Annotated in this window: 97 protein-coding genes, 1 tRNA gene and 1 riboswitch (2 of these 99 cut by a window edge); of the genes, 48 read left to right on the top strand and 50 right to left on the bottom strand. The window is 66.4% G+C overall.

Annotation, left to right across the window (positions count from 1 at the left end; translation table 11 throughout):
- The 4 genes from FHS98_RS02740 to FHS98_RS02725 form a co-directional block, all read left to right on the top strand.
- On the top strand, positions 1-503 hold the end of the coding sequence (locus tag FHS98_RS02740; RefSeq protein WP_167100323.1) for an NAD(P)/FAD-dependent oxidoreductase. 571 nt of this gene lie to the left of the window's left edge; only the last 503 of its 1074 coding nucleotides appear in the window; its start codon lies off the left edge, out of view; the stop codon is at positions 501-503.
- A gap of 117 nt (positions 504-620) precedes the next feature.
- Positions 621-1853, top strand: a complete 1233-nt coding sequence (locus FHS98_RS02735) for a Xaa-Pro dipeptidase (protein WP_341786011.1) — start codon at positions 621-623, stop codon at positions 1851-1853.
- A gap of 76 nt (positions 1854-1929) precedes the next feature.
- The gene (locus FHS98_RS02730) at positions 1930-2769 is read left to right on the top strand and encodes a hydroxypyruvate isomerase family protein (RefSeq protein WP_167099400.1); all 840 of its coding nucleotides are present in this window, start codon (positions 1930-1932) and stop codon (positions 2767-2769) included.
- Positions 2770-2941: 172 nt separating this feature from the next.
- Complete coding sequence (locus FHS98_RS02725; protein WP_167099397.1) at positions 2942-3157, top strand: hypervirulence associated TUDOR domain-containing protein; 216 nt, start codon at positions 2942-2944, stop codon at positions 3155-3157.
- A gap of 19 nt (positions 3158-3176) precedes the next feature.
- Here the strand turns inward: FHS98_RS02725 and FHS98_RS02720 are convergent, their stop codons facing one another.
- Entirely contained in the window at positions 3177-3593 is a 417-nt protein-coding gene (locus FHS98_RS02720) for a cupin domain-containing protein (RefSeq protein ID WP_167099394.1), read from the bottom strand.
- A gap of 29 nt (positions 3594-3622) precedes the next feature.
- Positions 3623-4378 (bottom strand): SDR family oxidoreductase, encoded by a 756-nt coding sequence (locus FHS98_RS02715; RefSeq protein ID WP_167099391.1) that lies wholly within the window; start codon positions 4376-4378, stop codon positions 3623-3625.
- Between the two features lie 379 nt (positions 4379-4757).
- Between FHS98_RS02715 and FHS98_RS02710 the strand changes: the two genes are divergently transcribed.
- Entirely contained in the window at positions 4758-6344 is a 1587-nt protein-coding gene (locus tag FHS98_RS02710; RefSeq protein WP_243847812.1) for an MFS transporter, read from the top strand.
- Between the two features lie 5 nt (positions 6345-6349).
- On the opposite strand, the gene paoC is transcribed toward FHS98_RS02710, so the two are convergent.
- The 3 genes from paoC to paoA are packed head-to-tail and all read right to left on the bottom strand — an operon-like array spanning position 6350 to position 10140.
- Entirely contained in the window at positions 6350-8560 is a 2211-nt protein-coding gene (gene paoC / locus FHS98_RS02705; RefSeq protein WP_167099388.1) for an aldehyde oxidoreductase molybdenum-binding subunit PaoC, read from the bottom strand.
- A gap of 3 nt (positions 8561-8563) precedes the next feature.
- Positions 8564-9514: an FAD binding domain-containing protein gene (locus tag FHS98_RS02700; protein WP_167099385.1), complete on the bottom strand. Its 951-nt coding sequence runs from the start codon at positions 9512-9514 to the stop codon at positions 8564-8566.
- Positions 9511-10140, bottom strand: a complete 630-nt coding sequence (paoA, locus tag FHS98_RS02695; RefSeq protein ID WP_167099382.1) for an aldehyde dehydrogenase iron-sulfur subunit PaoA — start codon at positions 10138-10140, stop codon at positions 9511-9513. The genes FHS98_RS02700 and paoA overlap by 4 nt, the downstream gene beginning before the upstream one ends.
- A 290-nt stretch (positions 10141-10430) precedes the next feature.
- Here paoA and FHS98_RS02690 point away from each other — a divergent pair, with 290 nt between their 5' ends.
- A complete protein-coding gene (locus FHS98_RS02690) occupies positions 10431-12077 on the top strand; it encodes a S10 family peptidase (protein WP_167099379.1) in 1647 nt (548 codons plus the stop codon).
- 62 nt (positions 12078-12139) lie between these two features.
- Here the strand turns inward: FHS98_RS02690 and FHS98_RS02685 are convergent, their stop codons facing one another.
- The 5 genes from FHS98_RS02685 to FHS98_RS02665 all read right to left on the bottom strand — a co-directional run bounded on the left by FHS98_RS02685 (position 12140) and on the right by FHS98_RS02665 (position 23179).
- A complete protein-coding gene (locus FHS98_RS02685) occupies positions 12140-14659 on the bottom strand; it encodes a TIM-barrel domain-containing protein (protein WP_167099376.1) in 2520 nt (839 codons plus the stop codon).
- A gap of 19 nt (positions 14660-14678) precedes the next feature.
- Positions 14679-16172, bottom strand: a complete 1494-nt coding sequence (locus FHS98_RS02680) for a tryptophan 7-halogenase (RefSeq protein WP_167099373.1) — start codon at positions 16170-16172, stop codon at positions 14679-14681.
- Positions 16169-17704, bottom strand: coding sequence for a tryptophan halogenase family protein (locus tag FHS98_RS02675; RefSeq protein WP_167099371.1), 1536 nt, complete (start codon positions 17702-17704; stop codon positions 16169-16171). The genes FHS98_RS02680 and FHS98_RS02675 overlap by 4 nt, the downstream gene beginning before the upstream one ends.
- 62 nt (positions 17705-17766) lie before the next feature.
- Positions 17767-21234 (bottom strand): TonB-dependent receptor, encoded by a 3468-nt coding sequence (locus FHS98_RS02670; protein ID WP_167099368.1) that lies wholly within the window; start codon positions 21232-21234, stop codon positions 17767-17769.
- A 439-nt stretch (positions 21235-21673) separates the two neighbouring features.
- Positions 21674-23179 (bottom strand): MFS transporter, encoded by a 1506-nt coding sequence (locus tag FHS98_RS02665; RefSeq protein WP_167099365.1) that lies wholly within the window; start codon positions 23177-23179, stop codon positions 21674-21676.
- Positions 23180-23264: 85 nt separating this feature from the next.
- Here FHS98_RS02665 and FHS98_RS02660 point away from each other — a divergent pair, with 85 nt between their 5' ends.
- The gene (locus FHS98_RS02660) at positions 23265-24278 is read left to right on the top strand and encodes a LacI family DNA-binding transcriptional regulator (RefSeq protein ID WP_167099362.1); all 1014 of its coding nucleotides are present in this window, start codon (positions 23265-23267) and stop codon (positions 24276-24278) included.
- A gap of 145 nt (positions 24279-24423) precedes the next feature.
- On the opposite strand, the gene FHS98_RS02655 is transcribed toward FHS98_RS02660, so the two are convergent.
- Entirely contained in the window at positions 24424-24903 is a 480-nt protein-coding gene (locus FHS98_RS02655) for a deaminase (RefSeq protein WP_167099359.1), read from the bottom strand.
- Complete coding sequence (locus tag FHS98_RS02650) at positions 24900-26357, bottom strand: amidohydrolase family protein (RefSeq protein WP_167099355.1); 1458 nt, start codon at positions 26355-26357, stop codon at positions 24900-24902. Before FHS98_RS02650 ends, FHS98_RS02655 begins: the two co-directional genes overlap by 4 nt.
- A 79-nt stretch (positions 26358-26436) precedes the next feature.
- Here FHS98_RS02650 and FHS98_RS02645 point away from each other — a divergent pair, with 79 nt between their 5' ends.
- Both FHS98_RS02645 and FHS98_RS02640 read left to right on the top strand, forming a co-directional pair.
- Positions 26437-27300: a LysR family transcriptional regulator gene (locus FHS98_RS02645; protein WP_208401914.1), complete on the top strand. Its 864-nt coding sequence runs from the start codon at positions 26437-26439 to the stop codon at positions 27298-27300.
- Between the two features lie 57 nt (positions 27301-27357).
- Positions 27358-27954, top strand: a complete 597-nt coding sequence (locus FHS98_RS02640) for a hypothetical protein (protein WP_167099352.1) — start codon at positions 27358-27360, stop codon at positions 27952-27954.
- Between the two features lie 7 nt (positions 27955-27961).
- On the opposite strand, the gene FHS98_RS02635 is transcribed toward FHS98_RS02640, so the two are convergent.
- A complete protein-coding gene (locus tag FHS98_RS02635; protein WP_167099349.1) occupies positions 27962-30082 on the bottom strand; it encodes a prolyl oligopeptidase family serine peptidase in 2121 nt (706 codons plus the stop codon).
- 211 nt (positions 30083-30293) lie between these two features.
- Here FHS98_RS02635 and FHS98_RS02630 point away from each other — a divergent pair, with 211 nt between their 5' ends.
- Positions 30294-30524, top strand: a complete 231-nt coding sequence (locus tag FHS98_RS02630; RefSeq protein WP_167099346.1) for a hypothetical protein — start codon at positions 30294-30296, stop codon at positions 30522-30524.
- Positions 30525-30577: 53 nt separating this feature from the next.
- On the opposite strand, the gene FHS98_RS02625 is transcribed toward FHS98_RS02630, so the two are convergent.
- A complete protein-coding gene (locus FHS98_RS02625; protein WP_167099343.1) occupies positions 30578-31150 on the bottom strand; it encodes an FMN-dependent NADH-azoreductase in 573 nt (190 codons plus the stop codon).
- Positions 31151-31238: 88 nt separating this feature from the next.
- Between FHS98_RS02625 and FHS98_RS02620 the strand changes: the two genes are divergently transcribed.
- Positions 31239-31601, top strand: coding sequence for a winged helix-turn-helix transcriptional regulator (locus tag FHS98_RS02620; protein WP_167099340.1), 363 nt, complete (start codon positions 31239-31241; stop codon positions 31599-31601).
- A 42-nt stretch (positions 31602-31643) separates the two neighbouring features.
- Here FHS98_RS02620 and FHS98_RS02615 read toward each other — a convergent pair whose 3' ends face one another.
- The 5 genes from FHS98_RS02615 to FHS98_RS02595 form a co-directional block, all read right to left on the bottom strand.
- On the bottom strand, positions 31644-31829 hold the full coding sequence (locus FHS98_RS02615) for a hypothetical protein (protein ID WP_167099336.1): 186 nt from the start codon (positions 31827-31829) through the stop codon (positions 31644-31646).
- A gap of 310 nt (positions 31830-32139) precedes the next feature.
- Positions 32140-34506: a TonB-dependent receptor gene (locus tag FHS98_RS02610; RefSeq protein ID WP_167099333.1), complete on the bottom strand. Its 2367-nt coding sequence runs from the start codon at positions 34504-34506 to the stop codon at positions 32140-32142.
- 142 nt (positions 34507-34648) lie between these two features.
- Positions 34649-35482 (bottom strand): 5-dehydro-4-deoxy-D-glucuronate isomerase, encoded by an 834-nt coding sequence (gene kduI / locus FHS98_RS02605; RefSeq protein ID WP_167099330.1) that lies wholly within the window; start codon positions 35480-35482, stop codon positions 34649-34651.
- A gap of 19 nt (positions 35483-35501) precedes the next feature.
- The gene (locus FHS98_RS02600; RefSeq protein WP_167099327.1) at positions 35502-36638 is read right to left on the bottom strand and encodes a glycoside hydrolase family 88/105 protein; all 1137 of its coding nucleotides are present in this window, start codon (positions 36636-36638) and stop codon (positions 35502-35504) included.
- Positions 36639-36849: 211 nt separating this feature from the next.
- Positions 36850-37575: a FadR/GntR family transcriptional regulator gene (locus tag FHS98_RS02595; protein WP_167099324.1), complete on the bottom strand. Its 726-nt coding sequence runs from the start codon at positions 37573-37575 to the stop codon at positions 36850-36852.
- 164 nt (positions 37576-37739) lie between these two features.
- Here FHS98_RS02595 and FHS98_RS02590 point away from each other — a divergent pair, with 164 nt between their 5' ends.
- Entirely contained in the window at positions 37740-38651 is a 912-nt protein-coding gene (locus FHS98_RS02590; protein ID WP_243847811.1) for a DUF4861 family protein, read from the top strand.
- 60 nt (positions 38652-38711) lie between these two features.
- On the opposite strand, the gene FHS98_RS02585 is transcribed toward FHS98_RS02590, so the two are convergent.
- Positions 38712-40961 carry a TonB-dependent receptor domain-containing protein gene (locus FHS98_RS02585; RefSeq protein WP_167099317.1) on the bottom strand — a complete coding sequence of 750 codons (2250 nt, stop codon included), beginning with the start codon at positions 40959-40961 and terminating at the stop codon, positions 38712-38714.
- Positions 40962-41182: 221 nt separating this feature from the next.
- Here FHS98_RS02585 and FHS98_RS02580 point away from each other — a divergent pair, with 221 nt between their 5' ends.
- The 5 genes from FHS98_RS02580 to FHS98_RS02560 are packed head-to-tail and all read left to right on the top strand — an operon-like array spanning position 41183 to position 45735.
- Positions 41183-42136 (top strand): aldo/keto reductase, encoded by a 954-nt coding sequence (locus tag FHS98_RS02580; protein ID WP_167099314.1) that lies wholly within the window; start codon positions 41183-41185, stop codon positions 42134-42136.
- Between the two features lie 23 nt (positions 42137-42159).
- Entirely contained in the window at positions 42160-43128 is a 969-nt protein-coding gene (locus tag FHS98_RS02575; RefSeq protein WP_167099311.1) for a TauD/TfdA dioxygenase family protein, read from the top strand.
- On the top strand, positions 43128-44219 hold the full coding sequence (locus tag FHS98_RS02570) for an ABC transporter substrate-binding protein (protein ID WP_167099308.1): 1092 nt from the start codon (positions 43128-43130) through the stop codon (positions 44217-44219). Before FHS98_RS02575 ends, FHS98_RS02570 begins: the two co-directional genes overlap by 1 nt.
- Positions 44216-45046 (top strand): ABC transporter permease, encoded by an 831-nt coding sequence (locus tag FHS98_RS02565; protein ID WP_167099305.1) that lies wholly within the window; start codon positions 44216-44218, stop codon positions 45044-45046. The genes FHS98_RS02570 and FHS98_RS02565 overlap by 4 nt, the downstream gene beginning before the upstream one ends.
- The gene (locus FHS98_RS02560; protein ID WP_167099303.1) at positions 45043-45735 is read left to right on the top strand and encodes an ABC transporter ATP-binding protein; all 693 of its coding nucleotides are present in this window, start codon (positions 45043-45045) and stop codon (positions 45733-45735) included. The genes FHS98_RS02565 and FHS98_RS02560 overlap by 4 nt, the downstream gene beginning before the upstream one ends.
- Positions 45736-45739: 4 nt before the next feature.
- Here FHS98_RS02560 and FHS98_RS02555 read toward each other — a convergent pair whose 3' ends face one another.
- Entirely contained in the window at positions 45740-46588 is an 849-nt protein-coding gene (locus FHS98_RS02555; protein ID WP_167099300.1) for a LysR family transcriptional regulator, read from the bottom strand.
- A gap of 432 nt (positions 46589-47020) precedes the next feature.
- Here FHS98_RS02555 and FHS98_RS02550 point away from each other — a divergent pair, with 432 nt between their 5' ends.
- The 8 genes from FHS98_RS02550 (at position 47021) to FHS98_RS02515 (ending at position 57261) form a co-directional block, all read left to right on the top strand.
- Positions 47021-47416, top strand: a complete 396-nt coding sequence (locus FHS98_RS02550; RefSeq protein WP_167099297.1) for a hypothetical protein — start codon at positions 47021-47023, stop codon at positions 47414-47416.
- 395 nt (positions 47417-47811) lie between these two features.
- Entirely contained in the window at positions 47812-48906 is a 1095-nt protein-coding gene (locus FHS98_RS02545) for an efflux RND transporter periplasmic adaptor subunit (protein WP_167099295.1), read from the top strand.
- A 1-nt stretch (position 48907) separates the two neighbouring features.
- Positions 48908-52039, top strand: coding sequence for an efflux RND transporter permease subunit (locus FHS98_RS02540; RefSeq protein ID WP_208401913.1), 3132 nt, complete (start codon positions 48908-48910; stop codon positions 52037-52039).
- A complete protein-coding gene (locus tag FHS98_RS02535) occupies positions 52036-53427 on the top strand; it encodes an efflux transporter outer membrane subunit (RefSeq protein WP_208401912.1) in 1392 nt (463 codons plus the stop codon). Before FHS98_RS02540 ends, FHS98_RS02535 begins: the two co-directional genes overlap by 4 nt.
- Before the next feature lie 250 nt (positions 53428-53677).
- On the top strand, positions 53678-54061 hold the full coding sequence (locus tag FHS98_RS02530; RefSeq protein ID WP_167099292.1) for a group III truncated hemoglobin: 384 nt from the start codon (positions 53678-53680) through the stop codon (positions 54059-54061).
- 34 nt (positions 54062-54095) lie between these two features.
- On the top strand, positions 54096-55310 hold the full coding sequence (gene hmpA, locus FHS98_RS02525; RefSeq protein ID WP_167099289.1) for an NO-inducible flavohemoprotein: 1215 nt from the start codon (positions 54096-54098) through the stop codon (positions 55308-55310).
- Positions 55311-55371: 61 nt separating this feature from the next.
- Positions 55372-55644, top strand: a complete 273-nt coding sequence (locus FHS98_RS02520) for a hypothetical protein (protein WP_167099286.1) — start codon at positions 55372-55374, stop codon at positions 55642-55644.
- Between the two features lie 186 nt (positions 55645-55830).
- Entirely contained in the window at positions 55831-57261 is a 1431-nt protein-coding gene (locus FHS98_RS02515) for a mechanosensitive ion channel family protein (RefSeq protein WP_167099283.1), read from the top strand.
- Positions 57262-57337: 76 nt separating this feature from the next.
- Here FHS98_RS02515 and FHS98_RS02510 read toward each other — a convergent pair whose 3' ends face one another.
- Complete coding sequence (locus FHS98_RS02510) at positions 57338-58543, bottom strand: NAD(P)/FAD-dependent oxidoreductase (RefSeq protein ID WP_167099280.1); 1206 nt, start codon at positions 58541-58543, stop codon at positions 57338-57340.
- A 522-nt stretch (positions 58544-59065) separates the two neighbouring features.
- Between FHS98_RS02510 and FHS98_RS02505 the strand changes: the two genes are divergently transcribed.
- The 3 genes from FHS98_RS02505 to FHS98_RS02495 all read left to right on the top strand — a co-directional run bounded on the left by FHS98_RS02505 (position 59066) and on the right by FHS98_RS02495 (position 65152).
- Positions 59066-60412: a peptide MFS transporter gene (locus tag FHS98_RS02505; RefSeq protein ID WP_167099277.1), complete on the top strand. Its 1347-nt coding sequence runs from the start codon at positions 59066-59068 to the stop codon at positions 60410-60412.
- Positions 60413-60628: 216 nt separating this feature from the next.
- Positions 60629-63580: a TonB-dependent receptor gene (locus tag FHS98_RS02500; protein ID WP_167099275.1), complete on the top strand. Its 2952-nt coding sequence runs from the start codon at positions 60629-60631 to the stop codon at positions 63578-63580.
- A 63-nt stretch (positions 63581-63643) separates the two neighbouring features.
- Complete coding sequence (locus FHS98_RS02495; protein WP_167099272.1) at positions 63644-65152, top strand: glycoside hydrolase family 27 protein; 1509 nt, start codon at positions 63644-63646, stop codon at positions 65150-65152.
- A gap of 4 nt (positions 65153-65156) precedes the next feature.
- Here FHS98_RS02495 and FHS98_RS02490 read toward each other — a convergent pair whose 3' ends face one another.
- Complete coding sequence (locus tag FHS98_RS02490; protein ID WP_243847809.1) at positions 65157-67544, bottom strand: glycoside hydrolase family 127 protein; 2388 nt, start codon at positions 67542-67544, stop codon at positions 65157-65159.
- 71 nt (positions 67545-67615) lie between these two features.
- Between FHS98_RS02490 and FHS98_RS02485 the strand changes: the two genes are divergently transcribed.
- Positions 67616-69394 (top strand): DUF885 domain-containing protein, encoded by a 1779-nt coding sequence (locus FHS98_RS02485; protein WP_167099269.1) that lies wholly within the window; start codon positions 67616-67618, stop codon positions 69392-69394.
- Between the two features lie 3 nt (positions 69395-69397).
- Here the strand turns inward: FHS98_RS02485 and FHS98_RS02480 are convergent, their stop codons facing one another.
- Positions 69398-70591, bottom strand: a complete 1194-nt coding sequence (locus FHS98_RS02480; protein ID WP_167099266.1) for a M24 family metallopeptidase — start codon at positions 70589-70591, stop codon at positions 69398-69400.
- Entirely contained in the window at positions 70588-71844 is a 1257-nt protein-coding gene (locus tag FHS98_RS02475; RefSeq protein WP_167099263.1) for an NAD(P)/FAD-dependent oxidoreductase, read from the bottom strand. Before FHS98_RS02475 ends, FHS98_RS02480 begins: the two co-directional genes overlap by 4 nt.
- A 177-nt stretch (positions 71845-72021) precedes the next feature.
- Between FHS98_RS02475 and FHS98_RS02470 the strand changes: the two genes are divergently transcribed.
- Positions 72022-72669, top strand: coding sequence for a GntR family transcriptional regulator (locus FHS98_RS02470; RefSeq protein ID WP_167099261.1), 648 nt, complete (start codon positions 72022-72024; stop codon positions 72667-72669).
- Positions 72670-72696: 27 nt separating this feature from the next.
- Positions 72697-73788, top strand: a complete 1092-nt coding sequence (locus tag FHS98_RS02465; RefSeq protein ID WP_167099258.1) for an alpha/beta fold hydrolase — start codon at positions 72697-72699, stop codon at positions 73786-73788.
- A gap of 3 nt (positions 73789-73791) precedes the next feature.
- On the opposite strand, the gene FHS98_RS02460 is transcribed toward FHS98_RS02465, so the two are convergent.
- Genes FHS98_RS02460 through FHS98_RS02445 form a run of 4 tightly spaced genes read right to left on the bottom strand, consistent with a single transcriptional unit; the run spans position 73792 to position 77622 of the window.
- On the bottom strand, positions 73792-74238 hold the full coding sequence (locus FHS98_RS02460; protein WP_167099255.1) for a nuclear transport factor 2 family protein: 447 nt from the start codon (positions 74236-74238) through the stop codon (positions 73792-73794).
- Positions 74235-75668, bottom strand: a complete 1434-nt coding sequence (locus tag FHS98_RS02455; RefSeq protein WP_167099252.1) for an amino acid permease — start codon at positions 75666-75668, stop codon at positions 74235-74237. Before FHS98_RS02455 ends, FHS98_RS02460 begins: the two co-directional genes overlap by 4 nt.
- Positions 75669-75692: 24 nt before the next feature.
- Entirely contained in the window at positions 75693-76691 is a 999-nt protein-coding gene (locus FHS98_RS02450) for a 4-hydroxyproline epimerase (RefSeq protein ID WP_167099249.1), read from the bottom strand.
- A gap of 7 nt (positions 76692-76698) precedes the next feature.
- Positions 76699-77622, bottom strand: coding sequence for a dihydrodipicolinate synthase family protein (locus tag FHS98_RS02445; protein WP_167099246.1), 924 nt, complete (start codon positions 77620-77622; stop codon positions 76699-76701).
- A gap of 172 nt (positions 77623-77794) precedes the next feature.
- A riboswitch (SAM-I-IV-variant riboswitch) is annotated at positions 77795-77904 on the top strand.
- Positions 77905-77960: 56 nt separating this feature from the next.
- Here FHS98_RS02445 and FHS98_RS02440 point away from each other — a divergent pair.
- The 3 genes from FHS98_RS02440 (at position 77961) to FHS98_RS02430 (ending at position 81271) form a co-directional block, all read left to right on the top strand.
- Positions 77961-79019 carry a threonine aldolase family protein gene (locus tag FHS98_RS02440; protein ID WP_167099243.1) on the top strand — a complete coding sequence of 353 codons (1059 nt, stop codon included), beginning with the start codon at positions 77961-77963 and terminating at the stop codon, positions 79017-79019.
- Positions 79020-79134: 115 nt separating this feature from the next.
- Positions 79135-80904: a chloride channel protein gene (locus tag FHS98_RS02435; RefSeq protein WP_167099240.1), complete on the top strand. Its 1770-nt coding sequence runs from the start codon at positions 79135-79137 to the stop codon at positions 80902-80904.
- A 79-nt stretch (positions 80905-80983) separates the two neighbouring features.
- Positions 80984-81271 carry a hypothetical protein gene (locus tag FHS98_RS02430; RefSeq protein ID WP_167099237.1) on the top strand — a complete coding sequence of 96 codons (288 nt, stop codon included), beginning with the start codon at positions 80984-80986 and terminating at the stop codon, positions 81269-81271.
- A 9-nt stretch (positions 81272-81280) separates the two neighbouring features.
- Here FHS98_RS02430 and FHS98_RS02425 read toward each other — a convergent pair whose 3' ends face one another.
- Entirely contained in the window at positions 81281-81676 is a 396-nt protein-coding gene (locus FHS98_RS02425) for a MarR family winged helix-turn-helix transcriptional regulator (protein ID WP_167099234.1), read from the bottom strand.
- Between the two features lie 110 nt (positions 81677-81786).
- On the opposite strand from FHS98_RS02425, the gene FHS98_RS02420 reads away from it, so the two are divergent.
- On the top strand, positions 81787-82245 hold the full coding sequence (locus tag FHS98_RS02420) for a hypothetical protein (protein ID WP_167099231.1): 459 nt from the start codon (positions 81787-81789) through the stop codon (positions 82243-82245).
- On the opposite strand, the gene FHS98_RS02415 is transcribed toward FHS98_RS02420, so the two are convergent.
- From FHS98_RS02415 to FHS98_RS02400, 4 genes are read right to left on the bottom strand one after another with little or no spacing between them, the layout of a single operon-like run.
- Positions 82242-83675 carry an efflux transporter outer membrane subunit gene (locus FHS98_RS02415; RefSeq protein WP_208401911.1) on the bottom strand — a complete coding sequence of 478 codons (1434 nt, stop codon included), beginning with the start codon at positions 83673-83675 and terminating at the stop codon, positions 82242-82244. The genes FHS98_RS02420 and FHS98_RS02415 overlap by 4 nt on opposite strands.
- The gene (locus tag FHS98_RS02410) at positions 83669-84568 is read right to left on the bottom strand and encodes an efflux RND transporter periplasmic adaptor subunit (protein WP_167099228.1); all 900 of its coding nucleotides are present in this window, start codon (positions 84566-84568) and stop codon (positions 83669-83671) included. The genes FHS98_RS02415 and FHS98_RS02410 overlap by 7 nt, the downstream gene beginning before the upstream one ends.
- Complete coding sequence (locus FHS98_RS02405; RefSeq protein WP_167099225.1) at positions 84569-84793, bottom strand: DUF1656 domain-containing protein; 225 nt, start codon at positions 84791-84793, stop codon at positions 84569-84571.
- Positions 84790-86757, bottom strand: coding sequence for an FUSC family protein (locus FHS98_RS02400; RefSeq protein WP_425057326.1), 1968 nt, complete (start codon positions 86755-86757; stop codon positions 84790-84792). Before FHS98_RS02400 ends, FHS98_RS02405 begins: the two co-directional genes overlap by 4 nt.
- On the opposite strand from FHS98_RS02400, the gene FHS98_RS18645 reads away from it, so the two are divergent.
- On the top strand, positions 86744-86929 hold the full coding sequence (locus tag FHS98_RS18645; RefSeq protein ID WP_208402007.1) for a hypothetical protein: 186 nt from the start codon (positions 86744-86746) through the stop codon (positions 86927-86929). The two genes, FHS98_RS02400 and FHS98_RS18645, sit on opposite strands and share 14 nt — an antisense overlap.
- A 259-nt stretch (positions 86930-87188) precedes the next feature.
- Here the strand turns inward: FHS98_RS18645 and FHS98_RS02395 are convergent.
- The 3 genes from FHS98_RS02395 to FHS98_RS02385 form a co-directional block, all read right to left on the bottom strand.
- A tRNA-Ile gene (locus FHS98_RS02395) sits at positions 87189-87264 on the bottom strand.
- Between the two features lie 29 nt (positions 87265-87293).
- Positions 87294-88340 carry a polysaccharide deacetylase family protein gene (locus FHS98_RS02390; protein WP_167099223.1) on the bottom strand — a complete coding sequence of 349 codons (1047 nt, stop codon included), beginning with the start codon at positions 88338-88340 and terminating at the stop codon, positions 87294-87296.
- Entirely contained in the window at positions 88337-90082 is a 1746-nt protein-coding gene (locus FHS98_RS02385; protein WP_208401910.1) for a sensor histidine kinase, read from the bottom strand. The genes FHS98_RS02390 and FHS98_RS02385 overlap by 4 nt, the downstream gene beginning before the upstream one ends.
- 104 nt (positions 90083-90186) lie before the next feature.
- Here FHS98_RS02385 and FHS98_RS02380 point away from each other — a divergent pair, with 104 nt between their 5' ends.
- Positions 90187-90675, top strand: coding sequence for an Lrp/AsnC family transcriptional regulator (locus tag FHS98_RS02380; protein ID WP_026359735.1), 489 nt, complete (start codon positions 90187-90189; stop codon positions 90673-90675).
- A 56-nt stretch (positions 90676-90731) separates the two neighbouring features.
- Here FHS98_RS02380 and FHS98_RS02375 read toward each other — a convergent pair whose 3' ends face one another.
- Entirely contained in the window at positions 90732-92006 is a 1275-nt protein-coding gene (locus FHS98_RS02375; RefSeq protein WP_167099220.1) for a tetratricopeptide repeat protein, read from the bottom strand.
- 195 nt (positions 92007-92201) lie between these two features.
- Between FHS98_RS02375 and yaaA the strand changes: the two genes are divergently transcribed.
- Together yaaA and gyrA are read left to right on the top strand one after the other, a co-directional pair.
- On the top strand, positions 92202-92957 hold the full coding sequence (gene yaaA, locus FHS98_RS02370; RefSeq protein ID WP_167099217.1) for a peroxide stress protein YaaA: 756 nt from the start codon (positions 92202-92204) through the stop codon (positions 92955-92957).
- Between the two features lie 162 nt (positions 92958-93119).
- Positions 93120-95882 carry a DNA gyrase subunit A gene (gene gyrA, locus FHS98_RS02365; RefSeq protein WP_167099214.1) on the top strand — a complete coding sequence of 921 codons (2763 nt, stop codon included), beginning with the start codon at positions 93120-93122 and terminating at the stop codon, positions 95880-95882.
- Between the two features lie 241 nt (positions 95883-96123).
- Here the strand turns inward: gyrA and FHS98_RS02360 are convergent, their stop codons facing one another.
- Positions 96124-96411 carry a hypothetical protein gene (locus FHS98_RS02360; protein ID WP_167099211.1) on the bottom strand — a complete coding sequence of 96 codons (288 nt, stop codon included), beginning with the start codon at positions 96409-96411 and terminating at the stop codon, positions 96124-96126.
- Positions 96412-97127: 716 nt separating this feature from the next.
- Here FHS98_RS02360 and trmFO point away from each other — a divergent pair.
- Positions 97128-98453, top strand: a complete 1326-nt coding sequence (gene trmFO, locus FHS98_RS02355; protein ID WP_167099208.1) for a methylenetetrahydrofolate--tRNA-(uracil(54)-C(5))-methyltransferase (FADH(2)-oxidizing) TrmFO — start codon at positions 97128-97130, stop codon at positions 98451-98453.
- Between the two features lie 46 nt (positions 98454-98499).
- Here trmFO and FHS98_RS02350 read toward each other — a convergent pair whose 3' ends face one another.
- Both FHS98_RS02350 and FHS98_RS02345 read right to left on the bottom strand, forming a co-directional pair.
- Positions 98500-99000: an EF-hand domain-containing protein gene (locus tag FHS98_RS02350; RefSeq protein WP_167099204.1), complete on the bottom strand. Its 501-nt coding sequence runs from the start codon at positions 98998-99000 to the stop codon at positions 98500-98502.
- Positions 99001-99096: 96 nt separating this feature from the next.
- Positions 99097-99768 (bottom strand): squalene/phytoene synthase family protein, encoded by a 672-nt coding sequence (locus FHS98_RS02345; protein ID WP_167099201.1) that lies wholly within the window; start codon positions 99766-99768, stop codon positions 99097-99099.
- 159 nt (positions 99769-99927) lie between these two features.
- On the opposite strand from FHS98_RS02345, the gene FHS98_RS02340 reads away from it, so the two are divergent.
- Complete coding sequence (locus tag FHS98_RS02340; RefSeq protein ID WP_167099198.1) at positions 99928-100494, top strand: TadE/TadG family type IV pilus assembly protein; 567 nt, start codon at positions 99928-99930, stop codon at positions 100492-100494.
- Positions 100495-101154: 660 nt separating this feature from the next.
- Positions 101155-102606 (top strand): pilus assembly protein TadG-related protein, encoded by a 1452-nt coding sequence (locus tag FHS98_RS02330; protein WP_243847808.1) that lies wholly within the window; start codon positions 101155-101157, stop codon positions 102604-102606.
- Positions 102607-102663: 57 nt separating this feature from the next.
- Here FHS98_RS02330 and FHS98_RS02325 read toward each other — a convergent pair whose 3' ends face one another.
- The 4 genes from FHS98_RS02325 to eno all read right to left on the bottom strand — a co-directional run bounded on the left by FHS98_RS02325 (position 102664) and on the right by eno (position 106874).
- Positions 102664-104067, bottom strand: a complete 1404-nt coding sequence (locus tag FHS98_RS02325) for a pyruvate dehydrogenase complex E1 component subunit beta (protein WP_167099189.1) — start codon at positions 104065-104067, stop codon at positions 102664-102666.
- Position 104068: 1 nt separating this feature from the next.
- Complete coding sequence (pdhA, locus tag FHS98_RS02320) at positions 104069-105136, bottom strand: pyruvate dehydrogenase (acetyl-transferring) E1 component subunit alpha (protein WP_167099186.1); 1068 nt, start codon at positions 105134-105136, stop codon at positions 104069-104071.
- A 99-nt stretch (positions 105137-105235) separates the two neighbouring features.
- The gene (locus FHS98_RS02315; protein WP_167099183.1) at positions 105236-105544 is read right to left on the bottom strand and encodes an FtsB family cell division protein; all 309 of its coding nucleotides are present in this window, start codon (positions 105542-105544) and stop codon (positions 105236-105238) included.
- Positions 105545-105587: 43 nt separating this feature from the next.
- Positions 105588-106874 carry a phosphopyruvate hydratase gene (gene eno, locus FHS98_RS02310; protein WP_167099180.1) on the bottom strand — a complete coding sequence of 429 codons (1287 nt, stop codon included), beginning with the start codon at positions 106872-106874 and terminating at the stop codon, positions 105588-105590.
- Positions 106875-107047: 173 nt separating this feature from the next.
- On the opposite strand from eno, the gene FHS98_RS02305 reads away from it, so the two are divergent.
- The 6 genes from FHS98_RS02305 to FHS98_RS02280 all read left to right on the top strand — a co-directional run bounded on the left by FHS98_RS02305 (position 107048) and on the right by FHS98_RS02280 (position 109960).
- A complete protein-coding gene (locus tag FHS98_RS02305; RefSeq protein WP_167099177.1) occupies positions 107048-107620 on the top strand; it encodes a hypothetical protein in 573 nt (190 codons plus the stop codon).
- Between the two features lie 19 nt (positions 107621-107639).
- On the top strand, positions 107640-107978 hold the full coding sequence (locus tag FHS98_RS02300) for a phage holin family protein (RefSeq protein ID WP_167099174.1): 339 nt from the start codon (positions 107640-107642) through the stop codon (positions 107976-107978).
- Positions 107975-108316: a DUF3618 domain-containing protein gene (locus tag FHS98_RS02295; protein ID WP_167099171.1), complete on the top strand. Its 342-nt coding sequence runs from the start codon at positions 107975-107977 to the stop codon at positions 108314-108316. Before FHS98_RS02300 ends, FHS98_RS02295 begins: the two co-directional genes overlap by 4 nt.
- 43 nt (positions 108317-108359) lie before the next feature.
- Positions 108360-108941, top strand: a complete 582-nt coding sequence (locus FHS98_RS02290; protein WP_167099168.1) for a hypothetical protein — start codon at positions 108360-108362, stop codon at positions 108939-108941.
- 110 nt (positions 108942-109051) lie between these two features.
- Complete coding sequence (locus FHS98_RS02285) at positions 109052-109654, top strand: MlaC/ttg2D family ABC transporter substrate-binding protein (RefSeq protein WP_167099165.1); 603 nt, start codon at positions 109052-109054, stop codon at positions 109652-109654.
- Between the two features lie 93 nt (positions 109655-109747).
- Positions 109748-109960: a DUF4170 domain-containing protein gene (locus FHS98_RS02280; protein WP_167099162.1), complete on the top strand. Its 213-nt coding sequence runs from the start codon at positions 109748-109750 to the stop codon at positions 109958-109960.
- A gap of 39 nt (positions 109961-109999) precedes the next feature.
- On the opposite strand, the gene FHS98_RS02275 is transcribed toward FHS98_RS02280, so the two are convergent.
- The 5 genes from FHS98_RS02275 to FHS98_RS02255 all read right to left on the bottom strand — a co-directional run.
- On the bottom strand, positions 110000-110644 hold the full coding sequence (locus FHS98_RS02275; protein ID WP_167099159.1) for a rhomboid family intramembrane serine protease: 645 nt from the start codon (positions 110642-110644) through the stop codon (positions 110000-110002).
- A gap of 29 nt (positions 110645-110673) precedes the next feature.
- Positions 110674-111153 carry a transcription elongation factor GreA gene (gene greA / locus FHS98_RS02270; protein WP_167099156.1) on the bottom strand — a complete coding sequence of 160 codons (480 nt, stop codon included), beginning with the start codon at positions 111151-111153 and terminating at the stop codon, positions 110674-110676.
- A gap of 81 nt (positions 111154-111234) precedes the next feature.
- Positions 111235-114558: a carbamoyl-phosphate synthase large subunit gene (gene carB, locus FHS98_RS02265; RefSeq protein ID WP_167099153.1), complete on the bottom strand. Its 3324-nt coding sequence runs from the start codon at positions 114556-114558 to the stop codon at positions 111235-111237.
- Positions 114558-114944, bottom strand: a complete 387-nt coding sequence (locus FHS98_RS02260; protein ID WP_167099150.1) for a ribonuclease E inhibitor RraB — start codon at positions 114942-114944, stop codon at positions 114558-114560. Before FHS98_RS02260 ends, carB begins: the two co-directional genes overlap by 1 nt.
- Positions 114944-115343: the 3' portion of a hypothetical protein gene (locus tag FHS98_RS02255; RefSeq protein WP_167099147.1), read on the bottom strand. It continues 92 nt past the right edge of the window; 400 of the gene's 492 nt are visible here — the last part of the coding sequence; its start codon lies off the right edge, out of view; it ends in the stop codon at positions 114944-114946. The genes FHS98_RS02260 and FHS98_RS02255 overlap by 1 nt, the downstream gene beginning before the upstream one ends.

Here is a 115343-nt window from a genome sequence, read left to right as displayed (position 1 = left end):
GCCTGGTGATGCAGGAGGAGACCGCCAATCTCTGCCTCGCCGTCAGCCGGCGGCGGCTTGCCGAGGAGGGCACGCCGGATGCCCTGCTGCTGGCATTATCGCGCGAATGCCCGGCACTGGAGGGGCGATTGTCGGCTTCCTCCGGCTTGGGCGAGCGGCAGGCGATCGCCAACATGCCTTATGGCTGGCGGGCGCGATCGAGCTTGCCCCATGTCTATCGGATCGGCGATCAGGCAGGGGTCATCCCGTCGCTGGCGGGCGAAGGGCTCGCGATCGCGCTGGTGAGCGGCGCACGCGCCGCGCGGGCCATATTGCAAGGCCGGGCGGCCGAGACGTTCCAACCCCGCCTCGCCCGTCATCTGCGCCGCCCCATAGGCGTCGCCGGAGCCATAGCGGACCTCGCATGTCGGCCCGGCGGCGCGCGGACCATCGTCGCTCTCGCCGGCATGTCCCCGGCGATCCCCAACCTCGCGGCACGGCTGGCGCGCGTGCGGCCGGCCTGATCGATGATCGGCATTGACGTCCCCCATCCGGCACAGTGAGATGGGCAAACAGGGACAGGGGTCAGAACAATCATGCAAAGTTGGAAGTGGACGGTGGCTCTGGCTGCTGCGTGTGTCATGTCGGCATCGCCCGCCGCCGCCGAAACGGTGGTAGTCACGGCGGGGCAAATGGTCGACGTGCTGGCCGGCCGGGAGATCGCCAAGCCGCAGATCACGATCGTCGACGGCCGCATCACCGCCGTCGGCCATCAGGGAGACGCGATCCCCGAAGGGGCGAAACGCATCGATCTCGGCGAGCGGACCTTGCTGCCCGGCCTCATCGACATGCACGTCCATCTGACCGCCGATCCGCATTTCAGCGGCTATACCGGCCTCGAATTCACCGACAATTTCTGGACCGTGGTGGGCGTCGCCAATGCGAAACGCACGCTGGAGGCCGGCTTCACCACGGTGCGCAACGTCGGATCGGCCAATTATGACGACGTGGCCCTCAAACAGGGCATCGAGCATGGCTATATCGCCGGACCACGCATCGTCCCCGCGACCTACGCGCTCGGCTCGACCGGCGGGCATTGCGACGCGACCGAGTTCCCGCCCTCGATCACGACCCCGGCGGCCAATATCGCCAATTCGCCCGACGAATATCGGGCGCTCGTCCGCAAGGTCCACAAATATGGCGCCGAGGTCATCAAGGTCTGCATGACCGGCGGCGTGCTTTCGAAGGGCGACTCCGTCGGCGCCCAGCAGGTCTCCTACGACGAGATCAAGGCGATCGTCGACGAGGCGCATATGCTCGGGCTGCGGGTCGCGGTTCATGCCCATGGCACGGCCGGCATCAACGATGCTCTGCGCGTCGGCGTGGATACCGTCGAACATGCCAGCCTGGCGGACGAGGAAAGCTTCAAACTGGCGAAGGCGCATGGAGCCTGGTTCGACATGGACATCTACAACGACGACTACATCCTCGCCGAGGGCGCGAAGAACGGCATGTTCGCGGAAAGCCTGGCCAAGGAAAAGATGGTCGGCCTCAAGCAGCGCCAGACGTTCCGCGCCGCCCATGCGGCGGGCGTGAAGATGCTGTTCGGAACCGATGGGGGCGTCTACCCGAACGGCGACAACGCCCGGCAGTTCGCCAAGATGGTCGAGTGGGGAATGACGCCTCTCGAAGCGATCCAGGCGGCGACCAGGAACGCAGCCGAGGCGCTCGACGAAACCGCCGATGTCGGCGCGATCGCTGCCGGCCGATATGGCGATCTCGTCGCTGTCGACGGCGATCCCCTGCGCGACATCCGCCTGCTCGAGCATCCCGCCTTCGTCATGAAGGGCGGCGACGTCGTCAAAAGGCCTTAGGCCGACACGCTGAAGCGCCAGCCGGGGCAATAACGGAGCGCCTTGCCCCGGCTGGCGTCTCCGATATCATGGCGACATGGTCACGCGGCGTCAGCTTATCGGCTCCTCCCTCTCTTTGGCTGCGACGGCGGGGCTCGCCGCGCCGCCGAGGGCCGCCGGTCGGTTGAAGCAGTCGGTCAGCCGCTGGTGCTACGACAAGATTCCGCTGGACGAACTCTGCGCCTTCGCCGTCAAGGTCGGGCTGCAAGGCATCGATCTTCTGAACCCAGCGGATTATGACGCGCCCCGCCGGTACGGGCTGCGCTGCACCATGGGCTATGCCGCGGACGTCATGACGATCGCCGACGGGCTGAACCGGCGGGAAAACCATGCCGCCATCGAACAGGCCTTCCGCACCGGCATCCCGCTGGCCGCCAGATCGGGCGTGCCGAACGTGATCGCCTTCTCGGGCAATCGTCGCGGCCTGTCCGACGAAGAGGGCGCCGCCAACACGGTCGCCGGCCTCAACCGGGTCAAGCGGATCGCCGAGGACAATGGCGTCACCATCTGCATGGAGCTGCTCAACAGCAGGATCAACCATCCCGATTATATGGCCGACCATACCGCCTGGGGCGTGCGCGTGATGGAGGAGGTCAACTCGCCGAGGGTCAAGCTGCTCTACGACATCTACCATATGCAGATCATGGAAGGCGATCTGATCGACACGATCGGCAGGAATATCCGCTGGATCGGGCACTTCCATACCGGTGGCGTGCCGGGCCGGCACGAGCTTGACGATACGCAGGAGGTCAACTGGCACGCCGTAGCCAGCGGGATCGCCGATCTCGGCTTCCAGGGCTATCTGGCCCACGAGTTCGTGCCACGAGGCGATCCGCTGCCCGCGCTGGCGCAGGCGGTGCGTATCTGCACCGTCTGAGCCGCCCGCTCAGGGCGAGAGGGTCGGCACGCTTTCAAGCCCGGATGGAACGTGCGGGCGAGCGCACGGTACTGTGAGCATACAGGCTGACCGACCTCCGCCCTCGCCGCGCGAACGATCGAGGCTGTGGATCGTTGGCTGCTCGGATAGCAGCCTTTTGGGAGAGCGATCGATGAGTGAACGCTTCAGGATCGGCGATCATGTCGGCTGGAACTCCGAGGCCGGACATGTCAGCGGCCGGATCATCGCAATCCACACACAGAACACGAACTATAAGGGCTACACCCACCACGCGAGCCCGGATGAGCCGCAATATGAGATCAAGAGCGACAAGACCGACCATGTCGCCTTGCACAAGGGATCGGCACTCCGCCACCTGGACGGCTGATGCTCCGGGTATGATCGCCTCATCGGGCGAAGGGAATCGTCAGCTCCTTCTCGTTCGTATCGACGACGAACACCGCCAGCAGCTTGGCAGGCTTGGTCGCGCTGGCGTTGGCGCTCACCCCATGGCGGTCGCCGGGCATCTCAGAGAAACTCTGGCCGGCGGTGTAGGTCGTTACCGGTCCGTTGTTGACCTGGCTGCGGATCGCCCCCTCCAGCACCGTCGCGTAGATGAAGGCGGACCGGGCGTGGGTATGCCCCGGCGAAGAACCACCCGGCCCATATTCGACAAGCACGCCCTTGATGCTCTTGCCCGGCACGTTGGGCAGCACATGCTGATAGACGAGGGTGACCTTCGCGTTCTTCGCATGAGGCGTGTCCGCAAGCGCGCCGCCGAACGGCAGGGCGGCGAGAAGCAGCGAGCAGAGGATAGGCTTCATGGTTTCCCTCCTGTGATCGGCGCGCGGGATCAGTGGCCCATGCGCGGACGAGCGATCCATTCGTCGAAGCCAATCCGGCCAAGCCGGGCTTCGCCCTGTGGCACGAGTGAATCCTCCTCGACCCGGCCTCCGAAATATCGGGCCTCGGGATCGCTCACCACATCCCGCGGATCGCCGACCGCCTTCAGATAGCGTGCGATGAAAGCGTCGAAGGGCGCGCGTTCCGGCCCGGCGATCTCGACGATGCCGGAACGCGGCTTCGCCTGCGCCACCTCCGCGACGGCGGCCGCGACGTCGTCCGCCGCGATCGGCTGGAACGATCCCGGCGAGAGCCGCACCTTGTCCCCGCTCATGCTGGAATCCGCGATGCCGCCGAGGAACTCCAGAAACTGGGTGGCGCGGATGATGGTATAGGGAACGCCCGAAGCCTCGATCAGCTTTTCCTGAGCCACCTTGGCGCGGAAATAGCCGTTTTCGGGCGTCCGGTCGGTGCCGACGATCGAGAGCGCCACATGATGCCCCACGCCCGCCGTCTTCTCCGCCGCCAGAAGGTTTCGGCCGGATGTCTCGAAGAAATTCAGGACGGCATTGTCCTCGAAAGAGGGGGAATTGGTGAGATCGATCACGACCGCCGCCCCCGCCAGAGCCTTGTCGAGGCCTTCCCCGGTGAGGCTGTTGACGCCGCTGCTGGGCGAGCCGACGACCACGTCATGACCGCCCTGGCGCAGGAGGGGGACGGTCTTCGATCCGATCAAGCCGGTGCCACCGATCACCACGATCTTCATAGCGCGACCTCACCTCGTTCGCGCCGGCGCACCGCAAGACGATGGGGAGATACGAAACCCTCCCGCGATGACCGGGCCACCAAGCCCCGACTGGTACGAGAACCAAGGGATAATGGGTTCCGCCGACTATAAGTCTTCGGGAACTCGACGGCAAGCGGCGCCATGCCCCGGAGCGGCGGCGCCGATGCTCATTCCCCGGATAACCGGTTCGGCATCCGCGTTCCCTATGTAGGCACGTTTCTACATGTGACCCTGTGACAACATATCGCCGTTCCTCCACAGGAAAATCCGATCCGCTTATGCGGAGGGCCTCTTTGCCATTGCCCGTCCGGCCACAGTCCGCCTTTTCTGGGGCCTGGAATCAGGAGCGGCACGAACGATGGACGGAATGAGCAGCACCTTGTCAGACCGGCAGGCGATCTGGGCATTCGTGCTCGGCTGCGTCGCGGTCACTGCGGGGGTGTGCGCTCACCTGCCCATGTTCGCGATGGCGCGCGCGATGCATTATCGCCTGGCGGGTATGCCGATGGATCGCATGATGATCTTCGGCATGGGGCTCATCATCGCCGGCATCTTCGTGGCCGCTTATGGCCTGCTGCCGCGCAATGTCTCCGCACAGCGCGCCGTCGCGGCCGACATCGTCGTCGCCGCGCCGGAGGATGCGCATCTGGGCACCTCCCACTGGGGACTGATGGCGATCCTCGTGATCGCGCTGGTGATCGACGTAATGAAGCCCGCCTCGCTCGGCTTCACCGTGCCGGGCATGGTGAGCGAATATGGCGTGCCCAAGAAGACCGTGTCGCTGGTGCCGTTCTTCGCATTGGCGGGCACGGTCATCGGTTCGGTGCTGTGGGGCTGGATCGCGGACATCTACGGCCGCAAGGCCTCGATCCTGCTGTCCGCGGTGATGTTCGTGGGGACGTCGATCTGCGGTGCGATGCCCAGCCTCGCCTGGAACATCGGCATGTGCTTCATGATGGGAGCGGCGGCCGGTGGTATGCTCCCCGTGACCTATGCCTTGCTCGCCGAGATGATGCCCAACCGCCATCGCGGCTGGAGCCTGGTTCTGGTCGGCGGGCTGGGTGCCGTCGGCGGTTATTTCGCCGCGAGCGGGCTTTCGGCGGTGCTCCAGCCCATCTTCGGGTGGCGCATCCTCTGGCTTGCCAATCTGCCGTCCGGGCTGATCCTCGTCGCGCTTGGCGCGTTCATCCCGGAATCCGCCAAGTTCCTCCTTTCCCGCGGCCGTGCGCAGGAAGCGGAAGCCGTCATGCGCCGCTTCGGCGCCAGGGCGCGCCACGCCAGCGCCGCGGTGATCGCCGCAAAGACCGACTCACACGCTTTGTCCGGCCTCAAATTGTACGGCAAGCTGTCAGCGCTCAGCATGTGCGCCCTCACCTGGGGGCTCGTGAATTTCGGGCTGTTGTTGTGGTTGCCGGCCGATCTGGTCGCGAAGGGCTATTCCGTCGGCGTGTCGAGCAGGCTGCTGGCCGAAAGCGCGCTGATCGCCTTTCCGACCGTCTTCATCGCCGCCTTGCTCTACAGTCGCTGGAGCACCAAATGGTCGCTGGTGACGATGATCGCGGTGACGCTGGCGGGCCTTCTGCTCGTCCTGCGGCTCGAACTGGCGGGCAGCGGCAGCCCCGTGCTCCCGGTCGCGCTGCTGATCGTGGGCACCAACGGGATCATCGCGATCGTATTGCCCTACACGGCCGAAAGCTTCCCCCTGAAGGTCCGCGGCCGAGCGACAGGCTGGGTCGCGGCCTGCACGAAATCGGGCGGCCTGTTCGCGCAGGCGCTCACGATCAGCGGGATCATCCTGTCGATGGGGCTGTCATCCGCGCTCATCATGGTCCCGACGCTGCTGTCGCTGATCCTCGTCGCCTGGTTCGGCCGCGAGACGCGGGGAAGCGATCTGCGCGATCTCGACGCGGACAGCGGACAGATCGGCCATACGGAGATGATCTAGCCGGATCAGGCCAGCGTCGGGAGCCGATCCAGATGCTTGTCGAGCGTGACCGGATAATCCCGCACGCGCACGCCCGTTGCGTTATACACGGCATTCGCCACCGCCGCGCCGACCCCGCATATGCCGAGTTCGCCCACCCCTTTCGCCTTCATCGGCGATGTCATCGGATCGACCTCGTCCAGGAAGATCACCTCCTGATGCGGGATATCGGCATGGACCGGCACCTCATAACCGGCGAGATCATGATTGACGAAGAAGCCGAAGCGCGTGTCGACCGCCAGTTCCTCCATCAGCGCCGCGCCCACGCCCATCGTCATCGCGCCGATCACCTGGCTGCGCGCCGATTTGGGATTGAGGATACGCCCCGCCGCGCACACGGCGAGCATACGCCGCACGCGAATTTCGCCGGTCGCGGCATCGACCGCAGCCTCGACGAAATGCCCCGCGAAGGTCGATTGCTGATATTTCTTGCCGAGATCGCCATATTCGATCCCGTCCTCGCCGGTCAGCGGGCCTTCCCTCGCCGCCTCCGTCAGGTCGACGCTCCGGTTCCCGGCCTTCACATGTCCGTCGGCGAATAGCGCATCGCTGGAATTGATGCCGAGCTTCTGCGCCACCGCATCGCGCAGCTTGAGGCAGGCGGCATAGACCCCCGAGGTCGAGTTGACCGCGCCGAATTGGCCGCCCGAGCCGCATGACACAGGAAAAGCGGAATCCCCCAGCCGGACCTCGACCCGATCGAGCGGCACGCCCATCGTCTCCGCGGCGGTCTGCGCGATGATCGTGTAGCTGCCCGTGCCGATGTCGGTCATGTCGGTCTCGACGACGATCCGGCCATCGCGCTCCAGCCGCACCCGCGCCGCCGACTTGAAGGGAATATGGTTGCGGAAGCCCGCCGCCATGCCCATGCCCACCATCCAGCGTCCGTCGCGGACGCTGCCGGGCTTCGCGGCCCGCCTCGCCCAGCCGAACCGCTCGGCCCCTTCGCGCAGGCACCGGATGAACTGGCGCTGCGAGAATGGCCGCTCGGGCTTTTCGGGATCGACCTGCGTATCGTTGCGAATGCGGAACTCGACCGGGTCCATCCCCAGCTTCTCCGCCATCTCGTCGATCGCGATTTCGAGCGCCATCATACCCGGCGCCTCGCCCGGCGCGCGCATCGCGTTGCCCTCCGGCAGATCGAGCACCGCGAGACGCATCGCCGTCATGCGGTTGGCGCCAGCATAGAGAAGCCGGGTCTGGCCCACCGCCGTCTCGGGGTCGCCACCAGGCAAATTGCCCGACCAGCTCTCATGCGCGATCGCGGTCAGCTTGCCGTCCTTCGTCGCGCCCAGCCGGATGCGCTGGATCGTCGCCGGACGATGCGTCGTGTTGTTGAACATCAGCGGCCGCGTGAGCGCGACCTTGACCGGACGCCCCGCCGCCCTCGCTCCCAGAGCAGCCATCAGGGCGTCAGAGCGCACGAACAGCTTTCCGCCAAAGCCGCCGCCGATATAAGGCGATACGAGCCGCACCTGCTCGGGCTTCAGCCCCAATGTCTTGGCGACATCGCCCTTGCCCCAAGCGATCATCTGGTTCGACGTGTAGATCGTCAGTCGATCGCCATCCCAAACGGCCATCGATGCGTGCGGCTCCATCATCGCGTGCGACTGGACGGGCGTGGAGTAAGTGGCGTCGAGCGTCACCGGTGCCGCCGCGAAGGCGCCCTCGAAATCGCCGACCCTGGTCTCCGGGCTGCCGTTGAAGCCGCCACCGGGGGCGAGCGGCGCGCTGTCTCTGAGCGCGGCGAGGTCGAACGCCCCCTTCTCGCGGGCATATTCGACACGCACCAATGCGGCGGCGGCGCGCGCCTGCTCGAATGTCTCGGCGACCACCACGGCGATCGCCTGATGATAATGCTCGATCTCCGGCCCGCCGAGCAATCTGGCGGTATTGAAGTCCCCCTTGCCGAGCTTGCCGGCGGTATCGGCCGTCACGATCGCCAGCACGCCCGGCGCGGCTTTTGCCGCAGCAAGGTCCAGCGCGGTGATCCGCCCCTTTGCGATCGCCGCTCCCACGACGAAACCATAAGCGGGGTTCGCCACGACGTCATGGCGCTCATAGGCGTAATGCGCGGTGCCGGTGGTCTTGAGCGGCCCTTCGATCCGATCTGTCGCCTTGCCGACGACCCTGAGGCGATCGATCGGATTGGTCGTGGCGGGCGTGTCGAACTTCATGGTTCAGGCCCTCGCTTGCGCCAGCACCGCATCGAGCGTGCGCTCGACGAGGGTGAGCTTGAACGCATTCTCCCGTGTCGGCGTCGCGCCGGCGAGCAGCCGCGAGGCCACCGCCTTCGCACCGCGCGGCATCTCCGCCTCGGCAGCCTCGACCCGCCACGGCTTGGGCGCGATGCCCCCGATCGCGATACGGCCGCCGCCATCCTTCCGAACGATCGCTCCCACCGAGACGAGCGCGAAGGCGTAGGACGCCCGGTCCCGCACCTTGTGATAGATGTGCGTGCCGTCGATCGGCCTGGGCAGCGTCACGGCGGTGATGAACTCGCCCTTGCCGAGCGTCGTTTCGATATGCGGCGTCGTGCCGGGCAGCGTGTGCAGATCGACGATCGGAATGGTTCGGATGCTGCCATCCGCCCTCACGGTTTCCACCAGCGCGTCGAGCGCCCGCATCGCGATCGCCATGTCGCTGGGATGCGTGGCGATGCACGCTTCGCTCACCCCGATCACGCCGAGCGGCCGGCTGTAGCCGCCGATCGCCGCGCAGCCGCTGCCCGGCTGGCGTTTGTTGCACGGCTGGTTGGTGTCGTAGAAATAGGGGCAGCGCGTCCGCTGGAGCAGATTGCCGGCGGTGGTCGCCTTGTTGCGAAGCTGGCCGGAGGCTCCCGCCACGAGCGCGCGGCTGAGCAAGGCATAATCGCGCCGCACCCGCTTGTCCGCGGCAAGATCGGTGTTGCGCACCAGCGCGCCGATCCTGAGGCCGCCTTCCGCCGTCGGCTCGATCCTGTCGAGGCCAAGTCCGTTCACGTCGATCAGATGCGCCGGCGTCTCGACCTCGATCTTCATCAGGTCGAGCAGGTTGGTGCCGCCCGCGATGAACTTGGCGCCCGGCGTGCGCGCAACCCTGGCGGCGGCGTCTCCGGCGGATGTGGCGCGCTCGTAGGTGAAAGGCCTCATGCCCTCTCTCCCGCCACTTCCGCCATGGCTTCGGCGATGTTCGAATAGGCGCCGCAGCGGCAGATATTGCCGCTCATCCGCTCGCGCATCTCCATGTTCGTCGGCTCGATCGCCCCCATCAGGTCGGCGGTGACATGGCTGGGGATGCCCGCCTTGATCTCGTCGAGCACGGCGACCGCCGAGCAGATCTGGCCCGGCGTGCAATAGCCGCACTGATAGCCGTCATGCTTGACGAACGCCGCCTGCATCGGGTGCAGATGGCCGGGCGCGCCGAGCCCTTCGATCGTGGTGACCTTCGCGCCCTCGTGCATCACCGCCAGCGTCAGGCAGGAATTGATCCGCCGCCCGTCGACGATCACCGTGCAGGCGCCGCACTGGCCATGATCGCAGCCCTTCTTGGTGCCGGTGAGGTGAAGATGCTCCCTCAGCGCATCGAGCAAGGTGGTGCGCGCATCGAGTTCGAGCTGCCGCGGTTCGCCATTCACTTCGAACGAGACACTGGCGGTATGCGTCTCCGCGATCGAAGCCGGCGACGCCGCATCGGCCAAGGAGGGGATCGTCGTGGCGATCGCCGTTCCCACCATCATTCCGCGCCTGGACAGCTCGAAGTCGGAGAGGCTCGACAAGGCGTCATTCTCCCAGTCTGGACGCGGTGCGTCGGGAAATTGGCCATGACCATTCTCATACAGGCCTTTGCAGGAAGATGCAGCCGGAAAGAACGGCGCCTCTCGAATGCGACACCTCGTCAATGCGTCGGGCGCAGGCACGTTCCGAAGCTGGCAAGGGCTTCGGCCGCGCCGCCGTAACCTTCGCGCCACACTCGTCCACCCCGCGCTTCGCGAGCAGGTGTTCCGCTTGGCGCGCGGCAAGGATGCGGTTAGCGTGTTGCTCATATCGAACACCAAAAGGGGCCGCCATGATCCGCAAAAGCCTTCTGCTCGCAGCCGTTGCTTCGTTCGCCTTCAACGCAGCGCACGCCGCCGAGAGCAAATCTCCGACCGGCAAGACCGAGAAGAAGGCCGATGCCGCCGCCACCGCCGCGCCGGACAAGGGGGTGCTCTTCACCCCGACCAGCGCCGAAAGCGAAGGCAGCGTGACGGTGGGCGGAAAGGCGATCGCCTACCGCGCGGTCGCGGGCACGATCATCGTCCACCCCAAGGGCTGGGACGATGTCGCCTGGCGCGAGGCCTCGGCAAGCGACCTCGGCGACAAGAAGAACGCCAAGGCCGAAGCCTCGATCTTCTACACCGCCTATTTCGCCAAGGGCGCGCCTTCCGCGAACCGGCCGATCACCTTCCTCTACAATGGCGGCCCCGGCTCCTCGACGGTGTGGCTGCACATGGGCGCCTTCGGCCCGAAGCGCGTCGTCACCGCCGACGACAGCCACACGCCCGCCGCGCCCTATAGCCTCGTCAACAACGGCAACAGCCTGCTCGACGTGTCGGATCTGGTGTTCATCGACGCGCCCGGCACCGGGTTCAGCCGCATCGCCGGCAAGGACAAGGAGAAGGCCTTCTTCGGCATCGACGCCGACGCCTATGCCTTCGCCCAGTTCGTCAAAGGCTTCCTCAGCAAATATGGCCGCTGGAACTCGCCCAAATATCTGTTCGGCGAAAGCTATGGCACGCCGCGCTCGGCCGTCCTCATCAACGAGCTGACCACCGACGACAATGTCGATTTCAACGGCGTCGTCCTGCTCTCGCAGATTCTGGATTTCAGCCTGTTCGCGGGGCTTCAGGGGGCCAATCCGGGCAATGTCGAAGGCTATGTGACCCAGTTGCCGACGATGGCGGCGACCGCCTGGTATCATAACCGCATTCCCGGCGGCCGGCCCGCCGCGCTCGAGCCCTTCCTGAAGGAAGTGGAGCATTTCGCTTCCACCGAATATGCCGCCGCGCTGGCGCAGGGCAGCGAACTCGACCCGGCCGCGAAGCAGCACATCGCCGAGAAGCTGGCCGGCTATACCGGCATCTCCACCGCCTATATCCTGAAGGCGGACCTGCGCCTCGACGGGCCGAACTTCTCCAAGCAGTTGCAGGATGCCGACGGGCTGACCACCGGGCGCCTCGACACCCGCTTCTCCGGCGCGGATATGGACCCGCTCTCCAAGGATGCGGACTATGATCCGCAGTCGGCGGCGCTCAGCTCGGCCTATGTGTCGGCGTTCAACGATTATGTCCGCAAGGATCTGCATTACGGGCAGGACGAGGTGTTCAAGCCCAGCATCGACGTTTTCCCGCAATGGGACTGGAGCCACGCGACGCCCGGCCTGCCCGCGCTCAAGATGGTGGGCACGAGCGTGCTCCCCGATCTCGCCACGGCGATGAAATATAATCCGCAGCTCAAGGTGATGTCAGCCGGCGGCTATTATGATCTCGCCACGCCTTATTATCAGGGCTGGTACGAGATGCATCACCTGCCGATCCCGGCCAATCTCCAGCAGAATATCGAATATCATTATTACGAATCCGGCCACATGGTCTACGCGCACCCGGAAGCGGCGCGGAAGCTGCACGACGACGTGGCGAACTTCATCCGGCGAACCGACAATCTCGGGAACTGATCGATCCCGGCCGGGTGTCGATTTCGGCACCCGGCCGGCATACAGGAGATTGGGCGGAGCAATCACCTGTGCCTGAGTTCTATCTTCAAGGCATCCAGGCTGTCGTCGATGAGAAGATGGGCCGTATGAGCCGCCGCATCGAGGCTCGGGCTGAGCCCTTTGCCATTCACCGTCGCATCGGCAGAACCCGTCCACCCATGCACGGCAAGGCTGATGCGATGCCACCAGGGCACGAAATGCCCCGTCGGCCGATCGAAGGATAGGGCGACCCCCGAGGCGGTGACGGTGCAGCGGATCTTCCGCCGGAAATAGGCCCCGCTCCGATAGGCCAGGCTATGGCCGTCATCGAGATAGAGGTCGCCCTCGCAGTTCTGGCCCGGATAGACGTCGATCGAAAGCGGCCCCTGCGGGGTTTCGGATGTGTTCTGGACGAGCGGCTGGCGCGGGATGATCGCGCCCGCCCGCACGAAGACGGGAAGCGTATCGAGCTTCGGCGTCTCGGAGATCGTGGAGCCGCCGGCGGTGCCCTCCATCTGGGTCTGCGCGGCCGCCTGCACCGGTCCGGCGGTCTGTCCAGCCTTCGCAGACGTGACCGGCTGGCCCGTCCAATAGTCGTACCATCCCCCCGCGGGGAGGCAGACGTCATAAGGCTGCGGCGATTCCGGCTTGGGCGGTGGCGCCACCAGAAGGTCGCGGCCCAGCGTGAAGCTCATCGACTGATCGCAGGTCGCGCGGATCGCGTCTGGATAATCGTAGAAGACCGGCCGCATGATCGGATCGCCTGTGCGCGCATTCTCGTCGGCCAGCGCATAGAGATAGGGCAGCAGCCGATAACGCTCCTCGATGAAGCGGCGGCGGATGGCGAGATGGTCCGGCCCGTCGACCCAAGGTTCGGCGCGCGGCGTATCCTTGGCCGCATGATCGCGGAACAGCGGCATGAAGGCGCCGATCTCGAACCAGCGGGTCAGCAGGTCCGCGCTCGGGCCGCCCGTGAAGCCGCCAACGTCGTTGGCGCTGTAGGAGAAGCCCGACAGGCCGAGATTGATGACCTGATGGACGGCGAGCTTCAGATGATCCCAGGTCGCGCTGTTGTCGCCCGTCCAGGTCGCCGAATAACGCTGTCCGCCGGCATAGCTCGCGCGGGTCATCACGAAGGGGCGCTCGTCGGGGCGGAGCGTCGACAGGCCCTCGAAGGTCGCCCGCGTATTCTCCATGCCATAGACATTGTGGATCTCGGCATGGCTGGCCTCGCGCGGGGCGAAGTCGTCGCTGGCGACACGGTGGATATTGTCGAGCGGCATGGTGGCGGTCGGCGTCTTGAACACCGAGGGCTCGTTCATGTCGTTCCAGATGCCGGCGACACCCGCATCGAGCAGCGGCCGGAATAGCGTGCCATACCATTTGCGCGCGGCGACATCGGTGAAGTCCGGGAAGACCGATGGGCCAGGCCACACCTCGCCGACATAGACCTGCCCCTTCGCATCGCGCACGAAATGATGCCCGGCCATGCCCTGATCGTAGGGCGCATAACCCTCTCCGGGCGCGGCCGCGACATGAAGGTCCGCGATGGTGACGAGGCGGAAGCCATCCTTCCGCAAACCCCGCGTCATGCCGGCGAAATCCGGGAAGGCCCTGGTGTTGATGGTGAAGGGCCGGTTGCGGTCCTGAAAATCGATATCGAGCCAGAGGACGTCGGTCGGGATGCGATCGCTGCGCAGGCGGGCCGCCACCTGCCTCAGCTCCGTCTCGTCCATATAGCTGTAGCGGGATTGCTGGTAGCCGAGCGACCAGAGCGGGGCGAGCGGCGCCTTGCCGGTCAGGTCGGTGTAGCGGCGCACCACCTCCGCCGTGGTGGGGCCGGCGATGACATAATAATCGATCGGCCCGCCCGGTGCGCCGAAGCTGGCGACGTCGGGGTCGCGATGGCCGAAATCGAACCATGCGCGCCATGTATTGTCGAACAGGATGCCGTAGCTGCCCCCCTCCCCGCCGACCCCGATGAAGAAGGGGATCGACTTGTAGATCGGATCGGTCGAGCTGTTGAAGCCATAGGCGTCGGTGTTCCAGTCGACATAGCTCATGCCGCGCCGGTCGAGCGTGCCGCCGGTCTTGTCGCCGAGGCCGAAGATATGCTCGCTCTGCGGCAGTCGCTTGGAAAGCGTGAAGCCCTGCCCGTCCGCTGTCATCGGCCGGGCGGCATCCTGGGAGATGAAGCGCCCCTTTGGATCGGTGACGCTGAGCCCTCCCGTCGCCGGATCGATATGCACCCGCAACGCGGTGGTGGAGAAGCCATCGGGCGTCGCGGTCACCAAGACATGCTTCGCACGGATCGCGGCATCGACGGCCCAGCTCGCATCCTCGGGCAGATGGCCGTCCGCCGCGATACGGACACGCAGGATGCTGTCGGTGAGTGCCGTCACGCGCATGATCGCGGCGCCATGCCGGGCTTCGATCCCGCCGGGGATCACCGCCAGCGTCCCCGTGGTGACGGCCGCTGGCGGCGCCGGCTGCGCGATCGCCGCCGATGCGCCGAGCGCCAGACACCACCATGCGACCACGAGGCCGGAAACGCCTGTCTTCACACGAAATCTCCCTGGAAACTCACTGATGCGCCGCAGCCATGCGATGAGGCCCGCCACGGGCAATCCGGTCGAGCAACTGGTCATGCGTCGGCTGACGCAGCACCTGATCGCGCACAAAGCCGAGCATGGCGCGGAACTGTGCCTTGATCGCTTCCGGCGCCGTGCGGTCGATGGGCGGCAGCCAGCTGACCGGCGATACCCCCTGCCCCACCAGCAGCGCCCGCCAGCTATCGGGCGCGAAGCTTTCGTCCTCGAACGGCGCGATCTCTCCCCGCGCGAGGAAGGTGGCGAGGAGATGCTCCAGCTCCGGCGAGCGCCGGGCGCCGCGCGCGTCCGCCCAGAAGGGCGAGGGCAACGCGTTGCCGATGTAGAAAGCCGACTGGAAATCCCGCACCCGGCCGAGCGCCGAGCGCATCACGCGGTTATATTCGGCCCGCTGCGCCGCGAAGCCCGCCGAGGCCGGGAAACAAGCCAGCAGATGCACCAGCCCAAGCTGGACGACATGCAGCCCCACATCATGGACCGGGTCGGCGGCGCACGCCGCCTCGCCGATGGCGATGCAATTGCCCTCCCATGGCTCGGTCAGACACCCCGGATCGGCGGCGCGGATATCGATCTCCTCAAGCGGGAGACCGCCAAGCGCCTCGGCATCCCGCACCGCCTCCCCGTCACCGCGATGCGTGCTCGACCATGCATGGAGCAGATGGGTGTGGCCGGCGGCAGGATGGAGCACTGTCCATCCGCCCTCCCCCAACCGGATCTCGGCATAAGCGGGCACCGAGGCAAGGCGCGGCGCCGTGGCGGTCAGGATGCGATCGACGGGGAAGCTCTCGCGCCAGCTTTCTCGCGGGCGACCGATGGAAAGCCCGCTGCCGGCATCGATGAAGAGCCGTCCTTCCACCCGCCGCCCATCGTCGAGGAGCAGCGCGTCGATCCCCCTCTCTCCGCGTTTCGCCGCAACCGAGCGCGCTTCCAGCACCTCGACGCCCAGATGCACCGCAAGCGCCTTGAGGCAGCGGGCATAAGTGATCGCTGGCAGATGGTAGCCATAATCGCTGCGGCCATAGGCCTCGGTGCTGTCATCGGGGAAGAGGATACGCCCCTGCCGTGCGGCGGCGGCGGCCAGCGAGAAATGCTCCAGCGCCACATTGAGGCCAAGGCTGCGGGCCTTCAGCCAATAGGCGAAGAAATCCTGCCCCTCGATCCTCGTGCCGAACGAACCGGAGGGGATCATGAACAGCGGCATCGCGCCCGTCGTGTCGACGACATTCTGGCCGAGCGAAAACGCCCCGCCGGTCAGCCGCAACAACATGGCCTCGTCGATCCCGAGCCGGCCATGCAGCGCTTCGAGTGCCGGCAGGGTGGCATGGCAATCCGCCACGCTGAGCCGGCTCGGCAGCTCGACCGCGCAGACCGCGACACCTGCCGGCGCCAGCGCTTGCCGGATCGTCGCGGCGGCCAGCCAGAGCGGAGCGTCGCAGCCCGCGATGACGACACGATCGATCGCGCTCATGCCGTCATCCTGACCGCCGACCCGGCGCCGCAGCAGCGAGCGACGAACTCCTCATGCGAAGGCGCCGTGCCGAGACCCGCCTCGATCCGCGCCCGAAGATCGGCGAGACGCTGCTCCGTCTCCTCCAGCGACAATCGATCCGCGAGGCGACTATGGCCTTGGGGTTCGATCCCCTGCCCGATCAGCACCGAAAGCCAGCTATCGCGCGAGAACAGCCCATAGAGATAGCTTGGCGCGGCGGCGCCCTCCTCGAACAGCGCGATCTTGTGGGCCAGCGTGTCGGGCAGCGTCATGGCCCGCATATGGTCCCAGAGCGGCTGCCCCTCGCGCGCATTGGCGATGTAATGGAGCAGGAGGAAGTCCCGCACCCGATCATATTGCAGCGAGGAGAGCCGGTTGAACTCCGCCGCCAGACGCGGGTCGATCGGGCGCCCCGGCACCGGCATCAGGTTGGCGAGGTCCATCACCGCCGCCTGGATCAGGAAGATGCTGGTCGACTCCAGCGGCTCGAGAAATCCTCCGGCGAGCCCGATGGCGACGCAATTGCCCTCCCACATCCGCTCATGCCGTCCCGCCTGGAAGCGCAGCAGCCGCGGCTCGGCGAGCGGCGGGCTTTCCAGATGGGCGAGCAGCGTCTCCTTCGCCCGGCCCTCGTCGCAGAAGCGGCTGGAGAAGACATAGCCGTTGCCCACCCGATGCTGGAGCGGGATGCGCCACATCCACCCCGCCTCCCGCGCCGTGGCGCGCGTATAAGGGGTGAGCCGCCCCACCCTGTCGCACGGCACCGCGAGCGCGCGATCGCAGGGGAGCCATGCGCTCCAGTCCTGCCAGCCGACGCCCATCGCCTGCCCCACCAGCAGCGAGCGGAAGCCGCTGCAATCGACGAACAGACCACCCTCGATCACCGCGCCCGACTTGAGCCTCAGCGCACGGACATGGCCGGTGTCGGCATCCTGCTCGACATCGAGCACCAGCCCCTCGACCCGCCGCACCCCGCGCCGCATCGACCAGCGCCGGATATAGTCCGCATAAAGCGAGGCGTCGAAATGATAGGCGTAGGCATAGGTCGAGCGGATCGATGCCGTGTCCTCGGACGGCCATTCGAAGGCGTCGGCGCGGGCCAGGGCTACCGCGTAGCTATAGGCCTGTAGCGGGGCGACATCGCGCCCCGCCCGCTTCGCGCGCACCCAATGATGCTGGAAATCGACGCCCGCCCAGCGTTCGCCGAACACGCCGAAGGGGTGGATGTAGCGATCCCCGTCGCGTGTCCAGCCGACGAACTCGACGCCGAGTTTGATCGTCGCCTGCGTCTCGCGCATGAACTCGGCCTCGTCGAAGCCGAGCATGTCGTTGAACGTCCTGATATGCGGCAGCGTCGCCTCGCCGACGCCCACCGTGCCGATCTCGTCGGATTCGATCAGCGTGATGGCGTAGTCGCGCGGGTCGAGCAGGCGGGAGAGACCGGCCGCCGCCATCCAGCCCGCCGTCCCGCCGCCGACGATGACCACCCGAAGGGGCCGCTCTGCCTGCATCCGCCTGTCTCCGTTCGGGGAGGATGGCGCCGTCGCGGCCATAGCCGGACGGCGCCCTGCCATCAGAACTTCACGCGGGCGCCGAACTGGACGCGGCGGTCGACGCGGCTCCAGTTGGCATCCCGATACACCGGCTTGGCGCCCGGCGTCGCAGGGGAGTCGCCGAAGACCTCCTGCTGATAGACGGTCGTCGTCCCGAGCAGGTTGGTGCCCTCGACCGACAGCTCCAGGAACTTCCAGGGCGAGAAGCGCAGCGATCCGTCGAGGAAGCCCGCCGCTTTCTGGAACACCGGAAGGCCGATGCAGCAATCCAGATTGTCGGTGAGGTAACGCGAGCGCCAGTTGTAGGCGAGGCGGAAGCCGATCGGCCCCTTCTCGTACAGGCCGACGACGTTGAACGAATGGGTCGAGATGCCGGCCAGACGATGGGAGTCGATCGTCGAGGTCGGCCCGTTGACCGTCACGCCCGCACCGAAGGCGCCCGTGCCGCCATCCGTCAGCGCGCCCTCCGTCACCAGATTCGAGTTGTGGATGCCGGACTGATGCACATAGGTATAGTTCGCCTGCATCCCGAGGCCGGAGAGCAGACCGGGCAGGAAATCGAAGAAGGTCTGATAGTTGGCCTCGAAGCCCATCAGCTTGCCGCCGCCCTTCTCGTTGCGGGGTCCGCGCATGATGACCGTCTGGGTCGAGCCGTTGTTGGTGAAGTCCCGAGCGAACTCGCCATAGGCGATGCTGCCGTTGAGCTTCTTGAAGAAGCCGTCGATCGTGAAGGCCGAGCCGTGCGCCATGTAGCGCTCGAACGAGATGTCGATCTGATCGGCGGTGATCGGCTTCAGCCCGCCATAGCCGGATTCCGCCTGGAAGACGAAGTTGTAGCCCTTCACATTGGCCGCCGTGTGCGGCCCATTGGGATCGGTATAGACGATATAGGGCGAGTTCGCCGTCGGGTCGATCAGCGGCTGGTTGACCATCACATAGTTGCGCAGCAGGCCGATATCGGGCCGCGACATCGCGCGCGAATAGGCGAAGCGGACGTAATTCTTGTTGTCGAGCCCGAAACGCACGTTGAAGCTCGGCAGCCAGTTCATGTGGCCCGCCTTGAAATTGTTGGGCGTGCCGCCGCCATCGGCGAAAGCGCGGACGCTGTCGGTCAGATAGCAGGACGGATTGACGATGTTGGTGCCGCTGAGCGGCGTGTCGCAAGGCGCGAGCATCAGTGCGTTGATGTCGGGGAAGCTGACGCTACCGTCACTCTTGTCCCAGGTCTTGACGGCGCGGACGCCGACATTGCCCTGCACCGTGATCCCGTCGAAGATCGTCGTCGAATTGCCGCCGAATTTCAGCATCGCATAGCCCGCCAGCGTCTGCTCGCGGATGTGCATGATCTCGGACGGCGTGTAGCAGCCCACCGTCGCGTTGGCGCGGTCGCAGATCGGCACATAGCCGGGCGAGATCGGCGAATTGGTGTTGGCGCCGCTCAGCGCGCCGACAAGAGCGTCATAGTCGCGCAGCGTCGCGCGGTTCAGATAGACGAGATCGCCGTTCGGATAGGTGCCGTTGCCGTAGAAGCCGTTGCCGAAGCTGGTCGATTCCCAGATGTTCGCGCCATAGCCCTGGAAGTCGCCGCTATGGCCGCAGGCGGCCGGATAGGGCGCGGGCGAGGTGTTGTCGATGTTGAAGCCCGGCCCGTTGCAGTTCCACGGCGCCGCGATCGAGGTCCAGTTGAAGGTCGAGTAACGCACCGTCTGCTTGCGGTCCGCATAGCGCACGCCAACCTTCAGCGAGTCCAGCCAGCCGCCGGCATTGTCGAAATCATATTGCGTGTCGAAACGCAGCGCGAGTTCCTTCGCGTTATCGTCCTCGCGGTGCCCCTGGATGAAGGGCATCCAGTAATTATGCGGATTGGCGAGGCCGCCGTCGGCATAGTTGACGTTGGAGCCCGGCAGCAGCGTCACCTCGGGCGTGCCGTCCTTGTTCACCGAATATTGCATGTTCGCCATCGAGCCGACGGCGACGAGAATGTCATTATTGTGAACCGAGGCATCGATATGCTGCACGTCAAAATTGAAGTGCAGGCGATCGGTCGCGTCCCACTTGATATTGCCGGAAAGGTCGCGCGTGCTTTCACGATGGTTGAAGTTGCGCGCCTCGTTCTGGAAATAGAGGCCCTCCTGCTGCGTCGCGCAGGATGAGCCCGCGCCACAATAGTTCACGAAGGGCAGGCCCGACACGGCCGAACCGTCGTCGATATAATCGGCCGTGCTGCCGCCGCGCCAGTCGCCGGTCGGGTGGGTCAAGGTGCCCGAGACGATGTTGCCGTCGGAGTCGAAGGTGAAGGGCGCGGTGCCCGAAGCCGGTTGCAGGATGCTCGCCGTGCGCGGGTTGAAGGACGAGGTGCCATAGGCGTTGCCGTCGAAGATCACATGGCTGGCGCGCTCCAGCCAGGCGTTGCGATATTTGGAGTTCGTATACTGCACCGTCGCGCGCAGATTGCCGGCGTTGTTCTCATATTGCCCGGCGACCGCGAGCCCGCGGCGCGTGCGGTCATAATCGACCTGGGAATAGCGGATGCCGTCCGGCACATAGGCCCAGCCGCTGCCGCCGAACGGATTGGCGGTGCAGGGCACCGTGCCGTTGTTGACGATCGCATGGCCGTCGGCGTCGATGTCGCCCGCCGAGCAATAGGTGTCGATACGGTCCATAATCACGCTCTCGGTGCGCGTGACCACATGCGAATAGGCATAGTCGCCGAGGATACCGAACTTGCCGATCGGCGTATGGAAGACGTTGGAATAGATGCCCGAGGCCTCGCCCGTCCACTTCTTCGAACGATCGCCATAATCGGCCTTGGCATTGGCCGAGATCACCTGCCCGTCGGTGTCGAAGGGCAGGCGCGTGCGCAGATTGACCGTGCCGGCGATACCGCCCTCGATCATCTCCGCCGTCTGGTTCTTATAGGCGTCGACGCCCGCCATCAGCTCGGGCGAGACGTCGTTGAAGTTGAGCCCGCGCGAGGCATCGGCGGAGAAGCTGTCACGCCCGTTGAACTCGGTGCGGACCTGCGTGAGGCCGCGGATCAGCACGCCGGTCGGCTCGCCCGACGGGTGGGTGCTGTCGTCGTTCGACTGGAGGCGGTTGACGGTGATGCCCGGCACGCGCTGGAGCGCCTCGGACACCGACTTGTCCGGGAAGGCGCCGATGTCGGTCGCGGTGATCGAGTCCACGAAGGTGTCGGCATTCTTCTTGATGCCAAGTGCGGTATTGAGCGCGCCGCGCACGCCGATGACGACGATCTCCTTCGTCGCGTCGCCGCCGGTCTTGTCATCGCCGGTATCGGGGGCCACGGCCTGCGTCGCCTGCAACGGCGCGCCGCTTGCCGCCGCCAGCCGGATGGGCGCGGCAGAGTTCGTGCCGGCCACCGGTGCTTCCTGCGCCCGTGCGGCCACCGCGAAACTGAGCGCGGCAAGCACCGCCAGCGACGCGCCCCCACGCAACGCCATGCCGCGGTTCGGATTACGATCCCCCATTATCTCTCCCCTCAGTTCGCCCCGTCCGCGCGAGGCCGATGTTGTGAAGCCGATACGCATGATCGGGCCGCGCCAGACAGGCGACGGTGGAGAGCCGGGCATCCGAAAAGTGCGCGGCGCCGATATGCGCCGCAGCCCCTTCACCACATCCCTCCCGAGGCGACGACCACTGACGGGCCGTTCGCCACCCTCGTTTCGTTGCACATTTTTGCGCATTTTTGCGGGCGATTGCAAGAGGGTGTGGGCATGAAATAATATTGTTAGAAATCAAACTTATATGTTGAATTTGTCTATAAATCTTTCAAATTTATGCTCCGATTCGATCAACAATATGTTGACGGATTCGCAAGCATTGCGCAGATGAATGCAAATTTTTGCATAACGGGAAGCGGCCATGCGCAGACAGCCATCCGTGATGATGCGGGAGATCGCCTGGGGCTCAGCGCCGGGGTGTCTGGTCGGGCACTGTCAGCGTGAAGGCGGCGGCCAGCGCCAGCGAGCCGGCCGCGAGCGCGAGCGCATAGATGGCGTGTCCCCAGAAGAGCCGGGCCACCATCGCATCCAGCAAGGTCGCCGCGACAAGCTGCGGCAGCACCAGGAAGATATTGTGGATGCCCATATAGACACCGATCTTGCGCGGCGGCAGCGCGCTCGACAGCATCGCATAAGCGGTCGAGAGGATCGATGCCCAGGCACAACCGATGCCGATCGTGGGCAGCCAAAGCCATATCGGATCGTCGATCAGCACGAAGCCCAGCAGCCCCAGCGCGCCCAGCAGCAGCGCGATCGCATGGACAGCGCGCCGCCCCACCCGCGCCGCGAGCGGCGGCAGCGCCAGGGCCACGACCGCCGCCACGCCATTATAGCCCGCGAACAGAACGCCCACCCAATCGGCGCACTGGTTATAGGCCACGGAACTGGGGTCGGCGCTGCCATAATGCTGCGCAGCAATGGCGGGCACGGTATAGACCCACATCGCGAACAGTCCGAACCAGGTGAAGAACTGCACCACGGCCAGCCGCTTCAGCACGAGCGGCATGTGGAGGATATCCTCGACGATCTCGAGCACGCTGACGGACGCTCCGCCCCGGCGCCGGATGAGCACGGCCATCAACTGCGCCATGCCGAACATCGCCGCCAGCGCCGCGACGATGTAGATGCCACGCCTCAAGGCTTCCGCGAACGCGAAACCGCCCATCGCCACGCCGGCCGCGATCCATATCAGGCCGCTGCGGATCAGCTTGGTCTCGCCTTCGCGGGTCGGCGCGGCGGGCATGTCGGTGCGATGATTCTCCGCCTCGATCGCCTCGGGCGGGCGTTCGGAGGTCGTGAGGATGCTCCACGTCACCGCCACCAGCAGGAAAGCCGCGCCGACATAGAAGGCGATCCGCACCGTCGGCGGCAGCACATGCCTCGGCCCCACGCCGGACACGCCCCAATGCGCCAGCATCCAGGGCAAAGCCGAGGCGAGCACCGCGCCCAGCCCGATGAAGAAGGTCTGGATGGCGAACCCGGTGGTCTGCTGCGCTTCGGGCAGGCTGTCGGCGACGAGCGCGCGGAACGGTTCGGCCGCGACGTTGATCGATCCGGTGAGCAGCCACAGCATCAGGCTCGCCATCCAGATCGTCGAGGCGTTGGGCATGGCGAGCAGCGCCAGCGCGGTGAGCAGCGCACCGCCCAGCAGATAGGGACGCCGCCGCCCCAGCGGCCCCCAGGTGCGATCGCTCAGATGGCCGATCAGCGGCTGCACGACGAGCCCGGTCACCGGCGCCGCGATCCACAGGATGGCGAGCCCGTCGACGCTAGCGCCCAGCGTCTGGAAGATGCGGCTCGTGTTGACGTTCTGGAGGCCCCAGACCACCTGCACGCCGAACAGGCCGCAGCACATGTTCCAGATGCGTGCCCGGCTCAGCGGCGGCCTTGTGCCGTCGTCGATCGCCAGCATTCCCCCTCCCCCCGGTCCGCTCGCTTGCAATGGCGGAGTTCCGATGTCTTAACTCGGCCCGCGGGCCACAGCCAATCTGAGCGCAATGGGTAACGGTAGCAACAGCAATACGACGCTCGAAGATCTGGCCAAGCTGGCAGGCGTTTCGGTATCCACCGTCTCGCGCGCGCTCAATGACCAGCCTCTCATCAGTGCGCGCACCAAGCAGCGCATCTGGGCGCTGGCGCGCGAGCATAACTATCCCTTCCGCATGACGATGCCGGCAAGCCCGATCGGTGCCGAGGGCTCGATCGCGATCGTGACGCCCCATGTGCGCAGCGGTCCGCTGCCCCTGTCGCATCCCTTCTTCCTCGAACTGCTCGCCAGCATCGGCGAGGCGGCGCGTGCGCGCGGCTGCGACTTCACGGTCAGCCATGTCTCACCGACCAGCTATGAGGATCTCCTCCACGCCACCACCACCAGCCGGGCGAGCGGCGTGATCTTCCTCGGTCAGAGCGTGCTGCACGAGGCCTTCAACCAACTGGCCGAGACGAGCGCGCGCTTCGTCGTCTGGGGCGCGCAGATGCGGGGGCAGCGCTATTGCTCGATCGGCTCCGACAATGAGCTGGGCGGGCGGCGGGCGACGCTCCATCTGGCACGGCTTGGGCGCAAGGCGATCCTGTTCATCGGCGGATCGGATCTGGAAGCGGTGCAGCGTCGGGAAGGCTATAGCGAGGCGCTGAAGGAAAGTGGGCTGGAGGCCGATCCCCGGCTGATCGTGCCGGTCGACTTCGAGCTGGAATCGGCGGAGGCCGCCGTCGGCCGCCTGCTGAGGCGGCGGGTGCATTTCGACGGCATCGTCGCATCGAGCGACCTGATCGCGCTCGGTGCCATCAACGCGCTGCGCCGGGCCGGCCTTTCGGTGCCGCGCGACGTCTCGGTGGTGGGTTATGACGATATGCTGCTCAGCCGCCTCTCGACCCCCGCCTTGACCACGATACGGCAGGATACGGCGGGCGCGGGCCGGATGCTCGTCTCCCGCATCCTGTCGGATCATATCGATCATGAGCCCGAACGCCTGGCCACCGATCTGATCGTCCGCGAGTCCTGCGGCGCCTAGACTGTGGCCGTGGTTCGATCCGGCTCGGGGTCAGGAGCCAGCGCGCGGGCATAGGAGCATGGCGCCAGCCGTGCCGTGACGATGATGTGCTAAGAAGCTTCCCGTCCGATCCTGGAGCGGCGCGATCGGCCTCGGCAGCGCCGGTTCAGGCCCGTTGCTGCTGCCGGCGCTGCCAATCGGCATAGATGGCGGGTTCGGCGGCACCGTCCGCCGGCAGATGACGGATATCCATCGATTGTTCGGCGAACGGCCGGGCCAGCTCGGCATAGATCGCGGCGGTCGAAAGGCCGAACGGCGCCGCCGCCTCGTTGGAATAGGCATAGGCGACCGCCTCGATGCCCGCCATCCGCATCGCCGCCATGCACATCGGGCAGGGATGGCCGCTGGCATAGATGCGACAACCGGACAGATCAGGCGAACCGAGCTTCCGGCTCGCCGCGCGGATCGCGCCCATTTCGGCATGGGCGGTGGGATCGCCGGTGGCGAGAATCTCGTTGACGCCGGTCGCCACGATCGCGCCGTCCTTCACCACCACCGCGCCGAACGGCCGGCCGCCGTGCCCGACATTCTCCCGCGCCAGATGGATCGCGGCGCGCAGGAAGGTCTGGTCGTCGGGCTCGCTCACTGCGCCGCTTCCGCATTCCACTTCGAGACCTTCTCCCGCGCCTCCGCCAGCAGCCGGTCGAGCGTCGCGCGGTCCTCGACCGCACCGCGCAGGATCACCGTGTTGACCGACTGGGTGGCGCTGATGTCCTCCAGCGGATTGCGGTCCAGCAGCACCAGATCGGCCTGCTTGCCGGTCTCGACCGAGCCATAGCGATCCAGCTTGCCGAACCAGGCCGGCCCCGCGCGCGTCGCGGCGGCGAGTGCCTCGGCCGGGGTCAGGCCGGTCTTCACATAGAGCGCCAGTTCCTGATGCAGCCCGAGCGCGGGATAGTCATAGGAGTTCAGGAAGCCCGCATCGGTGCCGGCCATGATCGTCACCCCCGCCTTTTCCAGCATCGGCAGAACGGCGGCGGTCTGCGCATATTCGCGGTGCCGCGCCGCGATCTGTTCCGGCGTTGCCTTTGCAGCCCGGTCGATCCGCCACTGATAGGTCTTGCGCAGCCCCGGCCCGATATAGGCCAGGAAGGGATCATGCGTGTGGTCGTCGCTGTCGAGATACGCGAGCGTCCGCTCGATATTGAGCGTCGGCGTCACGAACACATGGTGCTCACGCAGGTTGCGATAGGCGGCCATCGCGGTTTCGGGATCGAAGCCGGCGTCAAGCTGCGCCTGTGCTTCGGCGCGGGTGATGCGGCCTGCGCCGAAATCGGCGGCGATCCGCGCCTCATCCTTCACGCCCGCCTTGAAGGCATAATCCAGATGCTCGATCGAGCTGATCCCGGCATCGACCGCCTGCCCGACCGTGTCCGCCATCGGAATATGGCCGGATGCACGCAGCCCCGCCTCCCGCGACTTGCGCACCGCATAGAGGAACAGGTCCGGCTTCAGCGTGCTGTCGGTGATCTTGACGAAATCCACCTTGAGCGCGACCAGCTTCGCGACCGCCGCATCGACATCCGCCTCGGAGCCGGTTTCCAGCGTGCCCTTCCAGACCGGCTTGACCCCCTCGATCTTGGGGCCGGAGCTGAGCAGGGTCGGGCCGAACAGCTTGCCGCTCGCGATCTCGCCGCGCCAGTTCAGCACGTCATAGGGAAGATCGCCGGAGCAGTCGCGGATGGTGGTGATGCCATAGGCGACATAGAGCGGCAGCAGCGCCTTGTTCTCGTCGATCAGCGCCGGGCCGCCGCCGAAATGGACGTGCATGTCCCACAGGCCGGGGATCAGGAAGCGCCCCTTGCCGTCGACCTGCCGGTTGGCGCTCCACGCCTTGGCGACGTCCGCGTCCCGCCCGACCGCAACGATGCGATCGCCCTTCGTCGCGACCGCCTGATCGGGGATGGTGCGGGCGTGCTCGACGTCGATCACGGTCGCGTGGCGGATCAGGACGTCCGCCTTGTCCCGCGCCATCGCCTGAAAGGGCAGGAACGAGACGGCCGCCGCCAATGCAATTCGAGCAATCCTCACACGCACCATCCTTTTTTGATCGGCGCGAATGTATCGGCACTACCAGTTTATGCGCAAATTAGATGTTATGATATAGAACATGCATCCTATGAATAGCGTTCTGCTGGACCCTCGCCTTCTTCGGGCCTTCGCCGCCATCGCCGGCCATGGCAGCTTCACCGGCGCGGCGGCGGAACTGAACATGACGCAATCGACGATCAGCCAGCAACTGGCCCGGCTTGAGGACGCGGTGGGTCACGGCCTGATCGATCGCAGCGCAAGGCCCGTCCGGCCGACGCCCGCCGGCGAACGCTTGCTCGGCCATGCGAGGCGCATCCTCGCGCTTCAGGCCGAAGCGGCCAATCTGCTGGCCGATCCCGCCGGCACGCAGGCGGTGCGCATCGGCGTCGCCGAGGACATCCTGACGCCGGAGATGGCCGGCGTGTTCGCGGGCTTCTCCGAATGGCATCGGGAAGTCCGGCTGGACGTGACGACGGGCCTCAGCCGGGAGCTCGCGCGGCGCTATCGCAATGGCGAGTTCGACGTGATCGTCATCAAGGAACATAAGGCCAGCACCGATTGCCGCGCATCCTTTGCGGAACCGATGGCGTGGTTCGAAAGCGCATCCGCCGCGCGCGACTGGTCGGACCCGGTGCCGCTCGTGGCGTTTCCTCCCGGCGGCCTCTATCGCGACGAGATGTTCGCGCGGATCGAGCGGGAGCAGCGGCATTGGTATATCGGGTTCACGGGCAGCAGCCTGTCGAGCGTACTGGTGGCCGTCGAGGCCGGCATGGGGATATCGCTCCTGCCCTGTCTGTCGACCTTGGGGCGGAACGTGCGCATCTGTGATGGACTAGGCATGGAACAGTCGATGACCGTCTCGCTCTATGCCTGGGAAACGACCGGACGGATCGGCCAGCTCGTATCCAGCATGACCGCGCTGCTGGCGAACCGAAACGCCCGTCCCGAATAACGGCCCGCCAAGGAAGCCCTTGCCCGGAAAGCCATCCTGCCGATACGCGCGAAACCCATGACCGATCGGCCGATCAATTTCTCTCCACCGATGATCCGGGCGCTGCTCGCCGGCCGCAAGACGCGGACATGCCGGCTGGCCTCCTCACCCTTGGCCCATTGCCGGCCGGGCGATCGCCTGTGGGTGCGGGAAAGTTTCGCCCCGGCCACCGGCACCAGGGGAGACTGGGCCCGTCCGTCAGCGGCCGCCTATGTCCTGTTCAGGGACGGGCAACTCCGCTTCCGGGATGCGCAGGGATATGAGGTCGAGACCGACAAGCTCTACTGGCGGGCGACATGGACTCCGGCCAGCCTCATGCCGCGATGGGCCTGCCGATCGCTATTGATCGTCGAGGACGTGCAGATTTGCCGCCTGCACGACATGACGAGAGCGGAAGCCGTCCGGGAAGGGCCTCTCGCCTTTCCCTTGCGGGGCGGCCCGTTCTGGCTGTGGCCGGGCGAACCCGGCCTTCCCGATCTTTCGCCGGTCGGTGCGGTTCGTTCCTCCTGGCGGAAGACCCACGGCACCGCCGGCGAGCGATGGGAAGACAATCCCGAGATCGTCGCTCTGACATTCCGGCGACAGAGCGACGGGATCGGCCGGCCTCAGGGTTGATCGACCCTCACCGTGCCGCGGAATGCGGCAATTCGAGGTTGAGATAGACCGTGACCAGCGCGGCGCGCAGCGCGTCCTCCTGCGGCTCGACGCCGGCCGCATGGCCGCCCTCGATCGCCTCGAAATAGAAGAAGGGATCGTGGAAATCCTCCAGTCGCGCCGCGAACTTGCGGGCATGGCCGGGGTGGACGCGATCGTCACGGGTGGAGGTGTAGATGAAGGGCGTGGGATATTTCACGCCCGGCTTGAGGTTCTGATAAGGCGAATATTTCTGGATGAACGCCCAGTCGGCGGGCACGTCGGGATTGCCATATTCGCCCATCCATGACGCACCTGCGAGCAGGTGCGAGAAGCGCTTCATGTCGGTGAGCGGCGATCCGATCACCGCCGCGCCGAACAGGTCCGGCCGCTGGGTGATCGCCACCGACGCCATCAGCCCGCCATTGGAGCGCCCCGAAACCGCGATCCGCCCCTTCCGCGTGACCCCGTCCTTCACCAGATCCTCGGCGACGGCGTAGAGATCGTCATAGGCGTTCTGCCGCTTCTCACGCAGCGCCGCGTCGTGCCAGCCCGGCCCATATTCGCCGCCGCCCCGGATATTGGCGAGGACATAGGCATTGCCCTCCTCCACCCAATAGAGCGCCGCCGGACCCGAGCGATAAGGCTCGTTGACGAGATAGCTGGGCGTCTGGGCCAGCTCGAAGCCGCCATAGGCATGGATATAGGCCGGCACCGGCCCCTTCGCGTCCTTCCGGCGGACGAGGAAGTAGGGAACCTTCGTGCCATCCTTCGACGTCGCGAAATGCTGCTCGACCGCCATGTTCGAGGCATCGAAGCGGGCCGGCAGCGACTGCACGGCGACGGGTGCCCGATCGGGAGCGACGCTGAACAATGTCGGCGGCGTAAGCATCCCCTCCACGGTGACGAAGGCCCTGTCGGCGGTCGAGGCCGTCGCATCGAGATGGATGGTGGACTTGTCCGGGAGGGCGGTCGCCTGTCCCGTCCAGCGGCCGTCCTCGCCACGCTTCAGCGCCAGCAGCCGGCCGGACACGTCGTCCAGAAGCTTGACCCACAGAACGGATTTGCTGGCCGCGACCGTCTCGACGGCCTGATGGGCGTTCGGCACGAACACGCTTTCGATCGCCGGTGTCCGGCCCGCCAGCAGATCCGGGATCGAATAGGCCACCACGGCGCCCGCCGGATGCCCCTGCCACGCGCTCTTCAGCGTTGCCACCACGCGGCCGTCGATGACGTCGGCGATTTCCGCATCGTCCGGCAGCGGGGTCGGCACCAGCCGGCCGTCAGGCGCGATATGGCTGACCTTGCGGTGGTAGAAATCGACGCCGCGCACCAGGATCGGCCAGGTGCGGCCCCCGTCGACCATCACGTCGGTGCTGACCGACACGTCCGATGTCATGCCTTCGCTGAGCATCGTCGCGGCGGAGAGCGGCGTGCCCCGCTTCCACAGCTTGACGATGCGGGCATAGCCGGAATCGGTCATGCTGCCGGGGCCGAAGTCGGTAGCGACATAGAGCGCGTCGGGACCGGCCCAGGACACGCTCATCTTGGCATCGGGCAAGCTGAATCCGCCGGGAATGAAGGCGCCCCGCGTCATGTCGAATTCGCGCTCGACGACGCTGTCCCCGCCCCCGTCGGACAGCGCGACCATGCAGCGCACATAAGCCGGCGAGAGGCAGGTCGCGCCCTTGAACACCCATTTATGGCCCTCGGCCTTGCCGAGCGCGGCGACGTCGATAAGCGTGCGCCAGCTCGGCTTTCCGCTGGTGAAGTCCGCCAGCGGCGAGGCGCGCCACAGCCCGCGCGGATGCTCGTCATCCTGCCAGAAGTTGAGGACCGTATCGCCCAGAACCTGATCGGGTGTCGCGATCCTCTGGCGATCGGACAGCAACGCCAGCGCGCGCGAACGATATTCGGCGAAATGCGGCTGCTTCTCCAGTTTGGCGAGCGTGCGGGCGTTCCAGGCCTTCACCGTCGCCATGGCATGGGCGCCGTCGATCTGTTCGAGATCGAGATGCGGATCGGCGGGCTCCGCCGCCTGCCCCATCGCGGCCATCATCACGGCCGAAGCCACGCCGAACGCCCATCCCAGCCGCGTCATGCCACCCATAAACTGCTCCTGCCCCGTCCCCCCGAACGGAGCTGTCATAGCCGCACCGGACACCGAAACGGAAGCGGTCCGGTACAGAACAGCAGAGGGAGGGCGGCATCGGCACCAACATATGGCTCGCCTCGGCCCGCGGGCGGCGCCATAGTCGTCCGGGCATTCGGGGCGCCGCGATCATTCGCCCGTCGGATGGGGGCTCAAAGGGAAGATCATCGTGGCCTATCTGTTCATCTGGATCGACGGCCTCGCGGTGCTGCTGGTGGGTGCCGGGTTCGTCATGACGTTCCGTCAGGATCTGGCCCGCCGGATATTGCAGCGCCCGCCGCTCGCGGATTCGTCGGAGGAGGATTCCCTCACCTATGGGTTGAGGCTTGCGGGCACGATGCTCATGGCCTTCGGGGCGGCCATCGCCATCCTTTTCACCGCCTTCCATTTCGAGAGCTGACGGCGATCCCGATTGAAGGCGCCGGGACACCCGGCTCCGGCGCCTCCGCGCCTTCAGGCCGCCTGCAAGAGATCCGATGCGGCAAGCCGCGCCCGATCGGTCGCGCCCGATATCGCCGCATGGCGCGCTTCGTCGCCGAACGCCAGGCCTTCCGCGACGACGAACTCCGGCGCCTTGATCCCGATGAAGGCGAGAACGCCCTTCAGATAGGTTTCGGCATGTTCGAGCGCCGCCGCCGGCGCGCCTTCGCCATAAGCCCCGCCGCGCGCGAGCACGACGATGACCCGCTTGTCGCCCGCAAGGCCTTCCGGTCCCTCGGCGCCGTAGCGGAAGGTCTTGCCCGCCACCAGGATACGATCGATCCAGGCCTTCAACTGGCTCGGGATGGTGAAATTATACATGCCCGCTCCGATCACGACGATCTGCGAGGCAAGGAACTCCTCCAGCACATCCCCGCCGCCCATCGCATCGAGCGTGAGATGGGGCAGCGGCTCGGCCACCAGATCGCGGCGCACGACCGCGAGCTCGGGTTTCCCCGCGCGAATATGATCGACGACGCTGGCCGTGATCGCACGGCTGGCGGAAAGATCGCCCTGGATGCTGGAATCGATGTGAAGCAACTGCATGGTCGGCTCCGGTCTGGATTTGTGACCAGGAGCAGCTATGTGACCATGGCAAGGTCGCCAAGAACGCATATTTTCGGAACCAGGTCACATGGATATGCCTACCCCTCTCGTCGAGCATGGCGATTGCCGGAAGATCAGCGGCATCCTCGCGCGCGTCGGCGACAAGTGGACCGTGCTGGTGGTGATGACGCTGCGCGAGCATTCCCGGCGCTTCAACGAGATCAAACGCGCCGTCGGCGGCATCTCCCAGCAGATGCTGACCCGCACGCTGAAAGCGCTCGAACGCGACGGCATGGTGATGCGCACCGTCCATCCGACGGTGCCGCCGCAAGTCGAATATGCGTTGACGCCCTTGGGAATGTCCCTCGCTGAGCCCGTCCTGCACCTTGGCGAATGGGCGCGCGAGCATCTCGCGGAGATCGAGGCGAACAGGGCAAGCTACGATCTCTAGGCGATCGCAACCCGCCCAGTCTTCACGTCCGGCGGCGCTCGCTCAGTGCAGCGAAAGGATTGCCCGGATGATGATGATCCACAATCCGATCGATACCGCCATGACCGCGGCCAGATCCTTCATGTCAAAATGGCGCGCAGGAAGGCGCGTGGATTTCCTGACCATTGCCCTCTCCCCTGTTCTATGCGGACCCGTCCTGTTCACGAATCCATGTTCATCAAACAGCATCGCACGGGATTTGTTTCGAAAAACGCGATGAATTGAGCCACGCACGCAGGTTCAACCGGGATCGGACTCCCGCCACTCTCGTTGCAGGGTGCCGTTCCATGCGTCCTTATCGCGACGAAATATCCTGAAAGAGCGGCATGACCTGCTTTTCACATGCATTCGAACAAGGCTTTACTCACCTGAAATTCTCTTCCCGGTTCCAACACCACTCGCGCAGGATACGGGGATCCCAAAAAGCCACCCGGCGGCTGGGCCGTCGGGTGGCAGGGCCAGAGGCGGGGTCGGAACAACCCCGCCCCGGAGGGAGCCATCAGAAGCCGACGTCGAAACGGACGCCCGCATAGCGGAAGGAGTCGCGCGCCGGCTGCCAGTTGGTGCCAAACGCCGTCACGCCCGGCGCGCTGAAGCCGGAGGTGGTGTTGCCGAGACCGACGGCATAATGCTTGTCGAACAGGTTGTTGACGAAGACGGTGAGCTTGTAGCGCCCGTCACCCGCACTGGCACCGACCGTGGCATCAAACACGCCGTAAGACTTCTCGACCGTGACCGGATCCTGGTTCAGCGAGAAGTTGATCCTGCTCTGCCAGCGATAATCGAAGGTGACGAAGCCGCCCAGCGGCGATCCGCCGATCGGGAAATCATATTCGCCGCCGACATTGAACTTGAACTTGGGCGCGTTGTTCAGGCGCTTGCCATCGAGGTTCTGGACCTTGCCGGGGTTCACCGTCACGCGCGGATCGGGCACGCAGCCCTGCGCCGCCGTCTGCCCGCCGAAGCAGGGGCCGAAGGGGAAATCGATGACCTTGGCATCGTCATAGGCACCCGAGGCATTGAACTTCAGCCGGTTGGTCGGCCGGGCGATCATGTCCACCTCGACGCCGCGCGTGCGCAGCTTGCCGATCGAATTGAGGAAGGTGAGATAGGTGCCGTCCGGCAGGAAGGATTGCACCGATGTCTGGAAGCCCTTGTAATCCGTCCAGAAGAAGGTGGTGTTGAACAGCAGGCGATGATCGAACAGGCTGTTCTTGAAGCCGATCTCGTAATTCTTCGCCGTCTCGGGCCTCACCGGCCCCGCCGCCGCTTCGGCCGCGTTGAAGGTGCTGACCAGATCATAGGCCTGCCCCTTATAGCCGGTCGAGAAGGTCGCATAGACCATGTTGTCGCGGGTGAAGTGATATTCGGCGCCGACCTTGCCGGTGACCGCATTGTCGGAATCGGCGCCCGCCAGATGGAAGGGCGTGGCCGCGGTATAATTGTCGAACCCATAATCGATATGCTGACGGTTGAGGCGGAAGCCGCCGATCAGCGAAATCTTCTGCGTCAGATCGTAAGCGAGATCGGAGTAGAAGGAGTAATTCTCGTTATGGCTGGTCGCGAGATACTTGATGAACTGAAGCACCGGCCCGCGATCCAGATAGCGATCCAGTGAATTGCGCGCATACCAGAGGCCGAAGGTGTAGCGCAGCCGCTGCCCGCCGGGCGAAGTGAGCCGCGCCTCCTGCGTGACCGAGCGCGCATGGAAGCTGCCGTGAATGCGCGCGCCGCTGTCGATGCCCGACGGCGCCGCCACCGGGAAATAGAGCAGGAAGGGCACGTCGGTGCCGTCGATGTCCTGATAATCGTGCAGGCGATAACGGTCGAACGAGCCGATATAGGTGAGCGTCGCGCCGGGCAGGATCTGGTTGTCGTCGAAGGTGTAGCTGGCGTGTACGGTCGCGCCATAGGTGCGGGAGTCGCCGCCCGCGCGCTCGTCGTTGCGCACCTTCACATTGGCCGGATCGTTGACCGGAATGCCGGCGAGCACGGTCGATTCCGGCAGTTGGGTGATGCCCTGATAGAAGAGCCCCGGCGACAGCGAGTTGATCGGGCTGACGCAGCAGGTCGCATCGGTATGGTTGAAGCGCGGCTGGAGCGAGACGCTGATCTGGTCGGTCGGCTGCCACTGAAGCTTGCCGGTCAGCGTGAAGCCCTTGCTGCCGTTGAGCCGATCGCCGGTGGTGAGATTCTTCACATTGCCGTCGAAATCGTTGCGCGCTGCGGTGAGGCGGACCTTCAGCGTATCGGTGATCGGGCCGGAGATGGTGCCGCCCAGACGCCACTCATGATCGCCGGTCACAAGGCCGGTGGCGTGGCCGGTCCAGCGATCGGTCGGCGCTTGCGTGGTGATGTTGAGCACGCCCGCGATGGCGCTCTTGCCGAACAACGTGCTCTGCGGCCCCTTCAGCGCCTCGATCCGCTCGACATCGATCAGATCCTTGAAGGCGGCGGCCTGAAAGCCCACCGGCACGTCGTCGATCACGACCGCGACATCGGATTCCACCGCGATGCCGTTCGACAGCGTGCCGATGCCGCGCATGTTGATGCTGAAATTGCCCGGCTGCGAGCCATAGGTGATGGTGAGGCCGGGGACGATCTTGGTCAGATCGTTGATGTCGCGGACATTCTGTCGTTCCAGCACATCCTTGGTCACGGCGGTGACGGAGACGGGCACGTCCTGAAGCCGCTCGGAACGGCGGGTCGCGGTCACGACGATATCGGCGACGCCTTTGCCCGCGCCCTGCGCATCGGCGGTCTGCTGCGGACCCGATACGTCGGCAGCCTGTGCCCAGGCCGGCGCGGCAACGAGCAGCGCGGCGACGCTCACGGCCGTGCGCAGGCGGATATTCCCCTTCGACATCCTCATCTCCGTTGGATCGTATTTTCTTTTCGACCGCGAGGCATCCGCCTCACGACAACCCTGTCATTCCCGAGTAGCAGGATGAGATGTGTATGACAACTAGTTGTGTGACAACTTTTCCAATGGCGGACGGATCGCCGCTTCACCGGAGCTGGCAGATGTCGCAGACCGCCATGTCCGTATAATCGAGATTCTCGCCCGCCATCGCCCAGATGAAGGCATAGGCGGATGTCCCCGCCCCCATATGCACGGACCAGGGCGGCGAGATCACCGCCTCCTCATTCGCCATCACGATGTGCCGCAACGCGTCGGGTTCGCCCATGTAATGGAAGACGCGGCCGTCCTCCGGCAGATCGAAATAGAGATAGATTTCGGATCGGCGCGCGTGGACATGCGGCGGCATCGTGTTCCACACGCTGCCCGGCTTCAGGATGGTCAGCCCGAGGCAGAGCGAGGCGCTGTCGCACAAGCCCGGCAGGATGAGCTGATAGACGGTGCGGTCGTTGGACGTTTCCAGCCCACCCAGTTCCAGCGGCCGGGCGCCCGCCAATGTGAGCTTGCGCAACGGGCAAGCCCGATGCGCCGGCACGCTCAGCAGATAGAAGCGCGCGCCCTCCCCGGCGAACAGCACCTCCCGCGATCCCATCGGCACATAGAGCGCTTCGTAGCGATCGAGCGCGATGGCCTCCCCATCGACCGTCACCAGCCCCGGATCGCCGATATTCACGACACCCAGTTCGCGCCGTTCGAGCAGCGGATGGCCGGCGGCGGAGGGCGGCTCGTCCTGCGCGGGAAGCGCCAGCGGCAGAGCACCCGGCACCGCGCCGCCGATGACGAAGCGCTCCCCATGCGAATAGGTGAGCACGATCTCGCCCGCCCGGAACAGCCCGGAGACCAGATGCCGGTCCCGCAGATCCTCGTTCGAGGCGTGCGCCATCATGGCCGGGTGCGTGGCGTAATAGGTCTTCGCGTACATCGGATCTTCCGAAAGCGGGTCAGCGCCGCGCGGGCGCAAGGTCGGCGATGGCGGCGGCGGCGAGCAGGAAGGCACCCGTGCCGTAATATTGCGTGTCGGTGGGGGCGACCTGCTCGGGCCGGTCGCTGACCTGCTGGACATAGCCGAGCCGCCCGTCCGGCTGAATCGCCCGCTCCAGCGCCGCCCAGCCTCGCCGCGCGGCCGGCTCATAGGTGGCGCGGTCGAGCAGGCCCGCCTTGACGCCCCAGGCCAGCCCGTAGGTGAAGAAGCCGGTGCCGCTCGTCTCCGGCGGCGAGCCTTCCGACGCGAGGAGCGACGGCGCCCAATAGCCGTCCGGTTTCTGGAGGCCCACCAGCCGCGCCGCCATCTCGCGGAAGAGGCGCTCCATCCACACGCGATCGGGATCACCCGCCGGCAGCATCGGGATGATGCGGGCGAGGCTCGCGAACACCCAGCCATTGCCGCGGCTCCAGAACTCCTTGCGACCGGCCGCATCGCGGCGTTCGAAGAAGCGACTGTCGCGATAGAGGAGATGCTCGGCCGGATCGTAGAGGAACTCCACCGTCCGCCGATATTCGGCGAGCGCATAGCGGCGGTAACGAGGGTCGCCCGTCTGCTGCGACAGCGCGATCCAGCCCGGCGGCGCCATGAACAGGGCATCGGCCCAGCACCAGCGCGTCTCGCATTCGATGCCCGAGGGCGCCGCATAGAAGGCCAGACCGACTCTCGGCGGGCTGGCGAGGATAGCGTCCAGCTTCGCCCGGAACGGCACGGTCGCAGGCGCTCCCGCGCCATGGCGCGCCGCCCAGAGATAGGCCTGCCCGATCGCCTGATCGTCGGCATGATAGGGCCGTTTGCCCGGCTTCCAGCCCTCGCCGCGCCCCATCGCCATCACCGCCTCGGCTATGTGGCGATCGGCCGGGAGATGGTCGGCCAGCGCCGTCATGCCGATCCAGAAGGTCGCCTGCTCCCAGGAATTGGCGCGCCGCGTCTCGTCGCTGAAGCGCGAGACGAGGCTGGCGTCGTTCCGATGCGCGAGTTGCCAGTCGGCCAGCCGCTCCGCCGCCGCCAGCGGCGAAGCCGGCGCCGGCACGGCCTGCGCGCCTCCCGCAAGGAGAGCCAGCGCCAGCAACGAGGCGGGGAAACGCAATGTCATGCACGATACTCCGCAGAGGAAAGTCCGCAGGAACCCCTCACCGCGAAGATCGGTGCGCAGCCCGATGCTGCATCGTCCCGTATCCCCGGCATCGGCTCCCCTTTCGAAGGCGGCCGTTCGGCATTGTCATGCCGCGACCGGTCTCTCTCCGGGTCCGTTGTATCGGTCGTCCGACCTCAGCGCAAGAAGTTGTATGATAACTTTGCGACGATCAGGTGCCGGTGGGATCGCCGAGCCCGGCTTGCATCTGGCGATGCCGCTCCAGGCTCTTCTGCATGTGGCGCCGCGCCGCGCGGCGGGACTGGGCGGGATCGCCGGCGACGATCGCCGCGAAGATCGCCTCATGGTCGCGCTGGATCGAGCGGGCATAGACGTCATGGGACACTTCGGGATGATCGCGCAGATAGACCGCCCGGCGCGGCACGAGGCGGAGGCCGAGAAAATCCATGAACCGCGAATAATAATCGTTCCGCGTGGCCCGCGCGATCATGGCGTGGAAGGCGGCGTCGGCCTCCACCGACACGTCCATGTCCGCCGCGGCCGCCATGCGATCGAGGCATTCGCGCATCCCGGCGATGTCCTCATCCGTCCGCCGCTGCGCCGCGAGGCCCGCCATCTCCGTCTCCAGCGCCATGCGCATCTCGAGCAGCTTGATGACGTCCTCGACCTCCCGCATCTCGTCGGGCGTGACCTGGAAGGCGCGATACCGCGCACCTTCGGACACATAGGCGCCGGAACCGCGCCGCGATTCCAGCAGGCCCTTCGCGGCCAGCCGCGCGAACGCCTCGCGCACGACGGTGCGGCTTACCCCCGCCGAATCCGTGATCGCCTTCTCCGTCGGAAAACGAGACCCCGGAGGCAGTTCACCGGAATCGATCCTGCGTTCAAGCTGGCGGACAAGTTCGTCGGCCAGAGAGGCGGCCTTGGTTGTGCTCATGCCGGAATATTACCATTCCCATCGCGCCATTCCAGCAATTTTGTATGACATCTCTCCAGTTGTCATACAACAAAGCCCCTGCTAGCCTCCTTCTTAAAACGCATGAGGCAGAGAGGGCTGGCATGAAGAGGATCATAAGGCGGGCTTGGCCCTGGGTCGGCGCCATGGCGATGCTGCCCATGGCGGTGGCGGGCTGGTCGATGGCCGAAGCGCCGGTGAAGATGCCGCCGGTCCATGGCCCGCTCGCCCCTCCCTCAGGCGCCGATCGCCAGCCGCGCGCCACCGTGATGTTCGCGCATTACCGGTACGACGACATCCTCTGGGAAAATGATCGCACGGCGCATCGCATCTATGGTCAGGCGCTGGAGGCGGCCGAGCCGCCCTCCTCGTCCGGCATCGATGCATGGGGCAAGAATGTCCGCTGGCCCTTCATGGATCGGCAGCTCCGCACCGGCGATCAGCATGGCTATCATGGCGAAGGGCTGGATTTCTACAACGTCAACACCTTCCGCGGCGCGGGCGGGCTCGGCATCTGGCAGGACAACAAGCTCTGGGTGTCGCGCAACTATCGCAGCTACAAGATCATCCAGAACGGCCCCGACGTCGCCCGTTTCGAGGTGCGCTATGCGCCCTGGCCGGTCGACGTGGATCGCAAGGTCTGGGAGACGCGCCGCTTCAGCCTGCCGCTCGGCACCAATTTCACGCGGATGGTATCGACCATCGGCTCCGACAAGCCGGATGCGATGCTGGTCGGCATCGGGATCGGAAAGCATCCCACGTCCGGGGCGAATGGCACGCTCCATGTCGACCGGGCGCGGGGCACGCTTTCCTGGTGGGGGCCGGAAGACCCGGTGAAGGGCGCGATGGCGGTGGCGCTGATGGTCGATCCCAAGGCCATCGCCGACGTGCGCGAGGATGCGGACAATTATCTGGTGCTGCTGCGGATCGAGCCGGGCAAGCCCTTCGTCTATTATATGGGCGCCGCGTGGGACAAAGGCCTCGACTTCCGCACCGAGGCCCAGTGGGACGCCTATGTCGCCGCGCAGAAGCCGGATTTCGATCCGACGCACGACTGACGGCATGCTGGAAGAGCCCGTGCGCCTCCGCTCGTGCGAGAGGCGCACGGGCGGACATCCCTACAGCACCACCCTGAACGTCACGCCTGCCGTGCGCGGCGTGCCGAGCTGCCCTCCATAGGCAAAGGTGCCGCCACCGACGATCGAGCTGGCGCCGAGGCCCTGGTAATAGGTCTTGTCGAAGGCATTATCGATCCAGGCCGAGGCGTCGTAACGGCCATCGCCGAAGGTCGCGCCCACCCGGAAGCTGGCGAGGCCGTATCCGGGAATGCGGCCGTAAGGCCCGTCGTCCACCGTGCCGTACATGTTCGAGCGATAGGCATAGCGCGCGATCGCATAGGGCGCGATCCCATGGCCCGCGTCGAAGCGATATTCGGCGATCGCGTTGGCCGTCCATTTGGGCGACTGATAGACGCGGGAGCCGGTCAGGTCGCAACTCCCGCTGACGCCCACAGGGCAGGGCGCGTTGTGATAAGCGGTGTAGCGCGCGTCGTTGAACGCGCCGTTGACGGTAAGCATCAGTTCGCGCGTCACGTCCCAGCTCGCATCCGCCTCGATGCCGCGCGCACGCACCTTGCCGACATTGGCGAGATAGGACTTCGCGCCGTTCAGCGGATAGATGTTCGCCTGCAAGCCGTTCAGGATCGTCCAATAGGCGCTGAGATCGAGTGTCAGCCGCTTGTCGAAGAGCTGCTGCTTCAAGCCGATCTCGTAATTGTGGACCTTCTCCGGCTTGAGCACGAGCGGAGTGCCCGTCGACACGGAAGAGTTGAGGTTGAGCCCCGCCCCCTTGTAGCCGGTCGACGCCGAGGCATAAGCGAGCAGCCCTTCGGTCGGCTTCCAGGACAGGCTGCCGAGCCATGAGACGTTATTCCCCTTCACCGACACATCATAATGGAAGGGGATCGACGTCGCCGCATAGGGCGTGCCCCGCGTCGACGTGTCGGACAGGCCGTCGCGCCTGTCATGAGTATACCGGACGCCGCCGGTCAGCGTGACGGTGTCGGTGATCTTGTAGTTCGCCTGACCGAAGGCGGCGATGCTGTCCACGCTGGTGTCGACGTCGTCGATATATTGCGATCCGGGCGCGACGCTGATCGCCGCCGCGTTCGGGTTCGCGAGGCGCGCGAAGGTGGTGTAGAAGGCCGACGCATCGGTGCCGAACTGGTTGAGGATATAATGGTCCTTCAACCGCTGGTGGAAATAGAAGGCGCCAAGCTGCCAGCTCAACCGCCCGCCGGGCGCGGAGGCGAGGCGCAGTTCCTGCGACACCTGCCGATCGCGCGTCTTGGCGACGTTCACCTGGATGATGTCGAGCGGCGTGCCGTCCGAATCCTGGAGCGGGTTGAAGTGCCAGTAGCGGTAGGCGGTGATCGAGCTGGCGGTCGCGAAGCCCAGATCCCAATCCGCCTGAAGCGAGGCGCCCCACTGGTTCGTCCGCATCCGCTGGGGGGCGTTGTTGAGCGTGTGGTGCGTGTTCGCCGCCGGCACATAGCCGAGCGCCGCCAGCGCCTGTAGCGTCCGTGCCGTCGAGGCGCCGATGCTGGCGGGCAGCACCTGCTTCGTCACGCTGACGCAGCAGGTGTCCGACTCCTTCGAATAATCGGCGATGGCGCGGATGGTGAGCCTGTCGCTCGGCGTCGCCAGCAACTGCACGCGTCCGCCGCGCCGGCCGACGCTGTTGGCGTCCTTGCCGGTGGTATCGTTGTTCAACACGCCGTTGCGGTGGGTGTTGAAGCCGGTGATGCGAAACGCCAGCAGCCCGTCGATCAGCGGCCCGGTGACGCTCAGCCGCTGCTGGTTATAGCCGTAATTGCCGCCGGAAACCTCACCCGTCAGCCCCCATTGGAAGCTCGGCCCGCGCGTCGTGATGTTGAGCACGCCCGCCGAGCTGTTGCGCCCGAACAGCGTGCCCTGCGGCCCGCGCAGCACCTCGACGCGCTCGACGTCGATCAGATCCTCCAGCGCCATGCCGGGCCGGCCCAGATAGACATTGTCGACATAGACGCCGACCGAACTGTCCAGCCCGTCCGACGCGCTCGACACGCCGATGCCACGGATCGCGACCGAGGCATTGCGCGGGTTGGCGTTGTAGGCGGTGAAGCTCGGCACCTGCTGTTGCAGGTCCGCAAGCGTATAGGCGCCGGTCTTCTCCAGCCGCTGGCCGGATACGACAGAGAGCGCCACCGGCACGTCCTGCGCCTTCTCGGTCTGGTGGCGTGCGGTGACGACCACCTCCCCGCCTTCGGCGGCCGCTGCGGCCGTCGCCCCGTCCGTCGTTCCCGTATCCGCCCGGCCCGGCGTCGCCACAGCCAGAGCGATGGCAATGGCCGATGCGCCACCTCGGAAATGCGTCCCCATGAATCTGCCCTTCCCTTTCGTCGGGCGTCATGGCTTAATTTACTAGTTTCCTACTAGTGAACTAGAGATTCTCTCCCGTGGACAAATTTTTGTGTGTCGATCGAGGGCCGCGATCCGGTTCTCATGGATCGGACCGGAGCAGGCCGGTGGAGTGAAGCAAGGAGGCAGGGATGGCCCGGATCGGTTCAAGGGAGGTCGGCGCGCAGGGTTTCGGCGCGATGGGGCTCTCGCACAGCTATGGCCATGCGGATGACGCGGAGTCGCTCACCACGCTGCATCGCGCGATCGATCTCGGCATCGTCTTCTTCGATACGGCGACCGGTTATGGCCTTGGCCATAATGAGGAACTGCTCGGCCGCGCCATCCGGGAAAACCGCGACCGGCTGCTGATCGCGAGCAAGTTCACCCATCGGGGGCATGGCAGCGACACGCCGTCCGTCACCGCGCGCGACGCGGTCGAGGCGAGCCTGAAGCGGCTCGGCGTCGATCATATCGATCTTTATTATCTGCACCGCATCGATCCGGCGATCCCGGTCGAGGAGTCGATCGGCCAGCTCGGGCGGCTGCGCGACGAGGGCAAGATCGGCGGCGTCGGCATCTCCGAGGCGAGCGCCGAGCAGCTCCGCCGCGCCCATGACACCACGCCGATCACCGCGCTCCAGAGCGAATATTCGCTGTGGACGCGCGAGGTGGAGTACGAAATCCTGCCGACCGCCCGCGAACTCGGCGTCGCCTTCGTCGCCTATGCGCCGCTCGGGCGCGGCTTTCTGGCGGGTGGCGCGCCCACCGAGGCGGACGATCGGCGCAACCTCCATCCGCGCTTTCAGGAAGAGGCCGTCCGCGCCAACACACGCCGCCGCCGCGTGATCGAGGATGTCGCCGAGCGGCTCCGCCTGACGCCCGCGCAGGTGAGCCTCGCCTGGGTGCTCTCCAAGGGCGTGGTGCCGATCCCCGGCACGCGCCGCGTCCGCCATCTCGAAGACAATTGGGCGGCCAACGGCATCGCCCTCGACAGCGAGACCATCGCCGATCTGGAGGCCGCCTTCCCGCGCGGCACGACCGTCGGCGCCCGTTACCCGGCCGAGCAGATGAAGCTCGTGCCGCCCGCCCGGGCCTACGCCTGACCCGCACAGCAGAGGAGGATGAGATGAGCGCAACCGACATATTGGAGCGGCCGCGGGCCGACTATCGGCGCATCACGGTCGAGCCGGTGACCCCGGTGATCGGCGCGGAGATCGGCAATGTCGACCTCTCGCAGCCGCTCGACCCGCGCACCTTCAACGAGATTCGCGAGGCGATCCGCCAGTACCGCGTGATCTTCTTCCGCGACCAGCAGCTCTCCAACGACGCGCTGAAGGCGTTCGGCCGCAATTTCGGCCCGCTCACGCCCGCGCATCCGATCGCCGAGGGGCTGGAGGATCATCCCGAGATATGGGAGCGCACGATCGACGAGTATCGCGTCCGCCGCACGCACAACGACACGCTGCCGCCGGGCCGCACGCCGCCGCGCGATTACAAGGGCTGGCACATCGACATCACCTTCGTCGCCAATCCCAACGCCTATTCGATCCTCTACGGCGTCGAGATTCCGCCTTATGGCGGCGACACGCTCTTCGCCAATCTGGTCGAGGCCTATCGCGGGCTGTCGCCGCAGATCCAGAACCTGATCGACGGGCTTCAGGCGGTCCACCGCACCAGCGGCTATGATTTCGGCCGCGAGAGGAAGCCCCGCCGCGACGGGCGCGCGACCGGGCCGTTCGTGTCCCTGCACCCGCTGGTCCGCGTTCATCCCGAGACGGGCGAGAAGCTGCTCTTCCTCAATCCGGGGACGACCAGCCACATCGTCGGCCTCAAGGAGCGCGAGAGCCAGGCGCTGCTCGACCTGCTCTATGGCGAGGTGACGCGGCCGGAATATCAGGTCCGCTTCCACTGGCGGCCGAAGTCTCTGGTGGTGTGGGACAATCAGGCCGTCGCCCATGCCGGGCCGATCGACTATGCCCATTTCGAGCTGCCGCGCGCCGTGCGCCGCATCACGACGGCGGGCGAGTTGCCCAAGGGGCCGGACGGCTTCACCTCGCGCCCGCTGGAGGGCGATCTCTTCAACGTGCTCGGCTGATGCCCGCGGCGGCGCCCCGGCTCCCGCGCGGCTCGATCCCGCTCGCTGTCTTCGTGGCGGTATCGATCGCGCTGCTCTTCGCCTTCGCACCCGCCTGGCGGGGTGCTGAGGCAAAGGCCGGGGCGCTGTCCCTCGACGCTCCGCTCCCCGACAAGGTGCCGCCGGGCGTCGTTCTGCGGGTGGGCGATCCCGTCGGTAAATGGATATTCCAGCATGAGGGGTGGGATAAGAAGCTGCCCTTCCGTATCCAGTGGGCGGAGATCACCGGCGGCCCGGACACGACGGAGGCCTTCCATGCCGGCGCGCTGGACGTGGGCCTTGGCGCGAACGTGCCGCCGATCCACGCCGACTGGTCGGGCATCCCCGTCCGCATCGTCGCCTTCCGCCAGTTCGCGGAACGGAGCCATCAAGCGGCATGGGTGTTCGGCATCGCGCCCCGTTCAGGCATCCACACGCTGGCCGACCTGAAAGGCAAGCGCATCGCCTTCAGCCCCAGTCAGGTGCAGGCGCAGGTGGTGCTGGAGACGCTGCGCGCGCTCCGCATCTCCCCCAAGGAGGTCAAGCTGGTCGAGCTTCCCTCCAGCATCGGCGGGGACGTCTATGCCAACGCGCTGGCCAGCAGCGAGGTGGACGCCGCACCGCTCGGCGCGGGCCTCGTGGCGGAGCGCTATGTCAGCAAGTTCGGGGAGCGCGGCGCGCGTCTCCTCGCCCATCCGTCGTTCCGCGACGATGGCGTGGTCGCCTATGTGCCGGAAACGGTGCTGGCCGATCCCGGCAAGGCGGCGGCGCTGCGGGTCTATATCCATTATTGGGGCCTCGCGCAGGCCTGGGCCAACGCCCACCCGGAGGAACTGGCCGAAGGCTATTACGCCAAGGTTCGGGGCCTTCCCATCAGGGACGCGCGCATACAGGTGAACGCGCTCGGCCCCGTCGCCATCCCGCGCGACTGGCACGAGGCGACCCGCTTCCAGCAGGCGGCGATCGACATCCTCGCGCCCCAGACGGGCCGCCCGACATTCGACGCCGCGCGCCTGTTCGATCTCCGCTTCCAGACCATCGCCGCCGACGGCGCACAAGGAGACCGCGGATGAATGCGCTGACCGACATCCTCCCCGCCCGCCCCGCCGTCGCGCCACCTGCCGCGCATCGGCTGAGCATGGAGGCCCCCGCCCGCTTCGGGCTGCTGCTCGGGCCGGCGCTGCTGCTGCTCTACTGGGCGGTGCTGTCGGTGACGGGCTTCCTCGATCCGCACATCCTCCCCGCGCCATGGACGGCGGTGACGACCGCCATCCAGCTCATCCGCGAGGGACGGCTTCAGGAACATCTCGCCGTCTCCGCCGGGCGCGCGGCGGCGGGGCTGCTGCTCGGCTCCGTGACGGGCGTGATCTTCGCGCTGGTGTCGGGGCTGACGCTGCTCGGCGGCTATGTGATCGACGGGCTGGTGCAGTTGAAGCGCGGCATCCCGATCCTCGCGCTGATCCCCTTCATGGTCCTGTGGCTCGGTATCGGCGAGACGATGAAGGTCGCGGTGATCGCGACCTCCGTCTTCTTCCCCATCTATATCCAGACGCACACGGCCTTGCGCGCCATCGATCTGCGCCATGTCGAGCTGGCCGAGACGCTGCGGCTCAGCCGCTGGCAGTTCCTGCGCCATGTCGTGCTGCCGGGTGCGCTGCCGGGCTTCCTGACCGGCCTGCGCTTCGGCGCGACCGGGGCGTGGCTGGCGCTGGTGGTGGTGGAGCAGCTCAATGCCACCAGCGGGATCGGTTATATGGTCACCCTCGCCCGCAACTATGCGCAGACCGACGTGATGCTGGTGGGGCTGGTCGTGTACGCGTTGCTTGGCTTCGGATCGGATGCCGCGGTGCGGATTCTCGAACGCCGCGCGCTGCGCTGGCGCCGGACGCTCGGCCGATGAGCGCGGCGGTTCGCGTGCGCGGGCTCACCCGCCGCTATACGCTGAAGGGCGTGCTCAACGGCGTCGATCTCGACGTGGCGCCCGGCGAGTTCGTCGCGCTGCTGGGCCGCAGCGGCTCGGGCAAGTCGACGCTGCTGCGCGCGCTCGCCGGGCTCGATCATGAGGCGGAGGGATCGGGCGAGATCGAGGTGCCGGAGCGGACCTCGGTGGTCTTCCAGGATGCCAGGCTGCTGCCGTGGATGCGGCTGCTCGACAATGTCGTGCTGGGCCTGAGCGGCAGGGACGCGCGGGCACAGGGGCAGCGCGCTCTGGCCGAGGTGGGCCTCGCCGGCCGCGAGCTGGACTGGCCGCACGAATTGTCCGGCGGCGAGCAGCAGCGCGTCGCCCTCGCCCGCGCGCTGGTCCGCGCGCCGGAGCTTCTGCTGGCGGACGAGCCCTTCGGCGCGCTCGACGCGCTCACCCGCGTGAAAATGCACGCTCTCCTCCGTCGCCTGTCGGAGGCCCATGATCCGGCCGTGCTGCTGGTCACCCACGATATCGATGAGGCCATCCTCCTCGCGGACCGCATCGTGGTGCTCGACGCAGGACGGCTGAGCGCCGACATCGCCATTCGCTCGTCCGATCGGAAGGAGCAGGCGCCCATCGTCCGGGAACGCCTGCTGGACACGCTCAGCCTCGGCGCGCGCTGATCGGCTACAGGGTCAGGGCGGCGGCGGCGCGCAACCCCGTCCTGATCCGCGCCATCACGCCTTCGTCCGCCTTGGTCGAATGCACGGCATAGGCCGAATAGGAAAATTCCGGGCTGCCCGGCACGATCTCGAGCGATCCGTCCTCCAGCCAGGGGCGCACGAAACCCTCGCGGAAATAGCCGCTGCCACCCACCACAAGGATGTAATCGAGCGCCAGCGGACCATAGCTGATCGACATCACGGGGCTCTGCTGCTCGGGGAAAGCGGCCTGATAGCGCTCGGCGAACTCATCGCCCCAATCGATCCGAACATGATCCTCGGGGGTCAGCTCCCGGCCCGTCCGGGTGGTGCGGACCAGCACCAGCTTCTCCTCGAACAGCAATTCCGCGACCACGCCCAGCCGACGCGGCGCGGCATAGAGCACCGCGACGTCGAGCGACCCGTCCTGCACCCGGTCCATGAGGTCGTCGGCGCCCGCGATGCGGGTCTGCACGGCGATTTCCGGGCATTCGCGCCGCATCCAGAGCAGCCAGTGCTTCAGGAGCGGGTTCCAGAGGCTGAGTTCCGCGCCCAGCGTCACCACCGTCTCCTTGCCCGCCGGCAGGGCGACGGCGCTGCGCCCGCGTTCCCATGCCTGAACGATGGTGGTGGCGAAGCGCAGGAAATGCTCGCCCGCCGGCGTCAGCCGCGCGCCCGCCTTGTTTCGGATGAACAGGGGCCGCTCCAGTTGCTCCTCAAGCACCCGGATGCGAGCGCTGACGGCCGTCTGGGTGACATGCAGATTGGCCGCCGCGTTGACGAAGCTGCCCGTCTTCACGACTTCCAGAAAGGTGCGCGCCATCGCGACATCCATGCGCAATCTCCATGCGTTGAAACAGAATGATATGAAAATTCCTGCACTCATTACAGAAAGCCGCTCATCCGGGCAAAGTGGATCGTCTATCGGCGGGGATAGACGAAGCCTCGGCACAGCCCCTCGTGGGCGAGGCCTTTCCAGCAAAAAATTTGTCCGAAAGAAGCAAGATTTTGCGCTGTGCAGCCGAGATTTTCAGGCGTAGCGAGGCGCCACAACAGAGAACGAGACAAGAAAAGATCAGCTAGAACGCACCCCCGTCAGCAACGATATGGCGATCATCGAATATCCGCCATGTATCGTTCAAATATCGAACCGACACCACCATCTCGACAGTTTCAGGTTTGCCGGAAAGTGCGTCGGCGCATTTTTTCCAAGGAATTTCAGCATCTCCGCGATGTCTATCGTCGGGGCCGATGAAGGAGTATCGACATGCTTCGGACCATCGCCATTCTGTGCCTGAGCTTCGCCGGTGTCGCTGGCGCCTATGCCGCGACGCCTGAAGGTGAAGCGTTGCCGAGCTTCCGGGATATCGAATTCCGCCACACCGGCGACGAGGCCCTTCAGGCCGGGCGCGATGCCGTCGCCCGGGCGATCCCCATCGGCACCTCCGCCGCCACGGCGCAGGCCGTTCTCGACCGGGCCGGCGCCCGCTGCAAGCCAGCCCGGCGCGATCCGCAGACGATCCGCTGTATCCACAACGATGTCACCACCATCGACGAGGCGGTCGACGATATCCGCTGGGAGACGATGCTCCACCTCGTCGACGACAAGGTGGCGGCCCTCTCGGTCGACAGGGAAGTCGACCGGCACGGCACACAGGACTGAGCTTTCCCCTTCCGACGCGGTATACCCCCCTGGCCGCGTCTCGGAACCCCGGCGTTCCCTCCCCCCTTGCCCGGAACGCCGGGGAATTCCCAAGCCCGACCGCTCCCGATCGATTGCGCGACATCTCGGGGCCGCGAGCCTCGCTGCCCTGTCAAACCCGATGCCTCCCTGTGCAACATGGCGGTGCCTGCCGAATGCCGCCGGGCCGCCTTCCCTTGCCATAACGGAAAACCCACAACGCCGACGCGCGATACGTTGCGCTGCGGTAAAGGCTTGCCCTGACGGCGAAGGTGCCTTAGTTCGCCAACACACGGGATCGCGTCGGGGTAAGCAGAGTGCGTATCAAATCCGGCCCACAAGGGCTTCGTCTCCCCGGCCTTGTCGGATTCGGGGCCATGACCCTGGGATTGCTCCTGGCGGGCTGCTCCAGGCAGGCGTCCGCACCGCAGCGAGGCCCGGTCGAAGTCGGCGTGGTGACGCTCGCGACGCAGCCCGTCACCGTCTCCAACGAACTGACCGGGCGCACGGCCGCCACCACCGCGTCGGACGTCCGCCCGCAGGTGAACGGCATCATCAAGGCCCGCCTGTTCCAGGAGGGCTCGCTCGTCCGCGCCGGCCAGCCGCTCTACGAGATCGATCCGCGCCTCTATCAGGCGACACGCGACGAGGCGGCGGCGCAGCTCGAAAATGCGCAGGCGACGCTCGCCACCGCGCAGGCCAAGGCGGATCGCTACAAGACGCTCACCGATATCCAGGCGGTCAGCCGGCAGGATATCGACGACACCATGGCCGCCGCCCGGCAGGCGCGAGCGAACGTCCACCAATATCAGGCGACGCTCGAATCCGCGCGGGTGAACCTTGAATATACCCGCGTGCTCGCGCCGATTTCCGGGCGGATCAGCCGTTCGTCGGTGACGCCGGGCGCGCTGGTGACCGCCAACCAGACCACGGCGCTGGCCTCGATCCAGCAGCTCGATCCCATCTATGTGGACATCACCCAGTCCAGCTCGCAACTGCTCCAGCTCCGCCGCGCGCTCGCCAAGGGAAGCGTCCTGCCGACGCGGGCGGCGGTGCGGCTCAAGCTGGATGACGGCACCGATTATCCGCAGAGCGGCACGATCGAGTTCAGCGAAGTCACGGTCGATCCCGACGCCGGCACCGTGACGCTGCGCGCGCGCTTCCCCAATCCAGACGGATTGCTGCTGCCCGGCATGTTCGTCCGCGTGGAGGCGCCGCAGGGGGTCGTGCCCAACGCCATTCTCGCGCCGCAGCAGGGCATCACCCGCGACGCCAAGGGCAACGCGACCGCTCTGGTGGTCGGCCCGGACGACAAGGTCGTGGAGCGCACCGTCACCGCCGATCGCGCGATCGGCAGCATGTGGCTGGTGACGGCTGGCCTCAAGGCAGGCGACCGGCTGATCGTCGAGGGCACCGACAAGGCGCCGCCCGGCTCCAGCGTGAAGCCCGTCGCGGTCAAGCTGGAGCACTGAGTTGGGCATCAGCCGCTTCTTCGTCGACCGGCCCATCTTCGCGTGGGTGATCGCCATCGTCGTGATGATGGTGGGTCTGGGCGCGATCCTGTCGCTGCCCATCGCCCAATATCCCGACGTCGCCCCGCCCGCCGTCAACGTCAGCGCCAATTATCCGGGCGCGTCCGCGGAGACGCTGGAAACCAGCGTCACGCAGGTGCTGGAGCAGCAGCTTACCGGCATCGACGGACTGCTCTATTTCCAGTCCAGCTCGGACAGCTCGGGCTCCGCCAGCATCACCGCCACCTTCGCCAAGGGCACCAACCCGGACGTCGCGCAGGTGCAGGTGCAGAACAAGGTGCAGCAGGCGCTTTCCCGCCTGCCGAGCCAGGTGCAGCAGCAGGGGCTGACGGTTACCAAGGCGAACAGCGACTTTCTGATGATCGTCGCGATCTACGACAAGACCAACCATGCCACGGATGCCGACATCGCGGACTATCTGGTCAGCAACTTCCAGGACGATCTCGCCCGCGTGAACGGCGTCGGCCAGAGCCAGGTGTTCGGCTCGGGCTATGCGATGCGGATCTGGCTCGATCCGGTGAAGCTGGCGGCGGTGAACCTGATGCCCGCCGATGTGCAGAACGCCGTCCTCGCGCAGAACGTAGACATCTCCGCCGGCCAGATCGGCCAGCGTCCGGCGGTGAAGGGCCAGATGCTCAACGCCGTGGTGAAGACCAAGGCGCGCCTGCACACGCCCGATCAGTTCCGCGCCATCGTGGTGAAGACACGGACCGACGGCTCGGTGATCCACCTCTCGGACGTCGCGCGCGTGGAGATGGGCCAGGAGGACTATACCGCCACCGCCGAGCTGGACGGCCACCCCGCCTCCGGCATGGCGATCCAGCTCGCGCCGGGCGCCGACGCGCTCAAGACGGCCAAGGCGGTGAAGGCCCGCGTCGCCGAACTGTCGGCGCATCTGCCCGAAGGCTACACGCTGGCCTATCCGCGCGACACGACGGACTTCATCAAGCTCTCGGTCAAGGAAGTGGTCGAGACGCTGGTGATCGCGGTGATCCTCGTCGTGATCGTGATGTTCCTGTTCCTGCAAAGCTGGCGCGCCACGCTGGTGCCGGCGATCGCCGTGCCGGTGGTGCTGCTCGGCACGTTCGGCATCCTCGCGGCGTTCGGCTATACGATCAACACGCTCACGCTCTTCGGCATGGTGCTGGCGATCGGCCTGCTGGTCGACGATGCCATCGTGGTGGTGGAGAATGTCGAGCGGATCATGGCGGAGGAAGGCACCTCCCCTCGCGACGCCACGATCAAGTCGATGGAGGAGATCGGCTCCGCGCTGATCGGCATCGCGCTGGTGCTCTCCGCCGTGATGCTGCCCATGGCCTTCTTCGGCGGCTCGACCGGCGTGATCTACCGGCAGTTCTCGGTGACGATCGTGTCGGCGATGCTGCTCTCCGTGTTCGTGGCGCTGATCCTGTCGCCGGCGCTGTGCGCCACGCTGCTCAAGGCGGGCGACCATGATCCACTGCATCGCCATGGTCTGTTCGGGCGCTTCAACCGCTGGTTCGATCGCATGACCGGCCGCTATATCCAGGCGACGCGCAGCGTGATCGGGCGGCGGGGGCTGCATCTGCTCGTCTATGCCGGCGTGCTGGCGCTCCTGGTCTGGCTGTTCGTGCGGTTGCCGACCGGCTTCCTGCCGACCGAGGATCAGGGGGCCGCGATCGTGCAGTTCACCCTCCCCGCCGGCGCGACCGAAGAGCGGACCGATGCCGTGCGCGCGCAGGTCGAGCGCTATTTCCTCGATCAGAAGGCCGAGGTCAGCGACATCTTCGGCATTTCGGGTTTCAGCTTCTCGGGAAGCGGGCAGAATGCCGGCCTCGGCTTCATCATCCTGGCCCCCTTCGACAAGCGGAAGGGCGCGGAGCACAGCGCGGCCGCCCTCACCCATCGAGCGACGATGGCCCTCTCGGCGATCCGTGACGCGCAGATCTTCGCGCTGACGCCGCCGGCCATCTCGGGGCTCGGCCAGTCCAACGGCTTCAGCTTCCAGTTGCTCAACAACAGCGGAATGCCGCGCGACGAGTTCGTGGCGCTACGCGACAAGGTGATCGCCGCCGCCTCCAAAGACCCGAAGCTGGCGCAGGTACGCGCCTCCACCCTGCCTGACACGCCGCAGCTTCGCGTCAATATCGACGACGCCAAGCTTGCCGTGCTGGGCCTCACCGAAAGCGACGTGACTGCCACGCTGAGCGCCGCCTGGGGCAGCACCTACATCAACGATTTCGTCGATCGCGGCCGCGTGAAGCGCGTCTATATGCAGGCGGACACCGCTTATCGGATGCTGCCGAGCGATCTCGACAACTGGTTCGTGCGCTCCTCGGTGAACGGCAACATGGTGCCCTTCTCCGCCTTCGCGACGACGAGCTGGGAGAAAGGCCCGAACAGCGTCTCGCGCTTCAACGGCCGCTCCTCTTACGAGATCGACGGGCAGGCCGCCCCCGGCATCAGCTCGGGCCAGGCGATGGCGGAGATGGTGGCGCTTCAGGAGAAGCTCGCGCCCGGCACCGGCCATGCGTGGAGCAGCCTCTCCTATGAGGAGAACCAGTCGAGCGGGCAGGCGCCGCTGCTCTATGCGCTGTCGGTGCTGGTGGTGTTCCTCTGCCTCGCCGCGCTGTACGAGAGCTGGTCGGTGCCGTTCGCCGTGCTGCTCGTCATTCCGCTGGGCGTGATCGGCGCGGTGCTGGCGGTGACGCTGCGGGGGCTGGAGAACAATATCTTCTTCCAGGTCGGCCTGCTCACCACCATCGGCCTCGCGGCCAAGAACGCCATCCTCATCGTCGAGTTCGCCGAACTGGCACGGCGCGACGGGAAGGATATGCTCGATGCCGCGCTGGAGGCGGCGCGCGTCCGGCTCCGGCCCATTCTGATGACGTCGGTGGCGTTCATCGCCGGCGTCTTTCCGCTCGCCATCGCGACCGGCGCGGGCGCGCAGAGCCGTATCGCGATCGGCACGGCGGTGATGGGCGGAATGCTCTCCGCCACGATCCTCGCCATCTTCTATGTGCCGATGTTCTTCCTGCTCGTCGGCCGCCTCTTCCACCGCGGCGACACCGCGCCCGCCCCGGAGGCCGCATGATGCGCGGGCTGACCCTTCTGCCGCTCCTGGCGGCCGGCACCATCCTCTCCGCCTGCGACATGGCGCCGCATTATGTGCGCCCGGCCTCGGCAGCGCCCTCGCAATGGCCTGAGGGCGCGTCCTACACCGCCTCCCGATCGACGGACGTGGCGGGGCTGCCGTGGCGCAGCCTGATCGGGGACGCGCGGCTCCAGACGGTGATCGAGCGGGCACTGGCCAACAACCGCGATCTGCGCGCGGCCATCGCCAACGTCGCCTCGGCGCGGGCGCAATATCATGTCCAGCGCTCCGCACAGCTCCCCACCATCGCCGCCGGAGCCAGCGCCACCATCCAGCGCGGCATCAAGACCGATGCTCTGGATGCCAACAGCTATTCGGCCAATGCCGGCATGAGCAGCTTCGAGATCGACCTGTTCGGCCGCCTCAAGAACGAGACTCGCGCGGCATTCGAGACCTATCTCTCGACGGAATCGGGGATGCGCTCGACCCGCCTCACCATCGTCGCCGAGACGGCCACCGCCTATGCGACGCTCGCCTCCGACCGCGATCTGCTCAAGGTCGCGCAGGATACCGAGGCCAGCGGCCAGCGCTCGCTGGAGCTGACGCAATCGCTGTTCCGATCCGGCCTCACCAATGCCGGCGACGTGCAGAACGCCATCACCGTCGTCGAGCAGGCGAAGTCCGACGTCGAGAACTTCACCACCGCCGTCGCGCAGGATCGCAATGCGCTGGAGCTGCTGGTCGGCGCGCCGGTGGAGGACGCTCTCCTCCCCGCCTCGCTCAGCGAACTGGACCACAACATCGCGGCCGTTCCCGCCGGCCTCCCGTCGACCGTGCTGCTCCAGCGGCCCGACGTGCTGGAGGCCGAGCATCACCTGAAGAGTGCGAACGCCGGCATCGGCGCGGCGCGCGCGGCTTTCTTCCCGACGATCACGCTCACCTCGGCGGTGGGCGTCGCCAGCAGCGCGCTGAGTTCGCTGTTCACGGGCGGCGCGCTCAACTGGTCGGTCGCCCCTTCCGCGAGCGTGCCCGTGCTGGGCGGTGCGACCAGGGGCAATCTTCAATATGCGAAGGCGCAGCGCGACTATTATCTCGCGCTCTACGACAAAGCCGTGCAACAGGCCTTCAAGGACGTCGCCGACGGACTGGCCCGCCGGGGCACGATCACCCGCCAGCGGGAGGCGCAGGCACGGCTGGTGACCGCCGCCGCCAAGGCCTATTCGCTTGCCGACGCGCAATATCGCGCGGGCACGGACAGCTTCCTCAACGCCCTGATCGCCCAGCGGACGCTCTACGCATCCCGCCAGACGGAAATCGGCGCCGCGCTCACCGACATCGACAACCGGATCACCCTCTATCAGGCGATCGGCGCGGACAGCTCGCTCTAGCGAGATCACGGCCCGACAGCGCTGCCGAGTCGACGCTCGGGCGGCCGGACATCCGGGCAAGATGAATATCATCCCTCTGACATCAGGCGGTATTTTCGCCAGATCAGACGCATCGCTCCCACATATATGCAGGTGCGAATAACCGTTCCTGCGCCTCTTCCGCCTCCCCCGCAAGTCAAAAGATGCACTTGTAATGCATATTAGCATGACGGATATACATGCGTGTCAAATGCATGATTCGGATTGCGCTATGCACCACGACGAACGTCTCCGGGAAGATACCATCCGGCCGCTGGTCGAGCGGTTCTACGGGCGCGTGCGGGCCGATCCCGGCCTGGGGCCGGTTTTCGGCGGTGCCGTGGCGGATTGGGAAGATCATCACGCACGGCTGTCGGATTTCTGGTCTTCGGTGATGCTGGGAAGCGGCCGTTACAAGGGCAGCCCGGTCGCGCTCCATATGCTGCACGCCGAACATCTGACCCCGGCCCTGTTCACGCGCTGGCTGACGCTCTGGCGCGAGACCACCGAAGAGATGCTTCCCCCCGCCATCGCCCTCGACATGCAGGCCAAGGCCGCCCGGATCGCCGAGAGCCTGCAACTCGCCATCCGCTACCGGCGCCCCGTCGCCGCCTGATTTCCCCTCGCCCCTCACTGCCAAGGAGACCATCATGCCCCAGCCGCTCAGCGCGAACACGATCGCGCTCGTCAAGGCCACCGTGCCCGCGCTCGCCCAGCATGGCAGCGCCATCACCAAGGCGATGTACGCGCGCCTGTTCGAGGACGATCATATCCGCGCCCTCTTCAATCATGCCAATCAGGGCGAGAGCGGCGCGCAGGTCCATGCTCTGGCGGGGGCGATCCTCGCTTATGCGCAGAACATCGACAATCTGGGCGCGCTGACGCCGGTGGTGGAGCGCATCGCCCACAAGCATATCGGCTACCACATCCTGCCGGAGCATTATCCGTTCGTCGCCAACGCGCTGCTGGCGGCGATCAGGGAGGTGCTGGGCGACGTCGCCTCGGACGAGATTCTCGCCGCCTGGGGCGAGGCATACTGGTTCCTGGCGGAAATCCTGAAGGCCCGCGAAGTCGTCCTGCGCGACGAGATCATGCACCTCGAAGGCGGCTGGACCGGCTGGCGCGAGTTCACCGTCGCCGACAAGATCCGCGAGAGCGACGTCATCACCTCCTTCATCCTGCGCCCCGCGGATGGCGGCCCGGTGCTCCGCCACAAGCCCGGCCAGTATCTCACCTTCCGCTTCAGCTCGTCCGACCAGCCCGACATGAAGCGCAACTACTCGATCTCCTGCGCGCCGAACGGCGAATATTACCGCATCTCGGTGAAGCGCGAGGAAAATGGCCAGGGTGGTTCGCGTCACCTGCACGATAATGTCCAGGTCGGTGATATCCTCGAGGTCACGCCGCCGGCCGGCGAGTTCTTCCTCTCGGAGCATCCGCAACGTCCGGTCGTGCTGCTGTCCGGCGGCGTGGGCCTGACCCCGATGATCTCCATGATGGAGACGATCGCGACGGACCACCCGACGCTCAAGACCTATTATGTCCACGGCACGATGAACAGCGCGACCCATGCCATGGACGATCATGTGAAGGATCTGGCGAAAGGCCATGGCGACATCCGCGTCGCGACCTTCTACAGCGCCCCGCACGACAATGACGTGGCCGGCGAGACGCACGACATCGACGGCTTCGTCACGGTCGACTGGCTCTCGCAGAACACGCCGATCCACGATGCGGATTTCTATCTCTGCGGCCCGAAGCCCTTCCTCCGGGCGTTCGTGGGCGGCCTCTCGCTGGCGGGTGTGCCGAACGATCGCATCCACTATGAGTTCTTCGGCCCGGCCGACGAGCTGATGGCGGCATGACGAAAAGGGGCATGGCGGCGCACGGCCGTCGCCATACCCCTTTCGCGCCTGACAGAGGGATATGGCGATGCCCGAAGAGATACTGGATCGCCGCCGCGTCACGGGCGACGACGGAAGCTCGCTCGAAGCGATCGAGGTTCGCCACACCGAGCATCTCGAGACGTCGAAAGGCACGCGCAAGCTCATCGGCGCGCGCCGGTGGGTGCTGGCGACCGGCGAAGCGCTGGATGTCATCGACCGCCACCTTCTGATGGTCCGCAAGACGGGTGAAATCCTCCGCGTCGACGAACCCCTGCACTCCGCGATCCGTCCGACGACCGACTGGCAGCCTTGACGCGATTCCCGGATGCCCCGGCCGGCGCTGAGGGGCCGGGCCATCCCACACCAGAGAATAGGTGGTACAGACCGACCGCCTGATCGACGCATCGTCAAACTCTGTCATACTGATCCGCTCGGGGGCGGATCGACATCAGCCGGCGCGCCGCCCCGCGCAGATGCAGGGCCGAGGCGACGTAGAGCGATGTTCGACACAGTGATGCCGCCGCTCCTGATGGCGTTCGTCGCCATCGGTTTCCTCATCCTCCGGCCGTTTTCCCATTCGGTCAAACTCGGCTTCGGCCTCACCGTCGTCCTCGGGACCGGCATCATCCTCTATTATCGGGGTGCCTCGCCGCTCCCGAGCGACCTGCCCCCCGGCGCCCATAGCTGGTGGACCCGCGCGCTCGCCGTGATGTGGTGGGTGATCGCGGCGCGCGCGACGGTGGCGGTCATCGGCCTCGTGCTCGGCCTCGACACCCGATCCAAACAGGCGCGGCTCTTCACCGATCTGATCTCGGGCGCGATCTGGCTGACGGCGGCGCTGATTATCCTGAACTCGGTGCTCCGCCTGCCGATCACGGGCCTGCTCGCGACATCCGGCATCGTGGCGGTCGTCATCGGCCTCGCGCTCCAGAACACGCTCGCGGACGTTTTCTCCGGCATCGCGGTCGGGCTGGACCAGCCCTTCAACCCCGGCGACCGGGTGGCGATTTCCGGCGAGATCGAAGGCGTGGTCGTCCAGCTCAACTGGCGCTCGATCCGCATCGAGACGGATGGCGAGGATCTCGTCACCATCCCCAACAGCATCGTCGCCAAATCCCACATCATCAACCGCACGTCGCGATCCGAGCGCCGGCTCGTCTCGGTGCAGATCGTCACCTCGTCCACCGCGTCGGCCGATCGGGTGATCGAGCTGCTTCGCCATGCGGTGATGATGTGTACCGGCATCCTGGACAAGCCGGCACCCTCGATCACCCTGTCGCGGCTGGGGATCAAGACCAACGCCTATACCGTGAACTATTTCGTCGAGGGCACGTCGCGCATGTCCTCATCGCGCGGGCAGTTGCTGCGACAGGCGCGCCGGCTGTTCTATCATGCCGGTGTCGAGCAGGAGCAGAAGCTCACGTCGCGCCACCTGCTGCGCAACCTCATGCTGTTCGAGGCCCTGTCGGACGAGCAGATCGAGGCGCTGTCGCTCGAACTCGGCCATCATATTCTCGATCCCGGCGAGACGCTGTTCCAGGAAGGCGGGACGGACACGTCGCTCTTCATCATCGCAGCCGGCGTGCTGGAGATCAGCCGTGCGCCCGATGGCCAGCCCCGTTCCGTGATCGGGCGGATCGGGCCGGGAGAATATATCGGCGAGATCAGCCTGTTCACCGGCGATCCGCGCCCCGCGAGCGTCACCGCGCTCACCGCCGTCGATGCCTATGAGGTGTCGCGCGCGTCGCTCGAGAAATTGCTCGCCACCACGCCCGAACTGGCCCCGCCGCTGGAACGCGCCGTCCATCGCGGCCTGTCGATCCTCCACCGCGACGATGCCGCCCGGATCAGCCACGTCAATAACGGCTCGCACGCCCTGCTGAGCCGCGTCCGGCAATTCTTCGCCTCGCATTCGAAAGCCGGATCCTGAGCGGCAGCGGCCTGATCCCGGTGCCCCGGACACAAAAAGGCGGGCGGCACCCAACATGCCGCCCGCCGTCATATTATCAAAAGTCGATCGTGCGGAAGTTCTCGGCGGCCGCGAAAGCGGTCTCCTTGTCCGCCTTGGGCGGATAGATCCACACGGTGTTGATCTCCTGCTTCACCTTCTTCGCGTCGGCGCCCGTTATTTCGACCTTCGGGGTCCAGCCGCGTGTGAAGATCGCGATGTCGGTGCCGAGATCGAGGCAGGTCACATAAGAGGGCTGGTCATAAGGCTTGGTCGCGAGGCCGAGCAGATCGGCCGCCGCATTATACCCTGCAAACGAGCCGAGGCGGATCGCATGTTGGCACGACATCAGCGAGAAGTGACCGTCGGCATCCGTGGCCGCCTTCACGGTATCGCCCGTGGCGAAGATGTTGGCGATACCCGGCACGCGGAGATCGGCTTCGCCGATGATGCGGCCCAGCGGATCGCGCTCGGCCGGAATCTGCGCGGTGAGCGGGCTGGCGCGCATACCGGCCGCCCAGATGACGGTGTCGCTCTCGATATACTCCCCGTCGCCGAGGGTCACGCCCTTGCCGTCGAGCGAACCGACCCCGGCACCGAGCTTCGATTCCACGCCGAGCCTGCCCAGCGTCTCCTCGATATAGGGGCGCGGCTCGGCGCCCATTTCCGGCGCGACCGAGGCCGAGCGATCGACGATCACGACACGGATGTCCGCATCCTCGCCGAGGATGGCGCGCAGGCGGGCGGGCATCTCCGTTGCGACTTCGATCCCGGTGAAACCCGCGCCACCGACGACCACCGTGTTGCGGGCCGGCGTCGAAGGCCGCGAGGCCAGCGCGTGCAGATGGCGATCGAGGGCCACCGCCTCATCGAGCTGCGATGTGCTGAAGGCATGTTCGATGCCCGGAATGGCCGGACGGAAGAGATCGCTGCCCGCCGCCAGCACGAGGCGGTCATAGGCGTGGGTGCTGGCCTTGCCGCCGGCGTCGACGACGGTGACCATGTTCGCGGCCGTGTCGATCGTCTCGGCCCGGCCCTGGATATAGTCGATATCGAGCGCGTCGAAGAGATCGGTCAGCGGCGCGGCCATCGTTTCCGGCTTCTGCTCATAGAGGCGCGGACGGATCACGAGATGCGGCTCCGGCGACACCACGGCGATGCGCAGAGCGTCGGGCGAGACGCCCTGGTCGTGGCGCAGCTTCGCCGCGGCGATCGCCGCATACATGCCGGCGAAACCCGCGCCGATGATGATGATCTGTTGCATGACCTGTTCCTTCCTCGGAGATTAGCGTTGCACCCTGCTCAACGGACTTTCGATCGGCTGCCGGCTTCGCGATCCAGACGCCTGATCGCCATCGATGCCGCAGAACGCTCCCGCACAGGCATCGGCCGGGGCCGCGAACTGCTCGGCTCGGGTTTCCATGATGGAAGCTGATCGCTTACCTCGCATCGGAGGCAAAGGCCCAAGACACACAGGGAGGACCATACCAAAAGATAGGGCGGCCTGGCCTTGGGGAGGAGCCGCGCGGGAAAATCGCCTGGTTTCAGTTAGACGACTTCAACCTCGGTAAAGGCCCGCCATCCCGCCCCCCTCTCGGGAAGAGGAAGGGGAGGACGGCAGCTTCGTCGACGGCATGACGTTTCGCGGCGACGGCGACGGCGACGGATCATCGCATCTTGCATCGAAGCATCCGTCCGATAGGATAGGATATAGTATTCGATTATACGGTGAGCGGATGTCTGTCGCCCATGTCGTCATGCCGGCCCTCCTCGCGGACCGGCGCCGTTGACCTCTCCGATCCCCCGCCGCCATCCGGCCGGGCTGCCCGTGCTCTCCTTCACGGAGGCCTGGGAGCGCTTCTCCTTCTATGGGATGCAGGCGCTGTTGATGCTCTACATGGCGACGGCGCTGCTGCCGTCGGGAGCGGACAGACGGATATGGGGCTTCGCCGGCTTTCGCGGACTGGTGGAGGCCGTGACGGGGCCACTCTCCGATCAGGCGCTCGCCTCGCAGATTTTCGGGCTCTACACCGGGCTCGTCTATCTGACGCCGCTGATCGGCGGCCTGATCGGGGATCGGCTGCTGGGCGGACGGCGCACCGTGTTGCTCGGTGCCGCGATGATGGCGGCGGGCCATTTCCTGCTCGCTTTCGACGCCAGCTTCCTGATCGCGCTTGCCGCGCTGATCTGCGGTTCCGGCTGCCTCAAGGGCAATATCGCGACGCAGGTGGGGCGGCTTTACGACGCGGGCGATGCGCGCCGCGATCGGGCCTATCTGTTGTTCAACTTCGGCATCAATATCGGCGCCTTCGCCGGGCCGCTGGTCTGCGGAACGATCGGCGAGCGGCATGGCTGGCATCTCGGCTTCGCGATCGCGGGCATCGGCATGTTGATCGGCATCGGCATCTACGCGGCAGGCTGGCGCCACCTTCCCGCCGATCGGAGCCAAGCCCGCGGCCTCAGGCCCAGGGCCGGCGATGTCGGGGACGGGCGCCGGATCGCAGCCCTGCTCGGGCTGGTCGCGCTCTCGGCCTGCTACAATGTGCCGTTCGGGCAGGGCTACAACATTTTCCCGATCTGGATCGCCACAGCCGCCGACCGCCATATAGCGGGCCTCGAGATGCCGATCGCCTGGTATCTGGCGAGCGACGGGCTGGTGACCGTGCTCTCCACGCCGCTGGTGCTGATGCTCTGGAAGCGACAGGCCGCCCGTGGCCGCGAGCCGCGCGTGCCGGCGAAGTTCGCCATCGGCTGCGCCATGATGGCGGCCGCCGATGGCCTTCTCGCCACCTTCGCCGCCCTTTCGCCCGCCCCGCATTCGCTCGGGCCGTTCTGGGGCTTCGGCTATTTCCTGCTGTCCTCCTCCGCCTATCTTTTCGTGATGCCGGTGTTGCTGGCGGCGGTTTCCCGCTCGGCCCCCGCCCGGCTCACCGCGACGCTGATGGGGGTCGCCTATGCCGGGCTGTTCGTCGCCAACCTCACCGCCGGCTGGCTCGCGCGCTTCTATGCCCCGCTGGGGCCGGAACGCTTCTGGCTGATGCACGCCGCCATCGCCATTGCCGGTATGCTGATTGCCATGGCGCTGCGGCATATCCTGTCCGCGCCCCTCGAAGCGGCTGACGAAACGCGTTGAACCCACCTCGCGGTTTGAAGATTCGCGCCCGGAGGCCCCGCTTCCGGCACGATATGCGCTTTGTCGCCTCCGTTCCGACTTCGGAAATTGTCTGATTTTACAATCCCTTTATCCCTCGCATTTTCTAGATATCGAATATCGTATAAAATATTTGACAGAAGATGTCAGTCATGTTGCACTCCCCTCACAAGCTTGAACGGCAAGGGGGAATGGGACATGCGGAAGATATCTGGATCGACTTGTGGCTCCGTCGCGCTGGGAGCGTTGGCGGTGGCGCTGCTGTCCGGGGGCGCTCATTCCCAGACCATCACGCCTTCCGGTCCCGTCGCGTCGGCGACCCCGGACACGGCCGCTTCGGAGATCGTCGTCACCGGCACGCGCATCAAGCGGCAGGGATTGACCAGCAACAGCCCGCTCACCGTCGTGGGCGAAGGCGAGATCAAATATCAGGGCGCGACCAGCGTCGAGAGCGTGCTCAACAAGCTCCCGCAATTCACCGCGGCGGAGAATGAGAACGTCTCCAACGGCTCCGACGGCACCTCGAAGTTAAACCTGCGCAACCTCGGCTCAAGCCGCGTTCTGGTGCTGCTGAACGGGCAGCGCATGTTGCCGCAACAGGCGGTGGACACCAATTTCGTGCCTTCCTCGCTCGTCCAGCGCGTCGATGTGGTGACGGGCGGCGCGTCGGCCGTCTACGGTTCGGATGCGCTGTCGGGCGTCGTCAACTTCGTGCTGCGGGACGATCTGGACGGCTTCCGGCTGGACGCCCAGACCAGCGCCTATCAGCACAGCAACGGCGACGATTATCTGCGCGGCCTCGGCCAGGCCAAGGGCTATGCGACGGCGCCCTCGACGGTGTTCGAGGGGGACAAGGTCGACGTCAATGGCGCGTTCGGAAAGAATTTCGCCGGCGGGCGGGGCAACATCACCGTCTATGGCGGTTATCGCCAGACCCGGCCGATCACGCAGGATACGCGGGACGTCTCGGCCTGTGCGCTCGATCCGGCGGACGACGCCGGCACCAATCTCACCTGCGGCGGATCGAGCAACAACCAATGGGGCCTGTTCACGCTGTTGACCGGGCCGAACACCGGGCAGACGCTGAACAACACCAAGGACGGCCAGCACACCTGGGTGCCCTACAACTCCAGCTTCCTCTACAATTATTCACCGACCAACTATTTCCAGCGCTCGGACAAGCGCGCCACCGCCGGCGCCTTCGCCAAGTTCAAGTTCAGCCCGCTCGCCGAACTCTACGGCAGCTTCATGTACATGAACGATCACACCTTCTCGCAGGCGGCGCCCTCGGCCCTGTTCCAGGGGACCACCTTCACGATCAACTGCGACAATCCCTATCTTTCGTCGAGCCAGGCGACGACCTTGTGCGGCCCGGCGGCCGGCACCGCGCAGACCGAGGACACCTTCATCGGTTACCGCCTGACGACGCCCCGCCGCGACGATCTGCGGCATGAGGATTTCCGCTATACGCTCGGCCTGCGGGGGGATTTCGCCAAGGGCTTCAGCTACGACGTCAGCTATCTGCGCTCCGAGGTCCGCTATGACGAGACCTATCTCAACAATGTCGACAATGTGAAGGCGCAGCGCGCGCTGAACGTCGTCAACGTCAACGGCACACCCACCTGCCAGTCGGTGATCGACGGCAGCGATCCGAGCTGCCTGCCGATCGACGTCTTCGCGTTCAACGCGATCGATCCGCACAACCTTCCCTACATCTTCTCGCCGAGCAACACGAAGAGCCGCAACAAGCAGACGGTGATCTCCGGCTCGATCAATGGCGATCTCGGCGAGTACGGCATCAAGAGCCCGTGGGCGGAGCACGGCATCGGCATCGCGCTCGGCGCCGAGCACCGGCGGGAGTCGCTGGTCTTCACCGCAGACGAGATCGCCGAGCAGGGCGGCACCCGCGATTCCGACGGCGTGATTAGCGTCAACGAAGGCTATGGCGAGATCGAGGTGCCGATCCTGTCCGATCTGCCCTACGCCAAGGCGCTCACCATCAACGGCGGCGTGCGCTATTCCGCCTATCATAACGAGCAGCACTCGACCGGCTTCGCGTCCAACTTCAACGTCCTGACCTACAAGGCCGAACTCTCCTACGCGCCGACGAGCGATCTGCGTCTGCGCGCGAGCTACAACCGGGCGATCCGCGCGCCCAATATCAGCGAACTGTTCGGCACCGTCAGCCTCGGCAACGTCACCGCGACCGATCCCTGCGCCGGAGCCAACCCGACCTTGTCGCTGGAGGTCTGCGAGCGCACCGGCGTCACCGCCGCGCAATATGGCCTGATCCCGGAATGCCCGGCCGGCGTCTGCGTCGAGCAATATGGCGGTAACCGCAACGTGAAGCCCGAGAAGGGCGACACCTACACCGTCGGCCTGATCCTGACGCCGCGCGCCCTGCGCAACTTCTCGCTCTCGGTCGATTATTTCCACATCAAGGTGAAGGATTATATCAGCAATATCGATCCTTCGCTGACGATCAGCCAGTGCGCCACGACCGGCGATCCCTATTATTGCAGCCTCTTCCATCGCGATCCGCGCAGCGGCGTGCTGTTCGGCAATGACGGCTATGTCGTCGCCACCACGCTCAACACCGGTTATCTGCTGACCTCGGGCCTCGACATCACGAGCAATTACAGCTTCGGGATCGGGCGCTATGGCAAGATCGATTTCGATCTGGTGGGCACCTATCTCACCAAGCTCGTCACCGAGCCGCTGCCCGGCCTCGGCTCCTATGACTGCAAGGGTCTCTACGGCTATACCTGCGGGGAGCCTTCGCCGAAGTGGCGGCATCAGTTGCGCACCACCTGGTCGATCCCCGGCCCGAACAAGCCCACCCTGTCGCTCGCCTGGCGCTATTTCGGCGGGGTGAGGCTCTCCAGCTCCTCGGATCAGCCGGCCTTCGAAGGCCTGTTGCCGAGCGAGATCAACCGCAAGATCAAGGCCTATAACTATTTCGATCTCGCCACGACGATCAGCTTCGAGAAGAAGCTGACGCTGCGCGCCGGCGTGAACAACCTGTTCGACAGGGATCCGCCCGCCATCGCGCAGGGCATCCTGTCCACCTTCGGCAATGGCAACACCTATCCGGGCGTCTACGATCCGCTCGGCCGGACGATCTTCATCGGCGCCACCGTCGAGTTCTGATCGTCCTGCGCCGGCCGTCCCCCCTTCCCCCTTCGACGGCCGGCGCCTTTTACGGGAGCCTTCATGAAGCCCGCGCATCTCGCCGCCGCCCTGCTGTCGCTCACCGCCGCCGCCCCGGCGCCGCGCGTGGCGGACCTCTCCGGCGTCTGGCTCTTCCCCCGTTCGGAGGAGTTTCCGGGCCTGCGCATGATGCGCCTTTCCCGCGACGCGGCGGGCTGGCGCGGCACCGTCACCACCGACTGGTATGGCGACATGCCGATGCGCGCGCTGGAGGTTGCGGGCGGCAAGGCCCGCTTCCTGATCGACAATGGCAATCCCCGCCTGCCCCCGCGCATCTGGACCGCAACCGTGGATCGCGCCGGCCTCCACGTCACCGGCGACATCTGGGAGCGGCATGTCGATGCGGAGGTGAAGCGCGGCGGCGAAGCCGATGCGCGGCGCCTCGCCTTCCCGCTCGCGCCCCTTCCCGCGCCCGCCACGCTCCGGCCCGACGGCCTGGCGCCGACGCCGCCGATGGGCTGGTCGAGCTGGAACCGCTTCGCCGCCGCCATCGACGACCGCACGGTGCGCGAAATCGCGGATCATCTCGTCAGTTCGGGCCTGCGCGACGCGGGCTATCGCTTCATCAACATCGACGACGGCTGGCAGGGCACGCGCGGCCCGGACGGCGCGATCCGGCCCAATGCCCGCTTCCCGGACATGAAGGCGCTGGCCGACTATGTTCATGCGAGGGGGTTGAAGATCGGCCTCTACAGCTCGCCCGGCCCGAAAACCTGTGCGGGCTTCACCGGCAGCTACGGTCATGTCGAGCAGGACGCACGGACTTTCGCCGCCTGGGGCTTCGACTACCTGAAATATGATCTCTGCTCGGGCGAGGGCATCTTCCGCACCGCCTCGCAGGTGAGGCTCGCCTATCAGCAGATGGGGCAGGCGCTCCGCGCGACCGGGCGGCGCATCGTCTACAGCCTCTGCCAATATGGCCGCGACCGGGTGGGCACATGGGGCCGCGACGTGGGCGGGCATCTCTGGCGCACCACCGGCGACATCGAGGACCGATACGATTCCATGGCCGGCATCGGCTTCGACAAGGACGGCGATCCCGCCACCGCCGGCCCCGGCGGCTGGAACGATCCCGATATGCTCGAAGTCGGCAACGGGGGCATGAGCGAGGACGAATATCGCACGCACATGACGCTGTGGGCGATGCTGGCGGCGCCGCTGATGCTGGGCAATGATCTGCGCACCATGTCACCCGCCACCATCGCTCTGCTGGAGAATCGCGGGGTGATCGCGATCGATCAGGATGCTCTCGGCCGGCAGGCGCGCCGTATCCGCAAGGATGGCGAGGCGGAGATCTGGTCGCGGCCACTCGCCGACGGATCGGTGGCGCTCGCCCTCTTCAACCGGGGCGAGACGGCGCGGGAGATGTCCTTCGCGCCCGAGGACGCCGGCCTCTCCCGCATCGAAGCGCTGGTCGACGTCTGGGCCGGCGTTCCAGACAATGCCGGGCGGAGATCGTGGAAGATCCCCGCCCATGGCGCCGTGCTGCTGCGCCTGCGCGGCCAGCCCTGACGCCTCACACCGTCGCGCCCTTCGCCGGCGTGAACAGCCGCACGCCGAACACGGGGCCTGCGGTATGGCCGGTATGCGGCTGGAAGCGCACGACGACGCTCGCCTTGCCGCGGGTCAGCGCCTCCGGCACCGGATAGTCGATATCGATGAACTGGCCGGGCTTCAGCGCCTCCAGTTCCTGCGTCGCGATCTTCTGCCCGTCGATCAGGATGTCGAAGGCGCGCTTGCGCTCGTCGCCCCAATAGGTCGCCTCCAGCACGAGCGGGCCGGGCTTCACCTTCATGCCGAACTGGAAGAAGCCGCCGCTGCGCGCGTCGCGCCCGTTCCGCCCGCGATAGACCACCGGATAGGAGATGTCGGAGGTCAGCCCATGGTCGCGCTCGGGCTGCATCTCGCCCAGATGCATCACGTCTACCGAGCGCGCCGCGAGATCGGCCAGCCGCGCCTGCTCGGCGGCGAAGGCGACCTTCTCCTTCTCCCATCCGGCATCGGTGAAGCGCTTGAAATAGACGGCGCTGCGCCGGTCATAGGCACTGTAGAAGGGCGCGAACCGCATGTCCGCGGGGCGGCCGAGCCCTTCGGTGCGATAGACCGCCGGCTGCGCCGCATCCGCACGGAAGCCGCCGAGAATGTCGCTGCCCACCAGCGCCGGAGCGGCGGCGTTCGCCAGTTCCTTGTCGGCCGGGCCAAGATCGGCGGCGAGCACCAGCGGCCCGCGCAGGATCGCGATCGTATCGGGATCGTCGGTGGTCGCCTCGATGCGCAGGTCCATCGGCAGCGTCATCGACACCATGTCTCCCGCCTGCCAGCGGCGGCGCACGATGGCGTAGCCCGCCTCGCGCACTGCCTCGACCGGCTGACCGTTGACGCGGAACGCCGCCGTCTTCGCCCAGCCCGGCACCCGCATCGCGATCGCGAAGGCACCGGCCCGCCGCAGCGTCGAGAGCGTGAGCTTCACCTCGCCCTGATAGGGATAGGCCGTGGACAGCTCCACATCCGCGCCCTTCGCCGCCCAGTGCGCGCGGGAGGGGATGAAGAGATTGACCAGCAGCACATCCTTGCCCTGCCAGTAGATCGAATCCCCATGCTTGGCGTGGCTCTCCATCCCCGAGCCGACGCAGCACCAGAAATCCTCGGTCGGCGAGGACCAGTCGCGTTTGATGCCGGACATCAGCGGCGTCATGTAGGTGAACATGCCCGTCTTCGGGTCGTGCGCGGCCAGGATATGATTGAAGTGGGTGCGCTCGTAATAGTCGAACAGTGCCCCGTTCGGCCGCCAGCCATAAAGATGCCGGGTCAGCTTCAGCATGTTGTAGCTGTTGCAATGCTCGCAGGTCTGTTCGGTGAGATGCTGCGAGATGGCATCGGGCGCGAAGAAATATTCACGGTCGGCATTGCCGCCGATCACATAGCTGTGATGCTGCGTCACCGTCTCCCAGAAGAAGCGGGCGCCGTCGCCGGGCGCCGCGCGGCCGGTCAGCTCATGGATGCGGGCGAGGCCGATCAGCTTGGGGATCTGCGTGTTGGCATGGAGATTGGGCAGATCGTCCTGCCCGCGTTCCAGCGGCGTCAGCACCTTGTTGTCGTGGATGCGCTCGGCCACCGTCATCCACTGCGCGTCGCCGGTGCGCGCGGAAAGCTCGGCATAGCTCTCGTTGAGGCCACCATATTCGCAGCCGAGCATCGTCTGCATCTGCTCGTCGCTCAGGCTGGCGAACAGGCGCTGGAAATAGCGGCCGAGCCCGACGGCCACCTCCAGCGCCTGCCGGTTGTCGCACAGCGCCTGCGCATCGAGCAGACCGGCGAAGGTCTTGTGGATGTTGTAGAGCGGGGACCAGGCGCCGTTGAGGTCGAAGCCGCCGGAGCGGATGTCGCCCTTCATGATCTCGACGAAGATCTCCTCGCCGTCGGCCAGCGTGCCGTCCTTCCGCTTGCGCAGCAAACCCGCAACATAGCCATTGCCGCGCGCCTTCTGGCAGACGACCAACTCGGCGACGATATAATCCACCCGGCGCTTCGCCTCGGCATCGCCGGTCTGCGCGTACATCAGCGCGAGGGCCGAAAGATAATGGCCCAGCGTATGGCCGGCGATCGTATCGCCCTCCCAGCCGCCATAGACCGCCGCCCTGGCCGGAAGCCCCGCGCCGGTGCGGAAATTGTGCAGCAAACGGTCGGGTTCGAGGCTCATCAGATAGCGGCGATTGGCCTCCACCGCGTCGAGAAAGGGCGACGGCAGCAGACGAACATCGCGAAGCGGCAAAGGCTCGGGATGCGCAGGGAGCAGGCCCGTCGCGGCGGCCGCCCAGGCCCGCCCGCTCCAGCCGCCCGCCATCGCCGCCAGACCTGCTCCCGCCAGCCATTCGCGTCGGGTCGTCGCCAGTTTCGCCGTCATCCCCACATCCTTGTCCGTTTCTCGAATATGTTATACGATTTATAAAACCAGGAAGGCAAGGGGTGCGCTCGATGCGTGTTTTCAAGGCAGGATGGATGACGGTTTCGCTGATCGCCATGGTCGTTTCGGGGGCAGCGGTGGCGGCGACTCCGAAAGGCGTGACGCAGGCGAGCGAGGATGCGCGCTTCAAGGCGATCTATTCGGCCGAATGGACATGGCGAGAGCATCAGAAGGCCGACGACGAGGATAGCGGCGACCATATCTCCGCCCATCTGCCCGATGTCGGCCCCGTGGCTCAGGCCGCGCGGCTGCGCATGTGGAGCGACGTGACGGCCCGGCTCAAGACGATCCATCCCGAGCGGCTCTCGGCCGCCAACCAGGTGAATTACGAAATCTACCGCGACCAGATCGCCGCGCTGCTCACCTCGCAGCGTTATCGCGATTATGAGAAGCCGCTCAACGCGGACACCAGCTTCTGGGGCAATGTCGCCGGCACGGCGCGGCAGAGTTTCAAGACCGAGCAGGATTATCGCAACTACATCACGATGCTCGGCGAGATGCCGCGCTATTTCGCGCAGCAGATCGGCAATATGAAGGCCGGCCTCGCGCGCGGCTTTACGCCGCCGAAGATCACGGTGGAGGGCCGGGACGCGACGGTCACCTCCGTCACCGATCCCAGGACGCCGGAGGATAACCCCTTCTACGCCCCGTTCCGAAAGATGCCGGTCACGATCCCCGCCGCCACGCAGGCGGAGCTGCGCGCGGCGGGCGCGGCGGCGATCCGCGACAGCGTGGTGCCGGCGCACCGGACGCTGCTCGCCTTCCTGCGCGACGATTATATCCCCCACGCCCGCACGGCGCTGGACGCGTACTCGCTTCCCGACGGCAAGGCTTATTACCAGTCCAAGATCAAGGAGTTCACCACCCTCGATCTCACGCCCCAGCAGATCCACCAGATCGGGCTGGACGAGGTGGCCAAGATCCACGCCGAGATGCTCGACGTGATGAAGGAGGTGAACTTCAAGGGCGACCTGCCCGCCTTCCTGACCTTCCTGCGCACCGATCCGCGCTTCTACGCCAAGACGCCGCAGGAGTTGCTCGATCGCGCCGCCTGGATCGCCAAGACGTTCGACGGGAAGGCCAAGGACTGGTTCGGCCGCCTGCCGCGCAGCCGCTTCGCGATCATCCCCGTGCCGGCCGACATCGCGCCCTTCTACACCGGCGGGCGCGGCGGGCCGGGCGTCTATCTGGTCAACACCTACAACCTGCCGTCACGCCCGCTCTACTCGCTGACGGCGCTGACGCTGCACGAGAGCGCGCCGGGCCACGCCTTCCAGATGCCGCTGGCGGCCGAGAATGAAGGCCTGCCGCCCTTCCGCCAGAAGACCTACATCTCGGCCTACGGCGAAGGCTGGGCGCTCTATTGCGAGAAGCTCGGCGTCGAGATGGGGATGTACGACACGCCCTATGATCGCTTCGGGATGCTGAGCTACCAGATGTGGCGCGCGGCGCGGCTGGTGGTGGATACCGGCATCCATTCGATGGGCTGGAGCCGCGAGCAGGCGCAGCGCTATCTCCACGACAACACCGCGCTCGCGGATCATGAGATCGAGACCGAGGTCGATCGCTACATCGCCTGGCCGGGGCAGGCGCTCTCCTATTATCTCGGCGAGAAGGCGATCGTCGACGCCCGCGCCAAGGCGGAGAAGGCGCTCGGCCCGAAGTTCAACATCCGCGCCTTCCATGACACCGTGCTCCAGATGGGCTCGGTGCCGTTGCCGGTGCTTCAGGCGCGGATCGACCGCTTCATCGCCGAGGGCGGCAAAGGCCCCTACCCCGTCGAGGAATGATCCTCAGGCGAAGGGCCGATCGATGGCCGGCTGCGGCTGGGTGAACCAGCGGGGGCCGGCCTCGGTCATGTAGAAATGGTCCTCCAGCCGCACGCCGAAGCGATCGGGCACCACGATCATCGGCTCGTTGGAGAAGCACATGCCGGTATCCAGCGGCGTCCGGTCGCCGCGCACCAGATAAGCGGGCTCATGGATCGACAGGCCGATGCCATGACCGGTGCGATGCGGCAGGCCCGGAAGGCGATAATCCGGCCCCAGCCCCGCCTTCGCCAGCACCGCGCGGGCGGCATCGTCGACACTTTCGCACGGTGCGCCGGGGACGGCAGCGGCGAAGGCGGCGGCCTGTGCTTCCTTCTCGACATCCCAGATGGCGCGCGCCTCATCGGACGGCGTGCCGAAGGCGTAGGTGCGCGTGATGTCGGAATGATAGCCCTCGATCGTGCAGCCCGTGTCGATGAGGACGAGGTCGCCCTCCTCCAGCCGCTGCTCGCCGGGAAGGCCGTGCGGGAATGCCGTGGCGCGGCCATATTGCACGATGCAGAAGCTGGAGCCTGACACTCCCATCGCGCGGTGCGCCTCGTCGATGAAGCGCTTCACCTCGGTGGTGGTGATGCCGGGCGCCATGATGCGCGCGGCGCGGCGATGCACCTCCAGCGTCATGTCCTTCGCCTGCTGCATCAGCGCGATCTCGGCGGGGGACTTGCGCATCCGGCAACCGTCGATCGCGGGCGCGCCGTCGACCAGTTCGACGCCCGGAGCGGCCCGGCGCAAGCGCTCGGCCATCTGGAAGGGCAGCGCCGGATCGATCGCCACCCGCCGCGCGCCCATGCCGGCCAGCGCATCGGCAACCAGCGCGTGCGGATTCTCGTCCTCCTGCCAGAGGTGGATGTCGACATCGATCAGCAGGTCCGCCTGCAACGACCCCAGCTCGAAATGCGGGCAGACCATCACCGGCTCGCCGCGCACCGGCAGCAGCATCGCCACCAGCCGCTCGGTCGCGCCCCACGGCACGCCCGCGAAATAGCGCAGCGACGCGCCCGCGTTGATGAGCAGCGCATCCGCCCCCATCGCCTCGGTGAGCCCGCGCGCACGCTCGATGCGCTGGAGCCGCTCCGCGCGGGTGATCGCGGGGGCCGGGGCCGCCCACGGGCCGATGGCGGCGAGTTCGGCTGCGGCGGTGGAGCCTCCGATGGTCATGTCCGTCTTCCTCGTCCGGCGAAGCGCTCGATGTCGAACGCGTCGATCTTCACAAGCGGCCTTTCGCCCATCGCGAGCGCACCGACGATCTCGCCGGTGATGGGCGCGAGGGTAAGCCCCAGATGCTGATGCCCGAAGGCATAGAGCAGATTGTCCACGCGCGCGCTGCGGCCGATCGCGGGGAGATAGTCCGGCAGCGTGGGCCGCGCGCCCATCCAGCGTTCGAACGGCCCCCGCATCGGCAGGCCCAGCTCGCGGACATGCCGCTCCAGCCGCGCCCATTTCGCGGGATCGGGGGCCGCGTCCGGCTCGCCCAGTTCGACGAAGCTCGCCGCCTGCACGCAATCGGCGTAGCGCGTGACGATCATCGAGCGATCCTCGAACACCAGCGGCGGCATGTGCGCCGGCCAGTCATGGCTTCGGGCACGGATATGATAGCCGCGTTCCGCGATGATCGGCGCGCGATGCCCCAGCAGCGCGATCAGTCCGCCCGACCGCGCGCCCGCCGCGAGCACGACATGATCGGCCACCTCAGGGGCGCGGCCGTCGATCGAGACGCCCGCGCGTCCGCCCGCAAGCTCCAGTTGCGCCCGTCCCCGCACGATCTCGCCCCCGGCCGCGCGGAAGGCCGCCTCCAGCGCCTCGGCGAGGCGGCCGAGATCATAGATCTGCCCCGTATTTTCGAACCGGATCGCGCCCGCTGGCTCCGCCCCCAGCAGCGAGGCGAGCGCCCGGCGCTCCGCTTCGTCGGCATCGTGGAAGCGCGCGGTGCCGGTGTCCGCCCCGGCCCATGCCGCCCGCCCCTTCGCGGCGGCGGCGGGGCTGCCCCAGAGCACATAATGCCCGTCCTCGTGCAGAAGGCCCCGCTCCGGCAGGCTCTCCGCGAGACGCCGCCATGCCGGCATCGCCTCCGCGATCAGCGCCGACAGCGCCACCTTGCCCGCCTCGAAGCGATGCGGCCTCGCGGCTCCCATCATGCGCCAGGCGAAGGGCGCCCATGTCCGCCACTGCCCCGGCGGCAGGGCCAGCGCGCCTCCCTGCGAGAATAGCCGCCCCGGCGCCGAGCGGATCGCGGCACGCGAGGCCAGAGGCTCGACCTGCTCGATCGCGACGTGCCCGGCATTGCCCCACGAGGCGCCGCGGTGCCCAGCATCGGCTTCGACCAGCCTTACCGTCAACCCGCGCCGCGCCAGCGCCAGCCCGCTCGCGAGCCCCACGACCCCGCCCCCGATGATGATCGCCGTTTTCTGCATGGTCCGCCTTGATGAACACCCGCCCCTATCGTATACCATATATATGTTCAACCAACCCTGTGCGCCGGCGGACGGCCCGGCTTTTTATCGATGCCCCACGAAGCGGGCAGTTTCGACATTGCGGAACGGCCTCGCCTCGCGGCAATGTCCGGCGATCCCGCTGGAGACCGATTTCCGATGAGCATCGTCGTTCGCACGCTGTCCGAACAGATTTTCAATATCGTCCGCGAACAGATCGTTTCCGGCAAGCTTCCCGTCGATCTGCCGATCCGGCAGGATGCGCTCGCCAACGAACTGGGCGTCAGCAAGATACCGCTGCGCGAGGCGCTCGGCCGGCTGGAGCAGGAAGGCCTGCTCGTCAGCCAGGCCAATCGCGGCTTCTTCGTCCGCGCCATGTCGGCGGACGAGGCGGAAGAGATCTTCGCCCTGCGCCTCTCGATCGAGCCGGACGCCGTCGCCGCCGCATCGCTCGCCGCCACCGAAGCGGACCAGAAAGCCGTGCGGGAGGCGTTCGCGGCGCTCGACAAGGCCGCCTCGTCCGGCGAACTCGACGATGTCGCCACCCGCAACCGCGATTTCCACATGGCGCTGGTCCGCCCCAGCGGCCGGCTGCTAACCACCCAGCTCGTCGAGCGGCTTCAGGTGCTGTCGGAGCGCTATGTCCACAAGCATCTCGAGCCGGCGGGCCGGGAGGATCGCGCGCATCTCGAACATGAGGTGCTGCTGGAGGCGTGGGCCTCGCGCGATGCCGATCGTGCCAAGTCGCTCGCCGCCGAGCATATCGGCGCGACCCTCGCGGACCTTCGCCGCCAGCTTGGCCGCTGACATCTTCCTCGTTCGGAGCCCCCTGCCATGATCCTCGCGCTCGCCCTCGCGCTTCAGGCCGCCACGCCGGCGCCGGCCACCGCTGCCACGCCCGCCGCTCCGGTCGCCGCGACGAAGTGGCCGACGAAGGAAGCGGATTATGTCGTGCGCGATTTCCACTTCCGCTCCGGCGAGACCATGGCGGAGGTGCGCCTCCATTATACGACGCTCGGGCAACCGCATCGCAACGCCAAAGGCGAGATCGACAATGCGGTGATGGTGCTCCACGGCACCGGCGGCAGCGGCCACCAGTTCCTCGTGCCGCAGTTCGCCGACGAGCTGTACGGCCCCGGCCAGCCGCTCGACATCCACAAATACTGGATCATCCTGCCGGACAATATCGGCCATGGGAAATCGTCCAAGCCCTCCGACGGGCTGCGGATGAAGTTCCCGCATTATGACTATGGCGACATGGTGGAGCTGCAGCATCATCTGCTGGTCGACGGGCTCGGCATCGCGCACGCGCGGCTCATCATGGGCACGTCGATGGGCTGTATGCACGGTTTCGTCTGGGGTGAGACCTATCCGAACTATGCCCGCGCGCTGATGCCGCTCGCCTGCGAGCCGATCGAGCTGGCGGGGCTCAACCGCATGTGGCGGCAGATGATCGTCGACGGGATCGAGGCCGATCCGGCCTGGGCCGGCGGCAACTATACGCAGCAGCCGCAGGAAGGGCTGAGGCTCGCGGAATCGATCCTCGTCATCGCCGGCGCGGCGCCGCTCAATTTCCAGAAGCTCTATCCGAAGCGCGACGCCGCCGTCGCCTATGTCCGCGATCGCATCGCCAAGGGGATGGCCGGGCTCGACGCCAACGACCTGATCTATCAGGTCGATTCCTCGCGCACCTATGATCCCTGGCCGAAACTGGAAGCGATCAAGGCGCCGATGACGTGGATCAACTCGGCCGACGACTTCATCAATCCGCGCAACTTCTCCTATCCTCAGGAGGCGCTGAAGCGGATGCCGAACACGCGCTTCCGCCTGATCCCCGAGACCACCGAGACGCACGGCCACGGCACGCACACCTGGGCGGTCAACTGGAAGGCCGATCTCGCCGATCTGCTCAAGCGCACGGAATAGCCCTCAGGGCGCCGGCGCGTGCGCCTCATAGCTGGAGACGTGGTTCATCGCGATCACCCAGCGTCCGTCGATCTTGCGGAACAGGCGGGTGTTGATGCCCTCCTGCGGATGCTCGGGGCGTTCGAGATGGTAATGGCCGACCAGCATCGCAGCATCCGGCGCGAGGACGTCCACCTTCATGTCGTAGAAATGGAGCGTGCCGCGCCGCTCGGGCGCGCCGCCATAATCGCGGACATAATGATCGAGCGTGCCCTGCCAGTCCGCCTGCATCCTGCCGCCCGACACGAAGACGACGCCCGGATTGGCGAAGCCCGCCATATAGCCGGCAAAGTCCCCGCGGTTCCACGCCCGCTCCATATCCGTCACGACATGGAGGATGGCCGCCCGCTCCGCACCGGCCGGGGGAGCCGGCGCGGCCGCGACCAGCAACAATGCGGCCAGCGCCTTCATTCGGCCGCCACCGTCACCGACGCCTCACGCGTCAGCACGCTGCGCGAGCGGCTGTAGGCGAAATAGGCGACCAGCCCGATCAGGTTCCAGATCAGGAAGCGCACCAGCGTCTTCTCCGGCAGCGAGAAAAGCAGATAGAGGCAGCCGAGCACCGCGAAGGTGCCAACCACATAAGGCGCCGGACAACGGAAGATGCGCGACACGTCGGGCACACGGCGGCGCAGGATCATCATGCACAGGCCGACGGCGATGAACGCGATCAGCGTGCCGGCATTGGCCAGCTCCGCGATCTCGCTGACGTTGAAGAAAGCCGCGATCACCGAGACGAACACGCCGGTGATGCCCGTCACCAGCACCGGCGATCCCGTCCGCTTCGAAACGCTGGAGAGCGCCCGCGGCAACAGCCCGTCGCGCGCCATCACGAAGAAGATGCGGCTCTGCCCATACATCATCACCAGGATCACCGAGGGCAGCGCCACCAGCGCCGCGCCGGCTACCACCCAGGAAATCGCGGGATGGCCCAGCAGACGCAGCACCAGCGCCAGCGGCTCGGGCGATCCTGCGAGTGTCGTGTAGGCGACCGCACCCACCGCCGTCAGCGCGACGAGGATGTAGATGGTGGTGGAGACGGCCATCGAGCCGATGATGCCGATCTTCAGGTCACGCCCCGGATTGCGCGCCTCTTCCGCCGACGTCGCCACCGCGTCAAAGCCGTAGAAGGCGAAGAAGACGATCGCCGCCGCCGCCATCACGCCGCGCTTCTCGCCCCCCTGCACCGCGCTGCCGAAGCCGTAGGGCATGAAGGGATGGAGGTGCGCGGGATCGAAGGCGGGCGCCACGAAGATCACGAACACCGCCAGAGCGACCAGCTTGATGACGACGAGCACGATGTTCAGCGTCGCGCTTTCCCGCGTGCCGGCCATCAGCATCCCGGCGATCAGCATCGAGACGAGCACGGCCGGCAGGTTGATGATCCCGCCGTCATGCGGGCCGGTCAGCAGCCAGTGCGGCGGGTGGACGCCGGCGGATTCGATCAGGCCGACCAGATAGCCGGACCAGCCCACCGCCACGCCCGAGCAGGCCAGGGTATATTCGAGGATCAGGCTCCATCCCACGATCCAGGCGAGCGTCTCCCCCATCACCGAATAGGTATAGGTATAGGCGCTGCCCGCCGCCGGGATCATCGTCGCCAGCTCGGCATAAGCGAGCGCCGCGCAGGCGCAGACCGCCCCGGCGATGGCGAAGGCCAGGATCACCGCCGGCCCGGCGCGCTCGGCGCCGACGCCGGTCAGCGTGTAGATGCCCGTGCCCACGATCGCGCCGACGCCCAGTGCGATCAGATGCGGCCAGGAGAGCGTGGGTTTGAGGCGGTGGGCGGCATCCGGGGCCGTACTGCGTGCAATCGGCTTGATCGGCCCCAGAAGATCCATTCCCAACCTCTCTCTTTTATTATGTCAGACGACCGAGAACCCCGCCCAGAATGGGTCTTCCCGATCGATCCAGATCGTATTGAAACCGGTCGCGACCGCCGATCCCTCGATCGAAGGGATGATGCCCGGCAGGCCGCCGATGTCCACCATCTCCTCCACCCGGCCGATGAAGCGGCTGCCGATATAGGATTCATGCACGAAGCGGTCGCCGAGCTTCAGCTCGCCCTTGTGGACGAGATGCGCCAGCCGCGCGGACGTGCCGGTGCCGCACGGGCTGCGATCGATCGCCCGCTCGCCGTAGAAGACGGCGTTGCGGCCATCCGCGCCTTCGCCCTTCGGCTTGTCGGCCCACAGCACATGGCGGATGCCGCGGATGCGATCGTCGAGCGGGTGGACCGGCTCATAGGCGTCCTTCATCAGCGCACGGACCGAGCGGCTCAGCTCGACAATGCGCGAGGCGCCGAGATCGTCGAGCCCGGTATAGGCTCCCTGCGGCTCGATGATCGCGTAGAAATTGCCGCCATAGGACACGTCGACGCTGAGCGGACCAAAGCCCGGCACGTCGATCGCCACCCCCGTCGCCGCCACATAGGCCGGCACGTTGCGGATGCGGACCCAGCGCACGCGGTCACCCTCGACGCCATATTCGATGTCGATCAACCCGGCCGGCACCTCGACCCGCAGCCGCCCCGGCGTGCGCGGCGTGATGAGGCCATGCTCCAGCCCGAAGCTTATCATGCCGATCGTGCCGTGCCCGCACATGGGCAGGCAGCCGGATGTCTCGATGAACAGGATGCCGCAATCCGCGTCCTCCCGCGTCGGCGGATAGAGGAAGCCGCCCGACATCATGTCGTGCCCGCGCGGCTCAAAGCACAGGCCGGTGCGTATCCAGTCGAAGCGGGCGAGGAAATCCTCGCGCCGCTCGATCATGCTGGCGCCCCGGAGCAGCGGGGCGCCCCCGGCCACGAGGCGGACGGGATTGCCCGCCGTGTGGCCGTCGATGCAGAAGAAGCTGTGCCGCATGGCCGGCTCAGGCCGCCTTCGCGGTCTGCTTGCCCGGTCGCGTCGCCGCCGCCTGCTCCACCCAGCGGATCACATCGGCGCGGCGCTGGCCCGAGAGCGGGAGACGCGGCATACGGACGCGCTCGCTGCCCCGCCCCATGATCTGCTCGGCGAGCTTGATCGACTGGACGAGATCATGCTCGGCATCGAGATGGAGCAAAGGCATGAACCAGCGATAGATGGCGCGCGCCTCTTCCCAATTGCCTTCCTCGAAGGCCGCGACGAGGCGGACGGATTCCGCCGGGAAGGCACTCGTCAGGCCCGAGACCCAGCCCGACGCGCCCAGCATCAGCCCTTCGAGCGCGACGTCGTCGAGCCCCGCCATCACCTCGAAACGATCGCCGAAGCGGTTGATGAGATCGGTGATGCGGCGCGGATCGGGCGCGCTTTCCTTCACCGAGACGATGTTCTTGACGTCCGACAGGCCTTCCAGCGTCGCGAAATCGATCTGCACGCGATAGGCCGGGGGGTTGTTGTAGAGCATGATCGGCAGCGAGGTCGCCTCGGCCACCGCGCGGAAATGCGCCTGCAATTCCTCGACCGTCGGCACATAGACCATCGCCGGCAGCAGCATCAGCGCATCGACGCCGATCTTCTCGGCATCGCGGGCATATTGGATGGCGCGATCGGTGGTGAATTCCGAAACGCCCGCCACCAGCGGCACCCGGCCGCCGATCGCCTCGACCGCGCCCTTGAGCACGGCCCGCTTCTCATCGGGCTCCAGCGAGTTGTTCTCGCCGCAGGTGCCGAGCAGGATCAGGCCGTCGACGCCATCGTCGACAAGGGCGGACTGCACCTTCTGCGTGGCGCCGTGATCGATCGAGAGATCTTCCGCGAACTGGGTTGTCGCCGCGGGATAGACGCCCTTCCAAAGCGCCTTGGGAAAGGTCATGAGACTGGTCCTCCGTATTCACGAATTTAGTATACGGTATTATATCTCGATGCAAGCCCGGTTTGCCGCCGATGCGACTTTACCCGCCGGCAGGACGATATCGCCGAACGATCCGGGCGCAAACGGATTGGGCTCCCCTTGAAATCGGCCGCCGGCCGGTCTAGCTGCGCGCCTACAGCATCAAGAGTCGGGCCGACGCCTGACGCCAACCTGCTCCCGAGCAAGGTGGCGCTTCCAGTTCGCTGGAGGGATGTGGCCGAACCGGCAACAAACGGGTGAACGCCACACATTCGCGTCGCGCACGATTCCGGGATGTCCCGTGAACAAGTGAGGCGTGCATGACGAGCCAGGTTCAACAATTCGCCAGCGACAATTATGCCGGAATCTGCCCGGAGGTGTGGGATGCCATGGCGCTCGCCAACCACGGCTCCGCGCCCGCTTATGGCGACGACCAATGGACCCAGCGCGCCGCCGACGCCTTCCGCAGCCTGTTCGAGACGCCGTGCGAGGTGTTCTTCGCCTTCAACGGCACGGCGGCCAACTCGCTGGCGCTGGCCTCGCTCTGCCAGTCCTATCATAGCGTGATCTGCTCCTCCTCCGCGCATGTCGAGACGGACGAGTGCGGCGCGCCGGAGTTCTTCTCCAACGGTTCCAAGCTGCTCGTCGCGCAGACGCCGGACGGCAAGCTCACGCCGGAGGCCGTGCGAACGCTGGCCACCAGCCGCTCCGATATCCACTTCCCCAAGCCGAGGGTGGTGACGGTCACCCAGCCGACCGAGACGGGCCAGGTCTATACGATCGAGGAGTTGCGGGCGCTTTCCGCCACCTGTCGCGAACTGGGGCTGAAGCTGCACATGGACGGCGCGCGCTTCGCCCATGCCTGCGCCACGCTCGGCTGCTCGCCGGCGGACATCACCTGGCGGGCGGGCGTGGACGTGCTGTGCTTCGGCGGCACCAAGAACGGCATGGCCGTCGGCGAGGCGGTGATCTTCTTCGATACCGCGCTGGCGCTGGACTTCGATTATCGCTGCAAGCAGGCAGGGCAGCTCGCCTCCAAGATGCGCTTCCTCTCCGCGCCGTGGGTCGGCCTGCTGGAGACCGGCGCGTGGCTGCGCAACGCCCGGCACGCCAATGCCTGCGCCCACCTGCTGGCCGAGCGGATCGCGGACCTGCCCGACGCCGCGCTGATCTTCCCGGTCGAGGCGAACGCCGTCTTCCTCCAGCTTCCGGCGGACGCGATGGAGGCGCTGCGGGCACGGGGCTGGCGCTTCTACACCTTCATCGGCGGAGGCGCCCGCTTCATGTTCGCGTGGGATACCGACGTGGCGCGGGTCGAGGCGCTCGCCGCGGATATCCGCGACGCGCTCGGGCGTCCGGCTCTCGATGCGGCCGCCTGAACCCATCCGGGGCAGAGCGTTCCAATATGGATTATCAGGACACAAGATATCGTCCCGCCCTTGAAGCATATCGCATTGCGATATAGGTCGCGGCAACTTTCCCCTTGAGGCTATCATGATCGCGCATCGCAATTCCGACATCGAACAACGCCCGCTGGCGGACCATAGCGTCGACGCCCGCATGTTGCTGCTGGCGGCGATGGCGGTCGTCGTCGGGATCGGTGGCGGGGTCGGCGCATGGGTGCTCATCAAGCTGATCGCGTTCGCGACCAATATCTTCTGGTTCGGCCGACTGTCCGATGCGCCGGCGCTCATCACCGACAGCCCGGTCGGCGCCGCGGTGCTGGTGATCCCGCTTGTCGGCAGCATCATCATCGGCCTGATGGCCCGTTACGGATCGGACAAGATCCGCGGGCACGGCATTCCCGAAGCGATCGAGACGATCCTGTTCGGGGAAAGCCGCCTGTCCCTGAAGGTGGCCTTGCTGAAGCCGCTTTCGGCGGCCGTGTCGATCGGCAGCGGCGGCCCCTTCGGCGCCGAAGGGCCGATCATCATGACCGGCGGGGCGATCGGCTCGCTCTTCGCCCAATGCTTTCGCCTGAGCGCCGCCGAGCGCAAGACGCTGCTCGTCGCCGGTGCGGCCGCCGGCATGACCGCGATCTTCGGCACGCCGCTCGCCGCGATCCTGCTCGCCATCGAAGTGCTGCTGTTCGAATGGAAGCCGCGCAGCTTCGTGCCGGTGCTCGTGGCGGTGCTCGTGTCTTTCGCGTGCCGCCCGCTTCTGCTCGGGTCCGGCCCGATGTTCCCGACCGCGGCCGTTCAGCCGGCCGGCCTCTGGGTGCTTGCCGCCGCCGCCGTGATCGGTGTCGTCGTCGGGCTTGAGGCCACTCTCCTCTCCACCGCGCTCTATCGGGTGGAAGATGGCTTCCACCGCCTGCCCATCCACTGGATGTGGTGGCCCGCCCTCGGCGCGGTGGTGGTCGGCATCGGCGGTTTCGTGGACCGGCATGTGCTGGGCTCCGGCTATGCCAGTATCCAGGCGCTGCTCGATGGCAGCCTGCCGATCCGCGTCATTCTCGCCTTGCTGTTCGTGAAGGCGATCGTCTGGCTGGTCTCGCTGGGTTCGGGCACGTCGGGCGGCATTCTCGCCCCGCTGCTGATCCTCGGCGGCGCCACCGGATGCCTGCTCGGCCAGTTCGTTCCGGGCGACATCGGCTTCTGGGCGATGATCGGCATGGCCGGAATCATGAGCGGGGCGATGCGCGCGCCGATGACGGGCGCGCTGTTCGCGGCCGAACTGACCGGCCATTTCTCCAGCCTGCCCTCGACGATCGCCGCGGCCGGGGCGGCCTATGCCGTCAGCGTGCTGCTGATGCGCCGGTCGATCCTGACCGAGAAGATCGCGCGCCGTGGCCGCCATATCCTCCAGGAATATGTCGTCGATCCGCTCGAATTCCTTCAGGCCGAGCATCTGATGACGCCGGACCCGGAGACGCTCCGCGGCGACATGACGATCGCGAACGCGGTTACTTTCTTCGCCAATCAGGCCCGGCACCGCAGCTACCCGGTTGTGGACGGCGAAGGGCGCCTGCTCGGCCTCGTCTCGCGCACCGACGCGCTACGCTGGCAGGTCGAGGGTGCGGAAGGCGCGGCCACCCTCGCCGGTTCCGTTTCCGACACGTCGCAGCCCGCGGCCACCCCGGAGACGCCGTGCAGCAAGATCGCCGACATGATTATCGAAACCGGCGTAGGCCGCGTTCCGATCATCGATCCGAAGACTCGTCGGGTGGTCGGCATCCTGTCGCGCCAGGATCTCCTCAAGGCCCGCAGCGAGCATCGCCGCGCCGAAACCGATCGCACCCGCTTCACCCCCATTCCCGAATGAGGGGATGGGAATTTAGATCGTCTTGCGATATATTTGAGGGGAAGATGATGCCGGCTCCGGGCCGGCATCGGGATAGAGGATGCTCGCGCTTCTCCTCAATGGCGTGATCGAGGTGATCGGCGGCCTGATCGTGGCGGCGCTCGCGACGTTCGGCGTCTGGAACCTCTTCAAGCTGATGCGCCGGCCGGAGCTTGGCCCCTGGCTGCTGATCGCCCTCCTCCTCGCCATACCGGAAACGAGGCGGGACCACTTCGTGCAGACGGTCCTTCTGTTTATGGCCTTCGCCGCCGTCGCGCTCATCGGCGAAGGCAGCGACTGGCGGGCGCGGCACCAAATTCATCATCCGGCGCCGCCGGGCCATTGGTGACCGGCGGGATCAGAGCTGCTCGATCAACTGGGTGAGCAAAGGGCGTATCCGGCGCAGCTCCTCCCGATGGACGCGCGCCAGCGAGGCCAGCAGCGCCTTTCCCTCCGGTGTCAGTTCGATCGCGACGCGGCGTCGATCCTCGATCCCGTCCCGCCGCCGCACCAGCCCGAGCCGGACGAGACGATCGACATGCTCGCTCGTGCTGTTGGGCTTGAGCAGGAGATGCTCGGCAAGCTGACCCACCAGCATGGCTCCGCCCGACGCCCGGATCGCCAGCAAGGCCTGATGCTGCTGCGGCGTGATGCCGGAGCCCACCGCCGCCTTCTCGCTGAAATGCAGGAAGCGGCGAAGCTGGTGGCGGATGCTCGCCAGCGCCTCATAATGCTCGTCACTCAGATCGTTCATGGCCTCTCCTTAGGCGGCCCTCGCCGATCCTTCCACCTCGGGAAGCGCTGTCGCCTCACCCGGTCTCGCGCTAGGATCAGCTCCGCGCACCAGAAGAGAGGGAGGAACGCATGGAGCCGGAACTTTCCTCGCCGGTCTGCTTCGCGACGCAGGGCGACGACGTCTATATGGGCTATGCGGGGCGTGACGAGCTGGTCGGCGCCATCCGGCCCCTGATCGCGGCCGAGCAGGCGCTGGCGAGGCAGGCGGGCGCCCTTGCGACCAGCAACGCCCGGTCGATCCGAACGGACGCGGAGCATGGATGCGCCGTATTGGCGGATGCGCTCCAGCGGCTGGGGGAAACAAGCCCGGCCCCGGATGGCCCCCTGCCCGACATGCGCGAGCCGGCCGAGCCGTGGCGCGCGCTTCATGACAGTCTGGATAGGATCGTGGCTCTGCTCCACAGGCTGATCCCGCGCGTCCGGGATGAGCGCTTCCGCGACCAGCTCGCCGGGCTGCGCGATCGTCATATCAGCAGCAGAAAGGCTCTGGATCAACAACGGGACAGTCCTTCGTCCAACGACGCCTAGCGGCTGCTCACGGCCTCCGGCTTCTGCCAACCGCCGCCGAGCGCCAGGAACAGCGTGATCTGATCGCTGTTGATCTCCGCCTGCGCGGCCGCCACGGCCTGCGCGGCCGCCACTTCCGAACGCTGGGCATCGAAGGCGACGAGGCCCCCGATCTTTCCGCCGCGCCAGAGTGTGTGGGTCTTGTCCGCCACCCGAGCCGCTTCCTGCCGAGCGGTTTCCAGCCGTTGCAGGCGATCCAGCGCAGCCGCGTAGGTGTTAAGCGCGCTTTCGGTCTCGCGCAGCGCCTTGAGAACGGTGCCGTCGAAGGACGCCAGATTGGCACGGCTCTGCGCTTCCGCCGCCGCGATCCGGTCGCGGACGGCGCTGCGGTGCAGATTCCAGCTAATCATCGGGCCGAGCCCGAACCGGTTGGTGAGCGGCGACAGGAAATCGGCCCCCGCGCCCGTCGAACCAAGCGACGCGCCCAGCTTGATATCGGGATAGAGCGCCGCCGTCGCGACGCCGATCCGCGCCGTAGAAGCCGCGAGGCGACGCTCCGACGCGCGAACGTCCGGCCGGCGCTTCAGCAGCGCCTGACCGTCTCCCGTCGGGAGCGGAGCGCGGAGCTTGAGCGGATCATGGCAGGCGAGCAGGCCGCGATCATATTCGGCCGGCGGCTTGCCCAGAAGGGTGGTGAGGCGGAAGGCCGCGTTCTGCTGGCGCGCCGTCAAGGGCGCGATCTGCGCCCGGTTCGCCTCGATGCTGGCCTGCTGCCGATCCTGTTCGAACTGCGGCGAGCGGCCATGCGCGATCAGGGTGCGGGTGAGAGCAAGGCTCTGCTCCTGCACGCCGATCAACTGGCGTAGCACATCGAGCTGGTGGCCGCTGTTGCAGATGTCGGCATAGGCGCGGGCCGTCTCCGCGGCGACGTTGACGCGGGCCAGATCGCGCGCGGCGGCGATCGCTTCATGATCGGCGGAGGCCGCTTCGATGCCGCGACGGATGCCCCCGAACAGATCGAGGTCGTAGCTGACCGAAAGGCCCAGATTGTAGATCGGCCTCTCCGGCGGCTGCACATGCTGCATCACCGCTTCGGCCGATTGCTGGACATAGCTGGTCTCGGCATCGGCGGTGCCGCCAACCTCGCGCCCCGTGCGGGTCTCGGCAAGGAGGGCGGCGCTGCGTTCGAGATTGGCCTCGGCGACCCGCAGGTCCGTATTGCTGGCGAGCGCCTCGCTCACCAACTGGTCGAGGCGGGGATCGTCGAACAGCTTCCACCATTGATCCGGCAGCGCCTCGCCGCTCGTCTCCGGGCCGCCGGACAGGAATGCCCCCTGCGCGGCGGGCGCATTGACGACGGCCTTTTCCGGCACCCTGTAATTCGGGCCGACCGCCGCGCAGCCGGCCAGCCCCGTGGTCGCGAGGAGGATGGCGAGCCGGCGCATCACCATGGCAGGCTCCGCTGGATCGTCACGTCGCCCGGCTTGCTGTGGATCTCGACGGTGGCCGTCTGCCCCGGAACGAGCTGGACGCCCGGCGGCACATGATCGATCAGGATGCGGACCGGCACGCGCTGCGCAAGCCGGACCCAGGTGAAGGACGGATTGACGTTGGCGAGCTGCGCCACCCCGCCCGTCCGCTCCCGATCCTCGACGCCGCCGGCGATGCTCTCGACATGGCCGCGTATCTCGTTGGCGACGCCCATCAGATAGATGCTGGCCGGATCGCCGACATGAACGGCGGGGAGCTTCGTCTCCTCGAAATAGCCCTCGACCCGGAGGGAGCGATCGTAGACGAGCGCGAACGCCGCCTTGCCCGCGGTCAGATACAGGCCCGGTTGCAGATCCATATTGGTCACGGTGCCGTCCACGGGTGCGCGGATGACGGTGCGGTCGAGATTGAGCTGCGCCAGATCGCGGGCCGCGATCGCCTGCGCGATCGACGCCCTGAGCTGCTCGACCTTCGCGCTGCCCTGCTCCGTCACCTCCTGCGCGACGACGTCCGGCATCGAGCGGTTGCGGCGGTCTTCCCGTTCCGCTTCGGCCAGCGCGGCCTTGAGGTTCATGATGTTCGCGCGCGCCTGCTCCAGCGCGAGCTTGTAGCGGGGCTGGTCGATGATGAGCATCACCTGCCCCTTGCGGACGACCTGGTTGTCATGGACGAGCACGTCGGTGACCAGCCCGTTGACGTCGGCGGCCACGGGCACGACGTCGGCGCGCACCTTGCCGTCGCGGGTGATCGGCTCGACCTGATAGCGTATCCACAGGGCGTAGACGACGGCCAGGATCACCGCGATCAACGCGAGCGTGAAGACGGTCCGAATGAGATTATGCAGTCGAAGCATTCAGGAGATCAGCCCATGCGGGAGACAGCCGTCCGCGAGGAGGCCGAGCCCCCACCAGAACAGCAGGAAAAGCGCGAGATCAAGCAAAGCCGGGTGCCACAGGACGCGATGCAGCGGTATCCGCACCAGCAACGGCCGGATCATGAAGGTGAGGACGGCCGCCAGCACCGCCCAGAGCAGCGGCGACGGCATATAGATGCCGAAGATGCGCACTTCCTCGATCATGCGGCCGGCGCCGCATAGGGAGCAGCCTGCGGGAACAGGTTGCAGCGCATACCCACCAGCGCGAGCAAGGCACGGGATTGAAGGCCCGAGCGCCGTTTCGTGCCCTGCATGATGGCCTGATCGATGGCGGTGAGCAGGGCCGTCTCGGCGGGAACCGGCTCGCCCGCCCGCAGCCGCTTGCGGAACAGGTGCGCCACTTCGTCGAACACCGACTGCACGGCGCTCTGCGCCGAAGCGCGCGCATTCTCGCTGCCTCGCCTGATCTGGATGAGGTTCCGGCCGATCCTGAGATCGCTGAGGCCGTCGGCGGCATGGAGGGCGTCACCCGGATCGGCGTCGGCCATGCGGGCCGCGATCTGGCCCAGCCGGTCGAGCGCGCGCGCCGTCCATATCTCCGGCGCGAGCGGGGCGCGGGCGTCGGCGAGGCCCTGCAAGTCGATCCAGTTGTTCCGAATGATGCGATGCGCCGTCCAGCGGACGTTCGCCGATCGGAACAGCCGGGTGACGGCCAGAGTCGTCACGATCCCGCCGACCTGTGCCAGCCCGGTGTTGAGGAAGGTCGCGAAATCGGCCTGGAAGCGATCGAGAAACCCCATCGCGACGATGAAGCAGGAGAACATCGGCAGGGCGCGGGCCGAACGGGCGGGATCGGCCTGGATATAGCCCATCCAGAGCAATGCGGGCGCGAGCGTCACGATCAGCATGATGGCCCCGTCCACCCGAGGCAGGATGACGAAGAGATAGAGCGCCGCCAACGGAAAGGTCTTGAGGGTCGCCCACAGATAGCGGCCGATGACCGGCGCCGGATCGTCCTGCGCGGCGAAGGAGCAGGTGATGAGCGCGGCGAAGGCCGCCGTCGCCGATCCGTTCGGCCAGGCCAGCAATATCCAGAAGGCGCAATAGAGCATGAGCGCGGTCGCCGTGGCCGCCCCCGCCAGGGCGGCGAGGCCATGATCGCGGGCCAGCGGAAAGTGCGAGGGGTCACGCTCCTCCAGGCCGGTCGCCTGCTCGGCCTCGACGTCGGCGTCAGTCCGATCGAGGCGCCGGACGAGCACGCGGGCGGCGTGGAAAGTCTCCATGCAGGTGGCGATGCGGTCGCAAAGGTTGGCGGCCAGAAGGGAAACCCAATCGCCCCGGCGCGCACGCTCCTCCTCCAATGTGCGGCACCGCGCGATCAGTTCGGCGTCGATCTCGTCGGAGGTGTCGATCGGGCCGTTCAGCCAGTCGATCAGCGCGTCGACGAGAGCGGCCAGTTCCGCATCGACGGCATCGAGCGAACGGAGATTGTCGAGCCGGTTGGCCGAGCCCGACGCCACCGGCAGCACATCGGCGAGCGCCGCCTGCAATTGCAGGACGGTGCGACGCGTCGCCAGCGCATAGCGCTGATCGAACGGCAGGTTGATCGCGATCATGCCCAGCTCGACGACGTCCGACGCGAGCCTGCGGCGATGCTGATATTCGAGCGCGGTATGATGCGTTCCCAGCGCCTCGGCCGTCCAGCGCGAGGCGTCGTTCAGGAAGGACCGGGCGCGTTCGCGGATGATCGGCCGCACGCTCCACGGTTGCAGCAGCATATGGACGATCGTCACGCTCAGGATGGCGACCGTCATCTCCTCGACCCGCGAGACCGTGGTCGTGAAGATGTTGGCGGGATCGTCCAGATAGGGAAAGCTGATGACCGCCGAACTGAACGCCGCCATCTGGAACAGGAAGGCACGCGGCGTCCGGTCCAGCACGGCGAGATAGATGCAGAACCCGGTCCAGATCGCCATGCAGAACACCAGCAGGATCGGCGAGTTCTGCATATTGGGAACGATCGCGATCGTCACCGCGGCGCCCGTCACGATCCCCGCGATCCGGTAGAGGGCCTTGGGCCGAAAGGCGCCCGACATCGGCTGGGCCGTGACATAGACCGTCAGCAACGCCCACCAGGGGCGCGGAAGGCTGGCCGTGAAGGCGATCAATAATGTCAGCGACGCCGCAATGAAGCTGCTCAGGGAAAACAGGAATTTCCTGGGGCTGACGGCAATGAAATGGGAGGCGGCAAAAGGCGCAATCCGAGCAGCAACCACGTTCAATCACCCAGACCTGAGGCGGCATGTCACAACCGAACACCCGCTTCTCGACTCCGCCTGAAATGTGAGCCGTCAGCGCCCTCCCTCGGACGCGGCTCTCTTGGCAAGAAGCCCCCGGTGTTTCAAACGCAATATTTTTTACTCATAAAGCAGAAATTTTGTCGAATCCAGTTGGGCCTGTCCCGTTGTGTTGCAGACTTGTCCGTACAACTTGGACTGTCGCCATCAGCATTACCGAGAGAAGTTCGATATCGATCGCCGGTCATGCACGATCGAAACCGCCGGCGACGGGCCTTGAGAGGCCTTGCGAATTGAAGCGCTGGTGGGCCCGGCAGGACTCGAACCCGCAACCTAGCCGTTATGAGCGGCCAGCTCTAACCATTGAGCTACAGGCCCCGCCAGCGCCGCCGCGATAGCCCGACCACTCAGTGCGTGGCAAGCCGCAGTCCGACATCACGCGCGCGCCATGCTTCCTCGATCAGCTCATCCGCACCGATCGGGCGCACGCCCTCGCGCGCCAGCAGGTCGAGCACGCCATCCCACCAGGCGTAGAAACGGCGCAGATCCTCGGCGTCGCGCACATAAGGCGTGTGCCCCGGCTCGACCGACGGCGAATGGAAGGAGATGGACAGCAGCCGGATATCGTCCGCCAGCAACCGACGGATCGCCCGCAACGCATCGGGAAGCGGCGTCCCCTCGGGGGTCAGCGCGATCCGTTCCAGCGCACCGGTGCGCGCCAGCACCCCCCGCATCCGCCCGACCCGCCCGGCCGCGGCATAGAGCTGCGGCCCCATCCGCCGCGCGTAGCCGGTGAAGACCGTGGTCAGCGGCAGCTCCATGAGCAGACGCGCGGGGCCGGCCCAGCTCGCCTCGGCGGTGCGATGCGAGAAATCGGGGCCGCCCTCGCCCGAATAATCGAACAGCGCGCGCACCGAGACGTCGAGGCGATAGCCCGCCTCCTCCAGCAGCCGCGCGCTGTTGCCGCCGACGCCATAGCGGCCCGCCCGGTAGATGGTCGGCCGCCGCCCGAAGGCTTCGGCGATGCGATCCGTCAGCGCCGCCAGCTTGGCGCGCTCCAGCGCCTCGGGCAGGTTGCCGACGAAGCTGTTGGGGGTGGTCAGCGCCTCGTCGAAGGGCGGATTGACCCAGGGATGAAGCTGCGAGCCGATCGCGCATTCCCCGGCCTCCAGAAGCGGCCGCAGGAGGCCCACCGCCTCGGGCGAGGTCACCACGGGATAATCGACCAGATAGGTCGGCCGGATGCCGAAGCCCGCCAGACGCCGATGCGCCTCCGGCAGCGCCGCCACCGCGCGCGTGGCGGTCGCGTCGCGGCTGCGGGGGGCGGTCCAGTCGAACTCCTCCTCGGTATCGACGAAGACGAGGAAGCGGCGGCCGAGCGCCCCCGGCAGCCGCACCTGATCTTCCCGAGCCGGGGGGCGATCGATCCGTCCCTGCCCGGCTTCCGGGATCATCGTTCGGCCCCTGGCTCGGCGCCGGTGGCCCGCCCTTCGGAGGCGGGCAGGCTGAGGACGAAGCGGTCCGGCTCGATCCGCAGGCCACCGCCCGCCGCGCTCGCAAGCCGCCGCACGAGATGCAGCGAGAAGCCCAGCCCGAGCAGCGGCGCATCCGGCCAGTCCCCCTCCGGGCCATGGGCGGTGTCGAAGAGCGCGGCATCGTCCTGCCCGTCAAGCCGCGCCGGGCGGCGGACGGTCAGTTCCAGCATCGTGGGCGAGCCTCCGCCCGACAGGGTGACGCGGATCGTCTCGCCCTCCGCCGTCAGCGCGGCGGAGGCGCCGATCAGCCGGCCGATCATACGGCGCAGCGCGGCGGGATCGCCCGTCACCGGCGGCAGGTCCGGCGTCACCGCGCATTCGAGCGCGCCACCGCGCCGCGCCGCGCTCTTCGCATGATTGTCGGAGATCAGCGCCAGCATCGTGCCCAGATCGATCTCGACGCGCTGAAGGTCCAGCCGCCGCGTCTCCAGCCGCGCGGCGACGTCGAGATCGTCGACCGCCGCGAGAAGCTGCCCCGCCTGCTCGGCGATGTTCTGCGCGCGGTCCCGATAGGAGGTGGAGACCGGCCCCCGCATCTGGCGGCGGATCATCTCCGCGAAGCCGCCGATCGCGTTGAGCGGTGTGCGCAGCTCATGGACGAGCTGGCGCAGCGAATCCGGCTCCAGCCCGCCGCCATAAAGGCCGGGCACATCGGGTTCGGGCTCGGCGCGTTCATCCTCGCGCGGGCGGCGCGCCGTACCGCGATAGCCGAGGAAGCGCCCGTCCGAGGGGCCGAACACCGGCACGCCCGCGATCCGCCACTCCCCGGACACGCCGGAGCGACCGGCGATCATGAGCCGCGCCTCGCGAAAAGGCGCCCGGCGGCGGAAAGCGCCCGGCGCCTGCGCATCGACGCCATGGATGCCGGCGGCCGGCGTGGCGATCGTCTCGCCCACCAGCGGGCCACGCGGCGCGCCATCGACCCAGCAGATCACGCCATCCGGCCCCGTCTCGAAGCGGAAGGAGGCGATCTGTTCGGGCTCCGGCTCGGGAAGCTGCCCCTCCCGCCCTTTGCGGAAGCGGGCGATGCGCGTGATGATCGCGCGGATCTGCCCCTCGCCCACGCCATGCTCGACGCTGACCGGGGGCGGCGGCGGATCGCCCGCCGCGCTCTGCATCGGCTGAGGCGCCGAAGCCTCCTGCACGGGCACGGTGCCGCCGCCCAGCGCCAGATCGGTCGCGCCGAAGCTCCACAGCGCGGCCTCCACCTGCGGGCCGAGATCGCGGCGATGCCGCAGGAAGCCGCGCCCGGTCGGCGTCAGGCGCGGCAGGATCTCGAGCCAGCCGGCCTCATCGAGCCGGACATGCGGCAGGATCGCGCCCGCCACCGCCGGCACGTCCGCCGCGAGGAAGGCCGCGAGCACGGGCCGGATCGAGCGCCCGGCGAAGGCGCGCGCGGTTTCGCAGCGAATCGCGATCGGTACGTCGGGACGAAGCGCCTGAAGGCGGAGGAAGGCCTCGCGGCTGAGCGCCGGGTCAGCGCCCGGACGGCGCTGTGCCAGAAGGTCGATCAACTGGCGCCACAGCGCGACCCGTTCCGCCGATTTCTCGGCCGGCCGGGCAAGCACCGTCGCTAGCATGTCGTCGAACCGCACCCACTCCTCCACGCCGCCGGCGAGCGGGTATCCCTGCCGGATGAAAGGTTGACTATCTGTTCCCATGACCCCGCGCAAAGCGACTTTTCTGCGTTCGTTGCATAGTGGGACAATTGCCTAACGCCGCAACTTTCTTATAGAGATACGCCATAACTGAGAAAGGATGATTTGTGGTTGCCTCGCCGTTGTTGCTCGATTCGATAGATCGCACCATTCTCGCGGAGTTGCAGGAAGACGGTCGCATCACCAATGTCGAACTGGCCCGGCGCGCCGGCCTGACGGCTCCCCCCTGCCTGCGCCGCGTGCGCGCGCTGGAGGAAGGCGGCGTCATCAACGGATATCATGCCCGGCTGAACCCCGCCGCGCTCGGCTATGGCATCACCGTGTTCGCGCTCGTCAGCCTGCGCAGCCAGGCGGAGGAAGACCTGCTCGGCTTCGAATCGCACATCGCGACGCTGCCCGAGGTCCGCGAATGCCATATGCTGAACGGCGAGATCGATTTCATCCTGAAGATCGTCGCCCATGATCTCCAGTCCTTCCAGAGCTTCCTCACCTCGAAGCTCACCACCGCGCCGCATGTCGCCAGCGTGAAGACTTCGCTGACGATCCGCACCGCGAAGGACCAGCCCGGCGTGCCGGTCGATCAGATCGAGGAATAAGCCCCCGATGTCGCCGGCGCCCGTCCGCTGAGGGATCGGGCGCCGGCTTCTTCACATCAGCGGGCAGCCGACGCGGGCGCGGCCGGGGCCGAACCCTTGTTGGCGTAGATCGCCCAATACTGGGCCAGCGCCTGATTGGGGCCGGTCACCTTGTTGAGGGCGTCGGTCGCTTCCTGCTTCTGGCCGGCATGGGCCAGCGCCTCACCGAGGTGCAGGTTGGCGAGGTTGGCGTCCACGCCACCCTTCTGGATCGCGACCTTGTAGAGGTCCGCCGCCTGCGGATACTGGCCGTAGCCGAGATAGACGTCGCCGGTGAGCAGCGCCTGCTTGCCGTCGGCGGCCGCGCGGGCCTTCTTGTCCAGCGCCGGAAGCTCGGCCTTGTCAGCCGCGATCTTCGGGCCTGCGACGGCCTTGATCTCGGCCAGCGCCTTGCTGGTGGCGACGCTCTTGTTCTCGACCATGTTGGACGAGGTGCCCTCGTCGATCACGGCCTTGGCCTCGCCCGGATAGCCCTTGTTGAGCGCCATGTTGGCATATTCGTAATAATCGCGCTCGCCGGCCAGCGCGTTGGTCGCCCGCATCAGGCGCAGCGTGTCGAGATCGGCCTGCGGATCGAGGCGGTTGGTGTCGCGGAAGGTCTGGAGCGCGACGCGCCAGATGTCCGCGCGCGGATAGGCGTCGGCAAGCTGCTGGCCGTACTTGGCGGTCTGCGCCGGCATCTTCGCGTCATAGGAGATGGCGAGCGCGCGACGATACCAGTCCTCGTCGACCTGGCCACCGGCGGCCTTCTTCGCCTGGATCGCCTGATCGACGAGCGGCAGCGCGGCGGCGTTCTGGCCCTCGCGCGACTTCACCGCGGCGAGCGAGATCAGAACCTCGGGATCGCCCGGCTTCTGCTGGTTGAGCTGGGTGAAGGCGGCGTCCGCATCGGCGAACTTGCCGTTGTTGAACGAATTCTGCGCCTTGGCGGTGAGGAGCTGGGTCTGAAGCTCCGGCGGAGCCTTGCCGCTCGCCAGCATGGCGTCGACGGCCGCAGCCGCGCCGGCCTGATCGTTCGTCTTGGTCGCGATCTGATAGGCCATGCCGGCGACCGCATATTTGTCGTCGTCGGTGGAAGCGGCGGCCTGCGCGGCCGCGAGGCCTGCCTTGGCGGTCGCCAGATCACCGGCCGCGAGCGCCTTCTGGACCGGCGGAGCGGCCTGGCGGAAGGCCGTGCTGTAATTGGCCTTGCCGGCCTGGGCCTTCTCTTCCTTCTTGGCGGAGGCCGGGGTCACGGCAACCGCGCCAAGCGCGAGAGCCAGCGCCAGGGCCGTCGTCGATGCGAATTTCATGGTGGAATCTCTCCTTTGTCGGCACCGCGAGGGTGCGCCGCCAGCGGTGGTGCTACCCCCAGCCCTGCCGCCATTCAAGCATGGGAACCAGAAGCAATGCTGCGGGCCTGCGGCTGAACACCCATTGAATGCGACCGGTTGCATCCGGCGATGCGATGTTGACGGCACGGCCGGGCCTGCTAGGCGCACGCCGCCATGCTTGCTCTCCTGTCCCCTGCCAAGACGCTTGATTACAAGCGCCCGCTCCCCGAACTCGCCCTCACCGCACCGCGTTTCGCCGCCGAAGCCATGGCGATCGCCGCCGACGCGGCGAAGCTCACCGAGCGCGATCTGTCGAAGCTCATGTCGATCTCCGCCTCGCTCGCGGAGCTGAACGTCGAACGCTATCGCGGTTTCGCGGGGTTGCCCGAGCGCCCCGCCCTCTTCGCCTTCGCGGGCGACGTCTACACCGGCTTCGAGGCGCGCACGCTCGACGAGGCCGCGATCGATTTCGCGCAGGATCATGTCCGCATCCTCTCCGGCCTCTACGGCCTGCTGCGCCCGCTCGATACGATCCGGCCCTATCGGCTGGAGATGGGCACGCGCTGGGCACCGCATTCGGGCGACCTCTATTCCTTCTGGGGGCCGCGCATCTCGGATCTGCTCGCCGAGGATCTGAAGGCCGAAGGTTCGAACGTGATCGTGAACCTCGCCAGCAAGGAATATTGGGGCGCGGTGGAGCGCCATCCGCCCGCCGGCGTGGACATCCATACGATCGAGTTCATGGAGGAAGGCCCCGCCGGCCTGCGCTTCAACAGCTTCGCCGCCAAGCGCGCGCGGGGCATGATGGCACGCTATATCAGCGAGCATCGCCTGGCCGACGTGGAGGCGCTCAAGGGCTTCGACAGCGATGGCTATGCCTTCGATCGGGCGGCGTCGGACGAAAGGCGCTGGCGCTTCGTCCGGCGCTGAGCGCCGGCGGAGGCTCCGACCGCTTTTTCCGTGCGCCCGGCCGCCCGTTTGCGCGCACGCGTGCGCGCGTGGGGTGGCGTGGCGGCTGTCACTGGTCTAGAGAGGTCCATCGACGCCTCCCGGCGCCGTAAAAGACAACCATAACAGACCGGACGGACCAACTTGGCCAGCGCCCCGCCGACCATCGAAAACAGCGACATTTCCCCCGTCTCCATCGTCGACGAGATGAAGTCGAGCTATCTCGACTACGCGATGTCGGTGATCGTCAGCCGCGCGCTGCCCGACGTGCGCGACGGCCTGAAGCCGGTGCATCGCCGCATCCTCTACGGCGCGCAGGAAGCCGGCTTCGTCGCCGGCCGCCCCTATCGCAAGTCGGCCCGCCTCGTCGGCGACGTCATGGGTAAATATCACCCGCACGGCGACGCCTCGATCTACGACGCGCTGGCCCGCATGACGCAGGACTGGTCGATGCGGCTGCCGCTGGTCGACGGCCAGGGGAACTTCGGTTCCATGGACCCCGATCCGCCCGCCGCGATGCGTTACACCGAAGCGCGCCTCGCCCGCTCGGCCAATGCGCTGCTCGAGGATATCGACAAGGACACGGTCGATTTCCAGCCCAACTATGACGGTTCCGAGCAGGAGCCGGTGGTGCTGCCCGCCCGCTTCCCGAACCTGCTGGTCAACGGTGCCGGCGGCATCGCGGTCGGCATGGCGACCAACATCCCGCCGCACAATCTCGGCGAGATCATCGCGGCCTGTAAGCTCTTCATCGAGAAGGAAGCGCTCGGCGGCCTGCACGTCACCACCGAAGAGCTGATGGAGATCGTCCCCGGCCCGGATTTCCCGACCGGCGCGCTGATCCTCGGCCAGGGCGGCGCGCGCAACGCGTACAACACCGGTCGCGGATCGATCATCATGCGCTCGCGCCATGATGTCGAGGAAGGCCGGGGCGATCGCCGCTCGATCGTCCTCACGGAGATCCCCTATCAGGTCGGCAAGTCCGGTCTGGTCGAAAAGATCGCCGAGGCCGCCAAGGAAAAGCGGATCGAGGGCATCTCCGACATCCGCGACGAAAGCTCGCGCGAGGGCGTGCGGATCGTGCTCGACCTCAAGCGCGACGCGACGCCCGAAGTGGTGCTGAACCAGCTCTGGCGGCACACGCCGGCACAGTCGAGCTTCCCGGCCAACATGCTCGCCATCCGTGGCGGGCGGCCGGAAATCCTCGGCCTCAAGGATATCATCTCCTCCTTCGTGACCTTCCGCGAGGAGGTCATCACCCGCCGCTCGAAATATGAGCTTCTGAAGGCCCGCGAGCGCGCGCACATCTTGCTCGGCCTCGTGGTCGCGGTGACGAACCTCGACGAGGTGGTGAAGATCATCCGTGGCTCAGCCTCCCCGGCCGACGCCCGCGCCGCGCTGCTCGCGCGCGAATGGCCGGTGGCCGAGATCGCCCCCTATCTCCGCCTCGTCGAGGCGGTGGAGAAGGAAGCGACCGGCGACACCTACACGCTCTCCGAAATCCAGGTCCGCGCGATCCTCGATCTGCGCCTGCACCGCCTCACCGCGCTCGGCCGCGACGAGATCGGCGACGAGCTGAAGGAACTGGCCGGCTCGATCGCCGAGCTGCTGGAAATCCTCGGCAACCGCGCGCGCCTCTATGAGGTGCTGGTGGGCGAGCTGGACAAGGTCTCGTCCGACTTCGCGACGCCGCGCCGCAGCCAGCTCGTGCCCGCCGGCGACGACATCGACGACGAAGACCTGATCGAGCGCGAGGACATGGTCGTCACCGTCACCCACGGCGGCTATATCAAGCGCACCCCGCTCGAAGCCTTCCGCGCGCAGAAGCGCGGCGGCAAGGGCCGCTCGGGCATGGCGACCAAGGACGAGGATGCCGTCACCAAGCTGTTCGTGACCTCCACGCACACGCCGGTGCTGTTCTTCTCCACCGCCGGCAAGGTCTATCGCATGAAGGTGTGGAAGCTGCCGGAAGGCGCTCCGCAGGCGCGCGGCCGTCCAATGGTGAACCTGCTGCCGCTGGCCGAGGGCGAGACGATCTCCACCGTCCTGCCCCTGCCCGAGGACGAGAAGGAATGGGGCGCGCTCCACATCCTGTTCGCGACGGCGCATGGCTCGGTCCGCCGCAACTCGATGGAGGCGTTCACGAATGTGCCGACCAACGGCAAGTTCGCGATGCGCTTCGACGAGGACGCGACCGATCACCTGATCGGCGTGGCGCTGCTCACCGAGACGGACGACGTGCTGCTCGCCACGCGCAACGGCAAGGCGATCCGCTTCGCCGCCACCGATGTGCGCGAGTTCCAGAGCCGCCAGTCCACCGGCGTGCGCGGCATCAACCTGCTCGGCGACGACAAGGTGATCTCGCTCTCGATCCTCGGCGGCTTCGACGCCACCCCGCAGGAGCGCGAGGACTATCTCAAGGCCGCCCCGTGGAAGGAAGGCGACCGCGAGGTGACGCTCTCGCCCGAGCGCATGGCCGAGTTCGAGGCGGCGGAGGAGTTCATCCTCACCGTCACCGCGAACGGCTATGGCAAGCGCACCTCGGCCTATGAATATCGCCAGACCGGCCGCGGCGGCCAGGGCATCACGAACATCGTGACCTCCGATCGCAACGGCCCGGTGGTGTCGAGCTTCCCGGCGCATAATGGCGAGCAGCTCATGCTCGTCACCGATCAGGCGAAGCTGATCCGCACCACCGTGGGCGACATCCGCGTGGCGGGCCGCAACACGCAGGGCGTCACCATCTTCCGCGTGGCGGACGACGAGCATGTCGTCTCCGCCGCCCGCATCGAAGAGAGCGACGACGAGGCGGAAGCCGATCTCGGCGATACGGCGGAAGCGCCCGAAACCGATCCGCAGACCGGCGGCGACACCGGCGAGGATCTGGCGGACGGCAGCGAAGCCTAAGGCCTCAAGCGCCCCTCTCCTCCGCGATGGCGGGAGAGAGGGGCGGATTTTTAGCGGAACGGCGCCTTATCGTCACTCCGGCAACCATTACCGTCACCCCAGCGGAGGCTGGGGTCTATCTCTCTCCAATAGCCACATCGCCTGCCGAGCTAGAGATGGATCCCAGCCTTCGCTGGGATGACGGGAGTTGGTGGAAAGCGTTTGGGCAGGTTTCGGGTTGAAGGGAACGGATAGCTGTCGTTCAGCGAAATTCGAACGACGCGGCCTCAAGAATGATCGCGTCGCCCGACTGCATCTCGATCCTCAACGCCGGACAGTGCTCGTCAGCGATCAACTGGGCGTCGTTGACCGAGGCGCTTCGTCCCCATTGCAGACGTTGGGGTATACGCAGCTCCGCAGTCTTTGACGCGATGAGTTGCTTCAAGCCTGCCGCAGTCCGAAAGCGCATCACTACCTGCGCCGCCTCCCAATCGAAGGATGCGTCGATGAGCGTCCAGTCGTGCATATTGGGAATATCGATTCCGATCATTGCGAAACGATAACGCCCCCGCGCTGCGTCTGCTATCGGGAGATTGTCGTTACCCCGCCTACGACAAGGATTGGGCGAAACCCGCCAGAAAAGCCCCTCCCTGAAAGGGAGGGGTTGGGGTGGGTTCTTCACCGAATAGCGACGTGCCCTGCCTCAGGCAAACCCACCCCCGCCCCCTCCCTTTCAGGGAGGGGAGATGGACGCCTTCAGGGGGCGCAAGCAACCATCCACCTCCTCACATGGAGAGCGGGATCGAGCGACGCAACAGGAAGCCCGGCATCGCCCAACCCCACGCGCCACCCTCTCACCTTGACAAAAATAACCATATAGGTTATAAGTCTTCCCGTTCAGTCCGCCCGGTGATCGCGGTCGGAAGGGGCAAGGTCCGGGTAGCCAATCCCGGGCGGCCGGCGCGGAGTCATCCGGTGAGAGCCGAAGCTTCGCAAACATCTCCAACGGCCATTGGACCGGACGCGCTTCCCTGCCACTCAGGAAGCGCCGCCGGCCCCTCGCCACAGACGCGGACGCACCGATACGTCCGCACGCGGGCCGCAGAGCGGTCCGCAAACCGGGTGCGCGGCAGAAGGACGCGCCGGCCGCTATCCTTTCGTTCCATCTCACGGCACAGCCATGCCCGCAAATCCTACAAGGCGGCGGCGCAGGCCATCGCCCACCCCCGGTTCCTTCTCCGGCCCGGCTGCGCTATGGGCCGCCCCATGCACGACATTCACATCATCGGCGGCGGCCTCGCCGGTTCCGAAGCCGCATGGCAGCTCGCCGAGGCGGGCTTCAAGGTCCGCCTTTCCGAAATGCGCGGCGTCGAGGGTACGCCCGCGCACCATACCGACAACCTCGCCGAACTGGTCTGCTCCAACAGCTTCCGCTCGGACGATGCCGAGAAGAACGCCGTCGGCCTGCTCCATGCCGAGATGCGCCAGCTCGGCTCGCTGATCCTGCGCGAAGGCGACGCCCACCGCGTCCCCGCCGGATCGGCGCTGGCGATGGACCGCGACGGCTTCTCCGAGGGCGTCACCTCCGCCATCGCCAACCACCCGAACATCGAGCTGGTCCGCGAGCGCGTCGACACGCTGCCCGAAGGCCCCGCCATCATCGCCACCGGCCCGCTCACCGCCGCCGGCCTCGCAGGCGCGATCCAGTCCGAAACCGGGCAGGATCAGCTCGCCTTCTTCGACGCCATCGCCCCGATCGTCCATCGCGAGAGCATCGACATGGAGGTCTGCTGGTTCCAGTCCCGCTGGAACAAGGGCGACGGCAAGGACTATATCAACTGCCCGATGAACAAGGACGAGTATCTCGCCTTCATCGAAGCCCTGAACAGCGGCGAGAAGACCGAGTTCAAGGAGTGGGAGAAGAACACGCCCTATTTCGATGGCTGTATGCCCATCGAGGTGATGGCGTCACGCGGCGTCGATACGCTGCGCCACGGGCCGATGAAGCCGGTCGGTCTCGACGATCCGCGCACCGGGCGCTGGCCCTATGCGGTCGTCCAGCTTCGGCAGGACAATGCGCTCGGCACGCTCTGGAACATCGTCGGCTTCCAGACCAAGCTCAAATATGCCGAGCAGATCCGCATCTTCCGCATGATCCCCGGCTTGCAGAACGCCGAGTTCGCGCGGCTGGGCGGCCTGCACCGCAACACCTTCATCCGCTCGCCCATCCTGCTCGACGGGACGCTGCGGCTGAAGTCGCGTTCGAACGTCCGCTTCGCCGGCCAGATCACGGGGTGCGAAGGCTATGTGGAATCGGCCGCCATCGGCCTGCTCGCGGGGCGCTTCGCCGCCGCCGAGCTGGCGGGCCGCACGCTCCCCGCCCCGCCGCCCACGACGGCGCTCGGCGCGCTGATCGGCCACATCACCGGCGGCGGCGAGGCCGACACCTATCAGCCGATGAACGTCAATTTCGGCCTTTTCCCGCCACTCGAAAACCTGCCGCGCAAGGCGGACCGCAAGCTCGCCATGACCAGCCGCGCCCGCGAGGCGATGACCGAATGGCAGGCCGAGATCGCGCCACAGACGGCCTGACCTTTCGCACCGTCCGGCGGGGCCGCCCGCTCCGCCGGACGGAGGATCACCCTTCGTCGCCACCATCCCCGTCGGAAGCCGGACGGACCGCCTGCTGCGCGGGAGGGCATTTCGGCCGGGGCTTCCGCTGCACGCGCGTGGTGGCGAACTCGGCCGCGTCGAGGGTGCCGGAGCGATCCGCATCCGCCTTGTCGAACTTGCCGATCGCCTTCGCCGAATATTCCTCGAACGACAGCTTGCCGTCGCCATTGGTATCGAGCTTGGCGAAGGCCTTGTGGCGGCTGAGCAGATATTCGTCGCGATCGACCTTGCCGTCACGATTGCGATCATAGCGATCGAAGCGTTTCTGCTCGCGGGTCTTCTCGCTGGCTTCGGGCGGCTCGGCGACGAAAGCCCCCTGCTTCGCCGCGGCCGCGGGCGCCAGCGCCGCCAGCGCGGCAGCCGGCATCGGCACGCCCACCTCGCGCCGCGCCAGCCCGCTCCAGAGGAAAAACCCCGCCGTCACCAGCAGCAACGCAGACGCCACACCCGCCAAATACCGCCCCATCGCCCCCTCCCGACGTTCCGGCCCTGTCGAGACGAAGGCTAGGCGGAAATCAGGCCGGGCGGAACCTCGCGCGCGGCGGAGATAGCACCAAAGACGTCAGCGTCCGGTGAGCTGGTGCGCGAGCACCCGCAGCATCCGCCCCCGCGATCCGATCGGCTTCAGGGCATCGGCGCCGCGCCGCACGTCGCCTTGCGCCAGGACCGTCAGCATCCCCAGCGGGCGGAGGCGCCGGGGCCAGTGACCCGCCGCCGCCCGTTCGAGCGGAGCCCGCGCCGCCTCGAGGATGCGATCGCTCTGCCCCGCATCCGACAGGTGCCGCGCCAGATCGACCAGCGCCCAGCCCTCGCCGGCATCGCTCAGGCGCAGCGCCTCCACGCCCAAGACGCGCCCCGCCAGCGTGAACAGGCGGGCACCCCGCGCGCGCGCATGAATCTCCAGCGTCGCCACATCGAGCGCGGGATCGTCGAGCAGCGCCTCCCAGCCCTCCACCATCGTCGAGAGTTCGGCCCCCGAGATCCGGTCCGGCCGCAGCGCGGCGGCGGCTGCGAGCAGCGGCTCGGCGGGCGGCGGCGCGGAATCGAGCGCCGCCAGCGCATCGCGCCACCAGACCAGACGCATCAATCCGATCGTCGTCTCCCGCGTCCGCGCGACAATGCCGCCCAGACGCTCGTCGATGGCGAAAAGCGTGGCGAGGCTCTCCCGTGCGGTACGCACCGCATAGGCTATCGCGAGCTGTTGCTCGGAATGATTGACGGCGGGATTCTGCATGAAAGGGGTCCACGTCTCGATCGGCGTCAGCGCCGGATCCTCTGGAAGCGCATACGCAACTCTGCCGAACGGACAACCGCTTCCATACGACTATCCGCTCATTGACCAACTCTTAAGGGCTCAGATGCGAAAAGGGGCAAACCGCAGGAAAAGGGCCAGATGCCAGTCAAGCCTCGCATATCGTCGAAGCACGTCGCCCGGCGTCCCGCGCCGCGCTCGCGATTTTGCCTGAACGATGCGCGAGGGGGCACGATCGTTGAATTCGCGTTGGTGGCCGCGCCGCTCATCGCCCTGCTTCTCGCGATCATCGAGACGAGCCTGACCTTCTTCGCGCAGCAGGGGCTGGAGACGACGGCGGAAGCCGCCTCGCGCCTGCTCATGACCGGTCAGGCCCAACAGGCGAACATGAACGCCCAAACCTTCAAGAACGCGGCCTGCAACTCACTCCCTCCCTTTCTGAGCTGCTCGAACCTGTTTATCGATGTCACAACCGTATCAAGTTATTCTGGAGCATTCGTCGCGCCACCAAAGATAACGTATGACAAAAATGGCAACATATCGAACAATTTCTCCTATTCTCCCGGCGGAAGAAATTCGATCGTTGTCTTGAGGCTGATGTACGTCTCCTCGACATTCCGGGGCCCCCTCGGCCTGGATCTCAGCAACATGACAAATAATCGCCGGCTCCTCATGGCGACATCCGTGTTGATGACGGAGAACTACTGATGCCCGTCAACACACTCAAAGAAAAATCGGATATGTTACTCCGAAACGAGTCCGGCGTCGCTTTGACGGAATTCGCATTATGCATACCGGTGCTGCTTATTATATATCTCGGAAGTTTCGTGATATCAGATGCGATCGCCTGCAATCGCAAGGTAACGGTCGCCACGCGGACCATTACCGATCTTACGACACGCTATCCCAATATGACAGAGACCGACGTCTCGACCATTTTGAATGCGTCGGCGCAGGTGATGGCCCCCTACAATCAAGCCGACGCCCTCGTGCGCGTCAGCGAAATACAGGTAACGGATGCATCTCACGCAAAAATAATATGGAGCAGATCCATTAATGGACAAAAACTCATAGCTAATAATGTCATTAGTATACCGAATGGTATGGCATCTATAGGATCATATCTCATATTCGGTGAGGTAAATTACGCATATACTCCAATAATTTCATACGGATTCCTAAAGCCGACTGGCATATATGACCGAATATACATGAGTCCACGTCTTTCGGATCAGATACCGCTATCTAGCTGACAAGCCCACAGCGCCGCCCAGGAATATGACGATGACCAGCAAACCACATTCCCCCGACGCCTCCGCACGATCGCTCCTGCGACGACTACAGGCGAGCGAGCGAGGAAACGTCCTGATGCTGGTCGCCTTCTCCATCATTCCGCTAACCTTCGCAGCCGGCATGGGCATCGATTACAGCCGCGCCATGAAGCTTCAAACAAAGCTGAATGCCGCTGCCGACGCCGCGGCATTGGCCGCCGTTACAACACCGATGATGCAAAAAACGGACGCGGACGCGAAGCAGGCCGCAGTCAATATGTTTAATATGCAGGCCGCAGGCCTCAGTGGGCTCGTCTATGATCCCAAATCCCTGAGCGTGACCATCACGTCGACAACCGGCGTCAACACCGGGCGAACCGCAACCGTCAGCTATATCGCGCAGTCCAGCAACAGCTTTAGTAAAATTCTTGGCAAGGCATCGCTGACAATCAAGGGATCAGCTTCAGCCAACGCGACGAAAGCGCCATTTATCAACTTCTATCTGGTGATGGATACCTCGCCCTCGATGCTGCTGCCATCGACGAGCGCAGGGCTCACCCAGATGCGATCGCTGACATCGACTTCCTATCTCTCAAAGGGATGCGCCTTCGCCTGTCATACCCAAAATCCACACGCCGACAAGATCTACATCCGAAATCCAAAAGGAAAGGACATCTGGTTCGATTCTTCTGGAACGATGTATTATGTCGACAAGGTAACGAATGGATATGTTTATTCCACGAATTCCAAGGGGCAATCCGTAAAGATTGCAACGGAAAGCTCCGGGCATTACGCGGATTCAATGTGGCTTGCTAAAAATTACGGCAATCAGACCATATTCCCGGGCGGATCGAACATAGAACTTCGCCTCGATGCGGAGCAGCTCGCCGCCCAAAATCTCATACCATTTGCCCAGACGACGGCAGCAAACAACCAGGTCACCTACAAACTGCAAATGTTCAGCTACGACTATGGCAAGCCAAAGACTCTCACAACGTCCATGGTAGACGTGAACACGCTGACGTCCGCCTCCGTACCGGATCTCTCCAACCTTCAGGCTTATTGGTACAGCAACGGCTACATCACATCTTCACAGAACATCGACGATCAGTCGACCGACTTCCAAACCATGTTCAATACGATGAATACGACCATACCGACACCCGGAACGGGAACAACGAAAGACAGCCCGCAAGCGGTAATGTTCATTATTACCGATGGCATGAGCGATGAGAGCCTAAATGGAAGCCGCACGCATCGCGAATTGCAGCCATTTCATCTTTCGCAATGTCAAACGATCAAGAATCGCGGTATCCGTATCGCCATTCTTTATACCGAGTATTTGCCAGACTCGCTAACGGGTGACGATTGGTCACAAAACAACGTCGCGCCTTACATCAAAAATGTCGAGCCGGCACTTCAGCAATGCGCCTCCGCCAAGCCAGACGGGACGCCGCTCTATTACAAGGTCACAACGGATCAGAGCATTTCCGCCGCGCTCACGGCGCTTTTTGCGCTGACCGTCTCGACAGCGCACCTTGTGCAGTAATTCACGGGCTTATCGGGAGTAGCCGGCTCAAGGACGACTACTCCCGATATATTCCCATCAGCGATAGCAAACCTTCTTCGCAGCCGCGACGACGTCGTCCGTCTTAATCAGCGCGAGCTTCTCGAGGTTCGCGGCGTAGGGGAGCGGCACGTCGACATTGGTCACGCGCAACACCGGGGCGTCGAGATCGTCGAAGCCCTTCTCCATCACCACCGCGGCGATTTCCGACGCGATCGAGCAGGTCGGCCAGCCTTCTTCCACCACCACCAGGCGGTTGGTCTTGGCGAGCGACGTCAGCACCGTCTCGGTGTCGAGCGGGCGCAGCGTGCGCAGATCGATCACCTCGGCGTCGATGCCCTCTTCGGCCAGCTTCACCGCGGCTTCAAGCGCCACGCCCACGCCGATCGAGTAGCTCACCAGCGTCACGTCCTTGCCTTCGCGGGCGACGCGCGCCTTGCCGATCGGCAGGACGAAATCGTCGAGCTTCGGCACCTCGAAGGACTGCCCGTAGAGCAGCTCGTTCTCGAGGAACACGACCGGGTCTTCGCTGCGGATCGCGGCCTTGAGCAGGCCCTTGGCATCCGCCGCGCTATAGGGCGCGATCACGATCAGGCCGGGCACCGCGGCATACCACGGGCCATAGTTCTGCGAGTGCTGCGCGCCCACGCGGGCGGCGGCGCCGTTCGGACCACGGAACACGATCGGCGCGCGCATCTGGCCGCCGGACATGTAGTTGGTCTTAGCGGCCGAGTTGATGATGTGGTCGATCGCCTGCATGGCGAAGTTGAACGTCATGAACTCGACGATCGGGCGCAGGCCCGCCATCGCGGCACCGGTGCCGACGCCGGCGAAGCCGTACTCGGTAATCGGCGTGTCGATCACGCGGCGGTCGCCGAACTCGTCGAGCAGGCCCTGGGTCACCTTGTAGGCCCCCTGATACTGCGCGACTTCCTCGCCCATCACGAAGACGCGATCGTCGGCGCGCATCTCTTCGGCCATCGCGTCGCGAAGCGCTTCGCGGACGGTCATCTTCACCATCTCGGTGCCGGCCGGGATTTCCGGGTCACGGGCGTCCGCGCCGGCCTTCTCGGCGCGGGCGACGTCGGCGACCAGCTCGCGCGCGCCGGTCTCCATCTGGTGCGGCGTGGTGGCGTCGGCGACCGGCGCCTTCTCCTCGGCCCTGGGAGCCGGGGTGGCGACGGCGGCGGAGGCATCCTCGCCCTCGCCGGCGAGCAGCGCGATCGCGACGCCCACCTTCACATTGTCCGTGCCCTCGGGAACGAGGATCTTGGCGATCGTGCCTTCGTCCACGGCCTCGAATTCCATCGTGGCCTTGTCGGTCTCGATCTCGGCGAGGATGTCGCCGGACTTCACCTCATCGCCTTCCTTCACCAGCCACTTGGCCAGCGTGCCCTCTTCCATCGTCGGGGAGAGGGCGGGCATCTTCAGTTCGATTGCCATCTCAATAGGTTCCCACCAGCACGTCGGTGTAAAGCTCGGCCGGATCGGGCTCCGGCGACTGCTCGGCGAAATCGGCCGCCTCGGCGACCTTCTGGCGGATGTCCTTGTCGATCGCCTTCAGTTCCTCGGCGGTGACGCCCATCGCCTCGAGCTCGCGCACGGCGTGATCGATGCAGTCGGACGTGTCCTTCATCGTCTGCACCTCCTCGCGGGTGCGGTACTTGGCCGGGTCGGACATCGAGTGGCCGCGATAGCGATAGGTCTTGAGCTCCATCACGATCGGCCCCTTGCCGGCGCGGACCCACTGGAGCGCTTCCTCGATCGCGCCACGCACCGCGAGCACGTCCATGCCGTCGACCTGCATACCCGGCACGCGGAAGCTCTCGCCACGGCGGTAGAGCTGGTCCTCGGAGGCGGCGCGGTTCACCGCGGTGCCCATGGCATAGCCGTTGTTCTCGATCACGAAGATGATCGGGAGCTTCCACAGCTCGGCCATGTTCAGGCTCTCATAGACCTGCCCCTGGTTGGCCGCGCCGTCGCCGAAATAAGCGAGGCAGACGCCGCCGTCGTTGCTGTACTTGTGCTTGAACGCGAGGCCGGCGCCGAGGCTCACTTGCGCGCCGACGATGCCGTGCCCGCCGTAGAACTTATGCTCCACGGAGAACATGTGCATCGAGCCGCCCTTGCCCTTCGAGATGCCTGCCTGGCGCCCCGTCAGCTCGGCCATGATGACCTTGGGATCGATGCCATAGGCCAGCATGTGGCCATGGTCGCGATAGCCCGTGATAACGCTGTCCTTCTCGTTATCGAGCGCGGACTGCAAGCCGACGGCGACAGCCTCCTGGCCGATATAGAGGTGGCAGAAGCCGCCGATCAGGCCGAGGCCATAAAGCTGGCCGGCACGCTCCTCGAAGCGGCGGATCAGCGTCATCTGGCGGTAGAATTCGAGCAGCTCCTCCTTCGACGCCTCATAGCGCTTCGGCTCGGCCGGGCGCTCGCGGTTGGAGGTGGGAACGGGATCGGCCTTGGGCGAGGTCGCCCCGGCGCTCTTCGTTTGCGGTCTCGCCAAGAGTCATGCCCTTCGGTTGGCGTTGTGGTGGGGGCGATATAGGCGCCCGAATGCCGATTCCGCAACGGCAAGCCATGCGGTTTCGAGATGACGTGAACGTCAGGGGGTCGGGATGATGACTTCGTCCGGCCGGGCGAGGCCCATGTCGCGACGCACCAGCTCGTCCGCCATGTCGGGATCGACATGCTTGGCGTCGAGCAGAGCGACGCGATGAGCCAGCACGGCGCGCTGCGCCTCGACCTGCTTGAGAACCACCTGACGCTGGGCCAGTTGCTGCTTGTAGTCGCCCAGCGCGAGCAGGCCGTTCGGCCCCGCGATGGCGTAGCCGGCGAAATTGCCGATCACGAGCAACGCGAGCGCCGGTGCGGCCGCCGCGCGAATGATCGAGATGGAGCGCCCCCTACGCATAGGCGTTCTTTATCCCGAAAATTCCGCGGCGACTCAAGCGATTTCAGGCGTTTCGGCCGGCGAAGGCCGATTTGCCCGCATAGCGCGCCGAGCTGCCCAACTCCTCCTCGATACGGATGAGCTGGTTATACTTGGCGAGCCGGTCCGAACGGGCGAGCGAGCCGGTCTTGATCTGGCCGCAGTTGGTGGCGACGGCGAGGTCCGCGATGGTGCTGTCCTCGGTCTCGCCCGAGCGGTGCGACATCACCGCCGTGTAGCGCGCGCGCTGCGCCATCGACACGGCCTCCAGCGTCTCGGAGAGCGTGCCGATCTGGTTGACCTTCACCAGCAGCGAGTTGGCGACGCCATCCTTGATGCCGCGCGCCAGGCGCTTCGGGTTGGTCACGAACAGGTCGTCGCCGACGAGCTGGGTGCTGTGGCCGATCAGGTCGGTCAGCGTCTTCCAGCCGGCCCAGTCGTCCTCGGCCATGCCGTCCTCGATCGACCAGATCGGATAGCGCGCGGCGAGATCGGCGAGATAGGCCGCCATCTCGTCCGGCGAGAGGGTCTTGCCCTCGCCGGCCATGACGTACTTCCCGTCCTTGAAGAACTCGGTCGAGGCGCAGTCGAGCGCGATCGCGACCTGCTCGCCCGGCTTGTAGCCCGCCTTCTCGACCGACTTCATGATGAAATCGAGCGCATCGGTGGTCGAGCCGATGTTCGGGGCGAAACCGCCCTCGTCGCCCACCGAGGTGGAGAGGCCGGCTTCCGACAGGCCCTTCTTCAGCGTGTGGAAGATCTCCGAACCCCAGCGCACGGCTTCCTTGAGCGTGCCCGCGCCATGGGGAACGATCATGAATTCCTGGAAGTCGATCGGGTTGTCGGCATGTTCGCCGCCGTTGATGATGTTCATCATCGGCACCGGCAGCACGTTCGCCTGCACGCCGCCAATGTAGCGATAGAGCGGCAGGCCCCGGCTCTCGGCCGCCGCCTTGGCGACCGCGAGGCTGACGCCGAGGATCGCGTTGGCGCCGAGGCGCGACTTGTTCTCGGTGCCGTCCAGCTCGATCATGGCGGCGTCGATTTCGGACTGCTCTTCGGCTTCGAAGTCGACGATGGCGTCGGTGATCTCGCCGTTCACGGCCTCGATCGCCTGCTGGACGCCCTTGCCGAGATAGCGGCTCTTGTCGCCGTCGCGCTTCTCCACCGCTTCATGCGCGCCGGTCGAGGCGCCCGAGGGAACGGCGGCGCGGCCGAAGCTGCCGTCGTCCAGCGTGACGTCGACCTCGACGGTCGGGTTGCCGCGACTGTCGAGGATTTCGCGGGCGTGGACGTCGATGATGGCTGTCATGGAGAGGACTCCTCCGGGCAAGGGGACTGAAAGGTCGCGCTGGCTGTTAGCGGCGCAATATGACGGTGGCAATCGGCTCAACCGGACGCAATCGACGGAACCCCGGCAAGAGACGGCTGGTTTTGATCCCGTTGGCGCGGCTATGGTCGCGCGCGTAACGAATGAGGTTCGCCATGGCCGACACGCTTCCCGAAGGCACCGATCACATCGCTCCCGGCGCGGGCAGCGGCAGCACGCGCGACAAGCTCAAGGCCGATGCGGCCGAGCTGCGCGACCGTGCGACCAGCCGCGCCGCCGAGCTGAAGAGCCAGGCGGCCGACAAGGCCCGCGACTATGCCCAGGAGGGCAAGACGCGCGCCGCCAGCGGCCTCGAATCGGTCGCCAAGATGATCGGCGACAGCGCCGCCCAGATCGACGAGAAGCTCGGCGACGCCTATGGCGACTATGCGCGCCGCGCCGCCGAGGCGGTCTCCGGCTTCTCGGGCTCGCTGCGTGACAAGGACGTGGACGAGCTGGTGGGCGAGGCCCGCGATCTGGTGCGCCGCTCTCCTGCCCTCGCCATCGGCGCGGCGGCGGCGGCCGGCTTCGTCATCGCCCGGCTCATCAAGGCCGGCAGCGAAGCGCTGGACGAAACCGCCAAGGCGGCCGAGCCCAAGGCCAGGACCGACGAGGAGGAGATCGCCGCCGACATCTCCGAAAGCGCCCGCAAGGCGCCCTCCGCCAAGCGCAAGTCGCGCGACTCCTGATCCCGGCGGAGGGGGGACGATGCTTGGCCTGCCGGGGCTGATCGGGCAGTTGTTCGAGGATGCGCTCGCGCTCGCGCGGGCGGAGGTTCGGCTGGCCAAGAGCCGTGCTTACGACGTCCTGCGGCGGTCGCGCACGGCACTCGTGCTGCTGGGCTGCGCGCTGATGCTGGTGCAGGGGGCGATCGTCGCGCTGATGTTGGGCTTCGTGCTCGCGCTGGCGCCGATCGTCGGGCCGGCATGGGCCGGGGTCATCCTGCTGGTCGCGGCGCTGGTGCTGGCGGGCCTGCTCGGCTGGGCGGCCATCCACCATATCGCAGGCCCGCGCGAGAAGGCCGCTTCCACCGAGGCCCTGCCATGAGCGCGCTCAGCCGACTGTTCGCCGGGATCAACGATCTCGATGCCGCCAAGGCCGATGCCCGCGCCGCCCGTGCCCGCCTGCTCGGCACCGTGGAGGAGATCCAGACGCGGATGACGCCGGCCAATCTGCTCGACGAGGCGATGGCCGCCGCCCGCGCCCGCTCGACCGAGATGGTGGAGAATGCCGGCCGCGCCGCGCGCGACCGCCCCGCCACGGTGGCCGCGACGGTGGCGGGGATCGGGCTGCTGCTTGCCCGCAAACCTCTGCTGCGGCTCGGCGCGAAACTCTTGCATCGGGGCGAGGAAACCCCGGATGCCGATCACCAGTTTAGCTCCTGAGGGCGCGGCCCGCCGCGTCGTCCAGTATCGAAAGGACAGGCCCATGACCGCGACGCCCGACAAAGACGGCCTCGCCGCCGGCGCGGAAACCGCCCGCAAGGCGATCCGCGACGGCATCGACACCGCCCGCACGCAGGTGAACGAAACCGCGCGCGGCGCCTATGCCCGCACCAAGGACGGCATCGACCAGGCGCGCGGCGCCATGTCGGATGCCTATGCCGCCGGTCGCGACCGTGCGGCCGACGCTTACGCGTCCGCGCGCGAGAAAGCCCGCTCCGCAGGGCGTTCGGCGGCCGATACGCTGGACGGCAATCCCATGGCCGCGGTGCTCGGCGGAATCGCGATCGGTGCGGCGATCGGCGCCCTCCTGCCGCGGACGCGGCGCGAATCGAAAGTGCTCGGCGCCGTCGGCGAGAAGCTGCACGGCGCGGCCCATGAGGCGACCGAGGCCGCCAAGGCCGCCGGCCGCAACAAGCTGGCCGAACTCGGCATCAGCCAGGACAAGGCGCGCGAGGTGATGAAGACGCTCCTCGACGGCCTGATCGCCACGGTCGGCACCGCCGGCACCGCCGCCGTCGACAGCGCCCGCAAGGCGCGCAGCGACGCGGACAAGGCGAAATCCTGATCTCCCTTCCGGCACAGGCTGCGTTCATCCCGGCGCAGCCATGCCACAAACCGGCTTATCCAGACGGTCCGTTGCGAAACGGCCACTCATCAGTCCATGGAGTGTATTGCATGAACCGTATCCGCCTGACGTTCGGCGCCTTCCTGCTGGGCGTGTCGAGCCTCGCCCTGCCCGTGGCGGCCACGCCCGCGTCGGCGGCCGCGATCGACAACACCGATCCGTCGCGCTTCATCGAAACGCTGTCTGGCGAGGCCTTCCGCGTGCTCCACACCGGCAGCAAGGCCGCCGCGCGTACCCAGTTCCGCCAGCTCCTCGGCCAATATTTCGCCGTGGACGAGATCGGTGACCGCCTGATCGCGCGCGAACGCTCGCAGATCACGCCGGCCCAGTATCAGGCCTACAAGGCCGCACTGCCGGGCTTCATCATCAGCACCTATGCCGATCGCCTCTATGACTATGCCAACGCGCGGGTGAAGGTGGTGCGCGCCATTCCGCGCGGCGATGGCGCCGCCGTGGCGAGCCAGGTGATCCAGCCCGGCCAGCAGCCGATCAACGCCACCTGGACGGTGCAGAAGATCGGCGGCGGCTACAAGGTGACCAACCTGACGGTGGCCGGCATCAACCTCGTGCTGACCCAGACGGCGGACTTCGATTCCTATGTCCAGAAGAACGGCTTCGACAAGCTCGTCACCTTCATGAAGTCCCGCAACTAAGCGCCGCCGGCCCGGTCCCGTCGCGCCGCCTCTTGTGCGGCGCGGCGAACAGGCCTAGTCGCCTGCCGCATCCCATCTTACCGGCAGGATCATATGAGCAAGCTCCATCTCGTCTTCGGTGGCCGCGTCAAAGACCCGCAGGGTCTCGACTTCGAGGATCTCAAGGCGATCGACTTCGTCGGCCTCTTCCCCGATTTCGCCAGCGCCGAGAGCGCGTGGCGCTCGGCCTCGCAGCGTTCGATCGACGATGCCGAGATGAAGTATGTCGTGGTGCATCTGCACCGCCTGCTCGAACCGGAACTCTGATCGAGCCGAAGATCGGCTCGGCCTGAGCGGGAACGCCCCTCAGGCCGAGCGGTAGCGGAAGAGCAGCAGGGGCCGCGCCAGCGCGAGCCCCGCGAGGAAACCGCCGATATGCGCCGGCGTCGCGATCACGCCCCCGCTCGGCACGCCCGGCAAGCCCACCGAGGCGAAGCCCAGCATCGCCTGGATCACGATCCATCCGATCGCCAGCCACAGCACATGCAGCAGGCGGCCCGGTATCGGCCCCCAATTCTTCGCGCGCTGCTTGCCATAGAGCAGCGCATAGGCGCCGATGATCGCCGATCCCGCCCCGCTCGCGCCCACCATGGTGGCAAAGCTCGTCGGCATGGCGAGATATTCGGCCGCAGCCGCCGCATAGGCGCCGACGAGATAGAGCAGCACCAGTCCGCCCGGCCCGACCGAAGCCTCCACCAGACGCCCGCAAAAAGCGATCATCAGCAGGTTGAAGCCGACATGCAGCAGGTTCGCGTGAACCAGCGTCGCGGAGAGCGGGGTCAGCCACACCGGCACCGCGCCGGGCAGCGCCAGGCCTTCCGAGATGCGAGCCGGAATGAATCCTGCGATCAGCGCCATCCGGTCCACCTGCCCCGCCGCTTGCGCGGCGAGCCAGGCGAGGCCGGTGATGACGGTGATCGCGATCGTGGCCCGCGCGGGGGGAAGGCGCATCGGCCGATTATCCCGTCAACGCTCGCGGATCAGATGAATTCCACCTTCTCGACGGCGTAATACCGATCGCCCGACGGCACCGACACCTCGATATCGTCACCCAGCCGGCGCCCGATCAGCGCGCGGCCCAGCGGCGAATTGTAGGAGATGCGGCCCTTCTTGGCGTCCGCCTCCATCTGCCCGACGATCTGGTAGACGATCGGCTTGTCATCCTCGTCGAGCAGAGTGACGGTCGCGCCGAACACGATCTTGTCACCGGAAAGCTCGGTGGGATCGATGACCACGGCACGGCTCAGCCGGTCCTCCAGATCGGCGATGCTCGCCTCGATCTGGCCCTGACGCTCCTTGGCGGCATGATATTCCGCGTTCTCGGAGAGATCGCCATGCGCGCGTGCCTCCTCGATCGCGTCGATCACCTCCGGGCGCTCGATCGTCTTGAGGCGATGCAACTCCTCGGTGATGAGCTTGTAGCCCTCCTGGAGCATCGGCATCTTCTCGACCGTCGCCATCCTACCCACTGCCTTTCGTCAACAAAGCCGCCTTCGGCCCCTCCCCATGGGCCGTTCAAACCGTTCACTTGTAATGGGAGTTCAAAGCGGCAGCGGAGAATAATAGGATTGGAGCGAGCGGACTTCAAGCGGGCGTTGCCGCAACGCAGCGATAGCCCGCGCCGCAGCGACACTGGCGGCCGCCGTGGTGAAGTACGGGATCTTGCCCGTCACCGCCGAAACGCGGATTTCGCGGCTGTCCTTTAGCGACTGCCACCCTTCCGTGGTGTTGAAGATCAGCGCGATCTCGCCATCCTTGATATGGTCGACGATGTGCGGCCGGCCCTGCGCCACCTTGTTGACGCGCTCCACCGCGATGCCCTGCCCGGCGAGATAGTCAGCCGTGCCGCCGGTCGCGACGATGGTGAAGCCCGCTTCCGCGAGAAGCTGGACACCCGGCAGGATGTACGGCTTGTCGCTGTTCTTCACCGAGACGAAGACGGTGCCCTCGGTCGGCAGCACGACATTGCCGCCGAGCTGCGACTTCAGGAACGCCGCGCCGAAATCGCTGTCGATTCCCATGACTTCGCCGGTGGACTTCATCTCCGGCGAGAGTACCGGGTCGACGCCGGGGAAGCGCGCCCAGGGGAACACCGCCTCCTTGATCGCGATATGGTCCACCTTGCGATCGAGCGACGGCAGGGCGGCGAGCTTCTCGCCCGCCATCACGCGCGCGGCGATCTTGGCGACGGGCGCGCCGATCGCCTTGGCGACGAACGGCACGGTGCGGCTGGCGCGCGGATTGACCTCGATGAGGTAGACCGCGCCGTCCTTCACCGCGAACTGGATGTTCATCAGGCCCTTGACCATCAGCGCGCGGGCGAGCGCCTCGGTCTGGCGCTTGATCTCGGCGACGATCGCGTCGGAGAGGCTGTAGGGCGGCAGCGTGCAGGCGCTGTCGCCCGAGTGGACGCCCGCTTCCTCGATATGCTGCATGACGCCCGCGACCACCACGTCGGCGCCGTCAGCGATGGCGTCGACATCCACCTCGATCGCGTCGCGCAGATACTGGTCGATCAGCACGGGCGAGTCGCCGGAGACCTGCACGGCGGTCTGGATGTAGTTCTCCAGTTGCTCCTGCGTGTCGACGATCTCCATCGCGCGGCCGCCCAGCACATAGGACGGACGCATCAGCACCGGATAGCCGACGCGCTCGGCGACCGCGATGGCCTCCTCGCGCGAGCGGGCGATGCCGTTGCGCGGCTGCTTGAGGCCGAGCTTCTCGACGAGCGCGGCGAAACGCTCGCGGTCCTCGGCGAGGTCGATCGCGTCGGGCGAGGTACCGAGGATCGGGATGCCGGCCTTCTCCAGCTCGGCCGCGAGCTTGAGCGGGGTCTGGCCGCCGAACTGGACGATCACGCCTTCGAGCGTGCCGTTCGACTGCTCGACGTGGAGGATTTCCAGAACGTCCTCGACGGTCAGCGGCTCGAAATAGAGGCGGTCGGACGTGTCATAGTCCGTGCTCACCGTCTCCGGGTTGCAGTTGACCATGATCGTCTCATAGCCGACCTCGTCCAGCGCGAAGCAGGCGTGGCAGCAGCAATAGTCGAACTCGATGCCCTGACCGATGCGGTTCGGGCCGCCGCCAAGGATGACGACCTTCTTACGGTCGCTCGGGGCCGCCTCGTTCTCGGGCTCGCCGAAGACGGGGGCCTCATAGGTCGAGTACATGTACGGCGTCTTCGCCTCGAACTCGGCCGCGCAGGTATCGATGCGCTTGAAGACCGGGCGCACGCCGAGCTTGTGGCGGAGCGCACGCACCTCGCCCTCGGTGATGCCGCCGGTCATCGCCTTCAGCGTGTCGTGGATCAGGCCCGAGCGCGCGACGGCGTTCTCGCGCACATTCGCGGACTCCAGCGCCAGCATGGCGAGGCGGCGATCCGAGAAGCCCATCGCCTTCAGGCGACGCAGGCCGTTGGCGTCCTGCGGAAGGCCGTTGGTGCCGACCTCATCCTCAGCCTCGACGATCTCGCGCAGACGCTCCAGGAACCACGGATCGAACTTGGCGATGCCGTTGATCTCGTCGACCGTCAGCCCCGCGCGCAGCGCCTGCGCCGCGACCAGCAGGCGATCCGGCGTCGGACGGCCAAGCGCCGCCTCGATCTCCGAGCGCGGGCGGCCGGCGAGCCGCTCCACCACGTCGAAGCCGGCAAGGCCCGTCTCCAGGCCGCGCAGCGCCTTCTGCATGGACTCGTGGATGTTGCGGCCGATCGCCATCACCTCGCCCACCGACTTCATCGCGGTGGTGAGCGTGTCGTCCGAACCCTTGAACTTCTCGAAGGCGAAGCGCGGGATCTTGGTGACGACATAATCGATGGTCGGCTCGAACGAGGCCGGGGTCGCCCCGGTGATGTCGTTCATGATCTCGTCGAGCGTGTAGCCGACGGCGAGCTTCGCCGCGACCTTGGCGATCGGGAAGCCCGTCGCCTTCGACGCCAGCGCCGACGAACGCGACACGCGCGGGTTCATCTCGATGACGATCAGGCGGCCGTCCGCAGGGTTCACCGCGAACTGCACGTTCGAGCCGCCCGTCTCCACGCCGATCTCGCGCAGCACCGCGATCGAGGCGTTGCGCATGATCTGATATTCCTTGTCGGTCAGCGTCAGCGCCGGCGCGACAGTGATGGAGTCGCCCGTGTGGACGCCCATCGGATCGACATTCTCGATCGAGCAGATGATGATGGCATTGTCGTTCCGATCCCGGACGACCTCCATCTCATATTCCTTCCAGCCGAGGAGCGACTCCTCGATCAGGACTTCGGTGGTGGGCGAGGCATCGAGGCCGCCCGTCACGATGCGGATGAACTCCTCGCGGTTGTACGCGATGCCGCCGCCGGTGCCGCCCATGGTGAAGCTCGGGCGGATGATCGAGGGGAGCCCGGTATGCTCCAGCACGGCCAGCGCCTCGTCGAGCGTGTGCGCCACGCCGGACCGCGCGCTCTCCAGTCCGATCTTGTCCATGGCGTTGCGGAACTTCAGCCGGTCCTCGGCCTTGTCGATCGCCTCGGCGTCGGCGCCGATCATGGTGACGCCGTACTTCTCCAGCGTGCCGTCATGGAAAAGCGCCAGCGCAGTGTTCAGCGCGGTCTGCCCGCCCATGGTGGGAAGCACCGCGTCGGGGCGCTCCTTCTCGATGATCTTGGCGACGATCTCCGGCGTGATCGGCTCGACATAGGTGGCGTCGGCCATGTCCGGGTCGGTCATGATCGTGGCCGGGTTCGAATTGACCAGAACGATGCGATAGCCCTCTTCCTTGAGGGCTTTGATCGCCTGCGTGCCCGAATAGTCGAACTCGCAGGCCTGGCCGATGACGATCGGACCCGCGCCGATGACGAGGATCGAGGAGATGTCGGTGCGCTTGGGCATTAGTCGTTCGCTCCGGTAGTCGCCATGCAGCCCCAGCCGTCATATTCGACGCCGGAATAGGTCGCTTCGATTTCAAGACATTTGCGGGTGAGGGCCTTCACCGCCTCGGGCTCGATCGTCTGGACGATGTCGAGGTCGAGGCGCCACTGGCCTTCTTCCTCGGCATCCTCGTCGGGGACGAACTGGCCGAACTCGAAGCCGAGATCCTCGGCCGCCTCGGCCAGCACTTCGAGCGCCTGCTCGCGACCGATGAAGCTGACATCGACCGTCCGCGCGATCGTCGCAACGTCGCCGTTGGCGGCGAGCTGGGCGAGAAGCTCCTGATCCTGCTCCCACTCAGCCTCGAAGCGGGCTTCGTCGATGGGGGTGTTGGGTTGGTTAGGCATTATTGGCCGCTCAATCCATGAGTGAGAACATACTGGAGCAGGTTCGTCGCCAACCCCGCGATAACACTGTCGGCGTACCGTCTGATCAATTCGTTGAGTGAAGAAACCAACGTGACTTGCAGAAGGTACGCCTTGAACTCCCCAGCACGCAGGAGTTCACGGCCTGCCTTTAACTGACCCAAAATCCTTTGCCGAAAACTCGGATCGTCAGGCTCTCCGTTTGTGCTTTCGAGATTATCTATGACCGCTGAAATCGATGCTTCGATATCTCGAGCTTGATTGTGGTCGAGCTTTACAAGCCGATCGGAGGCCGGAAGCCGTCTTTCATCAGCCGCGTCATCCACAGCAAGATCATCGTGGTGGGAATCTTCTACGATGTCGTCCAGTCCGCGATCTTCC

It is taken from the genome of Sphingomonas oligoaromativorans (genome assembly GCF_011762195.1).
Taxonomy (GTDB): Bacteria; Pseudomonadota; Alphaproteobacteria; order Sphingomonadales; family Sphingomonadaceae; genus Solisphingomonas; species Solisphingomonas oligoaromativorans.
This window is presented reverse-complemented; position numbering and strand designations above follow the sequence as displayed.

Excerpts from the sequence above, each read along its gene's own strand:
- greA (WP_167099156.1), bottom strand. The coding sequence starts at position 111,153 with ATGGCGACGGTCGAGAAGATGCCGATGCTCCAGGAGGGCTACAAGCTC.
- FHS98_RS02595 (WP_167099324.1), bottom strand. The coding sequence starts at position 37,575 with ATGAGCACAACCAAGGCCGCCTCTCTGGCCGACGAACTTGTCCGCCAG.
- FHS98_RS02330 (WP_243847808.1), top strand. The coding sequence starts at position 101,155 with ATGCTGGTCGCCTTCTCCATCATTCCGCTAACCTTCGCAGCCGGCATG.
- FHS98_RS02410 (WP_167099228.1), bottom strand. The coding sequence starts at position 84,568 with ATGCTTCGACTGCATAATCTCATTCGGACCGTCTTCACGCTCGCGTTG.
- FHS98_RS02665 (WP_167099365.1), bottom strand. The coding sequence starts at position 23,179 with ATGCTGGCGATCGACGACGGCACAAGGCCGCCGCTGAGCCGGGCACGC.
- FHS98_RS02535 (WP_208401912.1), top strand. The coding sequence starts at position 52,036 with ATGATGCGCGGGCTGACCCTTCTGCCGCTCCTGGCGGCCGGCACCATC.
- FHS98_RS02570 (WP_167099308.1), top strand. The coding sequence starts at position 43,128 with ATGCCCGCGGCGGCGCCCCGGCTCCCGCGCGGCTCGATCCCGCTCGCT.
- FHS98_RS02415 (WP_208401911.1), bottom strand. The coding sequence starts at position 83,675 with ATGGTGATGCGCCGGCTCGCCATCCTCCTCGCGACCACGGGGCTGGCC.
- FHS98_RS02295 (WP_167099171.1), top strand. The coding sequence starts at position 107,975 with ATGAGCGCGCTCAGCCGACTGTTCGCCGGGATCAACGATCTCGATGCC.
- FHS98_RS02575 (WP_167099311.1), top strand. The coding sequence starts at position 42,160 with ATGAGCGCAACCGACATATTGGAGCGGCCGCGGGCCGACTATCGGCGC.
- FHS98_RS02470 (WP_167099261.1), top strand. The coding sequence starts at position 72,022 with ATGAGCATCGTCGTTCGCACGCTGTCCGAACAGATTTTCAATATCGTC.
- FHS98_RS02340 (WP_167099198.1), top strand. The coding sequence starts at position 99,928 with ATGCCAGTCAAGCCTCGCATATCGTCGAAGCACGTCGCCCGGCGTCCC.
- trmFO (WP_167099208.1), top strand. The coding sequence starts at position 97,128 with ATGCACGACATTCACATCATCGGCGGCGGCCTCGCCGGTTCCGAAGCC.
- FHS98_RS02640 (WP_167099352.1), top strand. The coding sequence starts at position 27,358 with ATGACCGATCGGCCGATCAATTTCTCTCCACCGATGATCCGGGCGCTG.
- FHS98_RS02625 (WP_167099343.1), bottom strand. The coding sequence starts at position 31,150 with ATGCAGTTGCTTCACATCGATTCCAGCATCCAGGGCGATCTTTCCGCC.
- FHS98_RS02580 (WP_167099314.1), top strand. The coding sequence starts at position 41,183 with ATGGCCCGGATCGGTTCAAGGGAGGTCGGCGCGCAGGGTTTCGGCGCG.
- FHS98_RS02460 (WP_167099255.1), bottom strand. The coding sequence starts at position 74,238 with ATGAAGGCGCTGGCCGCATTGTTGCTGGTCGCGGCCGCGCCGGCTCCC.
- FHS98_RS02440 (WP_167099243.1), top strand. The coding sequence starts at position 77,961 with ATGACGAGCCAGGTTCAACAATTCGCCAGCGACAATTATGCCGGAATC.
- FHS98_RS02385 (WP_208401910.1), bottom strand. The coding sequence starts at position 90,082 with ATGGGAACAGATAGTCAACCTTTCATCCGGCAGGGATACCCGCTCGCC.
- FHS98_RS02445 (WP_167099246.1), bottom strand. The coding sequence starts at position 77,622 with ATGACCTTTCCCAAGGCGCTTTGGAAGGGCGTCTATCCCGCGGCGACA.
- carB (WP_167099153.1), bottom strand. The coding sequence starts at position 114,558 with ATGCCCAAGCGCACCGACATCTCCTCGATCCTCGTCATCGGCGCGGGT.
- FHS98_RS02700 (WP_167099385.1), bottom strand. The coding sequence starts at position 9,514 with ATGAGGCCTTTCACCTACGAGCGCGCCACATCCGCCGGAGACGCCGCC.
- FHS98_RS02515 (WP_167099283.1), top strand. The coding sequence starts at position 55,831 with ATGTTCGACACAGTGATGCCGCCGCTCCTGATGGCGTTCGTCGCCATC.
- FHS98_RS02510 (WP_167099280.1), bottom strand. The coding sequence starts at position 58,543 with ATGCAACAGATCATCATCATCGGCGCGGGTTTCGCCGGCATGTATGCG.
- FHS98_RS02485 (WP_167099269.1), top strand. The coding sequence starts at position 67,616 with ATGCGTGTTTTCAAGGCAGGATGGATGACGGTTTCGCTGATCGCCATG.
- FHS98_RS02560 (WP_167099303.1), top strand. The coding sequence starts at position 45,043 with ATGAGCGCGGCGGTTCGCGTGCGCGGGCTCACCCGCCGCTATACGCTG.
- FHS98_RS02275 (WP_167099159.1), bottom strand. The coding sequence starts at position 110,644 with ATGCGCCTTCCCCCCGCGCGGGCCACGATCGCGATCACCGTCATCACC.
- FHS98_RS02290 (WP_167099168.1), top strand. The coding sequence starts at position 108,360 with ATGACCGCGACGCCCGACAAAGACGGCCTCGCCGCCGGCGCGGAAACC.
- FHS98_RS02545 (WP_167099295.1), top strand. The coding sequence starts at position 47,812 with ATGACCCTGGGATTGCTCCTGGCGGGCTGCTCCAGGCAGGCGTCCGCA.
- FHS98_RS02465 (WP_167099258.1), top strand. The coding sequence starts at position 72,697 with ATGATCCTCGCGCTCGCCCTCGCGCTTCAGGCCGCCACGCCGGCGCCG.
- kduI (WP_167099330.1), bottom strand. The coding sequence starts at position 35,482 with ATGTACGCGAAGACCTATTACGCCACGCACCCGGCCATGATGGCGCAC.
- FHS98_RS02500 (WP_167099275.1), top strand. The coding sequence starts at position 60,629 with ATGCGGAAGATATCTGGATCGACTTGTGGCTCCGTCGCGCTGGGAGCG.
- FHS98_RS02550 (WP_167099297.1), top strand. The coding sequence starts at position 47,021 with ATGCTTCGGACCATCGCCATTCTGTGCCTGAGCTTCGCCGGTGTCGCT.
- FHS98_RS02680 (WP_167099373.1), bottom strand. The coding sequence starts at position 16,172 with ATGAGCGCGATCGATCGTGTCGTCATCGCGGGCTGCGACGCTCCGCTC.
- FHS98_RS02375 (WP_167099220.1), bottom strand. The coding sequence starts at position 92,006 with ATGAAATTCGCATCGACGACGGCCCTGGCGCTGGCTCTCGCGCTTGGC.
- FHS98_RS02520 (WP_167099286.1), top strand. The coding sequence starts at position 55,372 with ATGGCGATGCCCGAAGAGATACTGGATCGCCGCCGCGTCACGGGCGAC.
- hmpA (WP_167099289.1), top strand. The coding sequence starts at position 54,096 with ATGCCCCAGCCGCTCAGCGCGAACACGATCGCGCTCGTCAAGGCCACC.
- FHS98_RS02360 (WP_167099211.1), bottom strand. The coding sequence starts at position 96,411 with ATGATCGGAATCGATATTCCCAATATGCACGACTGGACGCTCATCGAC.
- FHS98_RS02315 (WP_167099183.1), bottom strand. The coding sequence starts at position 105,544 with ATGCGTAGGGGGCGCTCCATCTCGATCATTCGCGCGGCGGCCGCACCG.
- FHS98_RS02635 (WP_167099349.1), bottom strand. The coding sequence starts at position 30,082 with ATGGGTGGCATGACGCGGCTGGGATGGGCGTTCGGCGTGGCTTCGGCC.
- FHS98_RS02450 (WP_167099249.1), bottom strand. The coding sequence starts at position 76,691 with ATGCGGCACAGCTTCTTCTGCATCGACGGCCACACGGCGGGCAATCCC.
- FHS98_RS02735 (WP_341786011.1), top strand. The coding sequence starts at position 621 with ATGTCGGCATCGCCCGCCGCCGCCGAAACGGTGGTAGTCACGGCGGGG.
- FHS98_RS02610 (WP_167099333.1), bottom strand. The coding sequence starts at position 34,506 with ATGTCGAAGGGGAATATCCGCCTGCGCACGGCCGTGAGCGTCGCCGCG.
- FHS98_RS02285 (WP_167099165.1), top strand. The coding sequence starts at position 109,052 with ATGAACCGTATCCGCCTGACGTTCGGCGCCTTCCTGCTGGGCGTGTCG.
- FHS98_RS02730 (WP_167099400.1), top strand. The coding sequence starts at position 1,930 with ATGGTCACGCGGCGTCAGCTTATCGGCTCCTCCCTCTCTTTGGCTGCG.
- FHS98_RS02345 (WP_167099201.1), bottom strand. The coding sequence starts at position 99,768 with ATGCAGAATCCCGCCGTCAATCATTCCGAGCAACAGCTCGCGATAGCC.
- eno (WP_167099180.1), bottom strand. The coding sequence starts at position 106,874 with ATGACAGCCATCATCGACGTCCACGCCCGCGAAATCCTCGACAGTCGC.
- FHS98_RS02325 (WP_167099189.1), bottom strand. The coding sequence starts at position 104,067 with ATGGCAATCGAACTGAAGATGCCCGCCCTCTCCCCGACGATGGAAGAG.
- FHS98_RS02715 (WP_167099391.1), bottom strand. The coding sequence starts at position 4,378 with ATGAAGATCGTGGTGATCGGTGGCACCGGCTTGATCGGATCGAAGACC.
- FHS98_RS02600 (WP_167099327.1), bottom strand. The coding sequence starts at position 36,638 with ATGACATTGCGTTTCCCCGCCTCGTTGCTGGCGCTGGCTCTCCTTGCG.
- FHS98_RS02475 (WP_167099263.1), bottom strand. The coding sequence starts at position 71,844 with ATGCAGAAAACGGCGATCATCATCGGGGGCGGGGTCGTGGGGCTCGCG.
- FHS98_RS02455 (WP_167099252.1), bottom strand. The coding sequence starts at position 75,668 with ATGGATCTTCTGGGGCCGATCAAGCCGATTGCACGCAGTACGGCCCCG.
- FHS98_RS02420 (WP_167099231.1), top strand. The coding sequence starts at position 81,787 with ATGGAGCCGGAACTTTCCTCGCCGGTCTGCTTCGCGACGCAGGGCGAC.
- FHS98_RS02305 (WP_167099177.1), top strand. The coding sequence starts at position 107,048 with ATGGCCGACACGCTTCCCGAAGGCACCGATCACATCGCTCCCGGCGCG.
- FHS98_RS02405 (WP_167099225.1), bottom strand. The coding sequence starts at position 84,793 with ATGATCGAGGAAGTGCGCATCTTCGGCATCTATATGCCGTCGCCGCTG.
- FHS98_RS02300 (WP_167099174.1), top strand. The coding sequence starts at position 107,640 with ATGCTTGGCCTGCCGGGGCTGATCGGGCAGTTGTTCGAGGATGCGCTC.
- FHS98_RS02435 (WP_167099240.1), top strand. The coding sequence starts at position 79,135 with ATGATCGCGCATCGCAATTCCGACATCGAACAACGCCCGCTGGCGGAC.
- FHS98_RS02710 (WP_243847812.1), top strand. The coding sequence starts at position 4,758 with ATGGACGGAATGAGCAGCACCTTGTCAGACCGGCAGGCGATCTGGGCA.
- FHS98_RS02720 (WP_167099394.1), bottom strand. The coding sequence starts at position 3,593 with ATGAAGCCTATCCTCTGCTCGCTGCTTCTCGCCGCCCTGCCGTTCGGC.
- FHS98_RS02425 (WP_167099234.1), bottom strand. The coding sequence starts at position 81,676 with ATGAACGATCTGAGTGACGAGCATTATGAGGCGCTGGCGAGCATCCGC.
- FHS98_RS02530 (WP_167099292.1), top strand. The coding sequence starts at position 53,678 with ATGCACCACGACGAACGTCTCCGGGAAGATACCATCCGGCCGCTGGTC.
- FHS98_RS02725 (WP_167099397.1), top strand. The coding sequence starts at position 2,942 with ATGAGTGAACGCTTCAGGATCGGCGATCATGTCGGCTGGAACTCCGAG.
- yaaA (WP_167099217.1), top strand. The coding sequence starts at position 92,202 with ATGCTTGCTCTCCTGTCCCCTGCCAAGACGCTTGATTACAAGCGCCCG.
- FHS98_RS02660 (WP_167099362.1), top strand. The coding sequence starts at position 23,265 with ATGGGTAACGGTAGCAACAGCAATACGACGCTCGAAGATCTGGCCAAG.
- FHS98_RS02430 (WP_167099237.1), top strand. The coding sequence starts at position 80,984 with ATGCTCGCGCTTCTCCTCAATGGCGTGATCGAGGTGATCGGCGGCCTG.
- FHS98_RS02675 (WP_167099371.1), bottom strand. The coding sequence starts at position 17,704 with ATGCAGGCAGAGCGGCCCCTTCGGGTGGTCATCGTCGGCGGCGGGACG.
- FHS98_RS02390 (WP_167099223.1), bottom strand. The coding sequence starts at position 88,340 with ATGATCCCGGAAGCCGGGCAGGGACGGATCGATCGCCCCCCGGCTCGG.
- FHS98_RS02645 (WP_208401914.1), top strand. The coding sequence starts at position 26,437 with ATGAATAGCGTTCTGCTGGACCCTCGCCTTCTTCGGGCCTTCGCCGCC.
- FHS98_RS02620 (WP_167099340.1), top strand. The coding sequence starts at position 31,239 with ATGGATATGCCTACCCCTCTCGTCGAGCATGGCGATTGCCGGAAGATC.
- FHS98_RS02280 (WP_167099162.1), top strand. The coding sequence starts at position 109,748 with ATGAGCAAGCTCCATCTCGTCTTCGGTGGCCGCGTCAAAGACCCGCAG.
- paoC (WP_167099388.1), bottom strand. The coding sequence starts at position 8,560 with ATGAAGTTCGACACGCCCGCCACGACCAATCCGATCGATCGCCTCAGG.
- FHS98_RS02615 (WP_167099336.1), bottom strand. The coding sequence starts at position 31,829 with ATGCTGTTTGATGAACATGGATTCGTGAACAGGACGGGTCCGCATAGA.
- FHS98_RS02565 (WP_167099305.1), top strand. The coding sequence starts at position 44,216 with ATGAATGCGCTGACCGACATCCTCCCCGCCCGCCCCGCCGTCGCGCCA.
- FHS98_RS02690 (WP_167099379.1), top strand. The coding sequence starts at position 10,431 with ATGATCCGCAAAAGCCTTCTGCTCGCAGCCGTTGCTTCGTTCGCCTTC.
- FHS98_RS02350 (WP_167099204.1), bottom strand. The coding sequence starts at position 99,000 with ATGGGGCGGTATTTGGCGGGTGTGGCGTCTGCGTTGCTGCTGGTGACG.
- FHS98_RS02650 (WP_167099355.1), bottom strand. The coding sequence starts at position 26,357 with ATGGTGCGTGTGAGGATTGCTCGAATTGCATTGGCGGCGGCCGTCTCG.
- FHS98_RS02670 (WP_167099368.1), bottom strand. The coding sequence starts at position 21,234 with ATGGGGGATCGTAATCCGAACCGCGGCATGGCGTTGCGTGGGGGCGCG.
- FHS98_RS02490 (WP_243847809.1), bottom strand. The coding sequence starts at position 67,544 with ATGACGGCGAAACTGGCGACGACCCGACGCGAATGGCTGGCGGGAGCA.
- FHS98_RS02480 (WP_167099266.1), bottom strand. The coding sequence starts at position 70,591 with ATGACCATCGGAGGCTCCACCGCCGCAGCCGAACTCGCCGCCATCGGC.
- FHS98_RS02495 (WP_167099272.1), top strand. The coding sequence starts at position 63,644 with ATGAAGCCCGCGCATCTCGCCGCCGCCCTGCTGTCGCTCACCGCCGCC.
- FHS98_RS02590 (WP_243847811.1), top strand. The coding sequence starts at position 37,740 with ATGGCGATGCTGCCCATGGCGGTGGCGGGCTGGTCGATGGCCGAAGCG.
- FHS98_RS02260 (WP_167099150.1), bottom strand. The coding sequence starts at position 114,944 with ATGCCTAACCAACCCAACACCCCCATCGACGAAGCCCGCTTCGAGGCT.
- FHS98_RS02555 (WP_167099300.1), bottom strand. The coding sequence starts at position 46,588 with ATGGATGTCGCGATGGCGCGCACCTTTCTGGAAGTCGTGAAGACGGGC.